We start from the raw sequence: 99276 nt of genomic DNA on the forward strand, positions 1-99276 counted from the left end.
ACCAGGTTTAAATTTCATATATCTCCTCAGGAAATCCACTTATGGGGAAAAGCCGGAGAAATTTCAAGGATTGGGAGCATAAATGCCTTCGAATTTTATATTGAACCCACAATAACAAAACATATCTCCTTACGAGTTGGCCGGCAGGCACTTTCCCTGGATAACGGCCGTATTTTCTCGGCCGCGCCATGGAGCCAGCAAGGCCGGTCGCACGAAGGAATCCGGCTAATTTACAACGATAAAATAAGTACCGACCTCACATTGGTATTTACACGCCCATATGGAAAAAGTTTTGAGTCAGCTTATTCCCCTGTAGCATCTCACCAGTACAAATTCATGGCCGTTCATCACTTTAAGCAGCAGTTTAAAAATAACCTCAGACTCACTACAATCAATACTCTGGAGGTTTTGCCAAATAGTTTAAAACTAGACGCAAGTTATCAGCGCATTACCAATGGAGGACGTCTTGAATACACTGCAGACCAGATTTATGGAACTCTGAATGCATATTACCAGTATGGAAGGACAACAGGTTCCAAAACAATAAGGGCATACTATCTGCAGCCAGAAATAAGTACCAATGTCAACAAGATCACAGTACGTCTGGGAGCAGAAATTCTGAGTGGAAGTCAATCCGGTACACGCGCTGGCTTGTCCAATTCATTCATACCCCTCTATGGAGTTGCGTGGAAGTTTATGGGAAATATGAATTTATTTACACGCTTTCCGGCCGACGTAAACGATCGAGGACTCATCAACCCATATCTTTTCTGGATTTGCCAGATGAACAGGAAGTTGACCTTGCGTGCTGATTTCCACCTGTTCTACTCTCAATTTCAACTGGACACCAAAAATAATGGTTCAACAGGAAAGTACCTGGGATTTGAAAATGATTTGTCATTTAATTACAGACCATTGAAACAAGTGGAAATTACATTCGGTATTTCCTCAACATTTGCAGGGCAATCCATGGAACTGCTTAATAAAGTGCCTGACGCCAACAAAGTGGCGCTATGGAGTTATCTCATGTTTTCCTACTCACCTCAACTTCTATCAATAAAAAAATGACGCTGGCTCAAAGGTACATTAACTGGGTTCATTAGTCCTTTAACATAAAACCCGGCGTTAGAAATTTATCATCAGGCACCTGCCATCAATATCTTCCTGCTTGCAGCATTTACCCGGATCCCTTTGAGATACTTTATGCGCTCTGTAAGCGGCGTTTTATATCTGAAAGTAAACTGACTACCGATCGTTAGTTTAAATTCTTTAACCGTTTCCAGAATTTCTTTTCTGGAAACGCCGCTGTATTCAAGCTGAAGATAATAGGCTCGCTCAGGGGTGCTTTTTTTTAATTTCCAGTATTGAGGATGATTTTTCCCGATAGGCTGGTGGAAATTGAGGTCGTGTGTATCCTTGACAAGAAACTCTAATTCCACAACGATATTGTTGCTGTACCTCGCCTTCTCGCCTTTTATGATAACCTTGGCCTCTCTTCCTACCGCATGTCTGAATATCTTTTCGTAAATCATAATTTTATATTTTAAACATTCTATTTTTTAGCCATCGCCGTAGCCATTTCCCTTCTCACAATTCGTAATTTAAAACCACCCAGTTCAACAGCCACCTCTTTACACTTACCTCCATCATAGATATAGATATTTTTTTTACCGCCTGGCATGGTAACTGCATATCGGTTTTCTCCCAAATTTACGATTTGGCACATTTGTCCATATTTTTCAGAATAAACAGCTTTTAGATTTACAGGCTCCAGATAATAAAGACCGACGATTGTTTTACTGATATCTTGAGCTATGTTTTTTCGCTCATCGTAAGTCTTACCAGATCCATAATAATCGACATTGTAGCTTCCTGATCCTACTTTTGTGGTAAAAGTTCGTTCCTTTTTCTTTCCATTTACCATATAATCGGTCGTCGAGCTTTTTAATAAACCATTCGAAAACTGGTTTTCACTTTGCAGACTGCCTGAGTAAAATGGAATACTTACCGCTGCATCGATACGCAATTTTGAATGTTCACCGGTTGAATCGATTTGATGGACCTTGACAGATCCAACGGTCTGCCGCGCTATAATGATATCATAAACTACAATTTGAGAATACGTTTTAAAAGGACCGGTTAGAACGAACAGCATCGCAAGCGAATAAAATAGTTTCATGAGTATTCTGATTTGTCAATAGCCCGGTTAATTTCAGTGCGAAAGTTCGCTGCGCTCGTCCTTCGATTTAAAGAACGGATAGCCCAGCTGTACAAACCAGGGTTCTTCATGATAATCTTCAAGGCCGATATGCTCGGAAAACTCTCTTGTAATTTTTGCTGTACCAAAAATCATATCCCAAATGAAAAACATGTTTCCATAATTACCATTGACTACCCCGATTCCATCCGCATCTGTTGCTGCATGATGGGCATGGTGTGTGGCAGGTGTTGAAATGGTGCGCTCCACCACCCACATCACCGGATGAAGCCACTTGATTTTGTATAAAGGTTTATCCCACTTTATACTTGAATGTGCGGATATACCAATGATTGCCTTGAAAAAATACCCAATTAGAAATGCTTGTCCAAATCCTAAAAAAATCAAGACGGTTGATACTATACGTGATGGAAATAACAATAAATAAAGCCAGGAATTTCTACCAGCCAAAAATACGCTCATTTCCGGAGCTGTATGATGAACCCTGTGTGCTTTCCAAAGCCAGGTATATGTATGTGCTGCCCTGTGCCACCAGTATTGCGTAAAATCTTCCAACAAGCAGGTTATGATAATGCCCGCCCAGAGTGGAACATACTCGAACGCGTTGTAATATTGTGGAAAAAAATAATTCAGTACATACGCTGATAACAGGAAGCTGATTGGCCTTGTAATGGTACTGGAAAGGAACAGTCCGGCAAAATTGATATACCATTCATTTTTAGACCATTTGTCACTTTTGTATAAACCTGTAAAAAATTCAGCAGCGCTGATAACGAAAAAAAGCGTTAGAATTTCGTAGTATATAAAACTGTCTGTGAATCGCATGTCGAAAGATTTTTTGTTGTATGGATAGGATGAATTGGGTACGGCAATATTCGCCGGTACCAGACAGACACCCGGAAAAGATAGATTGGTCCAACCAAAGGTTGATGGTCAGACTTTAAGCTGTCAAAAAAGAGTCAGGATGGCTTATCCAGATTGGATAAGTTTCAACAAATACAACAATATTGTTGAGCCTGGATAGAAATGACTGCAGATTTCAAGCGAAAAAATGTCGTTGAATAAAGTAAATTAATCGGATTCATAAGCATATGACATTTGGATTAATACTTAGCTTCGGGTGGCTCGCAGCTTATTAGTCTATTAAATATATAGACAAAGTAAAGTAATTAAAAAGATAACACAAAATTTTAAGATAAATATTTTTCACAAATGTGAATATATTAAAAGTGCCATAAAAAAATCAAAGAAAATTCCCTATCGATTTAATCCCGTCCAATGCTCAGTCTAGGTGTTATCATCCGGTCGGTTGATCTTCAAACCGTGTCAACTCTTCACTCAAATCCCAAAGCCGGCTGCCCAATTCCCTGTCCTTGGCAGCCTTTGAGCTTCGTCCGGGCTTTGAATCCACAAAATATTGGCCCGAAACGCCCTCAACTTCTGGTGAGGTTGCAAGATAAATAGTTGTTGCTGCTCCCTGCTCAACAGTTTTGAAAAACGGACGAAAAAATTTCATAAAAAAAGTGGATATACCCGTGCCATTTCCGGCAAAATTACTGGCAACAGTGCCCGGATGCAATGCATTTGAGGTAATTCCATGGAGCTGCAGGCGATCTGAAAGTTCGTTTGAAAATAGAATATTTGCCAGCTTCGACCTTCCGTAAACAACCAGGTCCTGATACCAGGAAGGATTTACTAATTTGTTTATATCAAAAAAAGCAAAGAAATGAGCTTCCGAAGACACGTGAATGATCCTGGCTTTATCGGTAGCCTTTAAAAGATTGATTAGTCCTGTGGTAAGTACAAACGGCCCGAGATGGTTTGTAACAAATGTCAATTCGATCCCGTCAGCGGAAAATTGTTTGTTTTGAACGATCAGGCCCGCATTATTTATCAGCACATCAATCTTAAAATACCGGGTTTTTATTTCCGCAACTGCGTTAAGCACGGAAGCAATATTGCCGAGGTCACATGAAACGTAATCTGTCCTAACACGATCGCCGATCATGTTTTGGAGTTCGCGGACTTTCTTTTCATTTCTTGCAACGAGAATCAGGTCGAAGCCATGCTTAGACAATTCAATGGCGGTTACGTAGCCGATTCCAGAGGTCGGGCCGGTTATCAGGGCGATTTTATTTGACAATTTTGATTTTTAGTTAAAGTGAATGTTTGTGCACACCTGCTACCACTTTGCGGAGGATCAGCCAGTCAGTAAAAATACAAACATAGTCTATAATTTCTATCGACAATAAATTTGTCATTACATTTGCGCCATCTCCAACGGAAACATTGCTAACAAAGGGCCGTTTTAAAAATATCCATTCAAAGCCGCTGCAGGTAATTGACAGCGGCATTTTCGCTTTGGGACTGCCATCCTTATCCTAGTAGTTCTGGCCTGATCATTCAAATTCAAATTTTTTATTGTATAAATCTATAAAATCTATATAGTAAATAAACAATAAACGAACTGCATTGAAAACTTTGCCTAAATTGCATTCATTTAATGCAACAGGCTAATCGGGCTCACTTATAAATGATCGAGTTAAAAAACATTACTAAAATTTTCCGGCAAAAGGACAGAGAGATTATTGCGTTATCAGATGTATCTCTTAAAGTAGAGCCAGGTAAGATTTATGGAGTGATCGGGACTTCCGGAGCTGGCAAAAGTACGCTGATCAGGTGTGTGAACCTGCTTGAAAAACCTACGTCCGGGGATGTCATTGTGGATGGCAAAAACCTGACGGTTCTATCCGGCTCGCAACTTGCCAGGGAAAGACGACAGATCGGGATGATCTTCCAACATTTTAATCTGCTCTCGTCTCGCACAGTTTCTGAGAATGTGGCTTTTGCTTTGGAATTGGACCATGTGCCAAAAGTTAAGATCAAGGCCAGGGTTTCTGAATTACTGAAACTGGTCGGTTTGGAAGAGAAGGCCAACGATTATCCTGCCAATCTTTCCGGCGGACAGAAACAACGAGTGGCTATCGCCCGCACGCTTGCCAATAATCCGAAGGTGTTACTATGTGACGAAGCAACGAGCGCACTGGATCCGGGAACAACACGCGCCATTCTGAACCTGCTTAAAGATATTAATCAGCGACTTAACATCACTATCCTGCTCATCACACATGAGATGGCAGTTGTTAAATCCATCTGCGATTTTGTTGCGGTAATCAGCGAAGGAAAACTGATCGAACAGGGTACTGTCAGTGATATTTTTGTAAATCCCAAAACGGAACTGGCAAAAGAATTTATTAACACGTCTCTGCATGTTGAAATACCAGACTTTTACATGCGTCGCTTAAAATCTGCTGATCCCGGAAATTTGTCACCGCTTCTGAAACTGCACCTTACCGGCGCGACAGCCAACGGGCCCGTGCTTTCGCAGGCCGCAAGACTTTTTGATGTTGACACGAAAATTATAAGTGCTCAAATGGATCATGCGGGCGAGAAAAATTTTGGGGTCATTTTAACTGAGCTTTCAGGAAACCGGGGAAATTATCCGAATGTCATTGAATTTTTTATTAATAATCAAATCAAAGTAGAAATTCTAGGTTATGTCTGATCCAATTGTATCACTCCTTCTTGCAGGTACCGGTGAGACTATATTTATGACAATCGTTTCCGGCTTTTTCGGTTTTTTACTGGGGTTGCCTACCGGTATCATTCTTTTCCTAACTCGTAAGGGCCAGGTATTGGCAAACCGAACCGTTAATAACGCCCTTTCGGTTGTCGTTAACATCTTCCGGTCCATTCCGTTTATCATTTTGATCGTCTGGATGATACCCTTTACAAGAGCAATCGTCGGCACATCCATTGGTATCAGTGCTGCACCTGTTCCGCTCAGTATCGGAGCAGCTCCGTTTATTGCACGTCTGGTAGAAAACAGCCTTATCGAAGTACCAGGGGGACTAATAGAGGCAGCAAGATCAATGGGAGCCACTCCGTTACAGATCGTCATCAAAGTATTGTTGCCGGAAGCTTTGCCTTCTTTAATCAATTGCGCCACCATTACGCTGATCACACTGGTAGGCTATTCAGCCATGGGTGGCGCAGTGGGTGCAGGCGGATTGGGACAGATCGGCTACCAATATGGCTACATCGGATATGATGCTTTGATTATGAACACCGTACTGATTTTGCTGATCGCATTGGTTTTTATCATTCAGTTTTCAGGAGATGTGCTGGCGAAACGGGTGGATCATCGGTAGCTTTTGGTCAGGTGTGGGCAGAAGTCACAAATTGAAACTTTAAAAAAATTAGCGAAACTCGTTGGCAACGTCGCTAAACTCCATGTTCAAACTAATAACTCCCTTAAACTATGACAATCAGTAAACAAATTTTTACACTGCTCATTCTTATTGCTGCAGTATTTGCGATTTCGGCATGCAATAGGAAAGCCGAAAAGGACAATGATCCGAATCACATCAAAGTCGGGATTGCTGTGGGTCCGGAATATGAAGTGGCGCAGGTTGCCCAAAAAGTGGCTAAGGAGAAATACGGACTGGAAGTAGAACTGATCTCATTTAACGATTACGTAGTCCCGAATGAAGCTTTGGATCATGGAGATGTTGACATCAATGCTTTTCAGCACAAACCTTATCTGGATGAACAAATAAAACAGCGCGGTTACAAACTTGCTATCGTAGGTAATACCTTTGTTTATCCTATAGCCGGTTATTCCAAAAAGATAAAAAGCCTGGCAGAATTAAAACCCGAAGACACTGTGGTTATTCCAAACGACCCGACGAACGGCGGCCGCTCATTGTTGCTTTTACAAAAATACGGACTGATCAAGCTCAAAGAAGGTGTTGGACTTTTACCAAAAGTAATTGACATTATTGAAAACCCGAAGAATCTCAAAATCCTGGAGCTGGAAGCACCGCAGTTACCCAGGACCCTTGACGACAAAGATGTTGCGCTGGCAATTATCAATAATAATTTTGCGGCAAAGGTTGGTTTGGTTGCAACCAGAGACGGATTGTTGATTGAGGATAAGAAATCTCCCTATGTCAATCTGATCGTGGCTAGAGAAGATAACAAAAATGAAGAAAAAGTTAAAAACTACGTTAAAGCATATCAATCCAAAGAAGTGGAAGATGCGGCTGCCAGAATATTTCAGGGTGGAGCAATCAAAGGCTGGTGAATTTTCTATGCCCTCCTGCCATTTCATGAGAAAATGGCAGGATTTTCTAATTTAATCAACGTTATTTGGATTGTTTTCAAACTCCCTTCCATGGGTATCCGCCCTATGAATATCGGCGATAGTCGTCTTATCCAATACTTCCAGATTGGCATCTCTCCATTTTGTCAGTACGCTTCTAAGGCTACATCTCGTCATTCTTACGATCATCAAATCTGCAATAAAAGAGCATAGAAACGCAAAATGCCGGAGCAACTGGCATCTCAATGATTCTCAACACTTATGAGAAGTCAACCAATTTCGTAGGAATTCGCAGCATATAGCCCCCACCTTTCCTCTTTTGACTTTGTAAAATACCATTATTCCCTAAATCAAGAAGGATCGCCGCAAAAACTTTTTTGAAGTGTTCTCCTTTTCTGCAATACACGAGATGGGAACAGGTCACTGATTTTATTGTTCGAGACAAAACGTAGCCTAAGCGCATATGCTGCCTTTTTCGATGTCAAGTATCAAATATGTGATTTTTGATTTACTGAGGCAGCACACCATTGGCCAGGAAATATAATTTGAATGAATTATTGAGAAGATTTATGAACAATTCGCAATTGATGCGTATTAAAAACCTGAGAATTAGGTTCCACACTTTTGGTAAGGAAAACACTGCCACCAATCACGCTATTGTTTCCTATTACTGTATCTCCGCCTAAAATAGTTGTCCGTGCATAAATGATCACATTGTCTTCAACAGTAGGATGCCGCTTGGTTTCGGCAAGATCTTTAGCAACCTGTAAGGCACCAAGTGTAACGCCTTGATAAATGCTTACATTTTTACCAATAATCGTGGTTGAGCCAATAACGATACCAGTGCCATGGTCGATCATAAAAGGAACACCGATCTGCGCATTGGGATGGATGTCTACTCCCGTTTTCCCATGGGCATATTCGCTGAGTATTCTCGGCAAAACAGGTATTCCCAAACGACTAAGATGATTGGCGATCCGATAAACGGCAATCGCATAAAAACCGGGATAGGAAACAATGACCTCGTTTACGCTGTGTGAAGCAGGATCATAGGCATTGATTTTGTTAGCGTCCAGCCGCAGGTTCTGATATATTCCTTCGAGAGAAGAGTAGAAGTGATCTACTACACCTTCGATGTCAATCCCTGAAGGTTCCAGATAGCTCAGCAGGATATTTTCCAGGTCAATCTGATTCTTTTTCAGAATACCCTCGTAGGACGTACTTTTCGGGAGATGATTACTGGGAAACAAGAACTGAATCAGTCCATCTAGCCAAGCAATTGCGTCGTTAGAAGAAGGTGTCGCCTCCCATTCCGCGTTATGCGTTGTTTTTAACAGACTAATTAGCGACTTGGTATTTAAATTCTTATTCATTCTTGTAAACAAAACTATTCTTAAAGGTTAAGTACCGGCAACGAAATAGCCGGAGCGATCGAAGTCAGAAAAAACGAGTTGACAGACTTCGATCGCATACGGCTCAATTTTCAGACCAGATTATTTAGCTTACTGTAAAAATTTAGTTCCGAAAACAGGACTCTAAACCAATTACCGCTTTTTTTGCCTCAGCCGGTACAACGTTTCAACCAATACATCCACATCCGTAGTAGTATTATAAAATGCCAGCGACGGACGAACTGTGGTTTCAACACCGAATCGGCGAAGTATTGGCTGTGCGCAATGGTGGCCTGACCTTACGGCAATACCTTCTTCATTTAACGCCGCACCCACTTCTTCCGTTTTATAACCCGAGAACACAAATGACATTACCGAAGCTTTGTCTGGCGCTGTTCCAATCAACCGAAGTCCGGGAATATCCTTCATCAGACCTGTTGCATATTGAAGCAGATAGTGCTCGTACTGGTGAATGACATCAATTCCGATTTTATTGACATAATCGATCGCTGCGCCAAGCCCTACTGCATCCGCAATATTTCCTGTACCCGCTTCAAACCGGTTGGGAGCATCGTGAAACTGGGTGTATTCGAATGTCACATCCTGTATCATATTTCCACCACCCTGCCAGGGCTGCGTTTCATTCAACAAATCTTCTCTCCCATAAAGCACACCAATACCAGTCGGGCCGAAAACTTTATGCCCCGAAAATACAAACCAGTCGCAGTTCAAAGCCTGCACATCCGACCTTAAATGGGAAACAGATTGCGCGCCGTCGACCAAAACTTTTGCTCCGGCAGCATGAGCCATTTCCACGATCTGCTTTGCCGGTGTAACCGTGCCAAGCGCATTGGAAACCTGTGTAAAGGAAACAAGCTTCGTTTTAGGATTGAGCAGTTTGGCATATTCACCTAGCAAAACCTGCCCGTCATCATCAACAGGAATGACACGGAGCTTCAACCCTTTTTTAGCAGCCAGCTGTTGCCAGGGAACAATGTTGGCGTGATGCTCCAGATTACTGACAATGATTTCATCCCCCGCATTCAAATTTTGCGCGCCCCATGTCTTTGCTACCAGATTAATGGCCTCAGTCGCACCACGGACAAAAATGATCTCATTTACTGAACCCGCATTCAAAAAATGCTGCACTTTCTGACGTGCACTCTCATAAGCGTCCGTAGCCCGGGCTGCCAGTTCATGTGCTGCGCGATGAATATTGGAATTTTCATGCTCGTAGAAATAGGTAATCCGGTCAATCACCGATTTTGGCTTTTGGGTTGTGGCAGCATTATCGAGCCATATCAACGGTTTTCCGTTCACCCGTTCCTGAAAAATCGGAAAATCCCTTTTGATCAGATTTACATCAAAATGTATATTTCCTGTACCATTGCTCAGCGAAGGAAATGATTTTCCTGAAAGTTGTGACTCCCGGATCTGATCAAGAGAAAAAGGATCGTTTCCTCTGAAACCTGCTCCCTGTAAAAAGTAATACTGGGCATTTGCTGCACCAAAATTGCCGGGTAACTGTGGCGTACTTTTAAAAGTATTGATCGAAGACCAAAGATTATGCACGTCCGGTTCAAAAGCGGCATCCGGCGAAAAAGGAAAAGTTTTATCGTATCCAGGGCCATTTTGGTTAACGGACGGAGACACGCCGCTACCTGCAACGGAAGATGGAACCTGCCCCAGGCCAGTTGACGGAACAGTATTAGGAACACCCACGTGCGGGTCGTGAAAACCTGTTTGGGGATTGTTCAGATCTACTGCATTTTCCTGATGTGCTGCCGAGGGAGAAATTCCACTGCCGGCAACAGAAGGCGTTTGATGCCTGAGCCCGGGATAATCGGCCTGAGTATTTACGCTATCCGGCTTTGCTGACTGTCCCTTATTCAAATTAAGGTGATTCACGGCCTGCTGCGTTCCTGACGGGGAAACGCCAAACCCGGAATTGGGCGCGCTCTGCACAGGGAAATGAGGGTCCGGCAAACTTGTCTGAGGATCCGTGACGTTGAACCCGTCGCTTCTCCCAAAAAGTGAAGGGAGCCGCTCATGAACCAGGTTCAACGACTTTTCAAGTCTTGGATGATCAGCCAGATCCGGCGAAAAATTGGCTTTCGGTAATTCATTAGGAAGTAATGAAAAGAGTTCATTTGCCAATTTTTCCAACTCAGCGATATCAGGCAGTCCTGAAATATTTCCATCTGATGGAAATTGATCAATATTTATACTCATGATAGTTTCCTATTTCTACGTCTTCAAGTACCGCAATCGCATCATCCACCAACACCGCCAGCGAGCAATACAGCGAAACCAGATAAGAAGCGATTGCCTTATCGTTGATACCCATAAAACGTACCGATAATCCCGGAGACTGTTCACCAGGCAAACCAGGCTGATACAACCCTACTACGCCCTGGCGACTCTCACCGGTACGAAGAAGTAATATTTTAGTCTTTCCGTTTTCTATCGGTAATTTATCAGAAGGAAAAAGAGGAATGCCCCTCCAGGTAATGAACTGAGACCCAAAAAGAGAAACTGTCGGAGGTGGAACCCCTTTGCGTGTGCATTCGCGGCCAAATGCAGCAATAGCCTTCGGGTGAAGCAGAAAGAAGCCCGGCTCTTTCCAGACTTTGGCAATCAGCTCATCCAGATCGTCCGGTGTAGGTGCGCCGTTGCGCGTTGAAATACGCTGCGAAGGAGCTATGCTGTGCAATAATCCATATTCCTCATTATTGATCAGTTCGCTTTCCTGTCTTTCCTTGATACTCTCGATGGTCAGGCGGAGCTGCTCACTGATCTGATTATAGGGTTTACTGTAAAGGTCAGAAACACGCGTATGAACATCCAGAACTGTGTTCACCGCATTCAGATTATACTCCCTTGGATTTTCAACATAATCGATGAAGGTATGCGGCAGCTCCCTTTCGTCCCGTCCGGAGCAATCCACTTCGGCCACACTTCCTTCTTTCACCTTGTTAAGCCGATACACGCCTGATTCGACCGGAATCCAGTTCAATAAATGCGTCAGCCAGCGTGGGGTGATTGACACCATCTGCGGTACTGTGCGTGTGGCGATGGCGAGCTGCCTTGCAGCAACATCTCCAAGTGCAGTTTGTTTTTGATTTAATTTGGACATTTCTACTTTAAATTAATGTACGATCGTGTTTATTGCCAGGCTTCCGTGAGCAGAGCTTTGACCATTTTGATACAAACTTAATCTAATATGCCTGTCTTAAAATTGTAAATCATGTATGATACCACACGTTCGCCGGCCAATAAACGTCACTCAACCTCGTAACCAAATCATATGTAACCATTAAACAGTTCAAGTTAATTTTTAGATAAATAATTCTCTAAAAAAAGCATATAATCAAAATTATCTACCGCTGTATATCCTCTCGGGTTTGTCGATTTACGAAGACAAGTGATTGGTTATCGTACCACCAACATAAATTATCTACCAATTCCATAGGCTTTATATTTTTTAAATTTAAATGTTTCGTATTTTTGGCCATGAATAAAATTTTAGAAGAGGAGTTATGCTTTCAAAAGACCCTTTGGCCATTTACAGACAAGAAGAACTTGCCATTGAAGCATTTAAGGATTATCGTTTAAAAAAAGGAGTGATCTGCAAAAAATGTGGCGGAACAAATCACTACTGGCTTGCATCTAAACACCAGTTTCAATGTAAAAATTGCAGATTCCGAACCACGTTGCAAAGCGGGACAATTCTGGAAGGCAGCAAGTTACCGGTTTCCTATTTTTTTATTGCCTTACACTTGCTCAGGGACAACAACAATAATCTTACTGTCTTAGAATTTCAGCAACAGACCCGGCACAAATACATCGACCCGCTATATGATTTCCTCAAAAAGGTTAAGAGCTATGTCAAGACAGAAGACAAAAATTCCATTCTCATTATTTTTTTAGAAGTCGCCAGCAAAGTATTATATGCCTGAGATTCCAATGAATTTAAATTACATGGCCTTTGCCGTTCCGTTTTTCCTGTTTTTTATCGGTCTGGAATATTGGTTTTCAAAACGATTTAACAGGTCGGTTTTTAATTTTAACTCCTCCATCGCCAACATGAACATCGGTGTGGCCGAAAGGTTAATCGATATGTTTACCGCAGCCGGTTTCTTTTTCTTTTACGATTACCTGCACAACCACTTTGCTATTTTTGATATCCAACCAACGCTGCTGATGTGGATTGCCCTGATCCTATCCACGGACCTGATCTGGTACTGGTATCATCGTATGGGCCACAAGGTCAATTTATTCTGGGGGTTTCATGTGGTTCACCACAGCAGTGAGGAATTTAATTATACCGCCGGGACAAGGATCACCTTCTTTCAGGCCGTAATCAGAACGCTGTTCTGGTCGGTTCTGCCTATTGTAGGATTTCCTGCTTCCATGATTACGATTATGTTGATTGTTCATGGTTTATATCCATTTTTCACGCATACCCAGTTAATCGGGAAGCTCGGCATCCTGGAATACATACTCGTTACGCCCTCTCACCACCGGGTTCATCATGCAAGTAATGAGGCTTATCTGGATAAGAATTTCGGCGATATGTTCATCATCTGGGACAAGCTGTTCGGGACTTTTGCCGAAGAAAAAGAAGAAGCACGATACGGCCTTACCAAACAGCTCGATAGTTACAGTTTCCTTTGGCAACATTTTCATTATCTGGTAGAACTCTGGTATATGACAAAACAGAGGCAGGGCTTTTGGAACAAGGTAAAACTGGTTTTCGGCCGCCCGGCCGACCTTGATCCGTACATAAGAGCAGAAGTAGAAAAGAAATTTTTATCAAGACATAAGGTAAGAACACGCTCGCAAAAATTCCGGGTTTATGTTCTCTGCCAGTTTACAGTGATGGTTACCATGCTGTTCCTGCTGCTGCTTTTGGAGCATCATACCGACCAGTTCCTTCAGATTATGTCAGCTTTATTTATTCTCGTTACACTTATCAATTGTGGAGCTATAATGGAACAACGGAGATGGGTTTTCTTCCTGGAATTAATTCGCGGTTTTTTCCTGGCTGTCACTACGTTTTATTACTTTCCACACCCTACAACCTTGGTATTCCTCTCGCTGCTGACAATTGCTTCACTGTCTTATTTTTCCTCTCTGCAAAAGCACTACCTGAAATCAATATACGGAAGATAAAATTTCAAACCTATGAAAACCTGTATACATCGTTATCTATTACTTGTAACTGCGTTGACGGGAATGTTAAATTCAAAAAACATTTCGGCGCAAGTCCCTTCGGGAGCGTCCTCTTCGGAAATTTTTCAAGGCATCCAGAAGCTGAATGTATTAGGCAATATATTGTATTTCGGGGCACACCCCGATGACGAAAACCCAACATTTATCGCCTATATGGCCAATGAAAAACACTATAACACCGCATATTTTTCGCTTACCCGTGGCGACGGCGGACAAAATGCAATTGGCACGGAGATTAAAGAAAATCTGGGAATACTCAGGACACAGGAACTTTTGCAGGCAAGACGAATCGATGGTGGTAAACAATTCTTTTCCAGGGCCGTTGACTTTGGTTTTTCCAAAAGCGCCGAAGAGGTTTTCACCATCTGGGACCGAGAAAATCTGCTTGCCGATGCGGTCTGGGTGATCCGAAATTTCAAACCGGATGTTATTGTATCCCGTTTCCCACCTGACGAAAGAGCAGGACACGGCCAGCATATTGCAGCGGCTATTCTGGCCGATGAAGCTTTTGATGCAGCAGCAGATCCAAAAAAGTTTCCTGAACAATTGAAGTATGTAGACACCTGGAAAGCGACTCGTCTGGTCTGGAATGCAGGTATGTGGTGGAATCAGCGCCGGGACGCCGTTGATGAAAAGGATGAAAAGGAATGTATCAAAATTGATGTAGGTGGTTTCAATCCGCTTCTGGGAAAATCATACGGCGAAATTGCCGCTGAAAGCAGGACTGTTCATAAGACACAGGGATTTGGAACTGTTGGATTTCGGGGTAGCCTGACCGAATATTTCAAGCATGTCAAGGGAGCAAAGGCAACAGGTGATTTATTCGATAACATCGATATACAATGGAGCAGAGTGAAAGACGCACAGAAAGTAAAAGATCTCATCACACAGACCATACGTTCTTACAACTGTATGAATCCATCGGTTTCCATCCCGCTTTTATTAAAGGTAAAATCTGAACTTACAAAGTTACCGGACAGCTATTGGAAAGAGGAGAAATTAAAAGATTTAAATAAAGTAATACAGGAAGCGCTGGGATTATTCCTTTTGGTAAAATCGGACGACTACACCTATACGCAGGGAGAAAAAATTAGTCTCAAAATTGAAGCCACCCACCGCAGTACGGTTCCTGTTATTTTGAAGAAAATTCGTTTGCCATTTGAACGGGTAGACTCGTTGTTAAATATTGAACTGACTACAAATAAAAAACTTGAGCTATCCGGAACCGCCCGGATTCCCGCAGACACAAAATACTCGCAGCCCTACTGGTTGGAAAAAGAAGGCAGTCAGGGACTTTTTGATGTTGCCAATCAGACCGATATCGGATCGGCTGAGAATGAGCCCGTAGCAAAAGTGAAATTCGATTTGGAAATAGACGGATATCCGGTTCAATATATGGTCCCGGTTGCTTATCAAAAAACGGATCCGATTCAAGGAGAGATTTTTCAGCCGCTTGCAATAACGCCGCCGGCATATGTTTCTGTCGAACATCAAGTCTACTTATTTGATGGTGCAAATAGTAAACAGATAATTATAAATGTAAAGTCTGCGCTTGCCAGTCTAACAGCAAATGTTAGACTAAAATTGCCAAAGGGTTGGCGCGCAGAACCATTTTCCATTCCGGTAAATCTTGAAACAAAAGGAGCCGAACAAAATGTCAAGTTTGATTTGTATCCGCCGGCTTATGGGGATGAGGCGGAAATCAGTGCGGTTGTGACCGTGGCAGGAAAGGATTACAGCCAGAGTTTAAATCTGATCAGCTATCCGCATATTCCCACTCAGATTAGTTTTCCAAAGGCAAAGGCGAAGGTCGTTAAAATTGATATCCAGAAGAATGGCCAATTGATTGGCTACATCAAAGGGGCTGGCGACATGGTTCCTGCCAGTTTGCAGCAGATCGGCTATAAAGTTGTGATATTGGAAGATCAGGAAATCGTGGCTGAAAAGCTGGAAAAATATGATGCGGTAATCGTCGGCGTGAGGGCATACAATATGGTTGAGCGGCTGAAAATCATTAATCCGATCTTGTTAGAATATGTAGAAAAAGGAGGTAATCTGATCGTCCAGTACAATTCGGATCAGGGCTTGCTGATGAAAGATTTTGGCCCCTACCCCTTTACGGTTTCCAGCAAAAGAGTAACTGTGGAAGCCTCTGAGGTTCGCTTTCTCAACAAAAACTGCAAAGTTTTGAATTATCCGAATAAAATTACGCAAAAGGATTTCGAAGGCTGGGTCCAGGAGCGCAGCCTTTACCAGCCCGAAAACTGGTCGGATAAATACGAAACAGTTATTTCCTGCAACGACCCGGGCTGTGAAAAACTAGACGGCGGCATATTGATTGCCAAATACGGAAAAGGAACTTACGTGTACACGACTATGAGCTGGTTTCGTCAATTGCCCGCGGGAGTTCCCGGTGCCTATCGTATATTTTCCAATTTGATTTCGCTTGGAAGATGAGTTTAAATAACAATCCAACTTACCCTGCACATTGATTTTTTAAGCCTTACAATTATTTCAAACCTAAATTTTCAATGTTATGTCCGAACAAAAAACAGATACAATTTACCAAAACAGTACTATTTTAAGAGAGGTGCTGGATGCGAATAAAGATTATAGCAAAAACTTTGGCGACAAATCAAAACTTGCCCTGCCCCCTGCTCGTCAGTTTGCCATTCTGACTTGTATGGATGCGCGCCTGGATCCTGCCAAATATGCGGGACTGGCCGAGGGAGACGCACATGTCATACGCAACGCTGGTGGCCGGGCCAGTGACGACGCAATCCGTTCACTTATCATTTCACACAAACTGCTGGGCACCAAAGAGTGGTTTGTCATTCACCATACCGACTGTGGTATGCAGCTTTTTACAGATGACATCATCAGGGATTTATTGGCAACAAGCCTGAAAACAGCAACTGTTGATGAAAACGGATGGAGAAATACTGAAGAAACAGGAGGATCTGACGAAGGGAGATTCACAGCATTTCTAACATTTAAAAACCTGGAGAATAGCGTAACCGAAGATGTTAAACGAATCAGAAAACACTCTCTTGTCAATCCGCTCATTCCGATTTATGGTTTTGTTTATGATGTAAAATCCGGGAGCCTGATCGAGGTTCCGGAAGCCACCGAAGCAGGAAAAATTGCAGCATAACCGAACTTTTTTTTTGAATTAGTCAGAGAGTGTCTTTCAACTGGACACTCTCGAAACTAAAAACAGGCATTGTCAACTCGACTACCAACACGTCCAACGACTACCTCTTCGCACGCAAATCAAGATTATGAAAGACAAAAATCCTGAGTACATTATTGCTGTTAAAATGATTTCCGGAAGCAAGCTGCTGAAACTGATTCATGTAGCCTACCTGCAAATTCAAGCCTTTTGTAAATTGATAACCTAAGCCGACAAAGAAACGGTTCTGGTCGAAGAGATTATAGGTAATCTGTTTGCCGGCGTTGATATGGATTTCATCATTAAAGGCGAAAAATAAAGTTTTCGGTTCGATAAAGTCTTTGTTTAACGGTACCATCAGATTTAAAAGATAACGGAACCTGAAATTAAAATTCGAACCGTCAAGAAGCTGATCATTTGCTATTTTACGGTTAAAACGTTCTTCAAGACGGATCCACTGCTGGGTTTGTAGCCGTTTCTGACGGCTGGTCCAAAGCACCTGTTGCCAGAGTCTGTTTTCGGGCCGGACCGTATGCAGGCCAGCGGCAGGATAACTTCGGGCATAGGCATACCCGGCTGTGAAACGGAGATGATCATTTGCGTAGTAGGTAACTCCCGGACGGATAATTTGTGTTGACCAGCGGTCAAGAAAATCTGTTCTTCTTGCGTGGACATCCAGCCAGATACCCCATTTATCGGTTAGCCTGGTCTGATTGAAATAGCCAAACCAAACGCCACTATGCTTATTGATCTGTTTTTGACCCAGTGATGGAATTGAAAAAAGGACCAACATTATTAAAGTAAATCTCTTCATGAAAGCAGGTAAAAAAATAATCATAGATAAGTTTTGATGCAAAAGCCGAGAATTGCGGCCATGAGTATGATATATGGTTCTTGTAATTTTTTAATGTAAATCAGAGCCAGTACCGTGACGACAGCAATAGCAGCCGATGCAGTATCGACAATGGAGCGTGTTGCAATGACGAACACTGATCCTACAAGCGCACCCACCACGGCTGCTGTAATTCCATCGACAAATGCTTTGACACTTGTGTTTTTTGCAATCTTTTTAAAGTAAGGTGCAGGTAAAACTGTAAATATAAAACACGGAAGAAAGACGCCCAATGCGGCCACTACCGCCCCGGCAAACCCTGAAACCAGAAAACCGATAAAACCGACAGTGATAACTACAGGTCCGGGTGTGATCATGGCCACGGCAACTGAGTCCAGAAACTGCTGTTCATTGAGCCAGCCCATTTGATTAACTACGCCAGCCTGCAAAAATGGGATGATCGCCAGTCCGCTCCCAAAAACAAATGCTCCCGCCTCCGTAAAGAATAATCCTAGTTTGACGAGCTCACCAGGCTCATATTGCCAGAATCCTGTTCCAACTAAAAGAATAATTGATAAGGATGTATCTTTTCTTCGCAACCATTTTGGAGGTGCTTTTACGACCATGTAGATAAAGCCCAAAATCAAAAATAGCCAAACTTCCTCTCTTTGTGCAGTAGCAGTAACGGTGGCCATAATTAAAAAGAACAGCCATAGCATCCATCTGCTTTTGATCGCATCTATTTCGAATTTACTCACCGATTTGATCGTCAGCTTGTAACAGCTTAAAGAGATAATACCGATCACAGCAGAGCCAACCCCATAAAACACAGACTGCATCCACGGAAGCCCACCGTATAGTTTGTAGGCCATACCCAGTAAAACCACCATAACAAAGGATGGAAGCACAAAAGCCAGCCCGGTAAGCGTAGCGCCCCAGACACCGTAATGAACGTATCCGAGATAAATGCCCAGCTGGGCTGCCAGCGGTCCGGGAGCAAGCTGTGCAAGCGCCAGCCCCTCACGGTATTCATCTTCGCTGATCCACTTGCGGTGTTCGACCAGGTCGCGGTGCATATAACCGATCAGGGCTACCGGGCCGCCAAAGCCCAGTGCACCAAGCTTAAAGAAGTACTTGGTTAGATCGAACAGACTATAAAAATTCCGTCGATCTTCTATTTCGATATTTTCACTGACCATATGAATTGCGGTTTGCACTGCAATACTACCCCAGGCGATATTCAAATAATAGAACGAAAATGACGATTTGTACAGAAATTACTTTTTGCGCAAATTTCTTCTGAAATCGGAAGGGTTTTTACCCATTTGGGCTTTAAAAATCCTGGTAAAATGACTTTGATCAGAAAAGCCCGTCAGATACGCAATTTCTGACAAAGTAAGGTCAGGGTTGGATAACAGATCAATCGCTTTCTCTATGCGGAGTTTGCGGATATACTCACCAAAGGAAAGGTTACTAAAATATTTGGAGAATTCTCTTGATACATAGGATGGATGGATCTGTAAACCTTCCGAAATTTCTTTCAGGCTTAAACTTAGATTTGTGTCAATCTGGTCCTGTATGATTTCCTTTAACTCCTGAGCCCATTTTGGTGTTTTAATTTCCTCAGAATTTTGCTTGTCCAGGTACGTATTAAAAACGGCTAAAAGCAGTTTTTCAGTCGGATTTTGGGTATGTTTTTGTTTTTGAAGATGAACTGCCCAGCTGTAAAGTGCATCATAAATGAGCATACCTTTTTCCAGCAGTTCCTGGTCATCGGTAATGTTAAAAGCCAGTCCCGCCGAAATTGCCCATAATCCAGCGGACTGACTGGCAAGTGAATGATTATCGGTATCAGCCCCCCGGATGATTGTTGCCATATCCTTCAAGGCCGGATCTTCTATTTCATATTTTTCCAGGAAAAAATCAAAAGTACATCGGTCTTCGTAATGCGTAAATTCTGTGTCGGGAATATCAAACGGTGTCGCATCAAGTTCAATAGCTTTCTGCCTGACGAGGTTAAAAGGGACATAAAATATCTGCGCATCCGGATCGATGAATCTTTTGATCAGCCAGGGACAGGCGATACGGTCAATCTTGGGTCTTTCGCGGGTGATCCAGTTCATTCCGATTTTATCTATACTCTTTTTTTACCTAAAGTTCTTTCTGGTTATCTTAAAAGCAAGCTATTACAAATCATACTAAAAGCAAAAAGACGTCACGAAAGTACAAAAGTTATAACATCAATCGGTAAACACGGAAATGATCAATCGCATGTCTGGCGCTGGTCGAGCGAAAGCCAAAATAACCGCTTCTGAGCGGGTCAGGATCCGTCCAGTCAAAAAGTATTTTACCGTCAACAGAGAAGGTGGTCTTTCCATCTCTGACTGTGATCGAAATATGATATGTATGATTGGGTTTCAGCAAATATGCTGAATCAAGATATTCCTGCAGCAGTGGTTTCTGCCCGTTTCCATGATATTTTCTGAATCGCGTAGTTGTGTTACCATTTCCACCAAATCCAACATAGTATAAAGCCAGTGAGTCATAGGTTTCAAATTTCCCTGATCTGGTAAAAAGATTATTACTGCGTGGATCTGCCGCCATCCAGAATTGATTTAAATCTGATAGCCGGTCGTTTCGCCCGGTATCAACGAGGACTTTCCAGTCATACTCTATCCTAATGTTGCCTTCCAGTTTTTGATTAAACCAAACCGTGACACCGCCTGCTGTATCCATCATCAACTTCCCATTTTTAGTGTAGACAGATGATTTCCCTACGGGTTCAATCTCAGATATCCATAGCTTTCTATCCAGATTTCCGTAAAAATACTCAGTAAAAATCAGTTTTTCAGCAGAAGGTCTTTTCTGCTGTGCATGAGTTTTAAAATAAATAAGAAGAATAATGACCAACAGAATTCTTCCCGTTTTTAATTTTGATAAAATACTCATTAATCTATCGGCCAAAAAGGAGACTCTGTTCTATTATTGGAAAGATAAGCATCAATTTTCTGTATGATAGCTGGATTTTGTTTTGCAACATCATTTACTTCTCCCAGATCTTTCTGAAGATCATATAATTCTGTTTTTCCATGGGCTTTAACGGCTTTCCACTTCCCATACCGAACAGCCTGCTCAAATCCTCTCTCAAAAAATTCCCAGTATAGAAAGCGTGGCTCGCCGGATTTTTGTCCTTTAATAAACGGATAAATGCTTATTCCGTCTGTGTTGTATTTTACTTTCGAATGGGCAATATCCCCGAAAGTGGGCATCACATCCGCGAAATAAGCGGGCTCTTTGCTAATACTTCCGGCCTTAATTTTTCCAGGTGCCCACACGATCAGCGGTACACGCACACCGCCTTCATAGGTATCTCTTTTGTATCCTCTAAAATCGCCATTGGAATCAAAAAAATCAGCTACTGCGGTTTGTTGTTTTGTTTCCTCTGATCTCGGTCCATTGTCAGAACAAAAGAACACAATTGTGTTTTTTGACAATCCGCTATCGATCAAGTATCGTTTGATTCTACCAACGTTCTCGTCCAGATGATGGACCATCGAGGCGTAAATTTTCATATCCTGCGGCCAGTCTTTTTCGTTGTAAACCGTACTGTCCACGGCGTCAAGCGGCGAATGCGGACTGTTGTAATTGATCATTAAAAGAAATGGTTTTTTCGCTTTTTTTTGCCTGGACAAAAAATCAAGGCTTTCATCCGTGCAGATATCGTCGGTATAATACCCCTTCTTCCCACCCTGATTCGGAAGCACATCAGTCAGTTTTCCATTCGTGTACCTTTTGGCCGGCCAGTAGCCATTTGCATAGGTTTCACTGTAACTGATCAGCCAGCCCGAAAATTCATCAAAACCGCGGTGAATCGGTGTGGCTAGCGTGTCATAGCCATCCAGGTGCCATTTACCCATTAAAGCAGTTGTATAGCCAGACTGTTGCATCAGTTTCCCGACAGTAAAATCATCTTTTGCCAGACTGGCGCGGTAAACTGTTTGTTTTCCTTTATTGCCCGCGATTCCACCTTTTTTTGTAGCGTTACCCCGGATCGTAGTGTGACCGGTGTGCAAGCCCGTAATCAGTACACTCCGTGATGGGGAACAAACAGGCGCTCCTGCGTGAAAATCTGTAAAAGTAACGCCCTCTTTTGCAAGGGCGTCGATGTTTGGAGTACGGATTAATTTCTGTCCGTTAACTCCAATATCTCCATAGCCAAGATCGTCAGCAACGATGAAAATAATATTGGGGGATTGCGCAAAAACTTTTCCCGTAAGAAGTATCGTAACAAGTAACCTACTAAATTTTTTCAAAGACATGCTGATTTAAGTTATTTCTGATTACTCCAAGATAAAACTAACCTTTCAGGTTATGACCGGATTTTCTGTAATTTTCATCCACAGAAAATCCGGGTAAGTTCAGAATCAATATCCAGGATTCTGATAATTTGTTATCTGTACAGATCCCAGTGCTGCGCCTTTTTCATCCGTCAGCATATTGATAAATGTCTGAGGAAAAGGTTTAAAAGTGTCTTTTGAACGAAAAACACCTTTGCCATTTCCATTCTGCCCGTTGCCATTCACCGGGTTATCGGCCACAGGCCAGTTACCGGATTTGTTTGAAGCAAGCTGGTTGTGGTGCAATACCCGTTCAAGCTGAATCCCTGCATGGTGGATACCTTCATAAACGACCTGTTCGGAATTGAACTCCCTGGAATATTCATTGTAAATAAAATGGATAAAACGCTTCGCCGAAGTATTGGCTTCCGGTGGATAATTTTCTGCTTTTGATTTTGCCGAGCCACCGTCCCAATAAGAAGCATCCACCTTGATCTTGGTATAAGAATCCGATGCTGATGCATAGGGAAAAGTTCTTTCCGACTTAGCCAGACTTTCCGACCCGGGATATAAACGCGCCAATATCTCCGCCCGTTTCTCCCCTGCTTTATAAGCTGCCCTCGCTCTTAAAACATTAATATCATCAATGGCAGCACCAATGTTTCCTTGTCTACCATAAACTTCTGCACGGATCAGGTAAGTTTCGGCCAGGCGAAAAATGGCAACATCCCTGGTACCAAAATGGTTGTCAACTGTGCTTCGGTTGGGGTCAATAAATTTTCTCGATGACGGACGGAGCGTTCTTCCAATAAGTAAACCGGTATTTGAAGAAAGCTTATCTACACCAGTTTTACGATAAAGATATTCACTTCCTTTTTTGACCCATCTTGGATAAAGAACATAAGGCTGAGAAACTGCTTCCAAATAGTCTATTGCCGTTTCTTTTGTGTTTTCCAAGAACACAAGGCCAAGGTCACCCTGCCCGATTTTACGCTGACCCGTCACAGCTTTTCTACCTCCCCAGGAAGTTCGGTTGTATTCGGGCTGAATATTCGCGTTAAAATAACTTGCCTCATCCGCTGTCCAGGTCACTGATTTGTTGTTTGCGTCGGTGTAAGCCAGTCCAGGCCCGTCTGATAAGGTTCCATTATCAAAAGAAGCACTGACGTACTCTATCTGAAAACTCTTTTCAAATCTTGAATCGTTGACCTTATCGGTAAAGACGTCATAACCCCAGTCGGTTGGTAGGAAACCCGTTCCTTTTCGAAGTCCATAGGCCCAGGTTTTGGAAGGAATATTCCAGGCCGCATTGGTATAATCGCAGGTAAAAGCAGCCGTTGTACGCATACCATAGCGGCCATTGTCCAGATTGTTTCCGTAAGACGCCTGCAAGATAATTTCAGCATTATTTTCATTGCTCCAATCACCTCTGGCCGTTTTGAATAGATCCCAGAAGTCGGTTGCCAAGCCACCGAATTGGCCGCCATTGGACGTTTTGTATGCGTCAATTACCTCAGTTGCATAGATTCGTGCCGAATCCAGGTCAGCACTACCTTTTCCCTTGTAAAGCAACCCGAGATACGCATTTGGATCATTTACATTGATAGTCCCATCTGCATTCCTAAACTGGGCAAATTCCTGTCCCTGTGCTCTTTGCAAATACAATTTGGCTAGCAAATGAGATACTGCATATTTCGTGATCCTGCCACGTTCAGTTTGTCCGTTTAACGGCAGATGGCTATGTGCATAGCGCAGATCATTTATAATCCTCGCATAGACCTCCGCCGAAGACGATTTAGGAAAATTATATGCCGCTGGCAGGGAGTTATTACTTTTTAAAGGCATGGGAACATCCCCAAGCTGTGTTACCAGCATGTAGTAGCTCCAGGCGCGGAGGAAATACACCTCTGACAGTCGTTTACTGGCAAGATCTTTGTCGGTAGCAAATTTCCCGGGTGGCCTTTCGGTGATGATCTCAATCGCCTTATTGCAATCATTGATGATGGGATAACTGCCTAATAGCTGAGTTGCATAATAACCCATCAGGTTATTCGCATAGCTTCCTGCTTCCCCGGTAGAAGACCAAACTGCCGGACTGATCGTCGCCCAGTTGTTATCAGTTGGTTCAGTAATATCCGTTCCGGTTTCGAAAAGGTAGGGGCCTTCCATGAAGCCATATTTCCAGCGCAGTGTATTGTAAGATGCCACAACGAGCTCCTCCACTCCTTTTTCACTTTCGAAATAATCCTGAGTGATGGTTGAGACCATCTTTTCTTCGAGAAAATCCTTGCACGAAGTCAGGGGTAATAATAAAGCAAGTATGATATATTTCTTCATTTTTTGGTAGCCATTTTATGTTAAAGTGTAATTCTCAAACCAACAACCAGACTTCTGTTAAGAATCGTATTGTTAGTCTGCCCGCCAGACTGCGCGCCGGCAGTAGTGTCCCACCCAGTGATATCCTCTGTATTCAAACCGGTTTTCACTGCTTCGCCACCCCAGATAAATGGATTAAGTACCTGTGCATAAACCTGGAAATTCCCCAGCTTATATCGGTCCGCGATTGACTGTGCCAGCGTATAAGTAAGCGAAACGTTTCGAAGAGCAACCAGCGAACCATTTACATAATTTCTCACATAATTGTAATTAGTAAAGGTCGCAGTGGTCGGCTGAGGATATTTCGCATCCGTATTTTCAGGGCTCCAGGTATCGTTCTCCACCCGGCGGCCATAGGTTTGCAGGGCACCATAATAGAGATTATTGATCCTTGCCTGCAAAAAGAAACTCAATTCAAAATTCCGGTAGCTCACTGTATTGGTCAGTCCTGCTGCCCATGCCGGACGATTGCTCCCCAGGATCACTTTGTCTGCATCATTGATCGTTCCAAAACCATTATTCACATAATTTACAACTTCACCACTCGCCAGTGTCACTGATTTTGAATTATCAGCACCATCGGGTGCTATCACCAGATCCTGATCCTTTATTTTGACCTGACCAGGAAGGGCCGTGATATTTCCTATCTTTTTGTAAAGCTCAATAAGGCGTGCATCTTCCGGTGTATTTTGCCACAGTCTGTCATATTTATAATCCCTGAAAACCGATATAGGCTGACCGATATACCAGCCATTGGCAAGATCGTCTATTTTGCCGCCGCTAAGTTCCTGTATCTTTTCCCTATTGGTGGACCAGTTAAAATCTGTCTTCCAGGTGAAGTCCTTATTATGAACATTCACGGACGACACTGAAATTTCAATGCCACTATTCCTGGTACGTCCAATGTTGCTCAGAATGCTGGTATAACCCAATACAGGAGGAATTGATCGTGACATTAACAGATCAGACGTTTCTGCCTTGTAAATTTCAAAAGAACCGGAAATACGATTGCGTAAAATAGCGAAATCCAGACCTGCATTTTGCTGTGCTGTCTTCTCCCAGCGCAAATCCTTATTAGGCATCGAGGCAGACTTGTAACCGGCATACTGCGTTTCGTTAAATACATAGGCAGCACCAATGATTGAACCTCCTGTAGAATATGCACTTACCGACGAGTTACCCGTACGCCCCCAACTGTACCGCAACTTCAATTGACTTATCCAATCAATTTGTTTAATAAAACTTTCTTCTTCGAGCTTCCAGGCCAAAGCGGCCGACGGGAAAAACGCCCACTTATTACCGGTTGCCAATACCGACGCTCCATCCCAGCGTCCTGAGAGGGTTACCAGAAATCTGTCTAAAAGACTGTAATTAATCCGCCCCATGTACGAAGCCAGTGCCGAACGGCTGTATGCCGTTCCATATCCCATAGGATTACCAATAGAATTGGCAGCAAGATTATACCATTCCGAAGATGGAAACGTAATTCCCTGTGCGCGGATGTTGATAGAATTCGTGGTATTCTGCTGCAAAGATTGAAGAGCAGTAACTCCGATGCTATGAATCCCAAACTGCTTGTTAAAAAATAAAAGGTTTTCCAGCGTCCAGCCTAGGCTTTTGTTATGCTGGTTATAACCAATAAGCGGAGCAGTTCCGACTGCGCTAAACGGATTGGTATAGTTGGGCCCATAAAATGAACCATATTCCTTATCACTATATTGAGCGCCAAATTTGACTGAGTATTTCAGCCAGTCCGTGAAACGAACCTCTGCAAACAGATTCGAGAGAACCGACGCCAGCTTATGTTCGTTTGTGGAGTTTTCGATGTTTAAGAGCACGTTATGTGCAGATAGGCCTTCCCTATTGGTATTTAGCAATCCACCATTATCATCAAACGCGCGTGCATATGGCATCAGCGCAAGTGCCTGACCGTAAGAGTCCTTGGCCCCGCTATTAGACGAATTTTCGGAAGTGCCGTAATTTTGCAGTGAATAAACACCATTCAAACCCAATCCTACGGTGAGCCATTTCCTTGGCGTAATGTCACCTTTTAAATTGAGTGAATAGCGGTTAAAATCCTGGTCTTTCAGTGTTCCAAGTTGATTCAGGTAACCCAGAGACAAATAAATCCTGGAAGTTTCTGTACCCGACGAGAGCGATAGCTGATGATTTTGGGTTTTACCGGTTCTTGAAGCGAGATCTCTCCATTTCTGGTCAAACAAATTGCCTGCATTGTAAACCGGAACACTGGCAGCATAACCGGTCGCCAGTTCATCAGCCGTTGCATTTCGCATCTGCACGGTGCCATCAGGATTATAGGCATAAGCCGTTTTAATGCTGTTGATACCATATTCTTCTCCTCCTCCAAAGTTTTGTATATCAAAATCCGGGTCTGGGGCAGTACCATATTTTCCGGTGTATGTTCCCCCATTTATATGTGCCTGACGCTGCCAGTTTAACAGCTGCCCCGAGTTCATCCAATCCGTTGTCGAATGGATTTTAGTAGCCGTGTAACTGACATCATAGTTTATGGATATTTTGCCTTTTTTACCCTCTTTGTAATTGATGAGGATCACTCCATTGGCACCTCTTGATCCATAAATAGCTGTGGCCGAAGCATCTTTCAAAACCTCCACGGATGCAATGTCATTGGGATTGATAGCTGCTACCTCACTGGCTGACAAAGGAATACCGTCAATCACATACAGCGGTTCGTTGGAAGCATTAATAGACCGGTTTCCCCGGATTCTAATCTGACCGACCTCCCCAGGTCTAAGGTTGGACGTAATATCTACTCCTGAAACTTTACCTTGCAATGCCTGCACAACATTCTGAACCGGCCTCTCGCGGATCTGTTGCTCAGACAGGCTGGATATCGCACCCGTCAGATCGCTTTTCTTCTGCGTTCCGTAACCAACGACCACGAACTCATCCAGCGATTTGGTATCTGGCAGAAGTACGACATCCACAACAGATTGATTGTTGACAACGATTTCCTGTTGTACGTATCCCACAAAGGAAAATACAAGCACGCTGCCCTGATCCGGGATGATGAGCTGAAAACTACCTTTTTCATCGGTGGATGACCCCTTTGTCGTCCCTTTCAGGATCACGCTTACGCCGGGAAGTACTTCCCCTTTGTCGTCCTTAACAGTTCCGTTAATGGTCCTCTCAGCAATTAGCAGGTTGCCCTTCCGGTCGCCTATGACAGGTTTTCTTGCCACAGCGAAAGATGTGCCGGCCAGGTACGAAACGATGATAAAATGGTAAAAAGCTTTTTTCATAAAATAAATGACCTCGGGTCTCTACGGTTCATATTCATTAAATTGTTTAAACTATTTGATAAAAATTTCTCAAATAAGGCAGGTCGTTCTAACGAATAATGACGGTTAGAATACAGTGTATGTCGCGATCAGACAAGGCATTCACTATCAATAACAAATAAGACTAGTTGACCTATATTTTAAATAGATTATATAGCTAAATGGATTCGGCAGCTTTTGTCGGATAACACTGTTTCAAACTATTTAGAAGCAGAAAGCTATTAGACAAAATCAGAAATTATCCAATTATACCACATCCAACTCAACCTCCGAACAACTATATATTAAAAATATCCTATTTTTATAAATAATTGTAGGTTTGACACAAATTTATGTAATCTATTTAATCTACAAGCATTATATAGTAAAAACTTTCTTAATTTGGCGTTGCGTTAATTTTAAGTGTAACAAGAAATTTATTTGTTCTGCAATAGCCGTGACCAAACTGACCCAAAGAAAATTTATAAAAAAACTGCATTGAGCGCAACCGGAATACCTTTGTTTTCAGCAATAAAGCCTCTACCCTCTGAATCAAATGAGCCAGTCAAGCCTCCCCTGGACTGGCTTGGAAGTGAGTCTTTTTCTATACGAGGAGCTCCCACACCGGACATACCCACGCCAGGAGTTACCTGGCCCCCCCTGGCCAAAAGGAGAAGTAAAGAAAGATTCCAGCTTTATATTAATGGCCAATCAAACGGAAAATCTGTTCAAAGCTGGCCCCTTGCCTACTGGCCTGACGGCAGCCTGAAGTGGACAGCTCGCGCACTTGGAGGGGCTGAGGTTGCAAAAGATCATCCACTGCAACTTAAAGTTGGGAAAGCGAAGAAAACATCCGATAAACCGTTAACTAAAGAAACAAGTGACATCCTTATAGTAAACACTTGTAAACTGGAATGCGTAATTGATAGGAAGGGAAACGATATTTTTCAAAGCCTCTCAAAAGAGGGAATTGATACAGCAAAAAATGCCAAACTGGTACTGCTTCTACAGCAGCAAGCACGTGACGATGATGAGCAGAGTAGTTTCTCAGTCAGCAAATTTGAAGGCAGGATCAGTAACCTGACCGTAGAGCAGAATGGCCCTGTCAGGGCTGTGGTAAAATAGCAGGAAGTCATTCAGACACAGAGACAGCTTTTGCCATTTGTTGTCAGACTTTATTTTTATCGCGGCAGTGATGCAGTGAGGATCATGCATACCATTATATATGACGCAGATGAAAATAAAGATTTTATTCGTGAACTTGGCATCCGTTGTCAGGTTCCTTTGCAGAGTACGGAATTACATAATCGTCATGTTCGATTTTCGGGAGAAAATTCCGGTATATTTGCTGAAAGTGTCCGTGGACTGACTGGATTAAGGCGCGATCGGGGAAAGCTTTTACCGAAGCACAGATAGCCGGGAAAGCGACTCCCTCCAACGCTTCACTTCCGCAAACAGTATCAAAGAGACTTCAGTACATTCCAGCATTCGGCTCCTATACTCTTTTTCAGCCTAACGCCGATTCATTTGAAATATAAAAGAAAACCGCTGCCGGGCACAGCTGGATCCAGTCCGGCTATGGGAAACGCTCGAAGGGTACGGGGTATCTTGGCACTCCTACCGGCGGTTCGATCTTCCCGGAAAAACTCACTTTTGACGGTGTGCAACATCGAACCACAAGAATTAATGAGGTGCTTTATCTTATCTATCAGAAAAACAGCAAGTTATCAGAAAATGAAAAAGGGACAAATCTGTTATTTTCAGATTTGTCCCATCAGGTGATCCCGCTGGGATCATATCAAAAATCATAAACAATTGTAAATCAGCACCAAAAAAATCCTACAAAATACCCAACTCACCGAATCACACACCAATCTTGAATTTGCGACTAACTATTCATAAAACTATGAAATTTGTAAATCAATTCAAAAGTCAGATGCTTATTTAATACTCACTTTTTATTTACCCATTCTTGAGGACTTCTAGAGATTATATTGATTTCAATGTAGTTAAATCAGCCACAAGACAACTTGCTAAAATCAATTTTGGCTCCAAAATAAAACATAGCTTTTGGAGGGTTGTTTCCATTCCTAAGTAACTTGAATTCGATTGTCTCGTTTACTTTCGTAAATTTTTCAGTAAAAACGGCTCGAATAAATTAAAAATATTGAGACTTACTTTCTATGGGTTGTGATAATCGTGGAGCATTTATAGCAGTAGTAGTCTCCTGTTGTCTTGTAGTAAAGTTGATACCCAAATCATTTTTGTTATAAATGTCAGCTCCGGAATTTAACAACAACTTAATAATCTCGCCTTTACCATTGGATTCAAAAACAGCTCGCAACAAAGGTGTATTGCCATAATCGTCTTTCATTTCTAGATCAACACCACTTTTTAGCAGCAAATGAGTCGCTGGCAAGTTGTACCTCTGAACCGCGTGATGCAGAGTAGTCCATCCTATCTTATCTTGCTGATTGATATTAGCTCCGGCTAGTATCAATTTATATAGTAAATCATTCTTTTCTAAGAAAAGGCTGTAAAATAGCGGAGTGCGTCCAATTGTAATACGTTGTAAATAAATTATTTACGGACATTCTTTGATTTTTGATTTGATATACCTGTAGCTTTGTCGATTTACATGAGGCTATGAATTCAGGGAGGTATGTTTTTCTAAGTTTTGCATTTTATTGACCAGTATAAGTTTGAAAAATGTGAATTAAAGTACAATGGCGATTTTAGGACACGTGAATTCAATTGCTGGAATCAATTTGTTCAACTGTTCTTTGGTCAATTGACCTCTCGTAATTCCTTAGGGGATATCTGCCTTTGTCTAAAAGCGCCTAAAAGCAAACTTTATCACCTTAAAATCAAAGGCCATGTTAACCAGTCGACGCTTTCACGTGCAAATGAGGATAGAGACTGGAGAATATATGCCGACTTTGGACAGTATCTTATTGACTTGGTCAGACCTTTGTACGAAACAAATCCAATTCCCAACCTCAGTGTTCGCATTGGATTCAACAACGATTTCCCTTAGCTTGAAATTATTTATTTGGGCACCAGGGAAGTATTCACGCGGCGCGATAAAGATTCATACCCTTTTGGATCTGAGAGGCAATATTCCATCCTTTATCCTGGTTACTGATGGCAAATATCAGGATAGCAATGCACTTGATGAGCTACTAATAACACCTGGAGCCATCTATATCAGACAAAGCTTACATCGATTTCGCTGCCTTGTTCAATATGAATGAGTCTGGAGCCCTTTTAATTTCAAGAGCAAAGAGCAAAATGAATGATACAGTGAATGAACCCAATTTCAACATTGATCCCCAGTCAGGGCTCAGGAGTGATAAAACCATCGTACTCAATTTGTCAGCGGAGCAATTCTCCAACAACTAACAGCTTTCCGGCATAACAGTCATCATTATCATAGCGTGCCGGATCATCCGTAATCTGATTTCTGGTTTTCAGGATAGCCTCCTTGTCCGGACGTTCCGATGAAACTTTAAAACGTATCGTATGAACACCTTCGGGTGTGACCGGAATTACAAAAAAGTTAGCGCGATAATAAGTGCTGTATCCGTCGAATCGCGAAACCGACTGCTTTTCCTCACCGTCAATTTCCACCGAATATTGTCCGCATCCCGGCCCCATTACATCGTATAAGCCGCAGATTTGCCCTTTCATTTTCACTTCCAGATAATCTCCTGGCTGCGTCGATTTTAATAGTCCTGAAAATCTGTTTTTGAGTAGATTGGCGACCGTATCCGTTTGCGGCGTCAGCTCCTTCCATTGCCCCTGTTTACTTAATTCGCTTACCGGTATCATCCGCGCCTGTTGCCAGTTATCAGAGCGGTAAGGCACAGGTAAAACATGTGTTTTTATTTTTGATTTATAGGAAGCCACTTTCTCCAGAGCTTCACTCAATGCCTGTGTGTATAGCAGGTGACCGGTTTCAGAATAAGGATGAACGTTATCAGCAGAGAAAACAATTTTGTCTGGATAATCCTGCTGCTTTCCTTTAAAAATTAGTTTGCCTTCTTTGGCAAGATCCGCCACTTTAAGGCCCAAGCACACACTTGGTATTCCGTAATGCTCGGCAATCTGTTCCATGGCCAGTGCTGATGCCGGCAGCTTGCCATTTTGGAAAAATACTGCCATATCTGCTGTCAGCGTGTATACAAAACAAATATCTGTCTGCGGATTCTGCTGCCAGGTTTTACGTACGATACCTTCCATGGCTTTGTAAATCTGTTCTGTATTTTTCCCATTATCGTTAACTGCAAACTCTACAAAAACAAGATCAGGTTTGCGGTCGAGCACCTGGCTTTGTACACGAAAAACACCCAGTTCAGAACCCGTCCCTCCTATTCCCGCATTGATACCTGTAAATTTGGCCTGGGGATAAGTCTTTTGCAGCCAGTTCAGCGACTGGTCCCGCCAGCCTTGCGAAGCTTCGGTAATACTGCCGCCAAGGTAACCTACATGAACCGGTTGTCCGGACAGGATTTTTTTGAAAAAAAATGGCAGGCCATCCCGAACCCGAAGCAAACAGGCATTTTCCAGAGAATCCAAAGCTGCCTGGCAGAGTGCAGGACAGAATAGCAAAACCAAACACAGACTTTTTAAGCGATGCATAAATTGATGGTTTATTAGTTAGGAAACCAGAGATTGCAGATATGCATTGCGAATTTCTTGCCTCCCTAATATTTAAACTATTGCAAATTAACTGCTCACAGACAAAGTATATACAGGAGATGTTGCAGATATATGGCTAAAAGTCCAATCAACATTATTCAGAGCAGATTTTGACACCAATTAATTTCTTATTGCAAAGATTCAGCTTTCTGCCGGGCCACCAAATCCAGGAGATAGTCAGTGGGCGCCTTTCCAAATTGCTTGCGAAATGACTTACTAAAAGAGGATGGATTTTTAAACCCTACTTCATACGTAATATCCGCAATACTGTGTTTTCTTTCCAGCAACATTTCCCTGGCGTGCTTTAAACGTATAAAGTAAATGAATTCCAGCGGAGTCTGATCAGTCAGTCCTTTGAGTTTACGGAACAAATTGCTTCTGCTCATGCATACATATTTGCTCAGCTCTTCAACGCTAAATTCGTCGTTGCTTAAATTGCTTTCAATCCCGGCAATCACCTTTTTGAGAAATTCTTCGTCCAACGGGTTTCTTGCAAGATCCTGCGGTATAATTTCATCACTTTTTTCGTAGCGCTGAATCATGCGCTGACGGTTCTCCAGCATCGAACGCACCAAAGCCCGTAATACCTCCGGATGAAACGGCTTGGCCAAATAAGCATCAGCTCCCAGGTCCAGTCCTTCAATTTCTGTTTCCACCCCAACGCGGGCAGTGAGCAAAATAAGCGGGATGTGGCAAGTTGCCAAATCGTGTTTCATTTGTTTACATAATTCCATTCCGTTCAACAAAGGCATCATTACATCACTGATCACCAGCCGAGGTTCCGCTTCTTTTATTTTAATCAATGCATCGCTGCCGTTAACTGCCCTTCTGGTTTGGTAATGTCCGTTAAAGATTGTTTCAAGAAAATCGAGTATTTCTTCATTATCATCTACCAGTAAAATCTCGGCAAGCTGGGTTTCGCTGTCTGGCACAATTTGCAACGCAGCATCATCCGGCGTTTCTGCAATTACCGGTGTGGAGAAATCCTGATTTGCTGTATCCCTTGCGGCTAACGGCAGCCATACTTCAAAGCAAGTCAGCTGATTTGGTGTGCTGCGTACAGAAATGTGTCCGCCATGTAACTCAACCAATTTTTTAGAAAGTGCCAGACCAATGCCCGTTCCACCCTGAGAAGACTCTGACTGGTAAAAACGCTCAAAGAGCTGGCTAATTTCCTCCGGGCTCATGCCCTTTCCGGTATCCTGCACTTCAATGTAAACCCCGTCTGCTACATCCTCGTTTCCGGAAGTCTTTACCTTCACGGTTACAAGTCCGTAAGGCGGTGTAAATTTGAGTGCATTCGACAGCAGGTTGCCCAGAACCTTCTGCATTTGCTTGGTATCAAATGAAGCTACAACCGGAACAGAAGGAAGCTTAAGCTCAAAACCAATACCTTTTCTTTTAGCCAACAACTCAAAATCTTTCGCTGTTTCACTCACAAAAGCAGATACATCCTGCTGCTTTATACGAAGGCGGAGCTGACCCTGATCCAATTTTTCGAAGGTCATCAATTCATCGATCAGTTCAAGCAGCTTACGACTGTTGCGCTGTAAAAAACCCACTTTTTCGCGTGTATTACCCTGAATTTGGGGATCGGTCATCAGGTCTTCGATTGGACCCGACATCAATGTAAGCGGCGTTCTGAATTCGTGGGAAATGTCGGTATAAAAATCAACTTTAAGTTTGTGAAGTGTTTTTAACTGTTGCTTTTCAGACTGCTCCAAAGCCAGCGCATCCCGCTGCCGGGCCTGGATCAGCAGATACCGGATGACTACAAACAGAAGGCCGTTGAAGAGCAGAACGTAAATAATGATTGCCCACCAGGTTTTCCAGGGTGGAGGCAGAATATTGATCCGCAGCACGGTTGGATGCGTATTCCATTCACCAAAACTGTTGGCTGCCCTAACTTTAAAATAATAGGTTCCGGGATTTAAATTGGTGTAAGTTGCCCAGCGGTGTTCTGCATCCACGTTGATCCAGCCTGCATCAAACCCCTCCATCTGGTAGGCAAATACATTCCCCTGCGGATTGGTATAATGAAGGGCGGTAAAACCCAGAGTAAAATCGTTGTTTTTATAGTTTAAAGTAATTTCCCTGGTATATGGCAATGAACGGGTAAGAATTGTATCCCCGTTGCTTACATCGTTAATCCCTACGGATTCGTTAAAAAGACGAAAATCGGTCAACCGCACAGCAGGCGGAGAATTTACATGTTTTAGATCCAAAGGGTTAAAGCGTAAAAAGCCATTGCTAAGCCCTATCAGCAATTCCCTTCCGGAAAGATTGGCTGTTGCATTATAACTGATCGCGGGTGTCGTCAGATAGGTACGGAAACTTCCTGAGCGTGGATCGAAACGTTGTAATCCTTTGAGGGTTCCAATCCATAAATAGCCGTTCTGATCTATTTGAATACTGTTAACCGACGGATGACGTAAGCCTTGTTTTTCGGTAAAAGTTTTTAACAAAAATTGCCCTGAGCGGTCCGTTGTCAACTGATGCAAACCGGATTCTGAACCTGCCCAGATTACATTTGCCGGAAATTCAGCAAGGGCATAGATAGCATTCCCCAACAGATTATTTCCCGTAGCCGATAACCGGATGAACAAACCGCTGTCGGGATCAAGCCTGCCCAGGCCGGCGTTATCAAAACCCACCCAAATATATCCCCGGTGATCTCTGTGCAGTGACCTGACAAAATCAGCACCTTTTAAACCAAGAGAAACCGATCTGATTTTACCGTTTGTTTTTTGATAAAAAAGTCCGTGATTGGTTCCAAAATAAACCCCGCCATCCGTGTCTTCAAGCATACAAAAAACTGCTTTTCCTTCCAGAATATCCGGAATAAATGGCTGATTTTCCTGGTAAAAAGCACCGCCCAATGTACCGGCCCAAAGTTTTCCTTCCCTGTTGGTTAGCAGCGAGCGGTGCTCATTCCAGAAAGGCAATGAAGGTTTAATTTTGTAACCTGTAGTTTGTCCATTTGCCGAAGAATGGCGGTAAAGACCGGATTTCCCCATTCCCAGCCATATCGTCTGATCAGAACCTGCTGCAATACTACGCACCTGATCCGCCATTGGAGCTGACCGGAAAGTATAATGCCGGAAAGGCAACAGACTCAGGTCCAGCTGACTGATCTCAGATTCGGTGCCGCACCAAAGCACCTGGGTTTTGTCGATCAGTAACCGGTAAACCATATCATTACTCAGGCTCTGGACATTGCGGGAATTATTACGATACCATTTTAAAGTCGCAGAGGGTTTATCCGGATTTTCAAGATGGGCAAGCCCGTCGTCTGTTGCCAGCCAGAAGGAACCATCGCCAGATCTGCAAAGATCAAAAATCTGCTTATCCTTCAAACCGCCTCCAGCCTGGATGGTCTGCATTGTCCCGTACTCCTTAATATCAGGCAAGTAGGGCAAACGCAGCAGTCCGTTTCCGCCAGTCGATAAATACAGATTCTTTTCAGATTCGATCATTGACCAGTATCGGTCGCCATAGGCATTGGGTTTTGCCTGAAAAGGATAGAATTTGTAAGCACCGGTTTTGGCGTTGTACCTGATCGGCCCGGCATCCGTAGCGATCCAAAGAAAATTACCTTCTGAACGTATTATTTTACGTACCGGCTGATTAAACGGAAAAGACGACAAGGTCGTAAAATGATGTGTTGCGAGATTGTATACTGCTACTCCCTGAGGCGTACCTATCCACAGCTTTTGCAGCACGTCCACCATTACAGTATTTACCTGGTAACTGAAAAGTGTGGTGCTGTTCTTCGGATCATGTTTGTAGCTTCTGAAACTTTCAGTTAAAGGATCATAACAGCCGAGGCCTTCCCGGGTGGCAATCCAGATCAGTCCGCTTTTATCCTCACACAGGTCATTAATCCAATTACCAGGAAGCAGATTTTTATTTTTATAAAATTTCCGAAACGAATAACCATCGTATCGCGCCAGACCATTCATGGTCCCAATCCATAAGAAACCCTGGGAGTCCTGTAAAAAAGACCTCACCCTGTTGTCGGGCAGACCGTCGGCACTGCCGTATCGACTGAATATAAGCCCTTCCTCCACAGAAACATTAGAGCTTGTCTCTGAAAGAACCTGGCCTTTGAGATCAAAAACAAAGATAATTCCCCACAGCAACAGCGTCCAAATTTTCATTCTTAACAGGTCAATTTACTTGTTAAGACTTCCCCTAAGCTTAACTACCCTGATTAAATGACGGTTATTTATAAAAATAACAGAAACAGATAAACCATCAGACTTATCAGCGTAGCATAGGCGGCAATCAGTATAACAAGGCTTTGTTTTTTTGGAGGTTTCATCAGGGACACGCATGTGATTCAAATCACAAAGTTGCAGGACACAGTCATAAAATGCCGTCCCTTATTGGTCAAATACATGGCTCCATGTTGCAAAGCATCAATCTGCAACAAACAGGACGTCTTGTGCAACATCTCTGCTAAATGATGATGTTATAAATCCTTTGATTTGTATCGACTATTTCATTTTTATATGCCCTTATATTTTCGATTGTTTTTAACTCTGTTGTTACTACCTCCGCTGCTGACATGCGGACAATCCGCTCACGTATTTTATGTATCCCCATCAGGAAGCGATCGGAATATAGGTACCAGAGCGAAACCATTTGCAACGCTCACTAAAGCCAAACAGGCAGCCAGGGACTTACGCAAATCAAAGGATTTCAGGAAATCGATTACCATTTTTTTAAGAGAAGGAAATTATAAACTGTCCAAAACATTTTTACTATCACCGGAGGATTCCGGAAGTAAAAATGCACCTTTTAGCATAGCCGCTTATCAGGGCGAAAAAGTTGTGCTATCCAGCGCCCTGCAGCTGGATGCCGGAAACTGGAAACCGATAAGTTCATCTGCCAGAAAACGTCTGCATCCCAAAGTTAATGCGGCTGATGTATATGAACTGAATGTAACGCCGCTCAGACTTGCTCAGGCCAGGCAATTTTCTGCTATCAACTCTTTCATGGAAGGCTGGCCGACCATTGATCTTTTCGCCAACAATCAGCGCCAACCTATCTCCCAATGGCCAAATCCAACACAGATCGTTCACCAAAAAAATGACCCTGGCTGGGCCACAGCCAATGGTGCAAAAGATACTGCCTCTTTTTATTTTGCCGGTGGTGGAAATCCACAGGATCACGACAGCACCAACGAACCGGATTTTGATGAAACAAGCCGCTCGCTACGCTGGAGAAGTGCTTTGCAATCAGGCCATGAGCTCTGGCTGAAAGGATTTTGGAGAGTGCCCTGGAGCCCGGTTACATCACGGGTGCGGAGCATGGATTCTGTCAGCATCCAACTTCATGATCAGCCTCCCGGCGGGATGGGTTCCAAATATTCGGCAGTGGCCGGTACGGATCCGCCATGGCGTGTAGGAAGCGGCAGGGAAAACTGGAAGCTGATCAATACGCTTGAAGAAATAGACATGCCGGGAGAATGGGCCCTTGACATTCGTGATCAAAAAATCTACTATTATCCGCCAAAGTCTTTAGATGAACTGGAATTAAGCATTGCCGCACAAACCGGGCCCGTCATCCACCTGGAAAATACGCAGTTTGTGCACCTGAAAGGTTTATGGATCAATGGAAGTCTGTCAAGCGGAATCCGCCTTACAAACAGCAGGTACATAAATATTTCCGGCTGTAACGTCTACAATGTAGGCAGAAGTGGAATTAAAGTATCTGGTGGCGATCATAACTTGTTACAGAGCAATACCATCTTTCAGACAGGTGCCGCTGGTATTGAAATGATACTTCAGGGAAACAGGCAAACGCTCACTTCGGCATCCAGCAGCCTGATCAATAATTATATTCACCATACCGGTAACCTGAGCTTCACAGAAGGGATTTTGATCAGCAACAGTGTGGGCGTGAATGTTTCCCACAACCTTCTTCATGATCTTCCCAAAAGTGCAGTAAGGGCCGATTCGATCAACAACTGTATTTTTGAATACAACGAAATCCACAACATCGCATTACAGGAGAGCGATAACGGGGCTTTTTATAATTACGGAGGATGGTCTACGTATGGAAATATATTCCGGTATAACTTCATTCACCACATCAACCGCTCCAACGGCTTGTACTGCGATGACGGCGACAGCGGCGATCTGTTTCACAACAATATCATCCACGATGCGATCGAGGCCATCAAATTTGGTGGCGGTCATGACAACATCGCCCGTAACAATTTAATTATCAACAGTAAAAGTCAGAATATTGATGACCGTGGCATTAACAGGGGTTATTCCGTAGGTTCGGTATATGAAAAAGGTCTGCTGCAAATGAATCCCATGCAGGAACCATGGAAGTCTTATGGCAAAAAATTAGTCGCACAATTTGGCTTAAAGCATAACTTATGGGCCGATATCCTGCAACCTGAATGGCATCCCGAATATCCTAACGGCTGCCGTATGCAGAAAAACGTGACCGTCAATAGCGGCCCGTTCGTAAGCCCGCAAAGAGGCGATGTGTTGATTATGGGAAATGTACCTATAGATTCTGTTAACCGTGCAGGTTTTTACAATTATCAGGAATTGGATTTGCGCACGAAGAACCCGTTGATATTGACCAAAATTCAAAACCTGAATCAGTTTTTCCCTAAAATCGGCTTGTATAAGGATGTTTACCGCAGGAGTTTGCCAGACAGGAAAGCGACGGGTGGACTGGCAAACCGCAGCCAAGGCGGAGATTTAGCCAATGAGGACCAGTTTGTTGACAAAAAAACAGCACCTATCACCAATTAATCTTTTTATGTTAAAAAATTACAGAACTGTATTATGTATACAGATTGGACTACTGTTGCCCATCCTGCAAGGGAATTGCCAGGTTGCCGACCGTTCAGACGCATGGAAAAGCATGAGCCTCCGCGAAAAGATTGGGCAAACGATGTTGATGCTGCCCGATAAAAAAATGGAATTGGAGCTGGGAGGCGGAAGCCTCAGCGGATTTTTCAAACGTTACCCGGTAACCGGTTTTTTTATGGGTTGGAAATTATTTGTAGGAATCGATGAAAAAGACCGGATAAGCCATTTAAAAAAGTCTGTACAGGCTTATCAGAAAGCAAGCAGACAGCCGCTGATATTCCAGCAGGACTATGAGAACGGAATCTCGCTGCCTGGCATGACCTCGCTTCCCCGTGAAATGGCATTAGGCGCTGCAAACTCTCCTGCATTAACCTATGATTACGGCGCAAGCCTTGCGCGGGAAGCGCTTTCATTAGGCATTAAATGGGTGCTTCATCCGGTTGCCGACCTGAACCTGAACCCACTCAATCCGATTGTCAACGTCCGTGGTATATCCGATGATCCGGATAAAACCATAAGACTACTCAGCCAGCAAATCAGAGGTCTTCAGGATCAGGGAGTGGCAGCTACACTCAAACATTTTCCCGGTGACGGTGTGGATTACCGAGATCAGCACCTGACAACCACCACCAATATGCTCAGTTTGGAAGACTGGAAAAAATACCACGGTAAAGTTTTCCAGTCGCTGATTGACAGCGGTACAGCAGCTATCATGCCTGGCCACATTACCTTACCAGCATATCAGAAAGAAAAGCTGAGCGGATTCTATCCTCCGGCAACTTTATCAAAGGAATTGCTAACACAACTGCTAAAAAATGAAATGCATTTTAATGGTGTTATCGTCTCCGACGCCATGACCATGGGTGGCTTCAGAGGCTGGTACCCCACACAGCTGGAAGGCGAAATCGCCAGTTTTGAGGCTGGTGTAGATGTTCTGCTCTGGCCATCTTACGCTTTTATGGACACACTGGAAGCAAGGATTATCCGTGGGCAAATTCCGATGATCAGGCTGGACGATGCCGTAAAAAGGATCTGGACGATGAAAAAGCGCTTTGGATTGCTGCAGCCGGGTGCAGCTTTGATCAGGGAAATGACGCGGGAGGAGAAACGTCTGTCTGTAAACACGGCCACGGCCATTTGTGAACAGGCCGTGACGATCGTAAGGGATCGTGAAAAAGCACTGCCGATCAGCCCGGTCACCAGTAAGAAAATTCTGATCGTTGCCATGGCTCCCAAAAGCCGGAAAGGTGGTGACGGTGGATTAGAGTTATTAAAAAACTTTCAGAAAATACTTAAACAGAAAGGATTCGACACTGATTTTCAGCATGAATTATTATATGAAACTCAGGGCTGGCAGGAAACCGTCTCTAGTCAATATGATAAGATCATTTTTGCCGCCGTACGCACGCCGCATGCACCGTTCGGGCCTTTGCAGTTCTGGGATGATCATGCTCAGACCGCCTGGGCCATCAATTCAATGCCTAAAAATAAAGTGATTGTAGTTTCCTTCGGGAGCCCCTACATTGCTAACGAATATTTTGAAAGGGTCAATACCTGCATCAATGCATACTCCAATAATCCGGAAATGCATCTTGCTGTTGCAAAAGTATTATTGGGTGAATTGCCAGCAAAAGGCGTTTCTCCGGTTGATTTAAATCCTGATGCCATGCAAAAATTTCATCTGCCGGACCGCTTGCCCATGCATTAATTCAGGTTTTTGAGCTGAACAATTAACCCGTTTCTGTATGCTTACTTAAAGCTGATTTTAGTTTCAAAACACAAAGCAAAGGCTACAAACATTAAAAGTTCGTAGCCTTTGCTTTGTAAATTATATTTCCGCATCACAAACAAGCAAATAGGGATAAAATTTTCTTTCTCTATTTTACAAAAGCTTTAATTAACGTCCCTTTTTCTGTTTGCGACCTGATAAAATACTTACCCGGAATCAAGGAATCAACCTGCAGACGCATGGTATTTTCGCCCGTTTGTGATCGTGCAGGATTTTGCAAAACAACTTTTCCGTTTAAATCATATATACTAATGGGTAAATGAGATGGCATAGCAGCAGGAAATTTCAGATTGACAAAATCTCCCACAGGATTAGGATATAAAGTTACTGTTGCAGAACCTGCACAATTGTTCCGAACCGAAACAATGTGACTGTAAGCGAAACTGCCATCCGTATCAACTATTTTTAGCTTAAAGTAATTGTTTCCATCCAGCAGCGAAATCTCCGTTTTATAGGTATTTGATGTTTTGGCCTCCGGCAACAATTTACCCGCAGTAAAGTACTTACGCCCGTCGACACTCTGCTCAACCAAAAAATGATCTACATCTTTTTCAGCAGCAGTACGCCATTCAAGTAGTGCGTAACAGTACTGCATTTTTGCCGAAAAGTAAGTGAGTTCAACAGGCAAAGGGGAATCAGGCTGTTTTTGCAGGATTACGGAACTGAAAGCAGGCAATAGAAATGTACCGGAATATTCAGTGCCTTGTACATCCGTATACTGCTGACCATTCAGGCTCACGGATCTGCTCACACTGTCGGTATTCACTTCAAAGCGAAGATAGTTTTCCGGGTTATTTTCGTCGACTTCCAGCTCACTAAAAACAATATTATCTACCCAGGCTCGGGTTTGGTGATCATAAAGCGCGAAGCTAAGGACCGTATTGTTATTGGTAAAATTGGGGCTCAGCAGCATTTCAACCTCCTTACGGGAATTGCCAAGTGTTACGCTTTTGAATTTAGTAACCCCGAAATTGGAAGTAGCTGCTGCCAGAAGCGCTATTTGAAGCTGTACACTGTCCACGCTGCCTTTGGCCGAAAAGCTAAGTTTGTAATACTTTCCTTGTGTAAGCGTACCGATATTAATAAGTGCTCGCGACGATTTGGTGATGGTCGTATCATCCATAGCCAGGCGAAGTGATCCACCATCCAATTGACCAGTGTTGTCCCAGGCAGGTGCATTGGTTCCTGATGCCGGCGAAATCGTGTATGCCGTACTTCCCGTTGTGAGGCCTGTGCCAAACTGACTATTGTTGCTTACCGTGATCCGGTTGCTGCCTGTTTGCTGGATTGTAAAAGGAGGCTGATAAATATTACTTACCACACCATGCAGATCGTACGACAATGCCCTCCACCGGCTAAGATTTAGTGACCGGATAACCCTTGGACTTGGTACCGTCGTGATCGTTTGTACAAAGTCAGCGTCTTTTTCAAATGGATTACTGTAATAATTACTGTCAATCGTTCCAATAGACGGTAGGTTATGTTGATTGGCCGTTTGTACGACTCCGCCCTGCTGGTTCAATGATTTGGAATAAAAGATATTTCTGGTAACGCGGTGATTTCTTGAACCTGATTTAGCATCCGGAAAATACCCAAACCCAACCATATTGTCGAAAAAGGTATTACTGCGAACGGTATGGCCGGATGTTGTAACATTCAGCAGCAGCCCTGCTCCTGCCAGTTTGTAAACTGTATTACTATCTACCAGATTACCGGCACTATTGCCATCCATATAAATACCCACTGCATAATTAGGATTGACTACCTGCGATGTGGTACCAAACAAATTGGGCTGTGCCTTGCTGACGATATTGCCTGTCACCCGGTTATTGCCATATCCATAAGTTGCGGGAGCGAATCCTTTAAAGGTATAAATCCCTCCAATATCACATTTTACCATCGCAAAATTAGAAACCTGATTATGTTTTATCAGGAGTCTGGTTCCTTCAAACCGGATACCGCAATATCCCACACTGTCGATGTAATTGTCAGAAGCAATCGCATCACGTCCGACGAGGTTAATGGCGTTGTACTGATTATTGGCCGGTTCGCCCATGCCTGCACGTAAAGCCGTATTTATGATTTTGTTTCGGCTGCATACCGATTCCCTGGCCGTAAGAAAGATGGCATTATTGTTGGTGCTTCTGAACTCGTTGTCCAGAACCGCTATCTGCAAACCCCGGTTTACCAGCAAAGCATTATGGCTGTTGGTAAAGATACATTTCCGGATTGTGATATTCCGGGTTAGAAAACCTGCGGTGCTGTCTATTTTTACACCATACTCGTTTGCATTTTTAAAGGCCAGGTTTTCAATATTCAGATAACTTTTGCCGCTTGCTGAAAAACAGTTATTGCTTGCCGGCGCTTCGGTGATGAGATTGTTTGGATCTGTTTCTGAGTACAGAAAAAGCTTTCTGGCTGTTTTGTCAAAATACCATTCGCCCTGCTGATCAAGCGTTGCGATATGATTTTGCAGAAAATAGCCGTATCCGGCATTGACCGTGTAATTCCCTATTCCTGGCGCAGCAAAGGTGAGTGTACTGCCTACATGAGACTGAACAACGGGTTTATTCAGCAAAAATAGATTAACCCTAACGACGGCCGTAGCGCCGGTCCAGTCTTTACCAACCTGCGAATTATCTGTCAAAACCGTACTGCCGCTGCCGCCTTGTATGCGCAGATAACCCTGGTTGACTGCATCAGCATTGGGATAACGTCCGATCTGGCTGGATTTATTATTAATAAAAAAGTTGTTCATGCTGCTGAGTGAACCCTGGTAATCTGCCACCCATACGTTTCCATTGTGGACTGTCCAGTTGGTTATTACGCTGGCACCATTGATCACCGGCGTTGCACCGGTTCCGTATGCACTATATGAGATCATGGCAGCAGAAGTCCCCGATTGCTGCGGCAGGATTTCACCTCGGAAAACATCTCCCCTACTGAATAAAATGCTGTCCCCTGCCTGAAAAGTAGCAGCCATCGCATTGACTTTATCTATCGTTTTCCAGGGTGTATTGGTGGTTAGTCCGTCATTTTGATCCGAACCCGATTCAGAAACATAATAATTGACCTGTGAATAAACCACGGTACTAAATAGCAGCTGGGTCATCAGGATGATATAACGTATTTTCATTTGCCCGAAATTTAGGAATACTGGTTATTGAGAGAAAAAAGAAGGGCGGACTGATAACCGCCCTTCCTGTATTACTTTTTAATATCCTTCGTTCTGTGTTAGCTTAGGATTGTACTGCCGCTCTGCCAATGGTAACGGAAACAAAACCTGAAATGGCTGTACCTGAACCTGGCTTCCTCCACTGTTTACAAAAAGTCCATTATTAGGGTTTTGCGCGGTACTTGGAATGGCTTTGTATTTTTGATAAAATGCATTCATCACCGTCAGTAATCGGCCGGTACGTACCAGATCAAACCAGCGGTGGCCTTCATAGCTAAGTTCAAGCCGTCTTTCGTTTTCAATGGTCAAACGCAATATTGACTGATTCTGACCAGTTAAGGCAGTCAGCCCAGCACGTGCTCTGACCATGTTGACGTACCGCAACGCCTCCGTACTTTTACCCGTTTCGTTCAGTGCTTCTGCATAAAGTAGTAACACATCTGCGTAGCGTAGCAGGATCCAGTCATTATCACCATCATTTCGGGCAAAAGGGGCGCCGTTCACAATGTATTTGCGGGTGTAGTAATCCGAGGTTGACGCGCTGTTTCCTTTTGTATAATATCCGACAGAAACGGCTTTGCGGCGATCGCCCTCCGGGAACGCATTGACCAGATCCTGACGAACCACCGGACCGCCCGAAAGCCCTGCCTTGATAATGTCAGTACCGGAATAGGTTGGAAGAAAGTTGCTGGCAAAACCGCTCCCAAGACTCAAACCGCCCGAAATATACCGGACAGCGAAAAGAATTTCCTTGTTCATTTCATTACTGGTGGAAAAAACATCTTCAAAAGAAGTGCTTACCAACCCGTGTACTTTTGCCAGATTGCCGGCGGTTGGTGCTCCCTCAATCAGCTCACCGAATGTCTCAGCAGCCAACTGGTATTTTTGCTGGGTGATATAGACCTTGCCCAGCAACCCTTTTGCAGCAGTTCGGGTAGCACGTCCGAGATCAGCCGCCGGATAGCTTATTGGAAGCACCTGCGCTGCTTCAGTCAGATCTTTTTCAATCTGTGCATATACCTCAACAACCGGAGTGCGTCCAAATTCATAAGCCTGCTGGTAGTCGTCACTTAAATTTTGCGTTACCAGGGGCACTGCTCCCCAGATACGTACCAGATTAAAATAATTCAGTGCACGGATAAATTTCATTTCACCCAGATAACGGTTTTTCAGCGTTGTGTCCATCGCTACCTGACCAGCCTTTTCCAGTACGGTATTGGCGCGGCTGATACACCGGTACGAATCCGTCCACATCGTTTGTAAATTGGGATTGTTTTCTTCAACACCAAAAATGGTAAAGAAATAGCGTGCATTGGCAGATACCGGTTCATAAGCATTGTCGGATGCCATTTCACCAAACACAAAATAGCTGTTGTTATAAACCGGTGCAAGCTGGCTGTAAACTCCGTTCACTGCGGCCGTTACATTCGATGCGGAAGTGAACAATTTGTCTGTTGGAATTTTAGTAGGATCAGTCAGTTCAAGGAAACTGTCCTGACAAGCAGACAGGGCACTTGTTAAAATGATAAGAAAGAGAACGATATTTTTCATAAATAGCTGTCAAAATTATATTTAAAAACCCAAATTGATGCCTACGGTAATGGTACGTGCCAATGGGTAAGAAGCCGAGTCATAACCATAGGTCGGACTTGTCGTATTCCCGTTGTCGTTTGCTTCCGGGTTATAACCGATGTATTTGGTAAAGGTGCAAAGGTTTTGCCCACTCACATAAACTCTCGCCTGCTCAATATTCCAGCGTTTGGTAAGAGAAGAAGAAAGGGTATAACCAACAGAGAGCGTACGAATACGTAAAAACGAAGCATCATATACGTAACGGCTTGAAGGGTTGTTTGCTCCTCCCGAAGGTGTAGTAGTCACCCGCGGCTGCCAGCCATTGCCGGTATCTGTTGCCGATCTCCAGCGGTTATCTACATCGGTGATCGTGTTGGCATTCCCGTTAAAGAAATAGCCGGTCCGAAGCCACTGTGCCCATACCTTATTTCCCTGAGAACCCTGCAGGATCATGTTCAGGTCAAAACCTTTGTAGGATAATGTGTTGGTTAGTCCGTAAGTAAATTTTGGCAGCGGATTTCCCAGGTAAGTAAGATCGGATGCATCAATTTTACCATCCTGATTCATATCCTTATACTTGATATCACCCGGCTTTGAACCACCACTGGCCCAGACTGCACCTGCGTCCACGTCTGCCTGATCTTTAAAAACACCAGTCTGGCGGTATCCGTAAAATTCACCCAAAGCCTGTCCGGGCTGAATGATCACATAGTTTGTAAAACCACCCGCGCTGTAATAAACAGGCTTTTCATTGACCAAAGAAACAACTTTATTGGCATTAAAAGAGATGTTACCATTTGTTGTCCAGCTCAGATTTTCTCCTCTGACGTTTCTGGAGGTAATCGATAATTCAAAACCTTTGTTTTCAATCTTTCCGATATTTTCAAGCACACTGCCAGCAGTTCCTACCAGGGCGGGCACGTTGCGATTGTTCAGAAGTCCTGTCGTCAACCTTTTATAAATGTCTGCCGACAAATACAGACGGTCTTTCCATACACCCAGCTCCAAACCTGCATCAAATTGTTGGTTGGTCTCCCAGGTCAGCGACTGATTGCCGATGTTGGTTGCCGCATAACCATAAACCCTACCGCCCGATCCGGCACCAAAAACATAATTAGCCTGGGTCGCATAACTTTGTGAAGAATAATTTCCGATGTTGTTATTACCCGTTAAACCATAGCTGCCCCTGATTTTCAGATCGCTGATCCATACGATGTTTTTCATAAAATTTTCCTCTGACAAACGCCAGGCAGCCGAAACGGAAGGGAAGGTTGCATACCGGTTACGGGATCCAAAACGCGACGATCCGTCTCTACGAATAGCTGCTGAAAACATATATTTGTCTTTGTAGCTATAATTGACACGCCCGAGCAGCGATACCAGGTTGTTTTTGGAATACACATTGGTACTTACCGTATTTCCCGCGCCACTGATGTTGGTGATCAGATCATTCACAAAACTGCCATTTACACCGGTGATGACATTCCCGGAGCTCTCCGCCGACTGGGCTGTATATCCTGCCAGGAAATTAAATGAATGATCTTGGGCAAACACTTTGTTATAGTTCAACGTATTTTCCCAAAGCCAGTTTGAACCGGTATTCATCCGCTTGGCCGCCGCAATATTACTGGCAAGCGGATTACTCAGATTGGCTGTTGGTGCCGTGTTGGATGGCATGGTTGCCGGCACAAATTGGTTACGGGTTTCTGTGTTGTATTCGGTTCCAAAACTTGTTCTGGCTTTAAGCCCTTCGATAATTTCCCATTCTAGATAAGTATTACCTAAAAACCGGGGACTGTTGCCGCGATCCTGATACTGGTCCAGCTGTACGGTCGGTCCACGAAAGTTAGGGGAAATAGAATTGGCACCCTGTGTAAGTGGATAATTATTGGTATTGGCAAAATCGCCATTCGGCAGCCTCTCAGGGAAAAGTGAGGGCATAACCAAAGCAGCTGCCACCGGATCAGTACCTACGGCAATAATACCTGCATCATTGGTTCCTGCAATATTCTGATAGCGCGTATTGGTAAGTGAAGGAGCGAGTACCAGCCCGGCTTTCACACGTTTGGAAACCTGAGCTTCGAGATTGGCCCGCAGGGTATATCGTTCAAAACTGGTGGATTTCAATATTCCATCCTGCTTTAAATAAGAAGCAGATATATGATAGCGTATTTTTTCACTGCTCCCCGAAGCCGAAAGTTCCTGCTGGTTTATAAAAGCTTTGCGGTAAATCTCATGCTGCCAATCAGTTTGGGGAAGATCAGAAGGCGGCGCATCATAAAAAGCATAATACTTCAAACCTGCATTCACAGCCGACTCTTTGGAATAATCGATAAACTGCTCGTTGTTCATCACCGAAATTTTTCGGGATATATCCTGAAAACCGGCATACGTGTTAAAACTGATCCGGGTTTTACCGGGTGTGCCCCGTTTGGTTGTGACCAGAATGACGCCATTACCACCCCTTGAACCATAAATAGCAGCGGCAGCGGCATCTTTCAAAACTTCAATGGATTGAATATCACCCAGATTGATCTGATTAAAATTATCAGCACTTGCCAGCGGATAACCATCCACCACGTACAAGGGAGAATTTCCGGCACCCAGCGAACCTACACCACGAATCCGTATTATCGGGGCTGCACCAGGTTGTCCACCGGCCTGGCTGATGTTCACGCCGGATACCTGCGCGGCGAGTGCCTGTGCAGGGTTGGCTACCGAAATGTTGCTTAATTGTTTTGAGGAAACCGAGCTGACTGCGGTGGAAAGCGACTTCCTGTTCTGCTCACCATAACCTACGACAACCACTTCGTTCAGTGCTTTGGAGTCGGTGATCATCTCAACATTAATTACGGTCTGGTTGTTAACCGGAACCTCTTTATTTAAGTAGCCGATGTAACTGAAAACAAGAATCTGCTCCCCTGACGGAACCTGTATTGTATACTTTCCTTCAATGTCCGTGGAAGTCCCGGTTGAAGTTCCCTTTAACAAAATATTTACTCCCGGCAGATCCTGCCCGCCATCGGTTACGCGTCCTGAAATGGAAAGCTGCTGCGCCCGCAGCCAAGTAGAAGCACTTAAAAACAAGATTGAGAATAATAGTAAACGCATATAAAAAAGATTTAGAGAGTGAGTCTGAAATACTAATCGAGCTAGCCTTATCAGACTTAATTAGATTAAATTTTATCCGCAAAAAATACAGTTATTTTTGAGTGTAAAGTAAGTGTCTGATACAGAGAATAACGGAGAGAGATGTTGCAGAAGAAGCTGGAAATGTTGCAAAATCGGTGTTTTAGCACATTTAATCCTTGCTTTATCTAAGAAAAATCGAGATATCTGATTACCAACCACCAGAGCACTACTAATAGTTAGGTTTAAAGACAGAAAATTGATGATGCCAAAACTGGTGACCACGAAAATCTTCGATCACCGGTACTGAAATGACGGTACCTGAAGATAGCTGAGCTAGCCTATATGCCTTTATATAAGGAAATGAATATTATTACATAGCTTCTCGGAGACAAGGTATGGACAGCGTTATTTTTGCTCGCAAATAATATTCTTGCCCTAAGAATGGCATTAATAGTCTGGTATAATTTCGTAGTATTCGAAGAATAAAATCGGGCAGTAAATTGCCTTTTGAGAATTGGAAACAAAAATGACTTTTATGGCCATCAGCATTCAATTAGGAAAAGAAAAGGCGCTAATTAGACGTAATTTGATATTCCCACTTATTGAGTAAAGGAAAAACATGGTGGGTAATTACATAAAATTCAGTTAAGCAGCACTGGCCTTAACGGAGTAATTGCATGAGCAACTCAGGTTCGTTTGTGGTTATATAATTGATTTTTTTCTCAATAAACCAATCCATCATCGACTTATCATTTACTGTCCAGACGTTTGTGGTCAGCTTCAGATCATGACTTTGTTTAATCCATTGAGGATTTTTTTGAAATGACGGATAAGGATAATCAATGCCAGATAAGCCCGCTAAGGAAATTTCTTCCGGTGATTTTTCTCCGTTTAAGTAAGTTACTTCCGCTTTGGGAGCCAGCGCTTTCACTTTTTTACAAACGTCAAAATCAAAACTGATATAATCTGTCATTTTCCCCAGACCCATTGATTTGACCAAATCAACACACTTTTCTGCTAAAATCAGTGATCGTTCTTTGCTTACCAAAGAAGGCTTTACTTCCAGAATAAGTCTTGTTTTGTTTTGCGTTTTACCCGCTTTCAGGTAAGCTACCAGTGTTGGCAGATTTTCTCCGTTAGATAATTTTAGAGTGGAAAGTTCGGCTGAACTGGCTTTTTCAATATTTCTACCTTGAATAATATGATCATGATGTACGAACAGAACAGAATCGGATGACATGTGTACGTCGAACTCAGTGCCGTAACATTCCATTTTAATAGCTGCCTTCAAAGCAGCTATCGAATTTTCTGTCGCAGCCGTATTTTTCCAGGCCCCCCGGTGAGCGATTACCTTCGTTCTGCTTTTTTCCTTTTGGGCATAGCCTTCCGCAGACAAGAACAAAAATCCTGTCAGTAAAAATAAAATACATTTTTTCATAAGGTTAAAGGAATTTAGGATATTGAAATGGCTGCTCCGTTTTTACGTTTGCTTTTGTCTGCCGCGTCCATAAAAGCGAATATTTCCAAGGTTTGCTCGGCAGTTACCGGTGGTTTCCCGGTTTGAAAAAATGTTATCATTTCTGAAACCAGTGGCTGATAGCTGCTGAAAGGCCCCAGTTGAGCAATTCCCTTTTCGCCAAATGCAGTACCGGCAATGCCGGATGCACCCTTCCGGATTGCCCTGACAGTTCCGATACGCCCGTCTTCCCAAACTCCGGTTACCAGATCCGTTCCCTCCTCGTGTACTCTGGAAACTTTCCTGCATCCGGGTCCCATCACGGTAAAAAGCATTTCGACACCGTGAATGGCATACCACGCCAGATCCATGTGATTTTTATCAATTTCCGCAGGTGTGTAAACATCCGCACCTGTCACTTTCCCGATGGAACCAGAAACCACTTTCTGTACATTTGCATCAAAACGTAGTGCTGAGGATGTAAAAACCGGTGTACTGTATTCCCGAGCGGCTTTAAAAATTGACTTTGCCTCGCTTAATGAAGGAGCAATCGGTTTATCAATAAATATGCTTTTACCTGCTTTAAATACGGGAAGCGCCTGCTCCAGATGCGGTCGTCCGTCATTGCTTTCCAGTAAAACGACATCTACCTTTTTCAGCAGTGCTTCAATAGATTCCACAATTTCCACACCATCTTTTTTCACGGCTTCTATAATGGCAGGTTTCATTTTCAAAGCCGAAGCAATATCCTTGCTTCCGTGGGGATAAGCAGCTACAACTTTGTAACCGCCCATTTCCGCACCACCGGCATTAATCATTTTGGTAAAGACTTCACTGTGGGAAGTATCCAGTCCGATAATGCCAATCCGCCTCCCTTCAGCAGCAACCGATTGAAACCCGAATGCATCGGAAATACTAACCAGACTCAAACCCACTCCGGCTAATGCCGTCATTCTTAAAAAATCTCTTCTGCTGCAGTTGTTCATTTCAGTTTCAGGAATAGATAGTTAGAAGTGAAACGTTAGATACTGCCTCTCTGACAGTGAGCTGCTCGCTCACAGCATCCCATTTCACTTTTTACATTTAACACGTTCACAATTTTTCAAAATAGATCCAATCCAGAAAAAAAAGCCCCGTTTTGTTTTTATCTGGATTGGAAAAAGTAAAGTAAAGATCATGGATGCCAGTGGTTGGTTTCAGGCTGATCTCATATTCCTTCCAGTCGGTTTTTACATCTTTGGGCTGGCCGGCCTTTACGGACAACCTACCAATTACAGCACCTTTGTCACTTCCTTGCCGCACTTTGATCAGGCCACCCGCTCCCTGCTCCTGAAGACGGATTTTTATTTTTTTAATATGCGTAAAGTCAATTTGTTTGAAGCTCACGTATCTTCCGTTTCTGCCCCAGATCGATGAAACATAGCCAGTGTTTAAAGTAGCAATAAATACATTGGCACTACCCTCTTCATAATCTTCCATCTGGACAAGCGGATTGCGTAACACCAGGTGACTACTGCTTTTTAAAGGCTCGATGCCAATGGCACCTTTGTCGGTATAACCCGCCTGCAGTACATATGCACCTTCCTTGCCTTGTCCTATGTGTTCAGTCAATTTAAAACTGCCACTCAGCGGAAGCTGTTTCTTTTGTTCTCCAAGAGAAAGAATGTATCTGGCAATTTCGATGGCGTCTTTTTCGGGCAAATCCATATGTGGCGGCATCGGATAAGTTCCCCAGCTTCCGCTACCACCTTTGATAATTTTATCAGCAAGTTTGTGATCCGTTCCTTCTTTTCCTGTATAACGTTTGGCAATCTCCTTCAAAGCGGGTCCAATAGACTTTGTGTCCATCGTGTGGCAAGCCTTGCAGTCAAGAGACGCATATAGTTTTTCGGTTGCCGCATATTTGATATTGCCATGGCTTGCTCCTGACAATGCCGAGGCCAGATCTTTCCCAAAAGCCAGATAGTTGAAAGAAGCTGTCACGCGCGACTTGTCGATCACTTTATCTTCTGCATCTTTTATATTTATTTTGTAATCAAAAGCCGTGTTGTCCCAATAAAAACTCTTATTATCAGTACTCGTTACCGATACAACAGGCGGTGTATTCCCTACTTTAATCTGTGCTGTTGCAACACCTTTCCCATCTTGCGAATCAGAAACGGTGAGCGAAATGTCATAGATACCGGTTTTTGTAAAAACATATTTTACTTTCTGGCCCGTCAATTTTTTTGTTCCAATTTTCCACTCAAAGGTTAGCTGATCTCCCGGATCATAATCTTTTGACTTCTCTGCCGATAGCAAAACGGTCATAGGAGCGGCTCCATATTGCTTATCAATCTGAATATCAGCAATCGGATTACGGTTTCCTTCAGAGTATTCCACACGGATCAGACCGGCATCCGTATTTTTGGCAAACCAGTTGGTACCATAGGCCAGCATGTAAATCGCGCCATCCGGTGCAATTTTCATATCCATGGGTGCAACGACTTTCAAATACGGCAGGAAAGGCTCCATGCTTACATAATTACCATCCTTATCCAGCGTTACGGCCATAATCCATTTCCGGATCCATTCGTAGATAAACAGTTTCCCGTCGTAGTAAGCCGGCAATTTGTATTTTGCATTCGGGTACAAATCGCTGTAATAAACCGGCCCGGCCATCGCACTTGCGCCACCTTTACCTACCATGGGCCAGCGTTTTGATTCCCCTTTTCCATACCAGATCATTGCGGGCTGTGCAGGAGGCAGGTTTTTGACACCTGTATTGTTAGGTGAATTATTGAAAGGGTGAAGCGGATACTGTTTTGACCCTTCTTTTTTTGTTTCAAAATCATATTTTGGAAACCCTTCATTATTACCCAAAAAATAAGGATAACCGAAAAAACCCGGCTTACGTGCCTGATTGATTTCATCGTAACTCAAAAAATTCTCCTCTGCGGGAACGTTGGTATCCGGTCCTACATCACCCCAGTACACAAAATTATTTTTAGGATCGACCGACATACGGAACGGGTTACGGCATCCCATCACATATATTTCAGGATGACCAACGGAACCATCTTTGGGAAAAAGATTTCCATCCGGAATAGAATATGTACCATCCGGCTCCGGTTTGATTCTCAGTATTTTCCCCCGATAATCTTTGCTGTTTGCTGTTGTGCCCTGCCCATCCGACAGCTGTCTGCCGGGGCGTTCGTCCGTTGGATTATGACCTTCAATTTCTTCTGCATTCGTATTATCTCCGGTTGAAAGATATAACAACCCATCCGCCCCAAAAGTAAGATAACCTGCTGAATGACAACAATAAGTACGCTGCGTAGGAATTTCGAGCAAAACTTTTTTAGAGGCCATATTAATCTGACCACCTACCATTTCATAGCGCTCAAGGTTACTCACATTTTTATTTCCTCCTACGCCGTAGTAAAAATAGATCCAGTGATTCTTATCAAAATCCGGATCCACCGCTACACCGAGCATACCATCTTCAATGCCGCTGAAAACATTGAAATGCGCAATGGTTTTAATCTGTTTTTCTTTCTCATTATAAAGCTTTACGGCTCCTTTCCGCTCTACAATGACGACATCCAGATTGGGTAAAATGGCCATTTCCATCGGTTCATCCAATCCCTGCGCGAGCATCATGTGCGTAAACCGGCTACTGTCCGGCGCAGAGGTATCGGCAGTTGTTTTCTGTTTGTACATTATCGCATCCCGGCTTGGGGACTGCATGTTTCCCTTGTTCTCATAAAAAACATTTACATAATTTTTATCTGTAAAGAAACTGATTACACTTGCGGATGCTAAAATAACTGTGAGAAACAATCCGCCGATTAGCTTAAATGAGATCAATAGTTAATATGATTAAGGATTTAGGAATATATATGGTAAAAATGGCAAAACTTGATATTTTATTTTATTTTCTTGATAATAAATAAAATTTTAAGTTATTAAGTAATCTTAAGATGTGCAGTATCCTGTACTTCGTTGCCATTTTTAACGAGATATAACGATATTATCATAAACCAGGAAATCATTTGAAACCAGTTCATATCCCGAATCAGGTCCGAGTATTTGCAATTTTACCCGGTGCTTCCCTTTTGATAACCCATATCTCCAGCAAAGATCCGTTCTGCGGATGGCTGGTTTGGTAGGAAGATCTATTTCTTCCATTTTTTGTCCGTCGATAATCAATTCTGCCTTAATAGATGAATCCGGAACACTACTATTCTGTCTTCTTGCATGACCTTTCAAAACAAATCCGATACCATCAAAAGTGAATTCCAATTTCTCCGAACTTACCTTCTTAAATGCAACCGTTTCTTTCGGATAATGTCCTGCAAAACTTTCTTCGAAGGCCACTGTTCTAACCAGTTCTTTTGGGATTTCCACAAACATGTCATGGACTTTGCCATGGTTTGCTTCGATGTTCAGCAGGGCATGCTTAAAACTAAGCTCATATACTTTGTTCAGAGAAAGATTGGTAAAACTAAAATTAGTATTTTCAGCCTTTTGTAACGCGGTAAGCCAGTATGCAGGAATTTTGTCATACCCGATCATCGTTCCCAAAATTCCTCCTGCGGTAGACGGATTGCAGTCCGAATCCTGACCTGCCCGTGTTGAAATTTCCATCGTTTTAGTAAAATCGCCTTCACCGTAAAGCAAACCCAGCACCACATAAGCGGCATTCAGTTTTGCATCAATGTTGAGTGGCTGAAAAACACCTTCAGGGCAACCTCTTTCCTCCGCCCATTTTTTCTGAATTTCAAACCAAGTTTGTTTCCAGTCGCGGGGATATTTTTTGTGCCAGCGAATCACATCTGCTATGCATTGATAAAATTTACTTTGTTTAGGAATAGCCTTCAATGCCTCTTCAACGACTTCATTTATATTGGTATTCACGAAAGCCTGAGCATACATATTGGACACAAAAACACCTCCGTACCAGCCATCGCCATAGTTCATGATGTGACCGATTTTATCCGAAATCGCCGACGCAGAATTGGGCATGCCCGGACTCATCAACCCTGCAAAATCCGATTCAATCTGAAAATCAATGTCGTCTGCATGCGGATTGTTGAGCCAGTGCCCGGATTTTGCTGCGGGAATTCCATGAAGCGTGTTGTACCGCCCTGCCTGATTAGCATGCCAGAGCTCATAACCTGAACGCGCATAAGCCAAGGCAAAAGAATCTGCCGGTGCCGACAAACCATAACGTTCATATACATCAACGAAGGTCAGATCCATATAAACATCATCGAACAGTCCCGGAAAGACGTGCATTGCTTCGGTTACGTAGTCATCGTGCCATACTATTTTCTGGTAATCCTGAATGAAAGTTCCGCGGTACAAAAATTCTGTCGGCCAGCCAAAAGTCACGCCAATGGTTTGTCCGGCCCAGCCTCCTTTAATTTTATCTTTCAGTAAGGCTTTGGAAATGGTCAACGGACGGCTATTTCCTTTTTCCGATCGGGAGTATTCCGCATCGGAGAACGTATAGAAACCCGAAATTGCAAAACCTGAAATCAGAATTGCTAGTATTCCGAAAAACTGAAATTTTTTAAAAATATCCATAGAAAACAAGTAAAATTGAACAGACAACCTGATTATTGGATCTAAAAATCTAAATAGTCAAACTTGTCTTTTTATCTTATCTAAGGTCAAAACTGAATTGATCATAAGATTCTGTCCGCCATGCGAGATGCTGTGTAGCCGGCGAAAGGGCAAACAGCGGAGAGAAGGTTTTTACCTGAACGGTCTTCCCATCTGGCAAAAATTCCAGGATCCGCAGCCAGCCGTCGCCCCCGTTTCCGTTCCAGCCACCTCCCTCTCGCTGGGCGTTAAACATCATTTGGGTAACCGTTTTTCCGGCTGCATTTTTTTCTCTGTGAAATCCAACGTGGCCTTTATGTTCGTCGTTATCCGCAACATGGCCCGAGAAAACCAGCCTCAGATTATCGGAAGGATACAGAAGCTGTTTCCATAATTGTTCGCCGTAAGTAGCATCCGGCAGCGGATAAGGTTCCGTGTCAATTGGAACATTGTTTTTCAGCATAGAACGGATGAAGCTATGGGTCAGCACGATACAGAAATAATTGGAATACTTCGGTTGACTGCTCAGTTTTTTACACCATTCTATAATGGCTTTTCTTGGCGCAAATTCAAGTGAAAATATCAGTAGCTTCTGCCCGTGCCGCGGCTTGAATTCGTAGCAGGCATTTTCCAATGTAGGAATTCCAAAAGCGTTCGGTGCCATTTCGACAAGCAAAGCCGAAGTAAGCGGATTTCTTTCTACCGGAAAATAGGAATTAAACTGCGTATACCGGTTTTCAGAATTTTTCATGCCATAATCATGATTGCCGGTCGAAAGAATATAAGGAAGCTGATGATCCAATTTGCCAAATGAACGTGAAACGGCTTTCCACTGCTGCGTACTTGTCTGGTCGCCTTTGATTCCGTCGGGATAAGCGTTGTTATTCTGATCGACCAGATCTCCCACACATAAAACCAGCTCCGTATTCAGTATTTTTCGATTCTCTTTTATCCAATTCATCATCATATCCAGAATGGGCTGATTCCTTTCAAACTTCACATAATTCTGCGTGTCCGGTATCAGGATCAAACTCCATGATTTAGGGTTGTTCAGCTCAGGTGACTTGTCATTTTGCTGAGCAAAACCTTCTGAAATCAAAAAACCTAAAAAGGTAAATATGAAGAGTACTTTTTTCATTTTGTGTTAAATTCTGAAAATGAATTGAGGCAGGATAAATTATCAGAATTAAGTACAACCCGGAGCCGAACCCCGGGTATGTAATCCATGAAATAACCAATGCTTTACTATTATTTCTGTGTCACTTTAATGATATAAGACTTCACATGCTGCAATCCTGAGATCACATCAATTCTGACAGGCGTGCTCATATCCATAAGTCCCATAGCGGGAATCGCCGTGGCATCTGAGGGAATAGAACCACGGAATTTCAGTTTCTTTAAATTAATATCTATACCACTTGTCGTTTTAAATGGAACCTGAATAAACACAGAGTCCTTACTAACATTAAAAACACCATTGTAGCGGGCACTGTTTTCATCTGCTCCGGGCACATTCACCCAAATAGCGGAAAGTGTGTTATCATCGTTTCTTGGTCTTTGATCAGGAGAATCACAGGAAACAAAAACGACAGCGATCAGGAATACAGAAAATATATTTTTCATTTGAATAATAATTTTGAATGATTACCAGCCCTGAATCTGGGTCAGTTTTGGATTATTTACAATTTCTGCAACAGGCAGCGGGATGTAATAGGTATTGGAAGCGAAATAGCGGTTTTGCTTGTCGCTGTCAACCAGCTGATAGGTAAAACCACCTTTCCCGTCTGCTACCGGTTTATGTCCGTGTACCCGCATGTTGTCCAGCACGATATGTGCTTTACGCCATCTTCTCAAATCCCAGTACCGGTGACCTTCAAATGCCAGTTCAACAATACGCTCATGCTCTACGGCTGCCATCAGTTCCTCTTCATTTTTAGCCTTGGATTCGGGCAACCCGGCTCTTTTTCTGACTTTATCAAGTGCTGATTTCCCTTTTCCAAATTGTCCGGTTTTCGCAGCTGCTTCGGCGTAGATCAACAAGATCTCGGCATAACGAATATCGATATATTGCTGATCGCTGGCATTTCTAAGCGCGTCTGTGTTTGTTGAATCCAGGTATTTGCGAATGTAATATCCTGTCACAGTTTTCTTGGGTTCGGTTTGCGTACCGTAGTCAACGTAGCCTTCAAAACCCGTTGCCGTATTGATCTGCCTGCCTTTCCAGCTGGCGCCGTTATATAATATCGTAGCATAAAAACGGGATTCCCGGCCGGAATATGGATTGGCTGCCATCGTTGGATCATTCCACGAGAACTTTCGTCCGTCGGCCATTTCAAAAGCATCGGCCAGTTCAGCGGTAGGTACACCCATAGCGCCATAGGTCGGAATATCAGAAGGCGGGGAAAAATCCCTGTCAATGGTATGAGTCAGCGAAGGACGTACAAAGTTGAAACCAAGGATAATTTCCTTATTATTTTTGGTATAAAACACATCGGAATACTTTGGAAGCAGCTGAAAAATTCCTTTCCCTTCCATCGCCATAACGGCCTCTGCGGCATTGGCTGCATTTTTGTAATAGGCTGATTTTTTTCCCTCAGGCACGCCGGTAAGCAGGTCACTGTTAAATTGCTTTTTATCATATTCCGCAATAGACGCTGCATACAACCAGGTTCGTGCCAGAAGTCCGTAAGCTGCTCCCTTAGCGCGACCCAGTTCTGCCGTAGGGCGGGTTTCCGGCAGATACCTGGCTGCGAAAGCCAGGTCATTCGCAATGAAATTCCAGCAGTCGTCCTCGCTCGATCGTACATTGTTGTTATCGAAAACCGGTTTATCCAGCAGAATAACACTTCCGTGCAGCTTAACAAGCCATAAATACACATAGGCTCTCAGGAAACGCGCCTCTGCATGATACAGATTTTTTGTCGTGCTATCAGCGAATGTATTGTATTTCTGGGTGCCGTCCAGAAAATTATTGATAGCAAAAATATTCTTATAGCCATCGGCCCAGTAAGCAAATGTAGGGCTGGTTGCGGTAATACTTGACGGGTTAAATGCAATCATGTTAGCCGTTCCGTTTCCACTAAGTGTTGAAGTGAATTTGATCAGATCGGTAAGCGCATCGGTTGAATTGCTATAACCAATCGGAAAGCGGCCGAATGAAAACGTATTCAGCACGGCGTATTGGTCATACAAATACAATTTCGCATTTTCCACATCGCCCCATACGGTAATATCGGTGTAACGGTCCGTAGGCGTAACATCCAGGTTGCAGGACTGCAAACCAAGCAATGCCGAGACCATGGCACTGAGGCACGTTATAAACAGAATTGTCTTTTTCATTTTGTTAATGCTTTGTATCGTGGATATTAAAAAGTGATGTTAGTACCTACGGACATCACACGCTGCTGCGGATAAAAACCTGCCTGTACCACACTTGGCGTCTCAGGATCGGCATATTTTATTTTATCCCAGGTCAGCAAATTCGATCCTGCTACATAGAAACGCCATCCCTGTACCTTAATCTTGCTCAAAAATGCTTTACCAAGCGACACGCCAACCTGTAAAGTTTTCAGCCTCAGATAACCGCCATCACGCAGAAAAAACGAGTTCATATAACCATTCTGGTTGGTCAGCCCTGCTTTGTTAGCCGTCAGTCTTGGAAACTTTGCATCTGGATTATCAGGTCGCCAGGCATCTTCCACCAAGAAATAGGGGCTGTTGCCGTTCCCGGAAAAAGTCTGCGTATAAACCGTATTCGACTGAACGCCTGTGTTGTACAAACCTGCCAGTATGACGTTGGATCTGGCCGCACCCTGCAATAAGGCGGAGAAATCAAAAATACCGTAAGCTGCCTGAAGATTGAGTCCGTACATAATTTCCGGCGTATTGCTTTTTCCTATTTTGGTTACATCCTGTTCAAAGGAAATCTTTCCGTCTCCGTTCAGATCACGGTATTTTACATAGCCCGGCGCACCAGGCCCGTACGGAAAACTAGGCCCTGTATTGACTTCTTCCTGAGTTTGATACAAGCCGTCAACCATAAATCCGAATTTGGATCCTACACTTTGGCCGACCCTTCTCTGGTCTGCCGGTGCATTTATAGACTCGTTCATTTTCAGGATACGGTTATGTGCATACGTAAAGTTTCCAATGATGTTATAAGAGAACTTTTCATACTTTTTATTAAAGTTCAGCTGAAGGTCGATACCACGGTTGTCCACCTTCTGCGAGTTGACCGTACCCGGAAAGTTTCCGCCCACAGATGGTGCAAAAACACCGCTCTGCGTATCAAGTATGTTTTTTGTCAGCTTATAGAAATAATCAATTTCGATACCCAGTTTGCTGTTAAATAAATTTGTTTCCAAACCGATATTATACATATTCGCTTCTTCCCACGTAATATTTAGATTCGCCGGCGCATTGCTGTAAACAGACGGCGTAAGCGCATTCCCTATGGCTACTATTGGGGTCGGACGTAACTGAAAAGTATTCAGATATTGGAAAGCGTTGATCCGGTCATTACCCATTTTTCCTGCCGAAGCTCTGATTTTCAGAAAATTGATGCCTGAACCCAGACCCTGCCAGAATGATTCCTTGCTCACAACCCAACCTAAAGAAGCAGACGGAAAGAAACCCCATCTTTTCGAAGTCGGGAAGTTTACCGAACCGTCATAACGTGCGGCAAGTTCAACAAGATATTTCTCATCATACCCATATCCTAAACGTCCTACATATCCGGCCCGTTTCGTCTCAGAACTTGATCCCGAAGCAGCCCTGAGATCATCCACTCCTTTGCTTCCAAAATTGATCTCTTTTAAATCGTCAATAGCAAAATTACGCGCCTGCACTCCAAAGCCATTGGTTTTATAACCTGAATATTCGTAAAGAAGCAACGCGCTGATGGCATGTTTGTCAAAGGCGTTATCATAAGTAAGGGATGGTTGGAAAGTAATTCGGTTGCTTCCTGCATAATCCTGTAGTAATTGGTTGACGCTGTATGCGCTCATGCGTGCAGTCGTCCAGGTCCAGCCGGTGGCGGTACGGTTGCGTATTGCCAGTGTATAAGGCGAGACCCAGGTTTTGGATTCCGTAAAACCTTTGTCATAACCTGCCAGCACCTTCGCCTGAAGACCGGTTACCCAGGGAATTTTGACAATGAAAGTAATATTGCCGTTGAAGGTTGAGGTCTGAGCTGTACGGTTACCTATGTCGTTAACAGCAACCAGCGGATTCCCTACGCCCGCATCAGAATTTGCTCCCACTGCCATACCTCCCGGACCATACATCGGTAAATTGGGCTGCATTCTGGAAGCAAGCACATATGGATTCTGATAATTCTGATCGGTTGGCGCCAGCGAGGGCTGTAAACGGTCCTCCATACGAACGCTAAGGTCCAGTTTTGTTGATACGATCTCGTTGATCTTTGCATCCACATTGGCCCGCACATTATATCTTTTATAATTCGTGTTATTCATCACACCATCCTGATCCCAGAACCCAACAGTACTGAAATAACGTATTCTATCAGAACCACCGGAGACCGAAAGGTTGTGATACTGGCTCATACTTCTGTTATCTGTCATCAAGCCATACCAGTCTGTGTCTCCATAAAAACCGGAAGTATCTCTGCCACTTCTGACGCGGTCAATTTCTTCCTGAGAATACGTAAGTGCAAACGGCGTTTTACCCTGTGATACCAGATATTCGTTATCTAATTCTTCCGCTTTTTTGTACCACGACATGTAATCCGGCCCATTTAGAAATTTGGGGAAACGGGTGTTGCTGTTCAGCGAGAAGTTTGTCTCGTAGGTAATGACCGGCTTGCCCGACTTTCCGCGTTTGGTTGTTACCAGAATAACCCCGTTTGCAGCACGTGCTCCGTACACCGCTGCCGAAGCCGCATCTTTCAGTACACTGACACTGGCGATTTCATTAGGATCCATCGTTGTAAAAGACCTTTCAACCCCATCCACAATGACGAGCGGTGAATTATTCCCGGTCGTACTGATTCCTCTGACATTGATGGCTGCGTCATCTGCTCCGGGTCTTCCGTAAGATTGCGTTACGATAACGCCCGGAAGCCTTCCTGCTAATACGTTCGAAACATTCAGAGGAGGCGCCTGTTTGATCTGATCCGAAGTAATTTGTGCCACAGAACCTGTAAGTGTTGATTTCTTTTGCTCGGCGTACCCAACCACAAGCACCTGCTCCAGCGTTTCATTAGACGGATTCAGTGCTACCTCAATTTTTTGTCTGCCGTTAACTGCCATCTCAACGGGTTCGTAACCAATAAAAGAAAAAACAAGCACCGCACCTTCTTTCACATTGCTTAACTGAAAATTTCCATCCACATCTGTGGTCGTTCCGTTTGGTGTATTTTTTACCATCACACTGGCTCCCGGAAGTACCGTTTTTGTTAACGCATCGGTTACTTTTCCTTTTACCGTAATATCCGCGTAAAGTGCACCATTTCTTGCCGAACTGATGGAGGCCAAACCTTCTATGTTGGCAGATTTGTATGCAGGATTATTTTGTAAAACCTCCTGAGCCGGCACAACTGTCCTGATTTCCACACCTGATTTCTCCTGTTCAGAAATTATATAAAAATTCTGATCAAGTTTTTTATAAGTCAGTGCATTGGGTATGAGTAAATATTCCAGCGCTTTTTCAAGTGAACTGAAATTTTTTCTGGCCTGAATCTTCTTGCCATTCAATATTTTCGAATTATACAGAATAGAAACGGAAAACTGTTTTTCCAGTTCCTGGATCTGCGATTGCAGCGTACGCAGAGGCGCTGCTTTCTGGGTAACCTGATTTTTGTCGATCACCAGGCCTTCCAGCGAAGATTGCTGAGCCTGCACCAGAATCGGACAGACAATCAGCAGTAATATACAAAACCGGTAAATATAATGTTTCATAAAGTAAAGAATGGTTTTAGGATAATATTGGGCAAAGCTTACGCAGGGCTATGTTATTTTAGCCAGAATTACAGTTTGAACGATGAGAAATTATTTAGTCGTTGTCAGATATATAAATGTTGTTATCCTCCTGACGCACCTTTACGTTACATGTTTCCGCAATACCTTCCAGCAAGATCCTGATGTTGCCCGTCGGCACCGAACCGGAGATCTTTCTTTCCAGCAATTTCTGATGGTCTGCTTTTACAACCAACCCGTAGGTTTCTTCAAGGATAGTCGTTACATCTTTTAAAGGGGTGTTATCAAAGACCAGCAAATGATCTTTCCAGGCAGAGTACAGCGATGGCTGCACCTTCTTGCGTGTGTATTGCGATGACTTTTTACTGAACTCTACCAACTCTCCCGGCCTGAGAACTAAGGTATCCTTTTCGTCTTTCCCCAGATTACACTGTACTCTCCCTTCATTGAGAACAACACGTGTACCACTTTTCCTTTTGGAAAGAACGAATCGGGTACCAAGTACCTGGATACTGAAATCGTCAGAAGTTTTAACAGTAAACCTTCGGTGATCTTTAGTATGAATGACCTGAAAATAGGCTTCACCATCCAGCGATACATTCCGGCTTCCACCTTCGTTCCATTTTGAAGGATACGTAATTTCCGAGTTTCCGTTCAGAATAACGGTTGAGCCATCGGGCAACATTACCGTACGCGTTTCACCAAATGCGGTTGACTGATGCATCAACTCCGGCTTTTGATAAAACTGATAGGCAACATAACCAACAAGTAAAAGTGCAACCGTTGCAGCGGCAATTCCGGAAAGCCTGCTCCGGAAAGTAATTTTTTTAACAGGTTTTGTAAAGATTAGGTCTGGAATAGCCTCGGCATCAATTTTTGCATTGATTTTGTTAAACAACGTTTTTTCCGCAGCCAGCTTTGCGCTTTCACTGAGCGTATCGGTAAAATCTTCCTTTTCTTCAAAAGCCAGATACCAGCTTTCCAGCTCGGCGATTTCCAGAGACGATGCTAAGCCTGCCTGATGTTGATTGAGAAGATATTGTAAACGTTCCTTAGACATTCAATTGGTTGCGTTATTGTTTCTAAAAACGATGTCGCTTTACCCAGATACTACCGCCAAAAAAAATGAGAAATATTTTCTTTTGAAGACCACTTAACCAACATATATCTGATAATGAGAAACTTAAAAATAAAAAAAAGCAAAAATTAATTACTCAGCCCTGCGCATAGAACAGCAATCCAGGCGTAATCTTTAAGCTTTATCCGAAGCAGCTTCAGCGCTTTCCCCATTTGCTTTTCAACCGTATCGAGGGGCATGTTCAGATGGGCGGCTATTTCCTTATACGTAAGATTCTGGTTCCGGCTCAACAGGTAAACTGTTTTGTATTTTTCTGGAAGAGTTTCCACGCTGTTTTCAAGCGCATGGGCAAGTTCTTCATAGTAGAGCTGATCTTCTACAAAATTTTCGTATCCTTCCGAATGGTGAAGAACATATTCAACGTGCTTTTTTTTGATAAACTGAGAACGGAAATAGCTGAATAATTTATAGCGAAGTGCTGTAAAAAGATACGCCTGAAGGGAAGAATGAATTTCCAGAACTTCTCTTTTGGACCACAGATCCACAAATATGTCCTGTACTAGTTCCTCAACAATTTCACGTGATTGCAGCCTTTTGTAAGCGGAATTAAAAAGCTGCTTCCAGTATTTTTTATACAAAATTTCAAAAGAATCCCTGCTACCCTGCTGCAGCAAGGTTAATAATTCTTCATCGGTATAAACACTGTCCGGAAATTGTACCATGCAAGTCTAGCAGCTTTAATGTCCGCAATTTCGGTAAATCAGTTTTGTATTACAAAATACTTCAAGGAAATAACATTCTGTTAATATTGCATTTTTAAAAATTTGATAAAAGCACAGATGCCAAAGTAAATTTATTTTAGGACATCTGTAACCCTCTTACACACATCACTTTTATTTATTCAATTTCCAGCAGGCGGTTTCTGACAAGCAGACAGGCACCGAGAATACCGGCCCGCTCGCCTAGTTTTGACATTTTTAGCTGTGAATCGTTATTGACAAGGCTTAGTGAATATTTGTTCAACGCTGTTTTGATAGGTAAATAAAGGTAATCGCCCGTCGAGATCAGACTACCGCCCAATACAACCAGTTCCGGATTCAAAACGTTGATCAGCGCAGCGATACCTCTACCCAGATTTTCTCCTACCCTGGCGATCAGCTCAATAGCAAGCACGTCATCATTCAGCGCGGCTTCGATAATATTATCCATCGTAATGTCTTCAGAATTTATTCCTTTTACCGATGTGATTACGGAAGAAGATCCTTCTGCCAGTTTTTCTCGGAACATTCGGGTAAGGGCCCAGCCGGATGCTTCCGCTTCCAGGCAACCTTTTTTTCCGCAATGACAAATACGCTCGTTGTCGAAAATCGGCATATGCCCTACCTCTCCGGCATAACCGGACTTACCATAACAAACCTGTCCGTCGAACAGAATTCCAACCCCGATCCCATAATCCAGGTTCAGGAAAAGAACGTCTTTTTCTTCCTCCACTGCACCTGCACTAAACTCTCCGTAAGCCCTGGCGCGGGAATCATTTTCCAGAAAAACCGGAATACCGACTCTTACCTGAATAACACCCGCTAGCGGATTTTCATCAAAATGAAAAAAGCTGTAACTATGCCCGGTAGTATAAACGATCCTTCCGGAAAGATTGAGACCAATCCCCAAAACACTGTCGACCGGAGCTTCAAGCTTCGCTATAAAATCCTGAATGTACACGCAAAGCGCTTCGAGCGACTACTGCGTATTATCCAGTTTAAAAGGCAGCTTTTCAGCTATCCGTACCAGATTTTTTTGCAGGTCGGACAAACCAATATTGATATGGCTTTGCTTTACATCCACACCGATGAAGAAAGCCGAATTGGGTACGATTCCGTAAAGATTCGGCTTTCTTCCGCCGGTTGATTCTATTTTTCCGTAATCTTTAATAAGTCCTTCCTGAAAAAGCTCGCTGACCAAAGAAGTGATCTTTGGCACGCTCACATCCAGTTCCTTACTCAGATCCGGAATCGTCGTATTTTCATTGTTTGCAAAATACCCGAGAATAACTTTCTTGGGATCACTCTTTTTACCACCTGCACCCACCAATCGAATCGTTCGACTCATATATTTTTATAACTGATCATTCTTCCAAACTCACTTACTTTAAGGAATTAAATTCACTTTTTTTACTTACAATTTCTAAAAGTAAAATGTTATTCACCCCAATAGATTAGCAAGTTCGCACGGGACATAGCGACTTTATTAATTTTCTGATATAATTTCTTCTATTTCGGCCATTCCGTTTCAATACCTTGTTTCCGTATAAAACCCTGAAAATCCGTCAGCAGACCCTGCTTTTCACGTACCGTCCTGGGGATTACTTTTTTGTCCAAAGCATATTTAATCAGTAGACCAACCGATTCACCGATACTCCATTCCACCGGATGCAGGCGGTAACAACCGTTGGTGATATGTTTGGTGCCGATGTTTTTATTTGCGGGAAGAAGATTCTCCATTTTTTGCGGCAAAAGCGCTCCCAGTGGAATCTGAAAAGGAAGCGAACCAAATCGATGTAGGTGTCTCCGGCAGTACTTGGGTGAAGATCAATATGATAATATCCCACGCCTACACTATCGTAAAATTCTGCTGCTTTGTTTCCTTCTTTTTTACCGGTAACCATCTCGCGGTTTTCTGCACCAACATGCTCTTCCTTAACGGTAAAAACAGCTTCAATTCGCAGTGATTCCCGGATCTACGGATATTTTGCCAATCCATCTTCAGTACCCATCATATCCTTTCTCAACCTGATTCCCGGCCAGCCTTTTCCACCGTCGGGACGAGGGGCTTCGGCCTGAAGCCAGTACAAAAGAGAAAGGCTCAACTGCAGTGATTTTGAGACCGTTATCATTCCTTTGGTCACACAGCATTTTGGCATGCTGTTTCGGAATCTTTTGTACACCGGAATTACAAGAGCGAAAAAACTGGTCGTTTTTGTTGGTACCAAAAAAGCGCTGGCTATGACGGTCAATAAACAGAATTCAGCCGCCAGACAAACTGCGCTTGCATATCTGTTACGCCAAACCGGCAAGTAAACAGGGGTAATCAAACTACTTTCAGTAAATTCTGTACCATTACTTTATTGCTAAAGGATGGAGAATTCGGGAGGCCAGAGCTTCCAAATTATCCAGACTAGAATAGCATTTATGTTTCGAACCACAAAAAGGACTTTTAGAGCAAATTAGAATATTTGCTTATTTGATGGCTATGTTTTTTATAACTCCTAATTATGTTAATCGAAAAAGTCAGACCGCGAATTCGTCTTCTGCGGATAGAGTTTGGTAATTAAATAATGACATGACCAGAAATATACCAGGAATGAAAACGGTCAGACTGTGCGTAATTGTCCTACGGTAATAAAGGTCGAGTCACCTGACCAGTTGGTAATATGCTTTTCCAACTGGGATTTCAGATGGTCGAAATCTGGCAAGATTGCAACGAACCCGGTAGCTGCAAGCATTTCGGGTTTTGCAAAAATGTTTATGTTCCAGAAGCTGACGAAAATGCCGGTGAAAATTGACTAAGTCTTGCAAGGATTAAGGCTGGTCCGAAAGCCCTGAACCAGGGTTCTTGCCTCAAAGTCACTATCAAGGTAATCCATTCGGTAACGAATATTGTGACCTTCAGCAAAATAGCGTAGCAATCCGTCATTACGCCACTTGCGGATAGTTGTCATCGAGACTTTTAATCTATGCGCGGCCTGAGGCTCTGTAAGCCAGAGGGTATTAAGATTCGAAGCTAGAAGCTTTTCGCAAACTAGCTTTAGCTCATTAATGAGCTGGATTTGCTGCTCAGGAAGGGATATTTTGACGGTTAACGGTTCTATTTGTTCCATTTGTAGTTTAATTAAACAATTCAATAATATCATGCTGGCTCATAGCGTGCAGCGGACCGCCTCCGTCCGAAACGAGCTCATTAGCAAGTTGCCGCTTCTGCTCCTGCATATTCAGAATTTTTTCCTCCAGAGTATCCTTGCAAATCATTCTATAAGCCATAACCTTATTCTTTTGTCCGATGCGGTAGCATCGGTCAATGGCTTGCGATTCAGCGGCAGGGTTCCACCATGGATCAACGAGAAAGACGTACTCTGCTGCGGTTAGATTCAGCCCTGTTCCGCCTGCTTTCAGACTTATTAGAAATACGCGGGTATCATCATCGGTTTGAAAGCGCTGAACCATCTTGCTTCTTTGATCTTCTCTGCTTTTACCATCCAGATTGGCATATTCGATTTGAGAGATTTCCAGTTGCTGTTTGATCAACCCGAGAAATCCGGTAAAGCTTGAAAATACCAATACCTTATGGTGAGGAGTGACTTCTTTCAGTCGGCGCATGAGTTCTTTGATTTTGGCCGGCACGGCTGCCGGATCAGTCTGATGATTCACCAACGCAGGCGCGTTGCAGATTTGTCTCAGTTTCATCAGCCCTTCCAGAGCATAAAGTTTTGAGTTGCCTGAGCCGGTTTCATTCACCTTATCTTTAAGGGCATTCTGGTAACGGACTCTGTATGCTTCGTAAACTGCTCGCTGCTCCTCTTCCATTTCACAGTAAATGACCATTTCGGTTTTTTCTGGCAGGTCTTTGGCTACCTGTTGCTTGGTACGACGCAGAATAAAAGTATTGATCACTTTTTGCAAATGAGTTTTGTCTTCTGTTTGTGCCTTTGGGGAGAGCAATTTGTTGAAACCTCGCAGGTTTCCCAGTATGCCCGGGTTAACAAAATTCATCAGGGCGTAAAGGTCACTTCCGCTGTTTTCGACGGGAGTGCCCGTCAGGGCCAGCTTGCTGCGCGCATCCAGGATACTGACAGCTTTGTAGCGTTGAGAGGAAGGGTTTTTGATTGCCTGCGCTTCATCAATGATTACATATTCAAACTCGACAGATTTTAGTATGTCGATATCATTCAATACCGTTTTGTAAGTAGTTAAAATAACGTCGCCGGAATCGAGCTGTGAAGCCTGCTGTTGTCTGAATGCACCGTGATAGCGGATCACACGAAGATCTGGTGTAAACTTTTTAGCTTCCTGCTGCCAATTAAACAGAAGCGAGGTCGGTACGATTAGCAGGCTCGGCCTTGTATGTACTCCGTTATGATACACTTTTTGTAAAAGCGTTAAGACCTGCAAAGTCTTCCCAAGCCCCATATCATCAGCCAGAATGCCTCCCCAGCCGTTATTTCTCAGAAACAACAGCCAGTTGTAGCCTTCTTTCTGGTACGGGCGCAGTGTCGCCCGTACCGAATCAGGGACAACACTTTCTATCGCCTCTATGCTATCAGCTACCTTTTTCTTGCAGTTCTCGAAAAACTGATTCAGTTGCTGCCGGCTTTGCTGATCATATAGCTCATCCACAAGCTTGTAGTGAAAACCGGAGAGCCGAAGACCTGACTTGGTAGTTTGGCCGAAAGAAAGAACTTGCCTCAACTTTTTTTGCCAGGTCGGTGAGATAGCTGCGCGGGTGCCATTTTTGAAGTTCAGCTGACCGTTGTTTTCCAAAACCGCTTCTCTGAGCGCTTCGATGCTTACCACAGCGGCTCCGCAGGCTGCTTTCAATGTAATCTCAAACCAGTCTTTGTCTGCATGGATGTTCAAACGGATATCAACTGTATTAAGATAATCCGACAGCTCAGCAGTATCTTCAAGCCCTAGAACTGTGATCCCGTTTTCTTTTAGTAATGAGAGGATATCGGAAAGGCAACCGGTTTGAAGAACCTTTTTCTTCGGCAGTGAGAAGTAGCTCCCAATTTTGCAAGACTGACTTGCAAAATTGGGGTGCATTGTTTTGATCAGATCAACGAACTCTGTTTCGCTTGTCTTCTCACGCACAAAAACATCCGGACGATCCTTATTGAATTCAAACCAGCCAGTCCCACCAGTCAGCACCGGTAGCACAATGCCATCTTTATACAAGACTTGCGGCTCAAGGCAAATACTATCTCCTTTTTGAAAAATGAATACCTGTCTTTGCTCAATAACCAAGTCTCTTTGATCCAGGCCGGTGGCAAAGTCAAAATGTACCGGGTAATGTAAGCAGAGCCACCGTAGTACTTGCGCGTTGAACTGCTGTAAATGTATGTCCATGACCGTGAGGTTAAAACCGGTATATCTCAGCGCGGTAATCAGATCAAGATCTCTCAAATTGGAAGGCAATAAATGTACCTTGCTGCTATTATCCAAGACAAAAAGAGGGTCTTTTGCAGGGAATAGCTCATAGGAGTCCAGAAATTGCCCACCAACGATCAAATTGAGATGAAGCTGAAAATAACCTTGGTGCTGGGTCAGTGTAAAGGTTATAGACAGTTCAGAATCAGCCGCCCTGAATGGACGGGTGTACCCTTTTTTAGGTTTGTGATTATAGGCGATCTTGCGGCCATCACTGTAACGAATCACGAAATGCTCATCAGATAGCAGCTTTTGTGCCCGTGACCACAGACCAAGCAGACACTGGCGCAGAAGATCAGTGTTAGAAACTGTTGGGCTATTGTATTTTATGGCAAGTGCAGTCAGGTTTGATGTGCTGATTTCAACTTCTGTCTGGCCCAACTGTTCATTTACTGATTGGATTTGTGATCCGATTGCGTTTAGCATTAGCTGCTGATCGGTGAATGCGATGTGATCTGGTGCTGCACTGGTCTGAAAGAGTGTGCTAAAAGATTTGATGTCAGATCCATCGTTGAGTAGTTGTCCAAGAAAACCAGCAAGAAAAGGCAGATGGTCCTGCCGGTAAATGGTATAAATACAGTAACCAAGCTGATCATGGGTCACAGGTCCCGAAAGATATTCATCGCAACCCCGAATCTTCCGATCGGTACTTATTTCATCAGGCATGTAAACGGACCCAAGCTGTTCGTTTGCATGGATACTGACACCATCAATGGTTGTTTTTACCTGAAAAAACCCTGGATAATGTTCTGCCAGACCAATCTGTTCAGGTTTATAAAATTTTGAAAAATACTTCTGCCCCCTCCGGTCAATCAGCGTCACAAGTGTTTTATAAGCATGGATACATAGCTTTTCTGATTGGCAGCCACAGTCGCAGCTAACGGAAAGATTTGAAGGGGCGATAGTCAGATGTATACGTCTAACTGATTTTCCGAAAGCTACATCAAGATCAATTGCTGGATGACAGAACTTGACAAAAGTAATATCAAAGAAACCCAGTTTATTGTTTCGTATGGCATTGACAGGTATGTAATGGCTTTCTATGGTTTCTTCACTGAGGGTAAAGGCTTCATCACCGAATGGGAGAATGTAATCCATATCGGCGGTACGCTCCACAAGGGCAAGATCTGGACGAGCAGCTTTATTCATAGCGTTAGGAGTTTAAAATGTGACAGGTAAGCTGGCCATCTCGGCCTGATCTCGCAGCAGCGCCAGCTTAGCGTGACATAGCGAGTCACTCAGGCCAGCGAAGGTTTCTGTTTTCGAAAGGAGCATTTGTGCCTGCTGGGCGGTCACTGTAAAATCGTTTCGGTAGCGGACACCGATGTAAGCGCGGTTTAGTTTTCGAAGCAGCATCTGATCCTGCTCAGTGGTGGCAAAGATCTCGGAGATCTTTGGCGAGAAATAGTAGCAGAGTTCAAGTAATCTTCCAAGATGATGGATATTAAACCGATATCCCATCCAGACCCTGATCAATCCAATGGCTGTCTGTTCGGTTGCCTGATGTAGAAAAAATAGTGTCAGTTTGTAATCCTGGCCTGAAAACCGTTCACGTGCCGAGCTTAGAAACCCCTCGGCCAGCGAGCTGTGATGGGCAAAGTATTTCTGCGCCTCATCAAAGTCGGCAGCCGGGGTAGTATCGGGTTGAAATGACAGGGTATTGTAACCACCGGTGGTGTACAGCAGTAGCCCACTTTTAAATATGCGTGTAAAAAAACGATTTGATTCTCCAAGCAGCTGACGCACTTTCCCACTGGAATGGCATAAAACCGTTACCTGCATTTCAGGGAGATGATTATTCAGAAAATCTTGCATTGAATGTTGTTGGCATTGCATAAAAATCGTAGTCACCATCAGGCAATAGGATTTTTTATCCGAAGAATGGTCGGCAGTAAAACAACCGCAAGCCACAGATACTGTTTGACCGAAAGCAAACAGGAAGATGTGTTCGACCGCAAACTTCTGGTTGATTAGCTCAACAATGCGGGAAAGATCCTGTTTCTGAACTTCATTTAATAGTTTACCGTCTAGCATAACACGCCTTACTTTACCATCCAAAATAAAAGACGCAGTGAAATAAGCACGCGGCCGGTGTATAAACCATTCCTGAATTTTCTATTTTAGAAGCTGACGGGGATAAAATATGCCAAACAGTCAATCAGGTGCATTTTTTTGCAGATTTGCTTAAAAGCAACTATCTTGCTATTATGAATATGACAGGTGACAAATCCGGCAAAATACATCATGGCAGAAACATCAAACGTTTCCGCGAAATGCTTGGTATAAAACAGGAAGGCCTTGCCTTTGAGATGGGTGAGGAATGGAGTCAGAAAAGGATTTCACTTTTGGAGCAAAAGGAGGAGATCGAGCAAGATATTCTTGAACAGGTAGCCGAGATTTTGAAGGTTCCTTCTGATGCAATCAAAAACTTCAGTGAAGAAGTCGCGATCAACATTATTGCCAGTACTTTACACGACAATGCTGGTTCGATCAACAACAATTGTACACTCAACTTTAATCCTGTTGACAAATGGGTAGAAGCGCTTGAAGAAAACAAGAAGTTGTATGAACGTCTGCTTCAATCAGAAAAGGAAAAAGTCGAATTGCTTCAAACGCTTCTCAACAATGGTAAAGACAGAGCGTAACTATTAAATTCTGGTTGCATTGATCCCTTTAAGGCACATCAATAGATTCATTTACGCATTTTCATTGCTGATATGCCCATTACTGTCCACGGCCCAGACAGCGGAGCTCGATTCTGTACTAAGCATTATCAAGTATAAATCAGACACAATAAGGTCGATCTTTGACTATGTGGCAGATGAGATACAGTACGATACTGAAAAAGCTCAGATGCTTCAACCCAGTTATCAACTTCACTGGTCATCAAAGTCAGTTGTATTGGAGACAATTAGAAGGCGCAAGGGTGTTTGTGAGCACTATGCTGAGCTTTTTAATGCGCTTCTCAGGCGTGCTGGCTATGAATCTTACACCGTTTCGGGCTATGTAAAAGGCCCAACGAAAATAAATGATAAGGTGGCTCACGCATGGAATGCTGTGAGAACTTCGAAGGGCTGGTATCTGTATGATCCGACATGGTCTTCTGGCACCGTTGATGGAAATTTCCAGTTTGTCAAGGACCTCAACTACACTTGGTATAAGGTTCTACCGCGTGAGTTTATTCTTACCCATATTCCTTTTGATCCTATCTGGCAGTTGTTAAACCCACCGCTTTCCAACCACCAGATCAAAGCCAACGACTTTACCTCTGTAAAGTCCAATAATTATAATTTTCAGGATTCAATTACAGCCGATATATCAAAACCTGAAAACCTAGCTCTTATATCAAGACTTGCACGCATACAGAGTGCGGGGATTACAAACAAGCTGATTGAGCAGTATACCAAAAATTTAGAGCGAAATATATCTTACAACACCCTCTCTGAGAATCTGAAATTAGTAAACAATTCCCTCAGCTCAGTGATCATTCAGTACAACATTTATATTACTGCAAAAAACAAACAGTTTAGAAAACCTCAATGGTCTGATCCGCAGCTAAGCAACACTATGGATTTATTGAAGTCCAATGTTCAGTCTTGTGCAGCGTTACTAGAAACTATCAAGTCACAGGAGCCGGATGCCATACGATACATTGCTGAGCTTAAAACCAAAATTTCTGAAACAGAAAAATCTATTAGTGCGGAAGATGAGTTTGTGAGCAAGTACCTTTCTACGAAAAAGCCGTTCAGGCTATCCCATTTTTATAAAAGATAATCCAAGGGTTGATTGCTGGTGCATATTCCAGATATGCATCGGGCGGATCCAGCAAGCATACCCGGGAGCACTGAATTATAAGCACTCCTAGGCAAAAGTTACTTACTCTGAGGTTTCTTTTCTGCGTTTGCGACCGCTAGCCTTGCCAGGGTAAGGCGACTTCCGCTCTGAACTGATAAGCTCCAATTCAAAACCAGAAATACCCTCCGATAATTAAAATGACTAACTTCGAAATTATGCATGGCGCTTTCAAAATCAATACTGGAGAATTCGGACGCGTTAACCATATAATTCCGTGGCAGACTGACCATCAACAGACTATTACTGGCTATACGCTAAACAATTATCAATCATTTACTTAAACTGGTCAATTTCAACCGAAACGACCTGTCCTCAATTTCCGAATTGGGGTGCTCAATGGATCCGAATTCTCCACGCACGTCTTCTCTACTTCCTGACATCCTCCCGGATTTAGCATTCCACCGTTTAGGATCGCATTGCCTTCCTGTTGCGATTTCTGCTCTTTTGGAGTTAATTGTAATCCTCAGATAAACCGGCACCTCACCACTTTCATAGTTCTTTTGCTTTTTCAAATAGAAAAGCAGACTGAAATTTGTCTTCATAACTTTTATAGTTAAAAGGTTAAACAAAGTTAGTCTTGCAAATCCGGCAGCACAAGATGTCCATTTCATGAACAAGCTATGGTACAATTGGTTAAGTCAATTCTGGTGAGTTTGAGAATGCTGGAATTGACTCACCGAATCACTCACCTTTTTTTTGAGAATTATTGAATATTTTGAGGTACTTTCCAAAAACAAAACTCCTGCAATTTTTTGATTTGCAGGAGTTTACTGTCTTTTGATACTGTTTGGAGTGATCCCGCTGGTACAAATCTCGAACCACTTTTATGATGATTTAATACTGATAGGAAGTTTACCCAGCGAGCGAATAGTGATCTAGGTGTTCAAATCTCTGTCACTCTGCAAAACGCCATTCCCGACAATTGGAGTTGCGTTTTGAAGGCCTGAAGAGATCGCACTCGAACACTTGATCGACTTTTTGACCTTTTTGGATAGTTTAAAAATTGCGTAGTTGGTTATTGACGAGCGTCAAGTTTATTACAACCAACTCCGGTTCGATTCCGGGAAGGGGTACAAAAGCTCCTCAATAAAAGTTGAGGGGCTTTTTTGCTTTCATAGTTCGCTAAAACCTCACTTTTTGGCGCTTTTGAGCCTTTCAATGGTTCGACTACGGTTATGTTGACTGAGCCAAACTTTCGAAAGATTCCCTAGGAATCCAAGACACAAATAACTAAAAACAAATTGAATATCAATCACTTATTCAATAACCCCCATCCATATTTCGGGTTCAACATACATCTTATAGATATACTGCTGACTTTTGCGTTTGCATCGGACAAACAATCTTACCTTATGCATTCTCGAACTCATTACACCAGCATGATGGTCGCAAATGAGACATTTTATATTACTGGTTAACGTGCCTATCGGTGATTCACTGTAATTAGATTTCATGTACCACAAAACTGTACTGTCAATAGACCGATTTGAGTATGACAGTGCGGTCTTGGCAAACAATCAGCACAGCTCAGAAAAACCACCGGTTTTTATAAACATCAAATGCGATAGACAAAATTTATTAAGACGGTAACTACACAATAGTACGCGATCTCTGTACTAGTATTACTTGCCAAAAACGTACAAGTGGTGTTCAATACCGAACAGCAGGGCTCTATAAATCCGCCTTTACAAGCCTTTACTGCTATGGCATAGTATTTGTTTAACAAACAACAATGATATAAATCTTCAATCATAGGTGAAATGGCAAGAGCTTATCTGGGAGAATTTGAGGAGCTCGTTCTCTTGACGGTTGCAGTGCTTGATTCAGATGCGTACGGGGTAACCATTGCAGCCGAACTAAACCGGCGAACCGAAAGACCTGTAAGCCTGAGCGGAGTTCACGTAGCGTTATATAGGTTGGAAGAAAAGGCTTTTGTCAGTTCGGAGTTAGGTAGTCCCACAGCAGCCCGTGGCGGGAGACGGAAGCGCATATTTTCTGTTACTACGCTTGGCAAACACATGTTATCGGATATGCATGAGCTTAGAAATCAACTCTGGGAATCAATCCCTTTACCATTTATTTCTTGATCATGGCCGACCATCTTTCAAAGCCTACCCCTCCCAACTGGGCTGATTTCTTTTTGAAATGGACATGCCCTTCGGAGCAGTACGAAGAAATCATAGGTGATTTACACGAACAGTATACAATTGATGCATCTGAATTTGGAGATGCTGTCGCCCGGAGGCGGTACCTTATACAAGTGCTAAAATTCTCACGGCCTTACTTTCTAAAACGCAAGATCAATGCACTGAGTGAAACGGCCACATACCCAACACCGTTTTTTGTCAATCCAGATATGATCAAAAATTACTTCAAAATTGCTTTCAGGAGCTTTGGAAAAAACAAAGGCTATACCGTAATTAACGTTTTGGGACTCTCATTGGGATTGACCATAACCATGCTGATTTCTTTATGGGTTTGGGATGAGTGGATGTACAATAAAGCCAGTAAAAACCATCAATATGTAGGACGCGTAATGTTACATGCCGCTCAAAACGGCAGCATCGTTAGTTCGCCAAATATGCCATTTCCCTTAGCTGCCGAGCTTCGAGAAAACTTCCCAGCAGACTTTCAAAATGTTGCGGTCTCATGGGAAACACAGGATTACAGCTTGCTCTCGGGCGAAAACAAATTCAGAAAAAAGGGCCGGTTCATGGAGCCCGATGGCGCAAAGATTCTTCCTCTTGAAATGCTCATGGGAAGCAACGCGGCGCTAACAAATCCGTCCCACCTATTGCTATCAGAATCTGCCGCCTTATCAATTTTTGGCACAGGTCAGCCAATTGGTCAGATTTTGAAGATTGATAATGAACTGGAGGGAATGGTAGCCGGCGTTTATAAAGATTTCCCTCAAAATTCAGACTACAATGATTTGTCGTTTATAGCGCCCTGGAAGCTGTTTGCATCAGGGAAAAGGATGCAGTGGGTCAATGATCTGAAAGATAACTGGAATGTAAATACTTTCGAAATTCTAGTTCAGACACGGCAAAACAGTTCTATTGAAAGGGCATCTGAAAAGATAAAAGATGTTTTACGTAGAAACATTAAGGAGGTTAAAAATTCCGGCCCGATACCAACATTATCCCTGCACCCAATGGACAGGTGGCACTTATTTTCTAACTGGAAAAACGGCCAGAATACCGAAAGTCAGATCTACTACGTCAAATTATTTGCTGCCATAGCGATTTTCATCTTGCTGCTGGCCTGCATTAATTTTATAAACCTGAGCACAGCCCGCTCGGGCCAGCGGGCAAAAGAAGTCGGCGTTCGAAAAGCGATTGGGTCCAAGCGCGGGCAACTCATAGTTCAGTTCATTGCTGAGTCATTTATAATGGTTGCGTTTTCCATGCTGGTTGCGTTGCTGTTAGTACAATTGACCCTACCGCAATTCAATGCAATTGCCGATAAGAAAATCGGCTCTCTTTTGACAAATGGAGCTGCATTCAACATACACTTATTATTTATTGGTGCAGCATTCTGTGTTTTGGTAAGCCTAGTTGCCGGGGGCTATCCTGCGCTCTACTTGTCTTCTTTCAAACCAGTTAATATCCTGAAATCCGGCTCAGCAAGCACTGCGAAAGTGTCTTCTCTGCCAAGAAAAATTCTTGTCGTTTTACAATTTACAATCTCCATTTCGCTCATCATCGGTATGGTGGGGGTATTCCGCCAGATTCAGTTTGGGCAAAACAGGGCAACAGGTTACGATCGGAATGGACTAATGTATGTGAAGATTCCGCCTGCTACCAAATCTTTAGAAGCACTAAAGAATGACCTGCTTCAATCCGGCATGATTGCATCCGTAGCACAATCCTCCGGTCCCGTGACCGATATACTATCAAATTCAAGAGGATTTTCCTGGCAGGGAAAGTCGGCCGGTGACCGGGACGACTTTGCAGTAATCGCAGCTTCACACCACTACGGCGAAACGGTTGGCTGGCAGATTATTCAGGGGAGAGACTTTTCTACCAACTTTATGTCTGATTCTTCCGCCATCATTATCAATCAGTCTGCTGTTAAATATATGGGGATTGACAATCCCGTTGGTAAAACAATCAGGTGGAAAGACGGCACGTTCAATGATTCGGAATACCATATTGTAGGCGTGGTACAAGATATGATCATGCAATCGCCCTACGAACCCGTAAAGCAAACTATCTATTTCATGACCTACGCGCCTAATTACTTATATATCAAATTAAGCCCCGGTGTAAGTGTAACCAATGCTTTTGCAAAAATACGTCCGATATTTGATCAACATATACCCGGCACTTTGTTGGATTTCCAGCTTGCTGACCAGCAATACGATACAAAGTTCAAGATTGAAAACCGTGTGGGTAAATTAAGCTTTCTTTTTGCCGTCGTGGCCATTTGTATTTCGTGTCTTGGCATATTTGGTCTGGCCGCCTTTACTGCCGAGCAAAGGCGAAGTGAAATCGGCATACGCAAAGTACTGGGCGCTTCCATTGCAAGTGTGTGGAAATTGATTTCGAAGGACTTTGTGTACCTGACTTTGATTGCCATAGCCATTGCAACACCGGTAAGCTATTATTTCCTGGCCCAGTTGTTGGCGAAGTATCATTATCATTCCACTATTCCCTGGTGGATCTTTGGAGGATCAGGATTGGCCGCGCTCACACTTACAATTTTCACCGTGAGTTATCAGGCAATAAAAGCAGCACTTACAGATCCGGTAAAAGCGCTCCGTTCTGAGTAGTGTTTCTAATCAATTTTCTCAGAGACTTCATGAAGTTAAAGCCGGTCTAACCCTCTTTCGCAATCTGTTTATAATGCACAACTACTTTAAAACTTTCCAGCTCAGTTGGATCGCAGCGACTTCAATTTTAAGGAGTACATTATCGTGGACTTTATTTTTGATCAATATTTTTGTCTGTTTTGCTGGTTGGTCGCAAAAAACCAGCCCTATCACCCAAAAAATTGATAGCATCACAAATGTTTACCGTCCAGATGGACCAGGTGGTCAATTATCGGTTAGTAAAAACGGCGAATTAATTTACTCCAAAGCATGGGGACTTGCCGAACTCGAACATCGTGTCCCGCTAACAACCCAAACATTGATCGAAGCCGGATCTGTTTCCAAGCAATTTACAGCCGCCGCCATTCTGCTCCTTGAGAAACAAGGTAAATTATCCTTAAACGATCATGTATCGAAGTATTTTCCTGCACTCGGCATGTACGGACATCCTATTCTTATCAGACATCTTATTCATCACACAAGTGGCATACGCGAATGGGGTGATGTTGCCGAGCTAGGTGGCTGGCCAAAGACACTTAGGATCTTGACTAATCAAGATGTTTCGGCCATTATTTGCAGTCAGAAAGAGCTGAACAGTATTCCCGGTGAGCGCTTTCAATACAGCAATTCCAATTACATTCTGTTGGCATTGATCGTTGAGAAGGTTAGCGGGTTGTCTCTCGCTGCATTTACCGATAAATTTATCTTCAAGCCCGCTGAAATGAAGCATTCGGAATGGAGAACCAACTATCAAAAGCTAGTTTCTGCTAGGAGCCAGGCATACGATACGAAAGACGGCAATTTCCAGTTAGCCATGCCAGAAAACAACATCCACGGGTCAGGAGGACTCCTTACAACTGCCGAAGAACTTGTGAAATGGAGCAACTTTTATTTGAACGCAAGACTGGGAGGAGATACTTTTTTTACCAAGCAAACAAGTGTGGATACACTGAGCAATGGGGACTTAAACCAGTATGCAGCCGGGATGTTTGTTACCGGAGATAGTACAAAACGCATTTTTCAGCATGGCGGAGCAACAGCCGGGTATCGCGCGAAGCTTGTCTCTTTGCCAGATGCTGGAATTTCAGTTGCCTGGCTAAGCAATACATCCATGTTGGACACAACAGGAAAAGACTTAGCGATGGATGTTGCCACTTTTCTTACGAGCCCCTCTTATTTTGAGTTAGCTGCCAAAACAAAGAGAATCATATATTCAGATTCAAACATCAAAGAACTCGTGGCGTACGCTGGACTTTATAAAAGCAGTCATAGTATGCGAGACGTTCAAATTGAGCTGCGACCAAACGGCCTGGAAATGTCTGGCAATTCTCTGGCAAGAATTAATAAGACACAATTTGATTTTTACGGCATACTATTCTCATTCGAGCATAAAGGCCAACTTATCATCATTCCGCCTTCCTCAGAGCCGATGCATTATCACCTGACCGACTCAGCTGGGTCCACCATCCCTCACGAAGTTTATTTCGGACACTATTACTCTGATGAAGCAAAAGCTTCAATCATAATCAAAAGCGTGAATGAAAAGCTCATTGCTCAATTTGCATCAGGCGATGAATGCGAACTGATAAATCACTTCAAGGATGGATTTATCTCGTCTTGTGATCCAAAGGCAGATATCTTCTTTAAACGCGACAAGCATGGCAAAGTCAAGAGTCTGGATGTAAGTACCCAGCGTGCATTAAATATCGAATTTGTCAAGCAGACAGGCTCAAATCGGCATCTTAGTGGACAAACGTCAGAGACAAAATATCATTAAGAGTATCATAAAAACGTTAGTATTAAGAGAAAACATGATGACTTGGCAGTACGATATAACGTACACCGAAGACAGTTTACTGTACAATTTTAGCCCTTTCCCGGCTAGAATCAAGTAAATCACGATGCTGGTAATAGTTTATTTTTACCACGGTTTAAATGTACCACAAAAGACGAATTACGTTGATTCGCCAATTGTTTCACCACTCATCTGGCCTTGCAATGCTTTAAAATCTAAACAACCATCTTAGCAATTTTCTGTAAGTCTTCTAAAAAGTGGTTCGACAACTGTTCGGGAAGGGGTACAGAGTAGTGGAAGGGCAATCTGCTACTAGATGTACCGATAACGGGAGATTCTTTGAACACCTGGCCGAGCTATTGGAATTAGTTGGAGAAATTTTCGACAAGCATTCCTGATGAAATAAATATAAATTTTTCTTGTTTAGCTAAATTTGAACAAATACTGTCAGTCAAAAGCGGAATGATGCCTAGGCTGACTAGCCAAATTTCAAACAATACTCCCACAACCGATTCTTTGGAAATAGAACCGGATCATTAACGAGTGTTTACCCGGCCATAACTCCAGAATCCAATGCTTTTCCCGGCTTCAAATTTTTAAGAGAACTATACTCGTTAATTCTTATCATGAGTTAGAACTTCTGGTACAGTCTGCCCTTCTGTACATTGAAATTGACTCAACTGTTAATAAAATATAATTTGTGTTAATAATCTTTGCAACCAGAAATTTTCATGCATTGAGCATGTGATTCCACACTATCCATACTTCGGTTGAGAAGGGGTTTACTGATGCGGCCTGCCTTTCCGCATTTGTAGACGTCATCAAACAAGGAGTAGGTAAAAATAATTTATTATTTTGGTATTCATATATTTAGATTATAGCAAGGTCAAGAGTATGTATAAGAGAGGTTATATTACATCGGCTGAATGTCTATTCTACCATATTATTCTCCGAAATAGACCATTGTCAGGCAGTAATGGTAACTTTAAAATAGTACATTCATGAATCTGAATCATATATTCCTTAACCCCAATTTATCCAAATAGTTTTATGCTACAACACTATATCGAAATCAATGGACTACAACTGGCATATATTGTACAAAACCCAACAGCTAGGCAAACAATATTTTTTGTTCACGGGAATTCGTCCTCTTCCAGGACTTGGCGAAAACAGTTTGGGGGCAATTTATTACAGAACTACCGGCTTATTGCTATTGATTTACCCGGACATGGAAAATCGCAGGCAGCAGCAGACCTTGCTAATGGTTATAGTCTGGTTGAGTTAGGGAATGTGCTCTCTTCTGCTGTAACGACTTTGGTAGATAATCAGGATTTTGTTCTGGCGGGGATTTCCTTAGGCACAAATATCATTTCGGAAATGCTGAATTTTGGAACGAACCCGAAAGGTTTGATGCTTGGAGGACCGTGCACCATAGGTGGCAAATATACGTTGGATTCAATAGTAAATCCCGGCACAGATCCAAGTGCCATGTTTTCAGATGGACCGGACGAAGAAGCTGTTAGAAAATATGCAATTGAAACGTCGGTCTCAAAAATAGAAGACGATCTTAATTTTTTCTTAGAGGATTACGCTCTTGTCAAGATACCTTTCCGCTCTACTTTTTTTAAAACATTGGTTGATGGTAAATATAGCGATGAGATCGGCTTACTGAATAAGTCGGGAATTCCCATCGCAGTGGTTTTTGGAGAAGAAGACAAAATTATCAATCCCGATTATCTGGATGACGCGCAGTTACATCTTTGGAACAAGCGAATTTACAAAGTTCCTGGTGCCAGTCATCTGGTTCATATCGACCAACCTCTGGCATTTAATCAAATATTGGCAGATTACACATATGATATATTTAAATAATTTTCATTCGGAGTGCATAGCCAACTAATGCGGTTGCGTTACTGATACCCGTCTTGTCCATCATATTTCGCCTGTGGTTTATGACGGTGTGTTCGCTGAGATACATTTTGTCTGCAATTTGTTTACTGCTTAATCCCTCAACCATCCAAAGAAGCACCTCCTTTTCCCGGTTTGAAAACAATTGGTCCTCTTCATGCAAGTAATAAAGCTTCTTGTTAATTAATTCGCATGATTGCTGTACTCCCACCTTACTTATCTTTTCAATGGTATGTATCACCGGGTTTTCATTTTTGTAATGATCAATATTCACTATCATTCCTAAACTGAGTATTAGTTTGCCTTTTTCGTCGGACTTAATAATACAGTTCCTTTGGAGAAGATTAACATACCCACCGTTACTTCTTTTCAATCGATAGTTATACGAAAACAGGTAATCGGGATGCTGGTCGAACGGTACTTTTTCAAGAAAATTGAGTCTGTCCGGGAAAATTCGCTCATTAAACATTCTCATATCCTCCTTGTGATAGATTTCCAGCGTGTAATTAATTCCGCCATCTATAAAATAATCAGCTTTGCTACCAATAGTGATCTGGGATGATTTGGACATGGTCACATACCGTCCCGTGGAATAATCCATCAAATAAATAACAGGCACGCCGTGATACAGCAAAGAACGTGAAAACGGGTCGGGGGAGAGAATTTGGATTACATTCTCCAATTCAGACAATTCATAGTTTTTACTGATTTGAGATAACCCACCTATGTAACTGATCCAGGAGTTTTTTTCTTTTTTCATGATAAATAAAGAGTAAGACGATGGTTCTGCGGATTCAGATAATACCGTTTTTTATCGCATAACCCACCAGTGCGGTTGCATTAGGCGTATTCGTCTTCTGGTTCATATTCCTCCGGTGGTTGATCACGGTATGTTCGCTGACAAATAATCTGGCCGCAATTTCTTTTGTTGAAAGACCATCGGCCATCCACAAGAGTACTTCTTTTTCACGTTTAGTAAGTAATTGATCTTCCTGGTTTGCATAGTAAAAATTCTTTATAATGGTTTGAGGGAGCTGGTCTGGATAATCCGGGTTAATTTTATCTACTAGCTGTATGGTTTTTGTCGAATTTCTGTAATGGTCGACATTGATAACCATGCCAAAAGCAATCAGAGGATTTCCATTTTCATCGGATCGAATGAAGCAATTACGTTGTAAGAGGTTAACGACACGCCCTTTAATGTCGTGAATCCTGAAATTATATGAAAAGATATGGTTTTTGTGCTCAGTGGCAGGTATTTGTTTGAGGATGGATAACCTTTCGGAAAATATTTTTTCATTATACAGCTTCAAATCTTCCTTATGATAATTTTCTACCAAAATGGAGACCCCTTCCTTCATGAAATCATCTGAAGTATATCCCAGAAGTGATTTAACGGAGTGCGACATACTCATATACTTTCCTGACCTGTAGTCCAACATGTAAATAATGGGAATGCTGTGATGAAAAACAGAGAGAAACTGCTGATTAAAGTTAAGAACCGATTCTTTCCCTTCCACCATCAATTCTTCGGGTTCAAAATCCTTGTTGCGTGTAGCTTCAATGTAGTTCAGCCAGCTGGCTGCATCTTTCTTCATATTGCAGTAAATGAAATTTTGGTCTGATCCAAGTACAGAGCTGATCAAGTTAGCCAAAATGGACTAGAAAATGACAAGAAATTGTCATTTTCTAGTATATGGTTGGCACTGTACCTTTGGGGTAACACTGAGGAGATTGATTGGAGCTCCATTTAGGGGTAAAAAGAAGGGATATTTTACGATCGGTATATGCTCTGTTTCAATTGTGACTGCCAAATATCGTATAAGTGAAGAAATTCGGTTGATCCCATCCTAAATTTCAATGTCGTTTACTGTAACTGAACGAAATAGGATATTTAATAACGGATTTTATAATGACAGACAGGGAAGAAACCAATAATGCGGTTGTAATTTTCGAGTAGGCTCCGGTTAATAATCTCCATACGAAAAAAAATTGATTTGAGATTTACCAGCGGGCAGGCTCTATTTCTATAAACTATCTTTTGAAATGTATATTATGAACAGATTTTTAATTAAAGAATTCAGTGATAGAAGCCTCCAGTTCATATTTTTGTCAATTGCGTTCTTTCTAAGCTATACAGGAAGTTTCTCACAGGATGTGAGAAAACAACTGCAAGAGGAAAATAGAATTAAGCAGTCTTATTTCCAATTACTAAAAGATAATGCCACAAGAGCTGCAAACGAATGCGCTAGGAAAGCAGGATGTTTTGAAAAGGGTCATTCTCACCCTGCTGACGGAAGACTTGTATGTGAACGTTCAGACTCGCATTCAAAAGCGTTATGCAATTGCGGAAAAGATCAAGAACGAATTTTGGCAGATATCGAGAGGCAACAAACGGATTGGGCAAGTAGCATGGCACGAAAAGAGGAATCGCTACGCATACCGATTCCAAACTCAAATTCTAGCGATATTACCACAGCACTTAACGAAAGCCGGGAAATACTGAGTGGCAAAAAGACAATTAGAAGAAATGAAGTAGAAAATCCCAAAGATAATTCTGAGAGTAAGCAAATGGTAGACTTGAGTGGTAAAAGGAGTCAAAAAGAAATAGATGAACGGGAAATACAGCATAAGTCAAAACAATCACAACCGGAATCAACCAGAAGTAATATCACAAAAAAGACTTACGAACCCGATCTAGATCCAAGAACAGCAAAAAGTCTATACTCCGCTAAGGAAGTGGAAAAAAACAATGATGCTTTTGTTAATGGATCTGGTGAAATGATCAGACTTATGGGTGATGGTCTTGATAATGAGCCAAGTTACGACGAACACTATTCAAAGAACTTTAATAGGTTCGGCTTTGAATTTGGATTGTTTTTTGAAGTAGTGCCGTTGGCTTTAAATAATGAAGTCAATATACAGTACAATGGGAAGAACACGCACAGTCTCACAACATCGTCCGATGCTACTTTTATAGGGGGGGTAAATCTAGGTATTTCGTATTATCCGATATATTCTAGATATGTCAAATTAGCCATCAACGCTAATCTAGATGGAGGAATTCCAATTGGAGCCACAGGAACATCAATTACATACAATTATGGTGCAAATCTAGCTGTGGGTTCCCAAACTATAAAGGCCGTTGGGGAATTTATGACGGGGCAGAGGTTTATTAATTATTCAACTTACAGTTACGGATCTACAATTGAAACCTCAGTGGACGGAGTTTTTACGCCGAAAATAAAAATGTATAAGGTTGGTCTACGATATTCTTGGATAGGTCAATGGTTTTTTAAGAAGGTTGGCACGCATATTGATCTATTATTCTTAAGAGGAGATCCGCAGATAAGCCCCTTACTTGTAACCAAGAAAAAAAATAAAGGTATATCTGCTTCATTATCTTATGATAGTAGACTAGCCTTTTCTGTGGATGTAATAATTGACCATCCAACTCTGGGTGATATTGATAATAGGCTTACGGATGACTTCAAACCAAGCAGACCTTTTGTAAGAGTCGGGGTTGTACGTAGGTTCGTATTTTGAGAATGCTGAACTCTACTGCCATCCTTTGTGCTACACAAACGAAAATATGTTCCAAAAGGCCGTCTATGAAGATGCAAACAGCAGTTCCAGCTTTGAACAATTTAAAAAACCAAATCTGAATACTCATCCAAACAATTTGATAACCGCTACAATTGGAATCAGAATCAATCGCTCTCAAACTGTGTTTCCGTATCCATGCTTATATGTAACACACGGACGATTTCTTTGTAATTTTAATCAATCACAATAATGAAGATAAGGTGCTTGCCAAATTTCGTGTTTCAAGTATCCTTTTCTTGAGTGAAAGAAGTGCAAACTACTCTTCGTGAACAGTTAACTAACGGTCTTTTGATGCAGGAAACCACTCAGCGAACAGCAGAGATTGTCAGCAACTTTCATAAAGATGCCTTTTCGAAGGGGATGTTCCGATTTATTAATGAGACGACAGAGCTATGCTACCAAAGAATTCATTAGGGCAAACCCAGATGGGTTCGGAGGATCTGGCTTCATTAGATATTTTTGAGACAGATGTAATTTCGTAAAAAATTGGCCGGACGTCACCAAGCGAAGATTACATATGACTTATCTATTGGATAATAGACGGTCTTCTCTTCAATGGAAAAATGGAAATTAAACCAGAATGTGTGGTCCTTTTTGATCAGATCCAATATTTGAAAAGTCTTTTTTCTTTGTGCCCCAGACGGGAAAGACTGGACACCTTCAACCGGTTGTTTTAAGTTTAATGGCTGGTAGAATTGTTTTCGTTTTCTGTGCAGTTGCAATCTTTATCGGTAACAACGAAGGTGTGACTATAAAAAAGTTGATTGTAATATTTCTCCTCGGCGGTCGAGCCAATTTTACCATTTATCTTACTGGCCTTCATCGCGCCACTTTGCGAAATGGGACCCGGAGCCGAACATTTGTCGAACTATTTCTTAGAAGACCTGAATAAGATAGCCAAGTTGGTCATTTAAATTATAAATCGTTCACAGATAGATTTAATCAAGTCTCTAAAATCAAATCCCCATAATGTAAATTATTATGAAATTCGGTTGGAAAGTCCAATCCATTCCCAATATGATTTCTGTTTTTCAGGTATAGTTGAAAAATAAATACTTCAACTTCTAGAATTTTGCTTAATTTAAGCTCTAAGCCCAAATAACTAAGTAACATGCCCTTCAATATACTTATTGACTATGATAATATTGAGTCCATTGATCACGGTAGAGGTCTTGTTTATATTATTGAAAAAGCCGTCAATCAGTTAAACTATGGTGAGATCCATGACTTAAGAATTGTTGTGAGATTGTATGGTGGCTGGTATGAAGGCAACAACATTACCAGAAGAGCGCAAAATCTCAGAACTGAAATTCATAGCAGTTTTCCGCTGACTACTCTGTTATCCGATAATTCGACTCAAGTTATTGTTAATGCCGAGTTGGCTACGAGTTTAAAGATTGAACCTACAAAATTACTAGTGAATACTTTCCGAAGAAACGGAGTTCCCTCAGGTTTAAAGTCAAACCATCCCATTGTTGTGGGGTGCAGGCAGACGGGGTGTCCTGTTTTGACTGTCTACAGTTTTGTTGATACCGGTAAGTGTAGTCAATGTAGCCATACGAAGGTAGATGATATTTTCTTCCGAAAGGAACAGAAGCTTGTTGATACTATGCTTACGGCGGATATGATTGCTATTGCACACCAGGATAAAAAATATGGTATTGTTTCTTCTGACGATGACTTCTGGCCAGGTATATTGACATCGATCGCTATGGGATGTGAGGTATTTCATTTCCAAACCAAGGCAGGTCGGGCAACTCCTACACATTATAGTAGAATGGTAACTCAAAATTATTACATGAAAAGTCTTTAGTATGAATCCACAAGATTTTAAACGAATATTAATTTCATTTGCAGATAGTGCCGATGACATTCTGGAAAATAAAGGTAAAATTACTGGGATTATCAGAAATGAGGCAATTGAAATTCAACTTATCGATAAAGAGGGGGAACTTTTCATCAGGGAGGATGAAGAGGAAATCAAAGCCCGTACTTGGATTGCTAAGAGGCTGGCTCAATTGGAACAATTAGCAGATCGTATCAGAGAATTTCTACCTGCCACTAAAGATTTTATTAATCCTACAGGAAGTTTACTTGATGATATCGATATTGATCCTACTGAAACCGAAAGACCAACGGATAACGTCACCGAATGTTTGCGTGAAAAGTTGGGCCAAAGGATTCCCGGTACTACCGGCGTTGTTTATTTGACCTGTGATGCAGGGGAAGGTAAAACAACGATTATTAATCATCTAGCTGTTCATCAAGCTGAGTTGTTTAAGAAGAAAAGGACTGATTGGTTATTAGTTCCCATTCCGCTAGGCGGTAGACCTTTTTTACGTTTTGATGATATTGTAATAGCATCTTTGGTTAACCGGTTGAGATTTAGGCTATTCTACTACGAATCATTCATTGAAATGGTCAAGCTCGGTTTGATTGTTCCAGCCTTCGACGGTTTTGAAGAGATGTTTATGGTAAGTTCAAGTGGGGAGGCTCTTTCCGCTACAGGGCAACTAATGACTAAGCTCAACTCTTCCGGTAACGTTTTGATTGCAGCTAGAAAAGCCTATTTTGATTACAAAGGTTTTGGCGCACAAGCTAAGTTGTTCGATACCATTAGTATGGATTCTGTTTCGTTTGCTAAAATAGGAATTAACAGATGGAATAAGACACAGTTCGAGGCCTACGCCTTATCTCGTGAAATCTATAACGGAGAGGAAGTTTATGAACTTATTGAAAGTCAATTAGGTTCGGATCATCCATTATTGACCAGGCCAGTACTAGTCAATCAATTACTTTCGGTTGTGGGGAACGACAATAATCTAGACAAAATTTCCTCCTCACAACTTAATTCGATCGATTACTTTCCAAACTTTGTTGACACAATAATTACAAGAGAAGCAGATACCAAATGGATTGATACGTCAGGAGAGAACAAGCCATTACTTACAGTTTCTCAACATTATGAGTTATTAGCAGCATTGGCCGAAGAAATGTGGCTAAATAATACGGACTCCTTATCTTTAAGTATCGTTGATCTTTTGGCAGACCTTTATTCTGAGTCAAATGGTTTTTCTGTTCAGATTAGCAGGCAAATAAAAGAAAGATTAAAACAGCACGCGCTACTTATAAAAGCGGAAGTAGCTAATCAATTAAAATTCGACCATGAAGAATTTAAGGAATTTTTTCTCGGGGTCAGTTTCTTCAATGCTCTTGCAGCAAACAGAATTCAGGAATTTAAAAATTTGCTTAGAAAGGGATTGATATTTGGTCAGACTATTGATGTATTAGCGAACTACGGACGAAAAGAGGAGAAAATTAAGATTCAGGATATCGCAAAAATTTTTAAAATAATACAACTTACTGAAAATACCGCTTCTTATGTTAAAGAGAATTGCGGTAGTTTAATTTTGAAAATATTATCAGGAAAAAACTCTGTTGGAATTATTTTAGAAAATTATTCATTTCCTGTCGATAGTCTTAAGGGTGTTACCCTAAACAATTTGGTTATTAGAAACTCTCATTTTCAGCCAACCGCCATTTTTAGTACGAATATTCAAAATTCTTTGTTTGAGTTTTGCACATTTGATAGCCTGGAAATTATTAAAAACCATAATGTTATTGACCATAGTATTCTTCACGATTGCGAGATTGTAGCGGTTCAAAATTCAATAACTGAATTAGAATTCTATGATCCGTATAACATAAATCGAGAACTCCTTGCGCTCGGTTTTAATTTCGGGAAAGTAGAGGTCGAAGAGGATAATCAAGTAAGGGTTGAAGTTGACCAAGATCTTGCGCTCGTTCAGAAAGCACTAAGAAGATTTATTCGTGGTTCTCATCTAAATGATAATGTTTTTCGTATTAAGCTTGGTCAAAACGCCGAATATTTTATCGATCACTTACTTCCCATTCTTATTAATGACAATATCATTAAAGAGATTGAATATCAAGGTGCTGGTTCTAAGAGAAGATTTAAGCTAATTGCGCCATTTGACAAAATCAATTTCGCATTGAAAAATAGTAACGGTGAGTTTCAGAAATTTCTTGAAAAAATGAAAGATAATAGGGGCTTTATTGAACAGAGCTAAACGTTTCATAGTTGAGTGAAGAAAAATTTCGCCGAGGTGATTTATGGAATATGGAAATTAGGATTAGACAATTTTAGATACTTAATTAACGTAAATTATATCACTTAGTCTATATAATATCATTCATATCAATTTACTTTTCTTCAGTTATCACTAATCCAGAATTTTTTAATTCATTGAAAATATCTTCTATGACTTTGAAACTTTGATTGCGAATTCTTCCATTTCGATCTTTTCTGGTTTTAGAAAACGTAAAAATCACCCTGTGCTTTGCTCGGGACAAGGCAACGAAGAAAGCGCATTTGTCTTCATCAGGTTGTTTCTGATAACTCCAGAACGCTCCATCTTCAAGACCGACGAAAATTATCGTATGATATTCAAGTCCTTTACTCTTGTGAACAGTCATGACTGGAACTGTCTCAATACCAATGAGGCTTTCCAACGCTTGGATAAGTCCTAGATCTTCGTTATAAAGATTTGTAAGCTCCCGGATTATATCAGCTAACGTTTCATCGAGGAATTTTACGCTTTTATACATTGGATAAAAATATTGTATTTTATCCCGTCCGGCAAAGTCAATTATTTCGTTGATTACGGCTCCAAGTCGTTCAGCATTCCAATATACATCATTATATTTCTGCTGACACTGTTTAATAAATTTAGAAAATGAGATTTCTGATTTGAGCAGCTGAGACTGCTCCAAATCAGTGTGTAAGTTATTTAGAAAAGTTAATGCAATGGTTTTCGAGTCTTTCCATCGCTTATCAAAAATAACATAGAGAGAATGAATGATATATTGAGAGAGATCCTGTGCAATAAGATCTTGTAAAATACTCTCATCTCTGGCATTAATGCCGTGTTCATTAAAGTGATCTATTAGGTCACCGGCATAAATATTTAGACTTTGTTTGACCAAAATACAAATTTCACGTGGTTTTATTTTATCCTCATTTATCAATTTGTAAACTGTCGAAAATAGTGTTGTTATTTCTTGATCGGGGTTCTTAAAAACCCATAAAAAGCATTCTCCACCTTCTTTATGCCTTTTTGGATCGGGCGTCGAAAAATCCGTTTTACCAAGCAAGTGTTCTGTTAAATAATTTTGTAACGCAACCAGGCGCGGCGCACAACGGAAGTTCATTTTAAGGTGTGCTTTTTCCGCTGAAAGTTCCAGTAAATAATCCTCGAATACAGACTCTTGTGCCCCTGCCCAAAGCATTATCCTTTGCTTATCGTCGCCAACTGCTGTGATCTGGCTGTTACCGCCTAAAAAACAAGATTTAAAGAACTCATACTGAATTGCTGTTGCATCTTGAAATTCATCAAGGAAAATGTGGCTGTAAGTGTTTTGAAGGAACAATTTTATTTTCTCATTGCCTGTCATAATTGCTTCCGCGAGACGCATAATCATTTTGAAGGTTAGCTTAGAGGGCTTATCTTTCATCATGCTTTCCCAGACAGCATTTCTAATAGATATCGCATTTGAATGGGAATCTAGTCCAACTTTTGATGTGGTATGAAACGATATGAGTTCTTTATCCGTTTTTGAAAATCGAAAAGTACGATCTAATTTTTCGTAATACTCCAGAACAGATTTATCATCTAATAATATTAGGTAATCTTTATCAATATTGAGTGATTGCGGAAGACTGTTTCCGAAGTGGTCGAGAATCAATTTTGCGAATGAGTCAAAAGTCATTGAATCAAATCTATTCGACAGCACTTCCTCACACCTTAGCCTTACCCGTTCTTTTAAATTATATGCAGCATCTCTTTTAAAACTGATCGCCAGGATTCTTTGTGGATACTTACACTCATTTGATTGAAGTAAAAAGCATGCTTTTTGTGCCAAGAGTTCTGTTTTACCCGCACCAGGCCCCGCGACGACCAGGAAGTTTTTTTTTGAGCTAATGACCTTCAGGGCTGTCTCTTCGAGGTTAAGCTTGCCTGCTGGTGACCAATCTTCAATCCTTACTTTTTTCATAGTCTATTACCGCAGCTTGTTTTCTATTCGATGAAAAATTGAAGTGAATACTTCGGGTAAATTATCCCTTATATCTTCGTCAGTCATAACTGCGAGGGTTGCTATGTGGGTTGCGGGCTTTCCTCGCCCTAAAAAATGATAATTATACCAGATCATAAGTTCCTTTTCTGCCTCAGTGTATTGCTCGCCGATTGCATCTTCAGATTTTAGCGTTGCCTTTACCGCAGCAGACACTTTTTCTTCAAATGCGTCAGGTTTCTCTAATTTGTCCGGAATCCTTGGACCGCCTCCTTTCGGAATTTGATCTTTATAGAATTTAGAGTAGCAAGTCAACATTACAAAATCAAGGTCAAGGGGACTTGAATAGAAAACACTAAAATGTTCTAGCTTTTTCAACCAACCATCTAACGTTTCCCTGTAGTTGATGTTCCACTCATGCATTTTTTCAAGCTTGTCATTTTCTAAGATTGTTCCATCTTTTAAGTTTAAAAGATCGTTGCGCCTTACTCCGGAAGCAATTAGTTCCTTCAATGCATATTTGACGCGGCCCCAAGCTCCGCCCTCTCGCTCTAAATCAAGATCAAGCAATGTAACAAATGGAATGTGAAGGTTGGTCAGAAGTTTCCATATATGGTTAACAAAACGATGACCTAATGGTGTAAAGGTTAAGATGTTATCATCAAAATTTAAATTCATAACCTCCATCAAGCGATTGAAAATTATCTCCTCACTATCACCCTCGCCAATAACAACAAGTTTGGCAAAATATATTTCTGGATAATTGCGAATGGCTTGACGAACATATTTATATGCTTCGGCATTATCCTCGGGGAGAACGATCTGATTTATTTCTGTCTCGTATGAGTCATTGATTCGAAAATGAAAAATTGACTCTGGGATTACTCTTTTTACTATTGATGGAGTGTGGGAAGATAGGATTACCTGAGAATTAGGTTGTTTTGCTATCTGAGTTAAGATTGAAACAACCCTACCCAGAAGTTGCGGTGCAATATGGTTTTCGGGCTCCTCAATTGCCAGTAGAGTTATCAACGGCCTGTTTAGACCTATATCTTCGTTATCTTCTTTTTTACCAAATTTTTCCTCGATATCCAAAAGAGAACATACCAAAGTGAGATAGAAAAGGGATCGGTAGCCATCTCCAAGTTCATCAATCTTATAGTTTTTATGAGCCTCTGTGGGGCTGAATGATATCTCGAGCTTTTTTAAGATAGATTCAAAATCACTACCACCAAAACCAATACTTGTCTGACGATACCTGTCCTCTTTGTGGAACTGCTGCCAAAATTGATTAATAGAGTTTTGTACTGTTTTAAACTCTGCCAGATCCTTAAAATCATTATTGATATTTTCAACTTGCTGGTTGAAATTTAAAGTAAAATCATCAGTCCACTTTATCTTGCGAAGAACCCTGTAAAGTAGACTTCCCGAAGCATACTTTAACTGCTCGGCAGGCCGACGTATTGCGGGCACGTATAGGATTTGAATTAAACTCCTAAGATGACTTGGGAAAGGCACTTTATTTTCGTCCTTCACATCTGCGCCCTCAGGCACGTTTATAATAACGAGTTTGCTATCTAATTCACCATCTGGCTCGATCGCGGATTTTTTCCACGTGGCCTCCAGCCTTAATCTCAGATAAGGGTACTCTCCTTGTGCTCCTACAACCATCCCTAAGAAAAAATGTGGTACTGCATCGGGATTAGTACTGAAATCAAAGCGCGTTTCAATAGACAGATATCGACGGTTTATATCTTCTGATTTCTCATCCTTGGCATGATGAAAGTCTTTCAGATGAAATTCCCTTTCTCCAAAATTTGAGCTAAACATCTTTCGGAGTGCATCCATTACAGATGTTTTTCCAGAGCTATTTAAACCTATAAAGGCGCTCAATTCAGGATTTATATTTAGATTTACTTGCTGACCAAAAGATCGGAAGCCTTGGATCTTTAATTTTGTTAGTTTCACTGGTTTGAAATGAGGGCTTTGTTTTAATTACACTAAATTGTCCCAATAATTATATGCTTTTTTCTTGTAATATTATCAATTATCAAAGTTAATGTTAGCAAAAGCTGAAATATTATTACCAAATTACCATAAAATTAAAACAGGTTTCATAAGGTGTGAAGAAGACTATTAGATGATCTGCCAGCATTTTGTCCAATTAAAGAAAAGGAAGAATCTAATACTTTTTTGAGAGCAAAATTTGCCGATGATGAGCGTGATAATTTTTAATGTTGTTATTTAATTGATAGAATCTTTCAATAATATATGCAAGTTTTTAATAATCAAGTATTGATATTAGTGGTCTGGAACGAGTCTGGAGAACTCTGACGCGTTGACCATATGATTCCGTGGCAGATTGACCATTAACAGATTATTACTCACCATATGCCAAAATAGTAAATCATTTACTTAGCCTGGTTAATTCCAAAGGAGACGACCTGCCCTCAATTTCCGAATTGTGTTGATCAGCGACTCCGAATTCTCCAATCATTTCTACTTATTACAGGGTATTGTAGCGCTGATTGATAACCTTACTTCAAGATATTTTCAAAAATTCCCCGTCTTTTTTTTACCAGGTTATTTTCCGTGCTACGATCAATTGCAACTAAAATATCCTTACGCATTTCCTCAGTTACTCGTGAAAAACCAAATAACTTTGCGACAAGCGGAACAGCTGAATCTGGTTGAATCGCCAGCGAGGTTTCTACAATTTTCTTAACTGCCTGCTGAATTTCCTCGGAAGAAATATATTGTAAGCGTTTGGAGGTACCAGGGAAATTGCTTCGCTCTCGAATTACGGGAACTTTCATTTCAGGATACCATAAGAAATCGCCGTTTACTTTTATAAGACCAGACGAAGATGCATATTTGACGGCATCAGTCAAAGCTTGCCTGATACGTGAGCCAACTTTTGATACGCCAGCCGCGTCTGCAAGTCGCCTTGCCATTTCATCAAAATGAATAGGACTTTCAACGGCTACGATATCTTGTATCCATCCACCAAGCTTTCCCAGTGAATGTAGATGTAATTCTTGGGACGCCACTTCGGCTGGCAAGAATGCTAATTCATAAACAGGTAGCAACACCTCAATTTCCCTTACCTCTTCACGAATGACCGCACTTAGTTCCATCTGTAATTCTTCTTCAACTGAATCATCCACCAGTGTTTGATTTCTGGCAGTTTCGATTGCAGCGATGAGTCTTTGCCGTTCCTTGTCAGGATTTCTGAACCAGTCAGTACTCCATACCCTGTACATTTTCCAGCCTATTGTTTCAAGAACCTGTCTTCTGAGCCGGTCACGGTCTCTGGCTGATTTCGCACTGGCATATGCTTCTCCGTCACATTCTATTCCCAGAAGATACCGACCTGGGTTATCATTGTCAACAACTGCTAAGTCAATATAAAAGCCATCTGACCCAACTTGTTTACGAACTGTATAGCCCGCCTCAATTAATTGATCAGCAACATGATCTTCAAATGGCCGGACTAAGGGAATACTTATATCCTTCTCAACGTTAAATTTTCCATGTTGAGCAAAATAAAGGAAATTCCTTAATGCCCTAATTCCAAATTTTTCACCGGGCGTTATCGCAATATCTTCTGAAATTATGTTTGCGAAGACCTCACAGCGCAATTTTGCTCTGGTGATCAATACATTTAATCTGCGTTCCCCGCCTTCGTTATTAAGCGGGCCAAAGCGTTTTGGTACTGTTCCATCCTCGATTCGTCCGTAACCTATAGTTATTAAAATAACATCTCGCTCATCGCCCTGAACATTTTCCAGATTTTTCACAAAAAATGGCTCGTTCGGATGGCTCGTAAAGAATGATTCGACAGCAGGGTTTTTCCTACGTTTTATCTCCAGCGCAAACTGTATAGCCTGCATTTGCTTGGAACTGAAGGCAACAACACCCAACGTTTGTTTCGGATTTTTCAGGGCATGCTCAATGACAGCATCCGCGACATACTCAGCTTCTTTGGGATTGGTACTTGTTTTTCCTTTTTCGTAAACCGTATTCGGCAAATGATGATAAGCTAATCCCATTCTGGTTTTAGAGCCTGGACTTGGAAATATCACCAGACGGTTTTCGTAGAATTCGCGGTTCGAAAGACTGATAAGTGATTCGTGACGGCTCCTGTAGTGCCACCTTAACATTCTTTCGGATGCACCCTGTCCGTTACACATCCCCAAGATACTTTGCATATCAGAAGTAACGTTTTCTTCATCTTCTGAGTCATTGTTCATTTTATCAAAAAAACTTGTTGGGGGAAGCTGTTTTGTGTCACCCACGACTACAAGTTGTTTTCCGCGAAGTAATGCGCCCAAAGCTTCTACGGGACGAACCTGGCTTGCTTCATCAAATATTACAAGATCAAATTCGATTGAACCAGGTGCCATAAAATTTGCAATGGACATAGGGCTCATCATGATAACAGGCTTTATTGCCTGAATTGCAAGCCCAGCTTCATGTACGAGTTTGCGAATCGGTTTGTGCCGGGCTTTCTTGTTAAATTCCGCTCTTAAAATATTAACCTGGCCACCCGCTTCTTGCCGAGGAACACTTTCCCAATGTTTCAATGCTACCAATGCCCTGTTATACTGGAGTTTTAAAAGGTCTATTTTTTTAAATTTTTCTACGACCTCTTCATGGCTTGTCCGTTCAAAATTTCTTAAGGCAGCACTTGACGACACCGCTTGTTCAATTAAACTTTCATACCAGGTTTTCTGAAAAGCAATTTTTAAGAAATCGGCTGCCCCGGACCAATGCACAGATGCGTTAGTTAGGAATTGCAATCCATCGTTTTTGGCAGTTTCTTCTAAATTATTCCATGCTATTACCTGTTGAATTTCAGCAAGGCGCTCCTTCCATAGGCTAAGTGCCTCCATTTGAGGGACAAATTTTTCATTCGACAAAAATTTGCCCGGTGACCTTCTAACTTCGTCAATTTCTAGTTTTCCCAGGACAGCATTTATCGCTTCTCTATGTTCCTTGATTTTTTGGTTAAGAATTCGTGCGTATTCTGAAGCTGTTGAAGCAGGTTCGTTGCGAGTTAGATATTTCAGAATATCTTTCGAAACAAATCCATTTAAAACCTGTTGATGGACAAGCAATAAATAATCAGATTGAGATTTAAGCGCTTCCCAGTCTGCTCTATATTTATGCCAGCGTTTAGTAAATAGGCTTACCCCCATAGGTTCGAGATCCCTAAGTGTATTCTCTAGCCTCTTTGCTTCTAAAATTGCATCGACATAAGTGATTTTTAACTGAAGATCATTCGGTAATGCAGTTTTGCAAAAAGAAGCTAATTGTTTGTTGCTTTGCTTATAAGAGCCTTTAAGGAATTTAAAAAAACTTGAACCGTGTGTAATTAAGTTCTGTCTGATTTCAAGAACATTTTGGTCCCAGGCTTCCGGTAAAAATATCTCAGCATACTCATTACGAATTGCAGATAGCTTTTTTCCTGTATCCAATAATTCGGCAATATCCTCTTTGTTCAACAGCCAACGTTCGTCCTCAACAGCTAAATCGCGTAAATCGTGAGGTTGCCCGGCAAGTTCTCCAAATCGAATCAGCGATGCAGTCTGCTCAGAACTATCTGGAATATGGGTTTCAAAGGAATTTGCGATTTTGACTGATTCTAACTGCAAGTCTGCCGTAGCCTGATATGTGGCGTTTAGAAGAGTTAAAATCGTTTCCTGGTCACTACGGAGAAACATTTTCAAACGACTGCCCCAAAACAATAGCTCTGTTGGAACGCCTATATCCTTAAGCCGAGCCTGTATGCGATCTGCCATCGCTTCTGCCATGGTTATCTGCTCTCTACTGTAATATTGTACTGAATCAACATTAATTTTGGGGAGCTGAACACCTTCCGTCTCTTTATCTATATTTAATAAATGGCCAATTACTTTTTGTGCAGACAGTCCGCTTGCAGAAATCTCTACGTTTATTGAACTGCAATATGCATTTAATTCATCCTTCTGTGCCTGAAGAAGAAAAATTTCTCGCTCCAAATGCAATAGTGTAGGCCTTCCCAACTCCAATATTCTCTTGAGTTCCTCGTGAAGTTCCCTTTTATTCGATTTGTGACTGTGTAATTCCAGGCAGGCTTCGCCTAAACCAATACTATCAAGTCTCCGCTTAACGACGTCAAGTGCCGCCATTTTTTCAGCCACAAAAAGCACTTTTTTGCCTTGGCCGACTGCATTTGCAATAATATTTGTAATCGTCTGTGACTTTCCGGTTCCCGGAGGGCCTTGAATCACCATATGTCTGCCTTCCTGAACTGCGAGCATTGCAAGAACCTGCGAACTATCTGCATCTACCACATTATAAAGATCGTCGGCACTGGTTTCAGTATCCAGGTTATGGTCTTCTGTCGCTGTGGGAGCCGGGTCGCGAAAACCCGTCTCAAACAGTGATTTTAGAATTGCATTATTGTAAGGCTTTTTATCGTCTGGCCATTTGGAGCTGTCCAGATCATGATAGATCATAAATTTGCCAAAAGAGAAAAATCCCAGCTCAATCGCATCTTTTTCAATTTTCCAGGAAGGATGGTGACTAATACGTTCAGATATTACATCAAAATATTTTTCAATACTAAGTTGTGATCGGTAAATAACAATGCACCACGATTGGTAAATAAGAGTGCACCATAATTGGTAACAAGAATGCACCAGATAGAAAGCTTTGGGGGCATG

The 99276-nt window shown here is 42.3% G+C and carries 66 protein-coding genes and 2 pseudogenes (1 of these 68 only partly in view); 23 read left to right on the forward strand and 45 right to left on the reverse strand.

The genetic code is table 11. The annotated features are described in order from the left end of the window. Positions 1–1068, forward strand: the 3' portion of a protein-coding gene (locus BMY70_RS15225; RefSeq protein WP_090336307.1) for an alginate export family protein. 198 nt of this gene lie to the left of the window's left edge; the window shows 1068 of its 1266 coding nt (coding positions 199–1266); its start codon lies off the left edge, out of view; its stop codon occupies positions 1066–1068. A 71-nt stretch (positions 1069–1139) separates the two neighbouring features. On the opposite strand, the gene BMY70_RS15230 is transcribed toward BMY70_RS15225, so the two are convergent. From BMY70_RS15230 to BMY70_RS15245, 4 genes are all read right to left on the reverse strand, one after another. Next, the gene (locus BMY70_RS15230; RefSeq protein WP_090336310.1) at positions 1140–1532 is read right to left on the reverse strand and encodes a hypothetical protein; all 393 of its coding nucleotides are present in this window, start codon (positions 1530–1532) and stop codon (positions 1140–1142) included. Between the two features lie 20 nt (positions 1533–1552). Further along, a complete protein-coding gene (locus tag BMY70_RS15235; protein WP_090336312.1) occupies positions 1553–2179 on the reverse strand; it encodes a DUF6134 family protein in 627 nt (208 codons plus the stop codon). A gap of 33 nt (positions 2180–2212) precedes the next feature. Continuing rightward, positions 2213–3043 (reverse strand): sterol desaturase family protein, encoded by an 831-nt coding sequence (locus BMY70_RS15240; protein ID WP_090336315.1) that lies wholly within the window; start codon positions 3041–3043, stop codon positions 2213–2215. Positions 3044–3515: 472 nt separating this feature from the next. After that, positions 3516–4361, reverse strand: coding sequence for an SDR family oxidoreductase (locus BMY70_RS15245; RefSeq protein ID WP_090336317.1), 846 nt, complete (start codon positions 4359–4361; stop codon positions 3516–3518). 390 nt (positions 4362–4751) lie between these two features. On the opposite strand from BMY70_RS15245, the gene metN reads away from it, so the two are divergent. The 3 genes from metN to metQ all read left to right on the forward strand — a co-directional run bounded on the left by metN (position 4752) and on the right by metQ (position 7364). Continuing rightward, positions 4752–5783 (forward strand): methionine ABC transporter ATP-binding protein MetN, encoded by a 1032-nt coding sequence (gene metN, locus BMY70_RS15255; RefSeq protein ID WP_090336323.1) that lies wholly within the window; start codon positions 4752–4754, stop codon positions 5781–5783. After that, a complete protein-coding gene (gene metI / locus BMY70_RS15260; protein ID WP_090336328.1) occupies positions 5776–6429 on the forward strand; it encodes a methionine ABC transporter permease MetI in 654 nt (217 codons plus the stop codon). Before metN ends, metI begins: the two co-directional genes overlap by 8 nt. A 110-nt stretch (positions 6430–6539) precedes the next feature. Next, on the forward strand, positions 6540–7364 hold the full coding sequence (gene metQ, locus BMY70_RS15265) for a methionine ABC transporter substrate-binding lipoprotein MetQ (RefSeq protein WP_090336331.1): 825 nt from the start codon (positions 6540–6542) through the stop codon (positions 7362–7364). Positions 7365–7415: 51 nt separating this feature from the next. Here metQ and BMY70_RS31300 read toward each other — a convergent pair whose 3' ends face one another. The 4 genes from BMY70_RS31300 to BMY70_RS15285 form a co-directional block, all read right to left on the reverse strand. After that, positions 7416–7559: a hypothetical protein gene (locus tag BMY70_RS31300; RefSeq protein ID WP_229209622.1), complete on the reverse strand. Its 144-nt coding sequence runs from the start codon at positions 7557–7559 to the stop codon at positions 7416–7418. 377 nt (positions 7560–7936) lie between these two features. Then, the gene (locus BMY70_RS15275) at positions 7937–8755 is read right to left on the reverse strand and encodes a serine O-acetyltransferase (RefSeq protein WP_090336334.1); all 819 of its coding nucleotides are present in this window, start codon (positions 8753–8755) and stop codon (positions 7937–7939) included. 171 nt (positions 8756–8926) lie between these two features. Then, on the reverse strand, positions 8927–11005 hold the full coding sequence (locus BMY70_RS15280; protein WP_090336336.1) for a family 2A encapsulin nanocompartment cargo protein cysteine desulfurase: 2079 nt from the start codon (positions 11003–11005) through the stop codon (positions 8927–8929). Beyond that, positions 10989–11909 (reverse strand): family 2A encapsulin nanocompartment shell protein, encoded by a 921-nt coding sequence (locus tag BMY70_RS15285; RefSeq protein WP_090336339.1) that lies wholly within the window; start codon positions 11907–11909, stop codon positions 10989–10991. Before BMY70_RS15285 ends, BMY70_RS15280 begins: the two co-directional genes overlap by 17 nt. A gap of 403 nt (positions 11910–12312) precedes the next feature. Between BMY70_RS15285 and BMY70_RS31305 the strand changes: the two are divergent. The 4 genes and pseudogenes from BMY70_RS31305 to BMY70_RS15305 form a co-directional block, all read left to right on the forward strand. Then, positions 12313–12529 (forward strand): annotated as a pseudogene (locus BMY70_RS31305) (transposase); the annotation flags it as partial. A 210-nt stretch (positions 12530–12739) separates the two neighbouring features. Continuing rightward, positions 12740–13948, forward strand: coding sequence for a sterol desaturase family protein (locus BMY70_RS15295; protein ID WP_090336583.1), 1209 nt, complete (start codon positions 12740–12742; stop codon positions 13946–13948). A gap of 12 nt (positions 13949–13960) precedes the next feature. Further along, a complete protein-coding gene (locus tag BMY70_RS15300; RefSeq protein WP_229209623.1) occupies positions 13961–16465 on the forward strand; it encodes a PIG-L family deacetylase in 2505 nt (834 codons plus the stop codon). A 79-nt stretch (positions 16466–16544) separates the two neighbouring features. Next, complete coding sequence (locus tag BMY70_RS15305; RefSeq protein WP_177197034.1) at positions 16545–17162, forward strand: beta-class carbonic anhydrase; 618 nt, start codon at positions 16545–16547, stop codon at positions 17160–17162. Between the two features lie 100 nt (positions 17163–17262). Here the strand turns inward: BMY70_RS15305 and BMY70_RS15310 are convergent, their stop codons facing one another. From BMY70_RS15310 to BMY70_RS15340, 7 genes are all read right to left on the reverse strand, one after another. Then, a complete protein-coding gene (locus BMY70_RS15310; RefSeq protein WP_090336588.1) occupies positions 17263–17994 on the reverse strand; it encodes a DUF2490 domain-containing protein in 732 nt (243 codons plus the stop codon). 20 nt (positions 17995–18014) lie between these two features. Continuing rightward, positions 18015–19211 (reverse strand): chromate transporter, encoded by a 1197-nt coding sequence (locus BMY70_RS15315; protein WP_090336349.1) that lies wholly within the window; start codon positions 19209–19211, stop codon positions 18015–18017. A 78-nt stretch (positions 19212–19289) separates the two neighbouring features. Then, a complete protein-coding gene (locus BMY70_RS15320; RefSeq protein WP_090336351.1) occupies positions 19290–20135 on the reverse strand; it encodes a chromate resistance protein ChrB domain-containing protein in 846 nt (281 codons plus the stop codon). Positions 20136–20244: 109 nt separating this feature from the next. After that, positions 20245–20961 carry a DUF6250 domain-containing protein gene (locus BMY70_RS15325; RefSeq protein WP_090336353.1) on the reverse strand — a complete coding sequence of 239 codons (717 nt, stop codon included), beginning with the start codon at positions 20959–20961 and terminating at the stop codon, positions 20245–20247. Further along, entirely contained in the window at positions 20961–22325 is a 1365-nt protein-coding gene (locus BMY70_RS15330; protein ID WP_229209624.1) for an arylsulfatase, read from the reverse strand. Before BMY70_RS15330 ends, BMY70_RS15325 begins: the two co-directional genes overlap by 1 nt. Positions 22326–22436: 111 nt before the next feature. Continuing rightward, positions 22437–24686: a RagB/SusD family nutrient uptake outer membrane protein gene (locus BMY70_RS15335; protein WP_090336357.1), complete on the reverse strand. Its 2250-nt coding sequence runs from the start codon at positions 24684–24686 to the stop codon at positions 22437–22439. Between the two features lie 20 nt (positions 24687–24706). Next, positions 24707–28009 carry a SusC/RagA family TonB-linked outer membrane protein gene (locus tag BMY70_RS15340; protein WP_090336359.1) on the reverse strand — a complete coding sequence of 1101 codons (3303 nt, stop codon included), beginning with the start codon at positions 28007–28009 and terminating at the stop codon, positions 24707–24709. A 537-nt stretch (positions 28010–28546) separates the two neighbouring features. On the opposite strand from BMY70_RS15340, the pseudogene BMY70_RS31310 reads away from it, so the two are divergent. Continuing rightward, positions 28547–29838: pseudogene (locus tag BMY70_RS31310) on the forward strand (exo-rhamnogalacturonan lyase family protein). A gap of 347 nt (positions 29839–30185) precedes the next feature. Here the strand turns inward: BMY70_RS31310 and BMY70_RS15355 are convergent. Continuing rightward, a complete protein-coding gene (locus BMY70_RS15355) occupies positions 30186–30611 on the reverse strand; it encodes an ankyrin repeat domain-containing protein (RefSeq protein ID WP_090336364.1) in 426 nt (141 codons plus the stop codon). Positions 30612–30704: 93 nt separating this feature from the next. Between BMY70_RS15355 and BMY70_RS31680 the strand changes: the two genes are divergently transcribed. Together BMY70_RS31680 and BMY70_RS31685 are read left to right on the forward strand one after the other, a co-directional pair. After that, a complete protein-coding gene (locus tag BMY70_RS31680; protein ID WP_218148630.1) occupies positions 30705–31064 on the forward strand; it encodes a DUF4372 domain-containing protein in 360 nt (119 codons plus the stop codon). Next, positions 30958–31281: a transposase gene (locus BMY70_RS31685; protein WP_374754709.1), complete on the forward strand. Its 324-nt coding sequence runs from the start codon at positions 30958–30960 to the stop codon at positions 31279–31281. The genes BMY70_RS31680 and BMY70_RS31685 overlap by 107 nt, the downstream gene beginning before the upstream one ends. A 121-nt stretch (positions 31282–31402) precedes the next feature. Here BMY70_RS31685 and BMY70_RS15365 read toward each other — a convergent pair whose 3' ends face one another. Beyond that, on the reverse strand, positions 31403–32668 hold the full coding sequence (locus tag BMY70_RS15365) for an SGNH/GDSL hydrolase family protein (RefSeq protein WP_090336366.1): 1266 nt from the start codon (positions 32666–32668) through the stop codon (positions 31403–31405). Positions 32669–32856: 188 nt separating this feature from the next. Continuing rightward, on the reverse strand, positions 32857–36888 hold the full coding sequence (locus BMY70_RS15370) for a hybrid sensor histidine kinase/response regulator transcription factor (protein ID WP_090336368.1): 4032 nt from the start codon (positions 36886–36888) through the stop codon (positions 32857–32859). A 354-nt stretch (positions 36889–37242) separates the two neighbouring features. On the opposite strand from BMY70_RS15370, the gene BMY70_RS15375 reads away from it, so the two are divergent. Together BMY70_RS15375 and BMY70_RS15380 are read left to right on the forward strand one after the other, a co-directional pair. Next, positions 37243–39510: a right-handed parallel beta-helix repeat-containing protein gene (locus tag BMY70_RS15375; protein ID WP_090336370.1), complete on the forward strand. Its 2268-nt coding sequence runs from the start codon at positions 37243–37245 to the stop codon at positions 39508–39510. Between the two features lie 7 nt (positions 39511–39517). Beyond that, positions 39518–41278: a glycoside hydrolase family 3 protein gene (locus tag BMY70_RS15380; protein WP_090336372.1), complete on the forward strand. Its 1761-nt coding sequence runs from the start codon at positions 39518–39520 to the stop codon at positions 41276–41278. Between the two features lie 169 nt (positions 41279–41447). Here BMY70_RS15380 and BMY70_RS15385 read toward each other — a convergent pair whose 3' ends face one another. The 18 genes from BMY70_RS15385 to BMY70_RS31550 all read right to left on the reverse strand — a co-directional run bounded on the left by BMY70_RS15385 (position 41448) and on the right by BMY70_RS31550 (position 67213). Further along, the gene (locus BMY70_RS15385; protein WP_090336374.1) at positions 41448–44495 is read right to left on the reverse strand and encodes a T9SS type A sorting domain-containing protein; all 3048 of its coding nucleotides are present in this window, start codon (positions 44493–44495) and stop codon (positions 41448–41450) included. Between the two features lie 78 nt (positions 44496–44573). Beyond that, positions 44574–46085, reverse strand: a complete 1512-nt coding sequence (locus BMY70_RS15390; RefSeq protein ID WP_090336376.1) for a RagB/SusD family nutrient uptake outer membrane protein — start codon at positions 46083–46085, stop codon at positions 44574–44576. A 21-nt stretch (positions 46086–46106) separates the two neighbouring features. Further along, positions 46107–49217 (reverse strand): SusC/RagA family TonB-linked outer membrane protein, encoded by a 3111-nt coding sequence (locus tag BMY70_RS15395; protein WP_090336378.1) that lies wholly within the window; start codon positions 49215–49217, stop codon positions 46107–46109. Positions 49218–49899: 682 nt separating this feature from the next. Then, complete coding sequence (locus tag BMY70_RS15400; protein WP_090336380.1) at positions 49900–50676, reverse strand: glycerophosphodiester phosphodiesterase; 777 nt, start codon at positions 50674–50676, stop codon at positions 49900–49902. A gap of 14 nt (positions 50677–50690) precedes the next feature. Further along, the gene (locus BMY70_RS15405; protein WP_090336382.1) at positions 50691–51680 is read right to left on the reverse strand and encodes a Gfo/Idh/MocA family protein; all 990 of its coding nucleotides are present in this window, start codon (positions 51678–51680) and stop codon (positions 50691–50693) included. Positions 51681–51786: 106 nt separating this feature from the next. After that, entirely contained in the window at positions 51787–54543 is a 2757-nt protein-coding gene (locus tag BMY70_RS15410; RefSeq protein WP_229209625.1) for a PQQ-dependent sugar dehydrogenase, read from the reverse strand. Between the two features lie 144 nt (positions 54544–54687). Next, on the reverse strand, positions 54688–56265 hold the full coding sequence (locus BMY70_RS15415) for an ADP-ribosylglycohydrolase family protein (protein ID WP_090336384.1): 1578 nt from the start codon (positions 56263–56265) through the stop codon (positions 54688–54690). 76 nt (positions 56266–56341) lie between these two features. Continuing rightward, complete coding sequence (locus tag BMY70_RS15420; RefSeq protein WP_090336386.1) at positions 56342–57421, reverse strand: metallophosphoesterase; 1080 nt, start codon at positions 57419–57421, stop codon at positions 56342–56344. 110 nt (positions 57422–57531) lie between these two features. Beyond that, positions 57532–57906: a DUF5018 domain-containing protein gene (locus BMY70_RS15425; protein ID WP_090336388.1), complete on the reverse strand. Its 375-nt coding sequence runs from the start codon at positions 57904–57906 to the stop codon at positions 57532–57534. Between the two features lie 21 nt (positions 57907–57927). After that, positions 57928–59622, reverse strand: a complete 1695-nt coding sequence (locus BMY70_RS15430) for a RagB/SusD family nutrient uptake outer membrane protein (RefSeq protein WP_090336390.1) — start codon at positions 59620–59622, stop codon at positions 57928–57930. Positions 59623–59648: 26 nt separating this feature from the next. Beyond that, positions 59649–63200, reverse strand: a complete 3552-nt coding sequence (locus BMY70_RS15435) for a SusC/RagA family TonB-linked outer membrane protein (protein WP_090336392.1) — start codon at positions 63198–63200, stop codon at positions 59649–59651. A gap of 94 nt (positions 63201–63294) precedes the next feature. Further along, positions 63295–64278, reverse strand: a complete 984-nt coding sequence (locus tag BMY70_RS15440; RefSeq protein WP_090336394.1) for a FecR family protein — start codon at positions 64276–64278, stop codon at positions 63295–63297. 146 nt (positions 64279–64424) lie between these two features. Next, complete coding sequence (locus BMY70_RS15445; protein WP_090336396.1) at positions 64425–65018, reverse strand: RNA polymerase sigma-70 factor; 594 nt, start codon at positions 65016–65018, stop codon at positions 64425–64427. Positions 65019–65193: 175 nt separating this feature from the next. Continuing rightward, positions 65194–66015, reverse strand: coding sequence for an ROK family protein (locus BMY70_RS15450; RefSeq protein ID WP_229209626.1), 822 nt, complete (start codon positions 66013–66015; stop codon positions 65194–65196). An 18-nt stretch (positions 66016–66033) separates the two neighbouring features. Then, positions 66034–66402 (reverse strand): MarR family transcriptional regulator, encoded by a 369-nt coding sequence (locus tag BMY70_RS31315; RefSeq protein WP_229209627.1) that lies wholly within the window; start codon positions 66400–66402, stop codon positions 66034–66036. 161 nt (positions 66403–66563) lie between these two features. Continuing rightward, positions 66564–66794 (reverse strand): FAD-dependent oxidoreductase, encoded by a 231-nt coding sequence (locus tag BMY70_RS31540; protein WP_310590641.1) that lies wholly within the window; start codon positions 66792–66794, stop codon positions 66564–66566. Beyond that, a complete protein-coding gene (locus BMY70_RS31545) occupies positions 66683–67030 on the reverse strand; it encodes an FAD-dependent oxidoreductase (protein WP_310590644.1) in 348 nt (115 codons plus the stop codon). The genes BMY70_RS31540 and BMY70_RS31545 overlap by 112 nt, the downstream gene beginning before the upstream one ends. Beyond that, complete coding sequence (locus tag BMY70_RS31550) at positions 67031–67213, reverse strand: hypothetical protein (protein WP_310590642.1); 183 nt, start codon at positions 67211–67213, stop codon at positions 67031–67033. It lies immediately after the preceding gene. Between BMY70_RS31550 and BMY70_RS15460 the strand changes: the two genes are divergently transcribed. Beyond that, the gene (locus tag BMY70_RS15460; RefSeq protein ID WP_090336398.1) at positions 67212–67370 is read left to right on the forward strand and encodes an ATP-binding domain-containing protein; all 159 of its coding nucleotides are present in this window, start codon (positions 67212–67214) and stop codon (positions 67368–67370) included. The two genes, BMY70_RS31550 and BMY70_RS15460, sit on opposite strands and share 2 nt — an antisense overlap. Positions 67371–67855: 485 nt before the next feature. Here the strand turns inward: BMY70_RS15460 and BMY70_RS15465 are convergent, their stop codons facing one another. From BMY70_RS15465 to BMY70_RS15475, 3 genes are read right to left on the reverse strand one after another with little or no spacing between them, the layout of a single operon-like run. Next, complete coding sequence (locus BMY70_RS15465; RefSeq protein ID WP_090336400.1) at positions 67856–68170, reverse strand: helix-turn-helix domain-containing protein; 315 nt, start codon at positions 68168–68170, stop codon at positions 67856–67858. A 7-nt stretch (positions 68171–68177) separates the two neighbouring features. Next, positions 68178–71642, reverse strand: a complete 3465-nt coding sequence (locus BMY70_RS15470; RefSeq protein WP_090336401.1) for a DEAD/DEAH box helicase — start codon at positions 71640–71642, stop codon at positions 68178–68180. A 12-nt stretch (positions 71643–71654) separates the two neighbouring features. Further along, positions 71655–72527, reverse strand: coding sequence for a HEPN domain-containing protein (locus tag BMY70_RS15475; protein ID WP_090336403.1), 873 nt, complete (start codon positions 72525–72527; stop codon positions 71655–71657). Positions 72528–72655: 128 nt separating this feature from the next. On the opposite strand from BMY70_RS15475, the gene BMY70_RS15480 reads away from it, so the two are divergent. Both BMY70_RS15480 and BMY70_RS15485 read left to right on the forward strand, forming a co-directional pair. Further along, positions 72656–73138 carry a helix-turn-helix domain-containing protein gene (locus tag BMY70_RS15480; protein WP_310590643.1) on the forward strand — a complete coding sequence of 161 codons (483 nt, stop codon included), beginning with the start codon at positions 72656–72658 and terminating at the stop codon, positions 73136–73138. A gap of 64 nt (positions 73139–73202) precedes the next feature. Beyond that, a complete protein-coding gene (locus BMY70_RS15485) occupies positions 73203–74267 on the forward strand; it encodes a transglutaminase domain-containing protein (protein ID WP_262485748.1) in 1065 nt (354 codons plus the stop codon). A gap of 350 nt (positions 74268–74617) precedes the next feature. Here BMY70_RS15485 and BMY70_RS15490 read toward each other — a convergent pair whose 3' ends face one another. Further along, a complete protein-coding gene (locus tag BMY70_RS15490) occupies positions 74618–74890 on the reverse strand; it encodes an Arm DNA-binding domain-containing protein (RefSeq protein WP_090336598.1) in 273 nt (90 codons plus the stop codon). Between the two features lie 1218 nt (positions 74891–76108). On the opposite strand from BMY70_RS15490, the gene BMY70_RS15495 reads away from it, so the two are divergent. The 4 genes from BMY70_RS15495 (at position 76109) to BMY70_RS15510 (ending at position 82831) form a co-directional block, all read left to right on the forward strand. Continuing rightward, complete coding sequence (locus BMY70_RS15495; RefSeq protein WP_090336407.1) at positions 76109–76435, forward strand: helix-turn-helix transcriptional regulator; 327 nt, start codon at positions 76109–76111, stop codon at positions 76433–76435. 2 nt (positions 76436–76437) lie between these two features. Next, positions 76438–79122 (forward strand): ABC transporter permease, encoded by a 2685-nt coding sequence (locus BMY70_RS15500; RefSeq protein ID WP_090336409.1) that lies wholly within the window; start codon positions 76438–76440, stop codon positions 79120–79122. Positions 79123–79195: 73 nt separating this feature from the next. Continuing rightward, positions 79196–80938: a serine hydrolase domain-containing protein gene (locus BMY70_RS15505; RefSeq protein WP_090336411.1), complete on the forward strand. Its 1743-nt coding sequence runs from the start codon at positions 79196–79198 to the stop codon at positions 80936–80938. Between the two features lie 1068 nt (positions 80939–82006). Then, positions 82007–82831, forward strand: coding sequence for an alpha/beta fold hydrolase (locus BMY70_RS15510; protein WP_090336412.1), 825 nt, complete (start codon positions 82007–82009; stop codon positions 82829–82831). On the opposite strand, the gene BMY70_RS15515 is transcribed toward BMY70_RS15510, so the two are convergent. Together BMY70_RS15515 and BMY70_RS31555 are read right to left on the reverse strand one after the other, a co-directional pair. Then, entirely contained in the window at positions 82824–83627 is an 804-nt protein-coding gene (locus BMY70_RS15515) for a response regulator transcription factor (protein WP_090336415.1), read from the reverse strand. The genes BMY70_RS15510 and BMY70_RS15515 overlap by 8 nt on opposite strands. 34 nt (positions 83628–83661) lie before the next feature. Then, positions 83662–84465 carry a LuxR C-terminal-related transcriptional regulator gene (locus BMY70_RS31555; protein ID WP_090336417.1) on the reverse strand — a complete coding sequence of 268 codons (804 nt, stop codon included), beginning with the start codon at positions 84463–84465 and terminating at the stop codon, positions 83662–83664. 457 nt (positions 84466–84922) lie between these two features. Between BMY70_RS31555 and BMY70_RS15525 the strand changes: the two genes are divergently transcribed. The 3 genes from BMY70_RS15525 (at position 84923) to BMY70_RS15540 (ending at position 90564) form a co-directional block, all read left to right on the forward strand. Continuing rightward, positions 84923–86413, forward strand: a complete 1491-nt coding sequence (locus tag BMY70_RS15525) for a hypothetical protein (protein ID WP_090336419.1) — start codon at positions 84923–84925, stop codon at positions 86411–86413. A 1171-nt stretch (positions 86414–87584) separates the two neighbouring features. Next, positions 87585–88286 carry an NYN domain-containing protein gene (locus BMY70_RS15535; RefSeq protein ID WP_090336424.1) on the forward strand — a complete coding sequence of 234 codons (702 nt, stop codon included), beginning with the start codon at positions 87585–87587 and terminating at the stop codon, positions 88284–88286. A 1-nt stretch (position 88287) separates the two neighbouring features. After that, a complete protein-coding gene (locus BMY70_RS15540) occupies positions 88288–90564 on the forward strand; it encodes an NACHT domain-containing protein (protein ID WP_090336426.1) in 2277 nt (758 codons plus the stop codon). Positions 90565–90697: 133 nt separating this feature from the next. On the opposite strand, the gene BMY70_RS15545 is transcribed toward BMY70_RS15540, so the two are convergent. The 3 genes from BMY70_RS15545 to BMY70_RS15555 form a co-directional block, all read right to left on the reverse strand. Further along, complete coding sequence (locus BMY70_RS15545) at positions 90698–92548, reverse strand: UvrD-helicase domain-containing protein (RefSeq protein WP_090336429.1); 1851 nt, start codon at positions 92546–92548, stop codon at positions 90698–90700. A 6-nt stretch (positions 92549–92554) separates the two neighbouring features. Continuing rightward, positions 92555–94534 (reverse strand): ATP-dependent nuclease, encoded by a 1980-nt coding sequence (locus BMY70_RS15550; RefSeq protein ID WP_090336431.1) that lies wholly within the window; start codon positions 94532–94534, stop codon positions 92555–92557. A 569-nt stretch (positions 94535–95103) separates the two neighbouring features. Then, positions 95104–99069 carry a DUF3320 domain-containing protein gene (locus BMY70_RS15555; protein ID WP_090336433.1) on the reverse strand — a complete coding sequence of 1322 codons (3966 nt, stop codon included), beginning with the start codon at positions 99067–99069 and terminating at the stop codon, positions 95104–95106. Positions 99070–99276 lie beyond the last annotated feature (207 nt).

Origin of the sequence: Dyadobacter koreensis (genome assembly GCF_900108855.1) — a bacterium.
Lineage (GTDB): Bacteria > Bacteroidota > Bacteroidia > Cytophagales > Spirosomataceae > Dyadobacter > Dyadobacter koreensis.

Bases quoted from the DNA above. Each gene is read 5' to 3' on its own strand.
- BMY70_RS15230 (WP_090336310.1), bottom strand. From the start codon at position 1,532: ATGATTTACGAAAAGATATTCAGACATGCGGTAGGAAGAGAGGCCAAG.
- BMY70_RS15235 (WP_090336312.1), bottom strand. From the start codon at position 2,179: ATGAAACTATTTTATTCGCTTGCGATGCTGTTCGTTCTAACCGGTCCT.
- BMY70_RS15240 (WP_090336315.1), bottom strand. From the start codon at position 3,043: ATGCGATTCACAGACAGTTTTATATACTACGAAATTCTAACGCTTTTT.
- metN (WP_090336323.1), top strand. From the start codon at position 4,752: ATGATCGAGTTAAAAAACATTACTAAAATTTTCCGGCAAAAGGACAGA.
- metI (WP_090336328.1), top strand. From the start codon at position 5,776: ATGTCTGATCCAATTGTATCACTCCTTCTTGCAGGTACCGGTGAGACT.
- metQ (WP_090336331.1), top strand. From the start codon at position 6,540: ATGACAATCAGTAAACAAATTTTTACACTGCTCATTCTTATTGCTGCA.
- BMY70_RS31300 (WP_229209622.1), bottom strand. From the start codon at position 7,559: ATGACGAGATGTAGCCTTAGAAGCGTACTGACAAAATGGAGAGATGCC.
- BMY70_RS15275 (WP_090336334.1), bottom strand. From the start codon at position 8,755: ATGAATAAGAATTTAAATACCAAGTCGCTAATTAGTCTGTTAAAAACA.
- BMY70_RS15280 (WP_090336336.1), bottom strand. From the start codon at position 11,005: ATGAGTATAAATATTGATCAATTTCCATCAGATGGAAATATTTCAGGA.
- BMY70_RS15285 (WP_090336339.1), bottom strand. From the start codon at position 11,909: ATGTCCAAATTAAATCAAAAACAAACTGCACTTGGAGATGTTGCTGCA.
- BMY70_RS15295 (WP_090336583.1), top strand. From the start codon at position 12,740: ATGAATTTAAATTACATGGCCTTTGCCGTTCCGTTTTTCCTGTTTTTT.
- BMY70_RS15300 (WP_229209623.1), top strand. From the start codon at position 13,961: ATGAAAACCTGTATACATCGTTATCTATTACTTGTAACTGCGTTGACG.
- BMY70_RS15305 (WP_177197034.1), top strand. From the start codon at position 16,545: ATGTCCGAACAAAAAACAGATACAATTTACCAAAACAGTACTATTTTA.
- BMY70_RS15310 (WP_090336588.1), bottom strand. From the start codon at position 17,994: ATGAAGAGATTTACTTTAATAATGTTGGTCCTTTTTTCAATTCCATCA.
- BMY70_RS15315 (WP_090336349.1), bottom strand. From the start codon at position 19,211: ATGGTCAGTGAAAATATCGAAATAGAAGATCGACGGAATTTTTATAGT.
- BMY70_RS15320 (WP_090336351.1), bottom strand. From the start codon at position 20,135: ATGAACTGGATCACCCGCGAAAGACCCAAGATTGACCGTATCGCCTGT.
- BMY70_RS15325 (WP_090336353.1), bottom strand. From the start codon at position 20,961: ATGAGTATTTTATCAAAATTAAAAACGGGAAGAATTCTGTTGGTCATT.
- BMY70_RS15335 (WP_090336357.1), bottom strand. From the start codon at position 24,686: ATGAAGAAATATATCATACTTGCTTTATTATTACCCCTGACTTCGTGC.
- BMY70_RS15340 (WP_090336359.1), bottom strand. From the start codon at position 28,009: ATGAAAAAAGCTTTTTACCATTTTATCATCGTTTCGTACCTGGCCGGC.
- BMY70_RS31685 (WP_374754709.1), top strand. From the start codon at position 30,958: ATGCCGACTTTGGACAGTATCTTATTGACTTGGTCAGACCTTTGTACG.
- BMY70_RS15365 (WP_090336366.1), bottom strand. From the start codon at position 32,668: ATGCATCGCTTAAAAAGTCTGTGTTTGGTTTTGCTATTCTGTCCTGCA.
- BMY70_RS15370 (WP_090336368.1), bottom strand. From the start codon at position 36,888: ATGAAAATTTGGACGCTGTTGCTGTGGGGAATTATCTTTGTTTTTGAT.
- BMY70_RS15375 (WP_090336370.1), top strand. From the start codon at position 37,243: ATGCCCTTATATTTTCGATTGTTTTTAACTCTGTTGTTACTACCTCCG.
- BMY70_RS15380 (WP_090336372.1), top strand. From the start codon at position 39,518: ATGTTAAAAAATTACAGAACTGTATTATGTATACAGATTGGACTACTG.
- BMY70_RS15385 (WP_090336374.1), bottom strand. From the start codon at position 44,495: ATGAAAATACGTTATATCATCCTGATGACCCAGCTGCTATTTAGTACC.
- BMY70_RS15390 (WP_090336376.1), bottom strand. From the start codon at position 46,085: ATGAAAAATATCGTTCTCTTTCTTATCATTTTAACAAGTGCCCTGTCT.
- BMY70_RS15395 (WP_090336378.1), bottom strand. From the start codon at position 49,217: ATGCGTTTACTATTATTCTCAATCTTGTTTTTAAGTGCTTCTACTTGG.
- BMY70_RS15400 (WP_090336380.1), bottom strand. From the start codon at position 50,676: ATGAAAAAATGTATTTTATTTTTACTGACAGGATTTTTGTTCTTGTCT.
- BMY70_RS15405 (WP_090336382.1), bottom strand. From the start codon at position 51,680: ATGAACAACTGCAGCAGAAGAGATTTTTTAAGAATGACGGCATTAGCC.
- BMY70_RS15415 (WP_090336384.1), bottom strand. From the start codon at position 56,265: ATGGATATTTTTAAAAAATTTCAGTTTTTCGGAATACTAGCAATTCTG.
- BMY70_RS15420 (WP_090336386.1), bottom strand. From the start codon at position 57,421: ATGAAAAAAGTACTCTTCATATTTACCTTTTTAGGTTTTTTGATTTCA.
- BMY70_RS15425 (WP_090336388.1), bottom strand. From the start codon at position 57,906: ATGAAAAATATATTTTCTGTATTCCTGATCGCTGTCGTTTTTGTTTCC.
- BMY70_RS15430 (WP_090336390.1), bottom strand. From the start codon at position 59,622: ATGAAAAAGACAATTCTGTTTATAACGTGCCTCAGTGCCATGGTCTCG.
- BMY70_RS15435 (WP_090336392.1), bottom strand. From the start codon at position 63,200: ATGAAACATTATATTTACCGGTTTTGTATATTACTGCTGATTGTCTGT.
- BMY70_RS15440 (WP_090336394.1), bottom strand. From the start codon at position 64,278: ATGTCTAAGGAACGTTTACAATATCTTCTCAATCAACATCAGGCAGGC.
- BMY70_RS15445 (WP_090336396.1), bottom strand. From the start codon at position 65,018: ATGGTACAATTTCCGGACAGTGTTTATACCGATGAAGAATTATTAACC.
- BMY70_RS31315 (WP_229209627.1), bottom strand. From the start codon at position 66,402: ATGAGTCGAACGATTCGATTGGTGGGTGCAGGTGGTAAAAAGAGTGAT.
- BMY70_RS31540 (WP_310590641.1), bottom strand. From the start codon at position 66,794: ATGGAGAATCTTCTTCCCGCAAATAAAAACATCGGCACCAAACATATC.
- BMY70_RS15460 (WP_090336398.1), top strand. From the start codon at position 67,212: ATGCTGTTTCGGAATCTTTTGTACACCGGAATTACAAGAGCGAAAAAA.
- BMY70_RS31550 (WP_310590642.1), bottom strand. From the start codon at position 67,213: ATGCCAAAATGCTGTGTGACCAAAGGAATGATAACGGTCTCAAAATCA.
- BMY70_RS15465 (WP_090336400.1), bottom strand. From the start codon at position 68,170: ATGGAACAAATAGAACCGTTAACCGTCAAAATATCCCTTCCTGAGCAG.
- BMY70_RS15470 (WP_090336401.1), bottom strand. From the start codon at position 71,642: ATGAATAAAGCTGCTCGTCCAGATCTTGCCCTTGTGGAGCGTACCGCC.
- BMY70_RS15475 (WP_090336403.1), bottom strand. From the start codon at position 72,527: ATGCTAGACGGTAAACTATTAAATGAAGTTCAGAAACAGGATCTTTCC.
- BMY70_RS15490 (WP_090336598.1), bottom strand. From the start codon at position 74,890: ATGAAGACAAATTTCAGTCTGCTTTTCTATTTGAAAAAGCAAAAGAAC.
- BMY70_RS15495 (WP_090336407.1), top strand. From the start codon at position 76,109: ATGGCAAGAGCTTATCTGGGAGAATTTGAGGAGCTCGTTCTCTTGACG.
- BMY70_RS15500 (WP_090336409.1), top strand. From the start codon at position 76,438: ATGGCCGACCATCTTTCAAAGCCTACCCCTCCCAACTGGGCTGATTTC.
- BMY70_RS15505 (WP_090336411.1), top strand. From the start codon at position 79,196: ATGCACAACTACTTTAAAACTTTCCAGCTCAGTTGGATCGCAGCGACT.
- BMY70_RS15510 (WP_090336412.1), top strand. From the start codon at position 82,007: ATGCTACAACACTATATCGAAATCAATGGACTACAACTGGCATATATT.
- BMY70_RS15515 (WP_090336415.1), bottom strand. From the start codon at position 83,627: ATGAAAAAAGAAAAAAACTCCTGGATCAGTTACATAGGTGGGTTATCT.
- BMY70_RS31555 (WP_090336417.1), bottom strand. From the start codon at position 84,465: ATGAAGAAAGATGCAGCCAGCTGGCTGAACTACATTGAAGCTACACGC.
- BMY70_RS15525 (WP_090336419.1), top strand. From the start codon at position 84,923: ATGAACAGATTTTTAATTAAAGAATTCAGTGATAGAAGCCTCCAGTTC.
- BMY70_RS15535 (WP_090336424.1), top strand. From the start codon at position 87,585: ATGCCCTTCAATATACTTATTGACTATGATAATATTGAGTCCATTGAT.
- BMY70_RS15540 (WP_090336426.1), top strand. From the start codon at position 88,288: ATGAATCCACAAGATTTTAAACGAATATTAATTTCATTTGCAGATAGT.
- BMY70_RS15545 (WP_090336429.1), bottom strand. From the start codon at position 92,548: ATGAAAAAAGTAAGGATTGAAGATTGGTCACCAGCAGGCAAGCTTAAC.
- BMY70_RS15555 (WP_090336433.1), bottom strand. From the start codon at position 99,069: ATGATCTATCATGATCTGGACAGCTCCAAATGGCCAGACGATAAAAAG.